The following is a 104,033-nucleotide window of genomic DNA, read 5'->3' as shown; positions in this document are numbered from 1 at the left end:
GGTGAAACGCAAGTGAGAGCCAGCGAATCCAGCCTCGCCCTAGGCCCCATAGCGTTGGCGGCGAGCGGCGGTCGAGCGGCGGATAGCTGCTAAGTCTGGTGGCCGCGCCCGGACTCGAACCGGGACGCCCCTTTCGGAGCTGCAGATTTTAAGTCTGCTGTGTCTACCAATTCCACCACGCGGCCTGACCCTTTCGGGTGGGGTTTCCCTATAGCGCGTCCGGGGGCGGTTCGTCACCTTTCCTCCTGGCGTCTTCTTTGGCATAGAAGAGTGAGGTTTTCAGAAAACGTCGGGAGCGCGTCATGGGCGAGCGGATGAAGGATCGGGTCTGTCTGGTGATCGGGGCGGGCTCCTCGGGTCCCGGGTGGGGCAACGGCAAGGCGGCGGCGGCGCTCTATGCGCGCGAGGGCGGCAAGGTCTTCTGCGTCGACCTGAAGCCCGAGGCCGCCGAGGAGACGGTCTCCGTCATCCGGGAGGAGGGCGGCGAGGCCCAGGCCCACGCCGCCGACGTCTCCGACCCCAAGGCGGTGGAGGCCCTGGTGGCCGAGTGCCGGGACCGCTACGGGCGCATCGACGTGCTGCACAACAATGTCGGCATCCTGGAGACGCGGCCCATCGCCGAGCTGCCGGTGGAGGCCTGGGACCGGGTCATGGACGTGAACCTCAAGTCCTTCTTCCTGACCTGCAAGGCGGTGCTGCCGGTCATGGAGGCGCAAGGCAAGGGCGCCATCGTCAACATCTCCTCGGTCGCGGCGATCCGCTACACCGGCGTCGACTACATCACCTACTACACCACCAAGGGCGCCATCCTGCCCTTCACGCGGGGCATCGCGCTGGAGTACGCGGCCAGGGGTATCCGCGCCAACTGCGTGCTGCCGGGCCTGATGAACACGCCGATGATCGTCGAGCCGCTGAAGGGCATCTACGGCGAGGGCGATATCGAGAAGATGATCGCCGTGCGCGACGCCCAGTGCCCGACCGGCAAGATGGGCGACGCCTGGGACGTGGCCCATGCCGCGCTCTTCCTCGCCTCGGACGAAGCGAAGTACGTGACCGGCACGGAACTGGTGGTGGATGGCGGCCTGTCGGCCAAGTTCGCCTAGGCCAGCGGCAGGCCCAGCGCCTTCAGGTCGGCGCGCAGCTTGTCCGCGCCGGTGAAGACCAGACCCGTCAGGCCCATGGCCTCGGCCGCCGCCACGTTGCGCGGGCCGTCGTCGATGAAGGCGAGGGCGCCGGCGGGCAGGCCCGAGCGCTCGATCATCAGGCGGTAGATCGCCGGTTCGGGCTTAACCACGCCGACCTCGCCGGAGACGATCCGGGCATCGAACCACTGAAGGAAGTCAAAGCGCTCCAGCGCCACCGGGAAGGTTTCCGCCGACCAGTTGGTGAGCGCGAATACCGGCAGGCCCGCCGCCTTCAGCTCCTTCAGGATCGCAACGGAGCCCTCGATCGCGCCGCCCATGGTCTCTTCCCAGCGGCGGTGGTAGGCCTCGATCTGCGCGCGCCGGTCGGGGTGGCGCGCGCAGGCCTCCTCGATGCCCTCGGCCCAGGGGCGGCCCCGGTCCTGCTCCAGGTTCCAGTCCTTGTGGCAGACCTCGGTCAGGAACCAGGTCATCTCCGCCTCGTCGGCGAAGAGCTTGCGGTAGAGGCGGCGCGGGTTCCACTCGATCAGGACATTGCCCAGGTCGAAGACCACGCCCCGGATGGCGGCGTCAGGCCGTGTGGCGGGGTCAGGCCGGGTGGTGGCGTCAGGCACGAACCCGCTCCAGCAGCCGGTCCAGGAAACGCTCGCAGGCGGCGAGCTGTTCGATCTCCACGAACTCGTCGGGCTTGTGCGCCTGCTCGATGGAGCCGGGCCCGCAGACCACGCAGGAGATGCCGGCCTCGCTGAACAGCCCGGCCTCGGTCCCGAAGGCGACCTTCGCCGTGTCGTTGGCGCCGGTCAGGGACTTGGCCAGCTCGACCACCTCGGCATCCGGCGGCGTGTCGAGGGCGGGGAAGGCGGAGATCTTCTCAAAGGAGAAACCGGTGCCGGGAACGCGGGCCTGCATCTCGGCCTCCATCTCGGCGGCGCGCGCCTTGACCCGCTCGAACAGAACTTCCGGGTCCTCGCCGGGCAGGCTGCGGAACTCGAAGTCGAAGTAGCAGTCGCGCGGCACGATGTTGAGCGCCTGGCCGCCGTGGATGATGCCGGTGTGGACCGTGGTGTGGGGCACGTCGAAGGCGGGATCGAAGGGGCCCTGCCGCGCCTTCTCCTCGGCCAGATCGGCCAGGAAGGAGACCAGCCGCGCGGCCTGCTGCACCGCGTTGACGGCAAAGGGCGCGAGGGAGGAGTGCGCCTCCGAGCCGGTCACCTGACAGCGCTGGGACAGCTTGCCCTTGTGCGCGGTGATGACCTGCATGGAGGTGGGCTCGCCGATGATCGCAAGACGCGGGCGGACCGGCTGGGCCTTCAGGAACTCCAGCAGCGGGCGAACGCCCAGGCAGCCGACCTCCTCGTCATAGGAAAAACAGAGGTGCAGCGGCGTTTGCAGCTCGCGCTCCAGAAAGGCCGGGAGCCTAGCCAGGACCAGGGCGATGAAGCCCTTCATGTCGCTGGTGCCGCGCCCGTAGAGCTTGCCGTCGCGCTCGATGACCTTCCAGGGGTCGCTGGCCCAGTCCTGTCCGTCGATGGGCACCACGTCGGTGTGGCCGGAAAGGGCGATGCCGGGCCGGTCCTTCGGCCCGATGGTGGCGTAGAGGTTCGCCTTGGAGCGTTCCTCGTTGTAGACCAGCTCCGCCTCGACGCCGAGACCGGCCAGATAGCCCTTCACGTCCTCTATCAGCTCCAGGTTGGAGTTGCGGCTCGTGGTGTCGAAGCCGATCAGCCGCTCGACCCAGGCGCGGCCGTCCGCGCTGAGGGTGGAGGACTCTTCAAGGGGTGCGTCGCTCAAGGCTGACTCCTGTTCTCGGGCGGCGGGGTCTGGTCGTTCGGGCTGGCGCCGCTGCCCACCGGGCGGTTGCGGGCTTCCTCCAGGATCCACTCCCGGAAGGCCTTCACCCTGGGCAACTGAAGATTGGCCGGCGGGATCGCCAAGTAATAGGAGTACTGCGAGGCGATTTCCAGATCAAAGGGCTTCACCAGACGGCCGGCGGCAAGGTCCAGCTCGGCGATGGAATAGCGGCAGAGGCCGACCCCCTGTCCCTCCACCGCGGCCTGCACCATCATGGCCGAATCGCTGTAGGCGTAGCCGGAGGAGGGGTCCAGGTCCCTGATCCCGGCGGCGCGCAGCCACATGCGCCAATCCGGCATGCCCGGCACGTTGGGGGCGTCGTCGCTCAAGAGCACATGGTGGCGCAGGTCGGCCGGATGCTTCAGCGGATGACCGCTCTTCTCCACCAGTTGCGGGCTGCACATGGGAAAGCAGACGTCGCCCATCAGGTAGTCGCAGATCAATCCCTGATACTGCCCCTTGCCGTAGCGGATGCCGATGTCGATCCCGTCGCGCGCGAAGTCCACCAAGGTGTCCGAGGTGTGGATCAGGATATCGATGCCCGGATTGCGCTCCCGGAAGCGGGGCAGGCGCGGCATGAGCCATTTGGCGGCCAGGGAGTTCAGCGAGGAGATCCGCAAAGGCCCCTCCTGACTTCGCAAGGTGACGCGGTCGGTCGCCAGGGCGATGGCGTCGAAGGCCTCGCGCAGCGCCGGCAGATAGGCCTGACCCGCATCGGTCAGCAGCAGGGAGCGGTTGCCGCGCTTGAAGAGCTGGAGCCCCAGACGTTCCTCCAGCGCTTTCACCTGGTGGCTGACGGCGGCCTGCGTGACGTTCAACTCCTCCGCCGCCTTGGTGAAGGAGAGGTGGCGCGCGGCGGCCTCGAAGGCGCGCAGTCCGTTCAGGGAGGGCAGGCGTCGGGCCATGTCTTGTCCATAAGAAAAACTAATCCGAATGATGAAATAACATCGTTTGTTCCTTTTGTCATCATCGGCCAAATTCATACCCGTAAGCAGGCTTTAGGCGCCGATCCCGGAAATGGGTCCAGGGGAAGGCGCTTCTAAAGCAAGAGTTAGGAGAATTTAGCCATGACCAGCTTGTACAAGGACGTTTCCGCCAGCCGTTGCGAGGCTGCCAGCCAGAAGACCGCCGGTTTCATCGCCGAGCTGCCGAGCAGCCTTCTGGCCCAGATCAAGAGCGCCTTGGTCCTGCTCACGGTCTGGCAGCAGCGTTACGAGATGCGCCGTCATCTCCGCACCCTGGACGACCGCCTGCTCGCCGATATGGGCATGAGCGAGGTTGCTCGCCGCCTGGAGGTCTCCAAGCCTTTCTGGAGGGAGTGAGCCCACCCGTCTTCCCTGTCCGGGGAGGGTCTCTGACCTCTGGAGAAGCATCCGCCCTCCCCAGGGCCCTTGCGGCGCCGGATTCCCCCCGGCGCCGCTTTCTTTTTCTGAGGCTTTAGGGGAGGAACTGTTCGCGCAGGATGCGCTCTTCCAGATTGTGTTCGGGGTCGAACAGCAGCTCCACGGTCTCCTTGCGGTCCTCATAGATCTCGACCGAGGCGACATCGCGGACCTCTGTGTAGTCCGCCGTCGCGGAGACCGGCCGTTTCTTTGCCTCCAGGATATCGAAGCGCACAGCCGCCTTATGCGGCAGCAGCGCGCCGCGCCAGCGCCGCGGCCTGAAAGCGGAGATCGGCGTCATAGCGAGAAGCGGCGTGCCGATCGGAATGATCGGCCCGTGCGCCGAGAGGTTGTAGGCCGTGCTGCCGGCCGGTGTGGAGAGCAGGATGCCGTCGCAGATCAGGTCGTCCAGGCGCTGCACGCCATCGACAAAGATGCGGATCTTGGCGGCCTGACGGCTTTCGCGCAGCAACGAGACCTCGTTGATCGCGAGCGCGTCCACCGACTGTCCGCCGATCGTGGTGGCGTGCATGCGCAGCGGGTGCAGCTTGACCTGTTCGGCGGTGGCGAGGCGCTCTTCCAGGTTCTCCTCATCGTAGCCGTTCATCAGGAAACCGACCGTGCCGCGGTTCATGCCATAGACGGCCTTGCCGCTGCCCAGATGCTCGTGCGCCGTCTCCAGCATGAAGCCGTCGCCGCCCAGGGCGACGATCACATCCGCGTCCTTGGGTGCAACGCTGCCGTAGCGGTGGCTTAAGCGGACCTTGGCTTCCTGGGCTTCATCGCTGTCGGCGGCGACGATGGCGAACTTCATGGTCTGGACCTGCGCTTCCTGCCTTTTCGGCCCGGACGCGCGTCCAGGCCCTTCGCCGGCGAGTATAGCCGCCGCGGCGGCAAACGCCACCGGCCCTGAACGCGCTTTCTGCACGCGACTGCGCCATGCCGAAATCGCTGGACCTGAAGGTTCAGCCATTCACAATCGGCATGAGACAGGAAAGCGCGCTTCTGCGCATAGTCCTGCCTCTCCGCCCGGCCCTTTTGGCCCGGCAGGGAAACCAACGAGGGAACGCTGGCCGCCGTCATGACCGCCGCCGCCAAGACCAAGAGGAAAGAAGACGCCGCGAGGGAACCTGGCGGGGCGGGTCTTCTGCTGCGCCCGGCGCGCGCGGGCGACATCGACGCTCTCTTGGCGTTGGAGGCCGGAGCTTTCCCCGGCGACCGCCTGTCGCGCCGCTCCTTCCAGCGTCTCCTGAAGCGGGGGCACGCGCTTTTCCGCGTGGCCGAGCAGGACGGCAGGGTGCTGGGCTACGGCCTGGTCCTACTGCGCGGCCGCTCGCTGCTGGCGCGGCTCTATTCCCTTGCCGTCGCCGAAGAGGCGCGGGGACTTGGAATCGCCCGGCTGTTGATCGCCGAGCTGGAGGAGGCCGCGCGCGAGGAGGACCGAGCCTATCTGCGGCTGGAGGTGAGGCGCGACAACGAGGCGGCCCTCGCGCTCTACCGTTCCGCCGGATACCGCGAGTTCGGCATCAAGGCCGACTACTATGAGGATCACGCCGACGCGGTTCTTATGGAAAAGCGTCTGGCCGAGGAGGCTCGGGGCGCCAGTCCGCCGCGCGCGCCTTTCTATGAACAGCGGCTGGAGTTCACCTGCGGGCCCGCCGCCCTGCTGATGGCCATGGCCGCGCTCGACTCCAAGATGAAGCCGAGCCCGACCGAAGAGCTGCGCATCTGGCGCGAGGCGACCCTGATCTTCATGACCTCCGGGCATGGCGGTTGCGGTCCCTACGGCCTGGCGCTGGCGGCCCGGCGGCGCGGGTTCGACGCGGAAATCCTGGTCACCGACCCCGGTCTGCTGTTCCTGCAATCGGTGCGCAGCGAGAGCAAGCGCGAGGCCATGCGGCTCGTGCAGCAGGACTTTCAGCGCGAGGTGAAGGCGGCGCGCATCCCGGTGCGCCACCGCCGTCTCTCGCTGTCCGGCCTGCGCAGCCTGCTGGATGAGGGCGCGGCCCCGCTGCTGCTGGTGAGCAGCTACCGGATCTGGGGCGAGAAGGTGCCCCATTGGGTGCTAGTGACCGGCTACCACGGCGACACTTTTTTCCTGCACGATCCCTTCGTCGACCGGAAGGAACGGCGCGGGCGCCTTGAATCCGCGAACATGCCTGTCACCGCGGCGGAGCTGGACCGCATGGCGCGTTATGGCGCCGAGCGCCTCTCCAGCGCCGTGGTGCTTCGCAAGAAGGAGACCTGAAGACCCCATGCCCAGTCATCTGATCGTCGTCGAGCAGGAAGCCGACAAGGAATGGGCCCAGGCGACGGGCAATGCGGTCACCATGCGCGAGTACGTGACCGATCCCAGCCGCTACAACCAGCGCAACCAGCGCGTCGTCAATCTGTCCGGCGATCTGGGTTACATGGACTTGGGCTACTACGTCTCCCTCTTGGCCGAGGCGCGCGGACAGAAGGTGGTCCCGACCGTGGCGACGATCCTGGGGCTTTCGCGCAAGACGCTCTACAGCGTGGAGCTGCCCGACATGAACGCAGCGCTGCGGGAGTGCATCGAGAAGCTGCCGCAAGCCCCACGCAGCGATTTCTCCCTGGTGATCTCCTTCGGAGAGCCGCTGGACGGGCGGTTCAGATCCTTTGCCCGCGCGCTCTTCGACCGCTTCCGCTGTCCGCTGCTGCGGGTGACGGCGGTCAAGGAAGAGCGCTGGCGCATCTCCCATCTCCAGCCGCTCTCGGTGGGGGCGCTGAGCCCGGAGGAGTTCGACTTCTTCACAGGTAGCCTGGAGCGGCACACCCGGGCCGAGTGGCGCCAGCCCAAGGCCCGCCAGCAGCCGCGCTACACCCTGGCGATCCTGCAGAACCCGAACGAGGCGCTGCCGCCGTCTTCGGCGGCGACCCTGAAACGCTTCCAGCAGGTCGGCCCGTCCCACGGCGTCGCCGTCGAGCTGATCGAGCGCAGCGACTATCTGCGTCTGGCCGAGTACGACGCGCTTTTCATCCGCGAAACCACGGGGATCGACAACCACACCTTCCGCTTCGCCCGCAAGGCCGCGCACGAAGGCATCCCGGTGATCGACGATCCCGAATCGATCCTGCGCTGCACCAACAAGGTCTATCTGGCCGAGTTGCTTCAATCGCACAAACTCTCGGCCCCGCGCACCATCATCGTGGACCGGGCCCAGGTGCTGCGGGTGGAGGAGGAGATCGGCTACCCCGCGGTCCTCAAGATCCCCGATGGCTCCTTCTCGCGCGGCGTCTTCAAGGTGGAGGACCGCGCCCAGCTGCAAGAGGTGACCCGCAAGCTCTTCAAGCGCTCCGCCGTGATCCTGGCGCAGGAGTTCATGTACACGGAGTACGACTGGCGGGTCGGCGTCTTGGGCCGCAAGCCGATCTTCGTCTCCCAGTACTTCATGAGCCGCAAGCACTGGCAGATCGTGCATCACCACAAGGACGGCCGGGTGGAGGAGGGCGGCTTCAAGACCTGGGCGGTCGGGGAAGCGCCGCCCGAGGTCGTTGAGCTCGGCCTGAAGGCCGCCAACCTGATCGGCGACGGGCTCTACGGGGTGGACATCAAGCATAGCAAGACATGCGTCCATGTCATCGAGATCAACGACAACCCCAACCTCGACAATGGCGTCGATGACGCCGTCCTGAAGGATGCCCTCTACGAGATGATTCTCGAGGACTTCGTGCGGCGCATCGAAAAGCGCTGATCAGAGCGGGCTTTGCCGGGGCGTCCGGCTGGGGCAGACTGCCCCACGCAACAGCTCTTGACCCCAACCGGAGATGCCCGCCGTGACCCGCACCTCGCTCTCAGCGCTTCTGGCCGCCGCCTTCCTGCTGATCCTCTCCAGTCCGGAGGCACGCGCCGACCATCGCTATCAAGGGTACTACTATCCCGAGGTGACGGTGCAGGAGAACTACGAGCCGCGCGCCCAGAGGCTGCCCCAGGCCTCCCGCCAGCTCCGCATTGCCTTCGTGACGGGCATCAGCGCCGATCAGGGCAAGAAGGCCTATCCCGCCCAGGTCGTGGCCTTCACCAAGGGCGGGGAGGACGACAGCCTGATCTTCACGGCGCTCTACGACGGGCAGATGGAGACGGCTTACCGGACCCGAGCCTTCTTTGCGCAACTGACCGCGGTCGCGCGTCTGCTGCCGGCCTTTCAGAACCAGCCGGCGCTGGAGCAGGACTACACCTTCTTCGACCTCGCCTACATGATGGGCTTCACCTCCATCACGGCCACGGACGGCAAGAGCTTCACCTACCGGGTCGTGTTGGACCCGGCCGGCGAGCATTCAGAACAGCAGTAGGGATTGCGCAAGGGACTGCGCAAGGGACTGGGCGGGCGCGCTTAGCCGCCGGTCACGCTCATGTGGCGGGCGACGGCGGGCTGCTGATTGCGGCGGTCGATGACGAAGTCATGGCCCTTGGGCTTGCGGGCGATGGCCGCACGGATGCTGTCCTCGAGCAGGCTGTCGTCGTCGCTGGCCCGCAAGGGCTCGCGCAGGTCCGCGTCGTCGTCCTGACCGAGGCACATGTAGAGCATGCCGGTGCAGGTGACCCGCACGCGGTTGCAGCTTTCGCAGAAGTTATGGGTCAGCGGCGTGATGAAACCGATTCGCCCGCCGGTCTCCTTGACCCGGACGTAGCGGGCCGGGCCGCCGGTCTTGTAGTCGATCTCCTCCAGCGTCCACTTCTCCGAGAGTTGGGCGCGGACTTGGGAGAGCGGCAGGTACTGGTCGACCCGTTCCTCGCCGCCGATGTCGCCCATCGGCATGACCTCGATGAAGGTCAGATCGAAGCCCTGATCGCCGCACCACTGGACCATATGATCGAACTCGTCGTCGTTCACGCCCTTGAGCGCGACGGCGTTCAGTTTGACCTGGAGCCCGGCCTTCTTGGCGGCTTCCAGCCCCTCCATAACCTTGTCGTACTTGCCCCAACGGGTGATGGCGACGAACTTGTCGGCATTGAGCGTGTCGAGGGAGACGTTCACCCGGCGCACGCCGCAGTCATAGAGCTCCTCAGCGAAGCGCGAGAGCTGGCTGCCGTTGGTGGTCAGGGTCAATTCGTCGAGAGCGCCGCTCTCCAGGTGGCGGCCCAGACGGCGGAACAGCCACATGATGTTCCGGCGCACCAGCGGCTCGCCGCCGGTCATGCGCAGCTTGCGGACGCCAAGGTTCACGAAGGTGGTGCAGAGGCGGTCCAGCTCCTCAAGGCTGAGGATCTCCTTCTTGGGCAGGAAGGTCATGTCTTCGGCCATGCAGTAGACGCAGCGGAAGTCGCAGCGGTCCGTCACGGAAACCCGCAGATACTCAATGCTGCGGCCGAAGGGGTCGATCATGCTGGTCATTCGAATCCTCTGGTGTTCCTCGGTCGTGCGTTGCCAGGCGGCTCGTTTGCCTCGGGGCCGCCTTTCATAGGTGGGACGCAGGATAGCCTCAGACAACCGCTGCTTCACCCCCAAAAATTCTGCGGAATTATCCGCCTGTTCCGGCGCCAGCCCATATTCCAGGCTCCAAAGAGGATGAGGGCCTTGGCAGCGCACGCTGGCTCGCCTAGCTTTGATCGTCATGAGCGGGACGGCTGGCACCTCATTTCTGGACGGCAAGGGCGCGCGCCTGGTGGCGCTGGGCGTCCTGATCGCCGTCGGCGCCCTGTTGCTGCGCATCCATTGGGCGGATTTCTTCCCGCCGCCTCAAGCGGAACTCTCCAAGGACGACCCGGTCGCCATCTGCATGGCAGAGCGGGCGGCGGGCATCGACAAGATGCTGGCCGACGGCGTGATCGACGAGAACCAAGCGCGGCAGTTCAAGGGCCGTGCCGAGGCTCTCTGTCAGGCTCAGGAGGGTGGCGGCAGCGGTCCGCCGCCCCTGCCTACGAACTAGCTGCCCACGAACTAGCTGCCCACCAACTAGGGTTTCAAGCTGACCGGAGGGCGGCGCACCACCGTGATGCCCTCTCCGCTTTCCGCGCGGGCGCGCTCGTCGATGTCCTCAAGAGGTTCCACGACCACGGCCAGGTGATGGCCCGTGGCGTGAACCACGCGGTTCTGGTCCAGCGCGATGGCGACGTGGCCTTTCCAGAAGATGATGTCCCCCCGCTTGGGCAGGATATCGGCCGACAGCTTCTCGCCCAGCAAGCCGCTCTTGGCCTGCATGTCGCTGTCGCGCGGCGCTTCGATGCCGGCGCGCTGCAGCACGACCTGGACGAGGCCCGAACAGTCCAGGCCCAGGCTGGAGCGTCCGCCCCAGACATAAGGGACGCCGATGAAGAGGAGGGCGCTGTTGACGTAGTCGGTCTGGTGCTGCCGCTTGGTGCAGAGGTGCTTGGCGAAGACCCAGCCGTGGGGCGTCTGCAGGTAGCCGTCCTTGGCGTCCAGAACCTCGAGCGTGCTTTCCATGTGCAGGAACTGGCGGATCGCGTACTTCAGCCCCGGGCCGGAAAAAAGGGGTGTGCGCGGCACCGCGACCACGTGACTGCTGGTCCAGCTGGCGCCGGTCAGCCGGTCCGCCTCGCAATAGCCGACGTAGCCGTCGCGTTCGCTCTGCACCCAGGCCCAGCCGTCCTGTTCCTCGAAGAGCCGCATGCGCTCGCCGAAGATGGCTTCAGCTTCTTGCTCGGAGTCGGGATTGGGCGCCCGGCGCAGCGGCGCGCGGTCGGCGCAAACCTGACGGAACTGCGGTTCGACGAAACGGGTTGCCTCGACCTGTCCCTTCAAGGCGGCGTCGGCCAGATCGTCGCGGTAGGCGTGCAAGCGGCGGTCCAGCGTCGCGGCCATGAACGGGCTCCCTCCCAGGTCCTACTCCTCGTCGTCGAGGATACCGCTGTTGCGTTCGCGAAGGTAGTCGTCAGTCGTGCGCGTGACCGGGCGTTGCCCGGAGGCCATGGGGTTCTCGCCCGAGAACTGCTCGTTGACGCGGCAGTCCTCGCACATCTTGATCTTGTCGGCGGCAGCGCCGCCCATGAACATCCAGTGCTTGTCGGCCAGCTTGTCCAGGATCGTCTCGATGGACTGCGCGACCGCGAAGGGCTTGCCGCAGCGGATGCAGTTGAAGGGCTCGGCCTCGTTCAGCACGCGCACCTCGCGCGCCTGCTCGGTGAAATTGAGACGCGGTTCGAGAGAGATCACGCTCTCCGGACAGGTGTTCTTGCAGAGACCGCACTGCACGCAGGCGTCCTCCCTGAACCCCAGGAAGGGGCGGTCCGGGTCGTCCTGCAGCGCGCCGGTCGGGCAGGCCCCGACACAGGCGAGGCACATGGTGCAGCCTTCCGTGTCGACCTTCACCGTGCCGAAGGGCGCGCCTTTGGGAAGCGGCAGAATGTCGAGGGCGCGCGGCGCTTCCTTGTGCAGATGGGCAAGCGCCAGGTTGGTGCGGCTGCGCTTGCCGCCCATGGGCAGGAAACCGCCGGGCTTGGCGGTGCCGCCGCGCGGCAGGCCGGCGAGCAGGGTAGAGAGGGCTTCGGGATCCCGCTCTTCGATCAGGGCGATACGGGCGTGGCCGTCGTCCTCGTTGTAGCCCAGGCCCTCCATGATCGTCTCGGCGAGACCCATCTGGCCCGCCAGGCCGTCGAGCTCGCCCTTCTTCTCCGGCCCGGCCAGGATGGCGACGCGGTCCGCGCCGAAGCCGAAGGCGCTGGAAAAGAAGTCGATGCCGACCTCCGTCACCTCATTGACGGCGAGCGGGAGGACGCGGGCAGGCAGGCCCGCCCCGAAGCGCGAGGCGAGCGAGAGCAGCTCTGCGCCATGGCGCTCGTCGTAAAGCAGGACCACAGCCTGCTTGCCGCCGGCCTTGTGGTAGGCGTTCAGGAGCGTGCGCAGTTTCATGAAGAGCGAGTCGCCCGCGGGCAGCTGGTAGGTGACGGCGCCGGTCGGGCAGACCGAGGCGCAGACGCCGCAGCCCGCGCAGAGATGCGGATCGATCTCCACGGTGTCGCCGAGCGAGCGGATCGCGCTGGCCGGGCAGCCGTCGAGACAGCGCGTGCAGCCGACCTTCCGGCTCCGGCCATGCGCGCAGATCGAGGAGTCGTAGCTGACGTAACGGGGCTTTTCGAACTCACCGACCAGATCGGCGATCTCCATGACCGCCTTCATCACCTCAGCCGGATTGCCGGGGTCGGGACGGAAGTAGCCGTCGCGCCGCTCATGACCGGTGAAAAGCGGGTCGCCGCCGGTCAGGTCCAGGATCAGGTCGCACTCGCTGTAGACGTTGTTGCGCGCCTGCCCGAAGCTGAGCGCGGCCCTGGCCGAGGGCTCGGCGGCGGCGTGGCCGTCCAGGTTCAGCGCGAAGCCGCCCAGGTGGCCCTTGGCTTGGGTGATGCGGCCCTTGAAGATCGGCACCTCGACCCGGCGCGGCGGGATTACCTCTTCCTCGCCGGTCAGAACCACCGTGACCTCCAGCCGGTCGGCAAGCTGCGCTGCCGCCTCCAGAGCATCCTGACCCTTGCCGTAGATCAGGCAGACGCCTTCGGACTCAAAGGTGATCGTGGGCGTGGGCTTAAGATCGGCGGCGGCGGCGGCGCTGAGCGCGGCGATCTTGGCGTCCGCCTTGCCGCCCTCCTCGGACCAGCCGGCCAGTTCGCGAATGTTGAAGAACCCCAGTTCGCCTTCGTAGCCCATCTCATCGGCCAGTTCGGCGAAGAGCGGCGATTCCTGCGTGCAGGCCACCAGCACCTTCTGGTTGGCTGAAAGGGCGCTCTGGAAGTTCTGGACCTGGCTGCGGCAAAGCTGGCTGGCCAGGGTCAGCTCCCCTTCGGCGCCGGCGGCCGCGCAGGCCTTGGCAATCTTCTTGCCGTCCAGCGGCATGCTGTGTTCGCAGTTGCAGAGAAGGACTTCCTTGCCCTCGATCTTCATGGTGCCGTTCTCTCCCGGGGAGGCCGTGGGGCGGCCCCCTTTTTGTTTGGTATTACCAATTCGGGCGCTGTTTATACGCCTCCCGCGTTTTCGATACGACCATAATTTTTCTGGCGGAAATAGGCGGCCGGCCCCAAGGACCAGCCAGCGCTTGCCGCGCCGGGCGGGAGTGCGCATATTTCAGCCATGTCGCACAGCAAGCCAGAAGCCTCCGCCCACGCCGCCTCGGACGCCAAGAGCAGCCTGCGCAAGGGCACCGCGAAGGCGGCCAGCGCGGCCGATCTCGCCGAGTTCCTGCTGCGTCCGGACCCTGAAGACCCGGCGCTAACCGAGACGGTGTCGGGCATCGATCAGGACGGAAACGCGGTGGATACCCGCGTCGTGGTGGAGCGGCCCTTGACCCTCTACCTCAACCGGCAGGAGATCGTCACCATGATGACGATCGGCGACCATCCGGACTATCTGGCGGTCGGCTACCTGTTGAACCAGAACATGCTGCGTCCCGACGACGTCATCACCGGCATCGATCACGACGACGACCTGGAAGTCGTGGTGGTGCGCACCGAGCGCGAGACCGACTACGAAGAAAAGCTCCAGAAGAAGGTCCGGACCTCCGGCTGCGCCCAGGGCACGGTCTTCGGTGACCTGATGGAAAAGTTCGACGAGGTCCGGCTGGACCCGGACGCGCGCATCAAGACCTCCTGGCTGGCTGAGCTGTCGCGCAAGATCAACGGCGCGCCCAGCCTCTATCTGGAGGCCGGGGCGATTCATGGCTGCGTGCTCTGTCAGGAGGACCGCCCGCTGATCTACATGGAGGACGTCGGGCGCCACAACGCGGTCGACAAGATCGCGGGTTACATGCTGATGAACGGGCTCTCGGCGGACCAGAAGATTTTCTACACCACCGGACGTTTGACCTCCGAGATGGTCATCAAGACGGTGCAGATGGGCATCCCGATCCTGGTCTCGCGCTCGGGCTTCACGGCCTGGGGCGTGGAGTTGGCGCGGCAGGCGGGCCTTACCCTGATCGGCCGGGCCAAGGGCAAACGCTTCGTCGCGCTGTCCGGTCAGGAGCGCATCGTTTTCGACGGCGCGGCCTTCGATGAGGAGGACGAGCGCCACGCCCGCAAGGGGAGCCGGCGGGAGTCATGACCGGCGGCGTCTGCGGCGTGATCATGGCCGGCGGTCTTTCGCGCCGCATGGGCGGCGGCGATAAGTGCCTGCGCGACCTGGGCGGCAAGCCGATCCTTCAGCACATCGTCGAAAGACTGCGCCCGCAGGTCGATGCCCTGGTGCTGAACGCCAACGGGGATCCGGACCGCTTTTCCGCCTTCGGCCTGCCGGTCGCCGCGGACAGCGTGGAGGGGTTCGCCGGGCCGCTCGCGGGTGTCCTGAGCGGCCTGGACTGGGCGGCGGAGAACGCGCCGCATTGCGACTGGCTGCTTTCGGCGCCGGGCGACGCCCCCTTCCTGCCCGAGGATCTGGCCGGAAGGTTGATGGCGGCGGTCCGGGAATCCGGGGCCGATATGGCCTGCGCCAGCAGCCTTGGCCGGAGCCATCCGGTGGTGGGCCTCTGGCCGGTTGCGCTGCGCTCTGAGTTGCGCTCGGCCATGGTCGAAGAGGAGATCCGCAAGGTCGACCGCTGGACGGCGCGCTACGACCTCGTCGAGGTGGCCTTTGAGGAAGTGGCGACGGCGGCGGGGCCGCTCGATCCTTTCTTCAACACGAATCGGCCGGAAGACCTGGAGGCGGCGGCGCGTTACCTCCGGGCGTGACGCTCTTTACCGGGTCAGGGGCTTGGGGCTAGCATTCCGGCACCATGCGGCTTCCGATACGAGCACTCCTTTTGGCAGGATTCTTTGCAGCAGCGCCCGCGCTGGCGGACGGCGATCCGCAGGCGGGGCGGCGTCTGGCGGAGGAGCACTGCTCACGCTGTCATGTGATCGGCGACTACAACCGCTATGGCGGCCTCAACTCCACGCCGTCCTTCGACGGGTTGCTGCGCATGACGGACTGGCGGGAGCGCTTCGAGACCTTCTTCGTCAGGCGGCCCCACCAGGTCTTCGTGCGCATGCCGGGGATCGAATCGCCAAGTCTCGCCCCGTCCCACGTGACGCCCTTCGATTTCGACGAGAAGAAGCTGGAAGACCTTTTGAGCTACGTCGAGGAAATGAAGAAGGGGTGACCGGCGGACACAGCTTTAATTCTGGACAATTGACAGTTCGCTGCGCTGCGGCAAGATTGTCGGCAGACCCAAGCGTAAGTAAACGGGCTGCCGCTCAGCCGGGATCAAGGACGCTCGACGTTCCCCGGAAGCCGAAAGGGAGCAGCCAAGAGCCTCATGGCACTTTGAACAGGGAAAAGGAAAAGACATCATGACGAAATTCCATCGCAAGCCGTGGTCGCGCCGCTCGTTCCTGGCGGGAACCGGCGCTGCCGCCGCGGGCCTGACCATCCTTCCCAAGAAGGGTTGGAGCGCCGAGGAAGCCGCTCTGAACTTCTATAACTGGGACACCTACATCGGCGAGAACACGCTCTCCGACTTCACCTCGGCGACGGGCATCGAGGTCACCTATGACCTCTTCGCCGACAACGACGAGCTCTTCGCCAAGCTGAAGGGCGGCAATCCGGGCTACGATCTGATCGTGCCGACCAACGACTACGCCGAGCAGATGATCCTGGCCGAGATGCTGGTGCCGCTGGATCACTCCATGATCCCGAACAAGAAGAACCTCAGCCCCTCCTTCCAGGACGCCGACTTCGACCCGGGCCGCAAGTACACCATGCCCTACATGTGGGGCACCATGGGTCTGGGCTACCGCAAGTCCCGCGTGGACGGGGTTCCCAGCAGCTGGAAGACCGTCTTCGATAGCGACCAGTACTCCGGGCGCATCGCCTGGCTGTCCGAGGCCGGTTCCATGATCGGCATGGCGCTGAAGTATCTGGGCTATTCCTTCAACTCCAAGGACCCCGCTCAGATCGCCGAGGCCGAAGCCCTGCTGATCGCGCAGAAGGGTCACGTCAAGACCATCGCCGAGGACAACGGGCAGGACCTGCTGCTGTCCGGCGAGGTCGACCTGACGGTGGAGTGGAACGGCGACATTCTCCAGGTCATGGAGGAAGACGACGACATCGGTTATGTCGTGCCGTCCGAGGGCTCCCTGCTGTGGCAGGACACGCTGGCGGTCCCCAAGGGCGCGCCGCACCCCGAGAACGCGCACAAGATGATCAACTTCATCCTGGACGCCGAGGTCGGGCGCGACATCGCGGAGTTCATCTACTACGCCACCGCCAACGGCGCGGCCCGCGAGATCTGCTCCGAGGACTATCGCAACAATCCTGCGATCTTCCCCTCGGACGAGACCATCGCCAACTGCGAGAGCGCGCTTTACCTCGGTGAGGAGCGCAAGCGCGTGATCGACGAGGCCTGGACCCGCATCAACGCGGCCTAAGGCTTAGACGGAAAGGCGGCCCGGCGGGCTGGCTCCTTTATTGGAGAAGCCCGCCGGGCCCTTCCCGCAAAGGGCTGCCGGCGGCGCACGGGCGGCCCTTTACGGGAGGAACCTTCATCTTCCAGCGCCTGCTTGCCGGAACCGGCGGGAGAGGGCGTCTGCGCCAAGGAAAGGGATCGGGGTAGATGGAAAACTGGCGGCGACACCCTCTGGTCTTCTGGGTGACAAGCCTGCCGCCGACCTTCTGGTTGGTGGCTTTCTTCCTCGTACCGCTGGCGATGGTCTGGGTCTTTTCCTTCTCGGAAAAGCAGGGGATCATCGACCTTGAGCTGACCTGGACCTTCGACAACTACGCACGCGCGGTCGAGTGGATCTATCTTGAGATCCTGCTCAAGTCCTTCTGGATGGCGGGGCTCACCACGCTCTTCTGCTTCATCCTGGGGTTCCCGGTGGCCTTTGCGATTTCCTTCGCGCCGGCCAAGTGGAAACCGGTGCTTCTGCTGCTGGTCATCCTGCCTTTCTGGACCAACCTTCTGATCCGCACCTATGCGCTGATCGCGGTGCTGCGCAGCCGGGGCTACGTCAACTTCACGCTGGAGTGGTTCTACGACCGCATCTACTGGGTGGTGGACGGGATCGGCCTGGGCCATCTGATGAATCCGCGCTTCACCTATCTGGAGTTGCTCTACAACAACACCGCCGTGCTGTTCGGCATGACCTACGTCTTCCTGCCCTTCATGATCCTGCCGCTCTATGCGGCGCTGGAGCGCATGGACCGCAGCTACATCGAGGCGAGCCTGGACCTTGGGGCCTCCCAGGTCAGGACCTTCCGCACGGTCATCATCCCGCTCAGCAAGGCGGGCATCCTCTCGGGCATCATCATCACCTTCATCCCGGCGCTGGGATCCTTCCTGCAGCCGGACCTGCTGGGCGGGCCCGACAGCCAGCTGATCGGCAACGTGATCGAGCGGCAGTTCAAGAGCGCCAACGACTGGCCCTTCGGCGCGGCGCTCTCCTTCATCTTGATGTACCTGACCTTCGGCGCGCTGGCGCTGCGCGCGGTCATGGAACGCAAGAACTCCCGGATGGAGGGCTGAGGCGATGTTCGGCAAGGCTAAGAAGATTTCCATCGGGCCGCTCGAATACTCCAAGCGCCTCTGGCTGCGCCTCTCGGTCTTCGCCGTGATGGTGTTCCTCTACGCGCCGATCATCACGCTGATCGTCTATTCCTTCAACGACAGCCGCCGCAACATCGTCTGGCGCGGTTTCACCTTGGACTACTACGTGAAGGCCCTGAACAACGAGGACCTGCTGCTCGCCTTCGGGAACTCCATCACCATCGCCTTCTTCAACACGATTTTCGCAACCGTCCTGGGGGCCATGGTGGCCGTCCTCCTCTGGCGTTTCCGCTTCCCCTTCAAGGCCGGATACGAGGGCGCGATGGCGCTGCCCATCGTGATCCCGGAGATCTGCATGGGCGTCGCCATGATGGCCTTCTTCACGCAGGTCGGCTGGCCGACGTCCTGGGGCTGGCCGCTGAAACTCTCGCCGATCATCATCGCGCACGTGTCCTTCTCCTTCCCCTTCGTGGCCATGATCGTCCGGGCGCGGCTGGTGAACTTCAACCGCGAGCTGGAGGAATCCGCGAAGGACCTGGGGGCGACCGAATGGCAGGCCATGCGGGACATCATCGTTCCCTTCATGAAACCGGGTTTGATCGCGGGCGCGCTCATGGCCTTCACGCTGTCGCTCGACGACTTCGTGATCACCTTCTTCACCTCGGGTCCGGAGACCGTGACCTTCCCGGTCAAGGTCTACTCGATGGTGCGCTTCTCGGTGACGCCGGAGGTGAACGCCGCCTCGACCGTGCTGATCGCGATCACCGTCGTGGTGACCACGCTCGCCATGTACATCCAGACCAAGAGCAAGAGCAGCCTGACCGGCGATTGACCGCGGGCGGGCGCCAGCAGGAAAGCAGGGCACCATGGAAGACAGGAAGACCATCATCTCGATCGAAAAGGTGACCAAGCGCTTCGGCTCGGTGGTCGCGGTCGACGAGGTTTCGATCGACATCAAGGAGGGCGAGTTCTTCGCCCTGCTGGGCCCCTCGGGCTGCGGCAAGACCACGCTGCTGCGCATGCTGGCAGGCTTTGAGATACCGACCACCGGCGTGGTCCGGATCGACGGTCAGGACATGTCCAACGTTCAGCCCAACCGCCGCCCGGTCAACATGGTCTTCCAGTCCTACGCGGTCTTTCCGCACATGTCGGTGGCCGACAACGTGGCCTACGGGCTCAAGGTCGTGGGGGACACCAACGACGTCGATAAGCGGGTCGAAGAAGCGCTGGACCTGGTCAAGCTCGGCGGCTACGGCAAGCGGATGCCCGATCAGCTCTCCGGCGGCCAGCGTCAGCGTGTGGCGCTGGCGCGCGCTCTTGTGAAGCGCCCGCGCGTGCTGCTGCTGGACGAACCGCTTTCCGCTCTGGACGCCAAGCTGCGCGAGGCCATGCAGCTGGAGCTGGTGCGCCTTCAGGAGACGGTCGGCATCACCTTCGTGATCGTGACCCACGACCAGTCCGAGGCGCTTTCCATGGCCAACCGCATCGCCGTGATGGAGAGCGGGCTGGTCCGGCAGATGGCCGGGCCGGAGGAACTCTACGAATATCCCAATTGCCGCTTCGTGGCCGACTTCATCGGGAAGACCAACCTCTTCGAGGGGCAGGTGGTCTCGTCCAGCGGCAACCGCACGGAGCTCTCCGTGAAGGAACTGGGCCGCCTGGAGGTGCCGGGCGACGCCGAGGGCGGCGCCACGGCCTGGGTCGCCGTCAGGCCCGAGAAGGTCAAGGTCTCCAGCGAACAGCCGTCGGATGACAAGGTGGCCTTTCAGGGCGACATCACCGAGTTGGCCTACTACGGGGAGACCTCCTCGGTCTTCATCGAGGCGCCGGACGGACACCGCATCATGGCCAATGTGCAGAACGACCGCCGGTCGCTCGACAGCCTGTTCCGCGTCGGCCAGCGGGTCTGGTGTTACTGGTCGCCGGAAGATACCTTGCTGCTGACGGACTGATTCGCGCCACCGCCCGCCAAGCAAGGACCAGCAGGAACGCAATGACCGACAGGCCAGCGCCAGCCGGGCAGCCAGCCCCGGCGCCGATCATGACGGCCGTTCTGACCGTCTTCCTGCCCTTCGCCGGCGGCTATTTCCTTTCCTACCTCTATCGCACGGTCAACGCCGTCCTCGCGCCGCGCCTGGTGGAGGAGCTGGGCATCGGCCCAGCCGACCTGGGACTTCTCACGGCGGCCTACTTCCTCAGCTTTGCGGCCTTTCAACTGCCCTTGGGCGTGCTGCTCGACCGCTTCGGGCCGCGCCGCGTGCAGTCGCTGCTGCTCTGTTTCGCGGCGCTGGGGGCCTTTCTCTTCTCGCGCGGCGAGGACCTGACGGCGCTCCTTGCGGGCCGCGCCCTGATCGGTTTCGGCGTCGCGGGCGGGCTCATGGCCTCCTTCAAGGCCATCACCCTCTGGTTCCCGCGTGAGCGCTGGGCGCTGGTCAACGGCTGCTTCCTGGCCATGGGCGGGCTCGGCGCGCTCTCGGCGACGGCGCCGACGGAATACGCCCTTCAGTTCTTGGACTGGCGCGGCGTCTTCCTGGTCTTGGCCGGGCTGACGCTGCTGGTCGCCTTCGTCATCTTCACCGTCTCGCCGGAGCGGAACAGCGGAGAGCGCTCCAGCTTGAAAGAGGCGCTGAAGGGCACCGGTCAGGTCTTCGCCGACCGGCTTTTCTGGCGCGTGGTCCCGCTCTCCGTGCCGATCGTGTCGTTCGGGCTCGCCGTGCAGGGGCTATGGATCGGCCCCTACCTGGGCGAGGTGGCGGGGCTCGAGGACGGCACCGTGGCCGGATACCTCTTCTGGACCGCCGCCAGCCTGACCGCCGGCTTCATCATCGCCGGTTTCCTGGCCGACCGGCTGGAGCGGATCGGCTTTTCCCTGCCGAGTTCCTTTTTCATCCTGGCGCTGCTCTTCATGGGCTCGCAGGTTCCCATCGTTTTCCAATGGAACCCCGAGGCGCTCTGGCCCTGGGTGCTCTTCGCGCTGACCGGTAACGGCACGGCCATCGTCTTCGCGGTGCTCTCGCGGCACTTCCCCATGGCGCTCTCGGGCCGCGCCAGCACGGCGCTCAACCTTCTGGTCTTCTCCGGCGCCTTTGCCACCCAGTACGCCATCGGCGCCATCATCGAGCTGTTTCCCGCCGGGGCGCAGGGCGGCGGCTCGCCGCTTGGTTACAAGGCCGCCTTCGGGGCCTTCCTGGTGCTCCAGGCGCTGGGCGTCCTCTGGTACCTGCTGACCGCACGCTGGGCGCCGGTGGACAGCAAGCCCTGACCGGTGGCGCTGGCGCGCTCCCGGCTTGCCGCGCTCCCGGCGCGCTGGCACCATGCCAGCATCCTCAAGGACTCCAAGCGAAAGGAAGCGAACTGTGCGCACGGGCGGGGAAATCCTGATCGATTGTCTTGTGCAACTGGGCTGCGACACGGCCTTCGGCGTGCCGGGAGAGAGCTATCTGGCGGCGCTCGACGCCATGACCCAGCATCCCGATTTCAGCTTCGTGATCTGCCGGCAGGAGGGGGGAGCGGCCATGATGGCCGACGCCCACGCGCGCCTGACCGGCAAGCCGGGCGTCTGCTTCGTGACCCGCGGGCCGGGCGCCACGAACGCCAGCGCCGGGGTCCACATCGCCCAGCAGGACTCCATTCCCATGGTGCTGTTCATCGGGCAGGTCGGGCGCGACATGATCGAGCGTGAGGCCTTTCAGGAAATCGACTACCGCCGCATGTACGGCCAGCTCGCCAAGTGGGTGGCGCAGATCGATCAGGTCGAGCGCATCCCGGAATTCCTGTCGCACGCCTGGCATGTGGCCCAGCAGGGGCGTCCCGGCCCCGTCGTGCTTGCGCTGCCCGAGGACATGCTGACCGATGCGGTCGAAGAGGCCGCCGGACTTCAGCCGGTCACGCCGGCTCTGGCCCATCCCGGTCCCGCGGAGATGGAACGGCTGAGCGCCCTGCTGGCTCAGGCCAAGCAGCCGCTGGCGATCCTGGGCGGCGGCGGTTGGACGGCTGAAGCCTGCAAGCAGGTCGAGCGCTTTGCCGAGGCCCATGCGCTGCCGGTCGCGGTTTCCTTCCGCTGCCAGTCCCTGTTCGATAACCAGCATCCCTGCTACGTCGGCCACGTCGGGATCGGCATCGACCCCAAGCTGGCCGCGGCGGTTCGGGAGGCCGACCTGCTGCTGGTGCTGGGCGCGCGCCTGGGCGAGATGACGACCTCCGGCTATAGCCTCGTCAAGCCGCCGGTTCCCGATCAGGGGTTGGTGCATGTCCACCCCGGCGCTGAGGAACTGGGGCGCGTCTACCAGCCCTTGCTGGGCATCAACGCGGCCATGCCAGCGATGGCGGCCGCGCTCTCCGACCTGAGGCTCGGGGCGAAGTGGGAGGAGCGTCGCGCTGCGCTGCGCGCTGCCTACGAGGCCTTCCGCCAGCCTACGCAATCGCCCGGGCCTCTCCAGCTTTCGCAGGTCGTGCGGACCCTGGACGAGCAACTGCCCGAGGACACGATCCACTGCAACGGCGCGGGCAACTATTCCGCGTGGGTGCACCGTTTCCACCCCTACCGCCGCTTTGGCAGCCAGCTTGCGCCCACCAGCGGGTCCATGGGCTATGGCACGCCGGCCGCGGTCGCCGCGAAGATCGCGCGGCCCGAGGCGACGGTGGTCGCCTGGGCGGGGGACGGCTGCTTCCTGATGAACGGTCAGGAGCTGGCGACAGCGGTGCAGTACGGCCTCAAGATCTTGATCCTCGTGGTCAACAACGGCCAGTACGGCACCATTCGGATGCACCAGGAGCGCGAGTACCCCGAACGCGTCATGGGGACCCAGCTCGCCAATCCCGACTTCGCGGCCCTGGCGCGGGCCTACGGGGCCTTTGGCGAAACGGTGGAGGAGGACGCGCAGTTCGCCCCCGCCCTGGAGCGCGCGATGGCGGCGCAGGGACCAGCCTTGATCGAGCTTCGGATTGATCCCGAGGCGATCACGCCCGCCACCACCTTGAGCGCGATCCGCAAGGCGGCGCTGGAGCGAGGCAACTAAGTGGGGTTGGAGAGTGGCGTCAGATCTTATTAGAAAACCCTAAAACGCACCTTCTATCTTTAGGCGCAGCGTTATGAAATCTACAAATAAGATTAAGAATGATTGATAACTATTGAATTAGATAGATAAATACGCCTGTCGATTGTGATAAATCGTTGGACAGCGACTCCCCTCTGATTCATCATTTGTAATTCGTGACGATAAAACTGGGGGTTGCTGGGTTGGACCAGTTCATCGTGAATGCGGGCTTGCTGGCCCTCTGCGCCATGGGGCTCGTCTTCGCGGGCCGTTGGCGGGGCTTCTTCAATGCCAACTCGCGTTTCTTTGGCGTCGTGACGGGCGTCGTATTCGGGCTGACCGTCCTGGCGCTGGTTTCCAACCCCTTCATATTGCCCAACGGCTCGGTGATCGACATGCGGGCGGGGCCGGTCGTCATCTCCGGCTTTGTCGGCGGTCCGATAGCGGCGGCGATCACTGCCTTGTTCGGAGCGGTCGCGCGCTATCAGGTCGGCGGAGATTTCGTCATTGGCGGGATGGTCTCCATGGCGGTTTATGGCGTCCTGGGTTGCGTCTTCGCCTGGCTCTACCGACGGTACTTTCAGCGGGACGCTGACCTGCTGGACTTCGTCGCTATGTCGCTGGTGGTCAGTCTGGCGGTGGCGCCCACCTTCTTCCTGGATCAGGGGCTGGAGCGGAGCTGGGCGGCCCTGGTCGCGGCCGGGCCGCTCGTGCTTCTCGGCAACAGCATCGGCATCCTGCTGCTGGGAGTGGCGGCCCAGCATGTTCTCAGCCTTGTCGCAGTCCGCGAGGAGATCCGCCTGAAGGGCAAGGCGCTGGATCAGGCCTCCAACGGCATCGTCATCGCGCGCGCCGACGGCAACCAGCAGAATGTTTACGTCAACAAGGCCTTCAGCCAGATCACCGGCTATTCGGAGAAGGAGGCGCTGCGCGGGTCCTGCCAGTTCCTTCAGCGCGGGGACCGCGATCAGGCGGGACTTCAACGGATCCGCCGCGCCATCGAGGAGGGCACCGCGACCCAGGCGGACATCCGCAACTACCGCAAGGACGGCAGCCTCTTCATCAACAGGATGAGCATCGCCCCCATCACCGGCGAGGACGGGCAGTTAACCCATTTCATGGGGATCATCGAGGACGTCACGGAGGTCAAGCGCACCGTCGATCTCTTGAGCTTCATCACGGACCGCCTGCCCGTGCTGCTCGCCTACGTCGGCGCGGATGAGCGCTACCGCTACGCCAACGCCCGCTACAAGCAGTGGTTCGGCGTAGACCCCGAGACGATGATCGGAAAGACGCTGCGCGAAGTCGTGGGCGAGGAGAACTACCGCGCGCTGCGCCCGCACATGGACTGCGCCCTCCAGGGACAGGAAAGCCGGAGCGAGATCGAGGCCGTGATCCCCAACATGGGGCGCCGGCTGGTGCGCGAACTGCTCTATCCGCAGACGGACGAGGATGGCGTGGTCAGTGGCTTCGTCGTGCTGGCCGAGGACATCACGGAGCAGCGCCAGGCGGAAGAGGAACTCCGCCAGTCCCAGAAGCTGGAAGCCGTGGGCAAGCTGACGGGCGGCATCGCGCACGACTTCAACAACCTGCTGGCGGTGGTGCTTGGCAATCTGGAGTCCATCAAGGCGGCCCACGACGAACGCGGCGGCGACCCGGCGCTCGACGCGTCGCTGGAGGATGCCATGCGCGCAGCGGAGACGAGCGCGGAACTGACCAAGAAGCTGCTCTCCTTCGGCCGCAGGGCGCCGCTCCATCCCGAGGTCGTCGATCCCAACGCCGTTCTGAGAGGCATCGAGCGGCTTCTCACCAACAGCGTGAGCGAGCGGGTCACCCTGCGCTACCGGCTTCAGGAGGGCCTGCGCGCCGTTCGCGTCGACCCCCGCATGCTGGAGAACGCCTTGCTCAATCTGGTGATCAACGCCCGCGACGCCGTCGGCGAAGGCGGCAGCGTGACCGTGGCCAGCGGCGCCATGATCGTGCGCCGGAGCGGGGAGGAACCCCGCTCCGATGCGCCTGTGTTGCGTCTGGGCGACCTGAAGCCCGGTTCCTATGTCACCCTCTCCGTGATCGACGACGGCGAGGGAATCTCCGAGGAAAACCTGGCCCGGATTTTCGAACCCTTCTTCACCACCAAACCGGCGGGGCAGGGCTCCGGCTTGGGGCTCTCGATGGTCTCCGGATTCTGCAGCCAGTCCGGTGGCGCCTTGCAGATCGCCAGCCGTGAAGGCATCGGCACCGAGGTCACGCTCATCATTCCCGACAGCGACTTGGCGCTATCCGAACGGCCCGCCGAGCCCGCCAGCCCGAGTGGCGGCACCCCCTGGAAGGGCTTGAGCGTGCTGGTCGTCGAAGACGAAGCGGCGGTGCGGAGGATGATGATCAAACGCTTGCATCAGCTCGGCTTCGAGACTTTCGAGGCCGGTGACGGCGACGAGGGCTTTGCCATCCTGTCCGGGGGTCAGCACCTCGATCTGATGATTACCGACGTGGTGATCCCCGGTGAGCGTCAGGGGCCCGCGTTGGTGAAGGCCGCCCGGGAAATGAGACCGGACCTGAAGGTGCTGTTCGTCTCGGGCTATCCGACCGAGGCCATGGCGCACTCGGGCTGGGTCGACCGGGGCGACAGGATCCTGATGAAGCCCTTCCGGAAGGCCGAATTGGAAACCGCGATCCGCGAGGCCCTGGGCGACTTGGTGGAGAGCCCCTGAGCGCCCGCCCGCCTGCCGCCTACTTCTGTGTCCAGTCCAGGATTTTGATGCAGGGATAGACGATGGCGATCCCCACCACGGCGTAGTAGAGCAGGCTCCAACCCACGGATTGCGGAAGAATCGCTTCGGCCAGCATGACCGCCGCCACGCTGTAGGCGGCCATGAAGACCACCAACAGAAGGTATCCGCTTGCCTTCTTGATTGTCATGCCGGGCAGTTCTCCTTCGCCTCAAAGCGCGCGCAAGCGCCGCACTCCCCGGCGAAGATAGTGTTCCGGAGCTGTCTTGCCCAGCCGTCAGGCTTGTTCCCCTGAAAAGAGCGCGGCTTTCCGGCGCAGGGCGCGGAAAAGCTCGTCGGTCAGAAGACGGATGCGCGCGACCGACCGCAAGCCCGGATGGGTCAGCAGCCATAGGTCGCTGTCCCACTCCTCCTGTGGTGCGAGTATCCGCACGAGGCGCGGATCGGGGTCGCCCACATGGCAGGGCAGCAGAGCCGCTCCCAGCCCCCTTGCCGCGGCCTCTCCCAGGGAGCGCATCGAGTTCACTCTGAGGACGGGTTGTCCGGGTCCCAGGACGCCGGCCAGCCACTTGCCATGTGCGCTGGGCCCCAGACCTTCTTCCCAGGTGACCCAGTTCTGAGCGTCGAGAGCGGTCTCGGCCAGCGCGGGTGTCGCGTAGACCGCGCTTGCGATCTTGGCGATGCGCCGTCCCAGAAGGTTCTCGGGAGGGGTCCGCGTGGGCCGCAGGGCCACGTCCGCTTCGCGCCGCGTCAGGTTCAAGAAGCGGTTGTCGGTCACCAGTTCGAGCCGGATCCGCGGGTAGCGCGCCCGGAAGTCGGCGAAGAGCGGCAGCAGGATGCTGTCGGCCAGATCGTCCGGGGCGGTGATGCGGATCAGCCCCGCCGGTTCGAGATCGCGCCCGGCGATCCGGTTCACCGTCGCCTCGGCGGCTTGGTCCATTGTCTCGGCGGCCCGCTGAAGCTCTTCGCCCGCCGGCGTGACGGCCATGCTGCGCCCGCCGCGCTCGATCAAACGCACGCCCAGCGCCGCCTCAAGGGAATCGAGCCGGCGGTAGACGGTGGAGGTCGTCACGCCCAGGCGCTGGGCCGCCGCGGGCAGGCCGCCGGCCCTCAGGATCGCAAGAAAGAAGCGGAGGTCGTCCCAATCCATCGTCATCGCCGGACCAGACCCATGATTCGCAAATATGAGAATTAAGTTCTGAAACTTTAGTATTTTGTTCCCGTCAACGCAAATCTATCTTCCTCGTCAAGCAAGTTTGGATCCCGTTGATCCGTTCAAGAGTTGGAGGAGAAATCCCATGATCGACAGCAAAACCGCTCCCTACGCCGCTCTCATCCTGCGCGTGTCCCTGGGCGTCATGTTTCTGGCCCACGGCCTCTATCTGAAGATTTTCGTCTTCACGGTAGGCGGCACCGTCGGGTTCTTTGAGTCCCTCGGCCTGCCGGCGGTCCTCGCCTATGCGACCATCGCCGCTGAATCGCTCGGCGGGCTCGCCTTGATCCTCGGGGTCTTCACCCGCTGGGTTTCGCTGGTGCTGCTGGGCGCGCTCTGGGTGCATTCCGGCAATGGCTGGCTCTTCACCGCCGAGGGCGGGGGCTGGGAATACCCTCTGTTCCTCGCCGCCGCCGCCCTGACCCAGGCTCTGCTCGGCGACGGGGCGCATGCCCTGAAACCTTCGGGTGGCGTTGCAAGGATGGTCAGCCAGTCCGCTTGATCCCCGATGCTCCCCAATTGAAAGCCCCGCTTCCCCTTCGCCGGGAAGCGGGGCTTTTCTTTTCCAGCCCGCTCCTCTAAGAAGCCCCTGCTTTGCGCCACGCGATCGCGCCACCTGTTCGCGCCGAGAGGAGCCATGAGCGGCCGGCAACCCTTCTGGAAGTCCAAGTCACTGAACGAGATGAACCGCGAGGAGTGGGAATCGCTCTGCGACGGCTGCGCGCAGTGCTGCCTGGTCAAGCTGGAGGACGACGAAAGCGGCGTGATCTACGAGACCGATGTCGCCTGCAAGCTGCTGGACTTGGGAACCTGCCGCTGCACGCGCTATGAGGAGCGCAGCCGCCTGGTGCCGAACTGCGTGACGCTCACGCCGGGGAACCTCTCCGAGTTGCCCTGGATGCCGCCGACCTGCGCTTACAGGCTGCTTTACGAGGGCAAGGACCTGCCCGAATGGCACCCCCTGGTCAGCGGCGACCCGTCCAGCGTCGCCAAGGCGGGAGCCTGGATTGCGCGCGATGCCGTCAGCGAGCTTGAAGTCGACGAAGAAGACCTTGAAGATCATGTCGTGGGCGCCTTGGACCTGGGGGACGAATGAAAAAGAAAACTTCGAGCCCGGAAGGGACGCTGAAAACAGAGCCGCGTCGCTGCTCGGCCAATCCGACCGGGCGCATCCTTCTGGCCTTCCTGGCGCTCCTGATCGTCTCCAGTTGCACGAACAGCACCACGCCGGTGCCGCCCGCGCGCAAGTTCGCCGATTCCGTCACGCGCGCCTTTCCCAGCGACGTTCGCGCGCTTTGCTATGGCAACGTGATCAACGATATCGAAGATATCCGCTACGACGCGCTGCAATCCTGTCCGGACGGGACGCAGAACATCTCCATTCTCGACCAGGACAGCTTCTGGACACCTTGTCCGGCCCTGCAGCCCGTGCGAATCACCTATCAATGCTTGAAGTAAATTCAGTTTTTCGCGCGTATCATTAGATTTAATTAGTATCGATTACATCTTTATGGCACTCTTTGATAAGTGTTATAAACTTTGACGATTGTCGTCTTTGAGTGAAGGTCGGAGCCGGGCTGAATGCGTGATGATAAGCTTCCCTTACGGGTACTGGTTACGGACGACGACGCCGAACTGCGGGGCGAGATTGTCGAGTATCTTGCCCGCAAGGGCCTTCAAGTCGAGGAAGCAGTCGATGGGGAAGAGGCCGTAGAGCGCCTGATCGCCATGCGTCCCGACGTTCTGGTGATGGACCTGGAAATGCCGGCTCTGGACGGCATCAGCGCTTACCGGAAAATCAGTACGCTGCCTGATCAGGACTGCGAAGTGATCCTGATGTCGGGCAGCGACGGCGAGCTGGAGCGCGCCCGCGAACTGGGATGCCGCCAAGTGATGCGCAAGCCCTTCAGTCTCTCCAACCTTCATGCCTATATCCGCTCGCTCTCGGGCAGCCACTCCTCCTGAACCGACGGATCCTTCTCTCTCTCCAGACGCTCGCGCCTCAGTTGGTCGAACGCTGTTCGGTCGAGCAGCCGCGACAGCGCCCAGACGGCGGCGCCGCGCACCAGCGGCGACCCATCGTCAAGCCGCGCCATGGCGGAGGGAACGACGCTCTCGCTCCCTGAGTTTCCGATGGCTATCAGAACGTTGCGCAGGAAGCGGTCGCGTCCGCTGCGCTTGATCGGACTGCCCGAGAAGTGCGCGCGGAAGGCGGCGTCGTCCAGCTCCGCAAGCTCCGCGAGCCGCGGCGCGGTCAAGTCCTGGCGCGCCTGGAGCGTGGGTTCGCCCGTCCCGCTGGCGAACTTGTTCCAGGGACAGACGGCCAGGCAGTCGTCGCAGCCATAGATCCTGTTGCCCATCAGGGGGCGCAGGCTTCGCTCAATGGGTCCCTTGTGCTCGATGGTCAGGTAGGAGATGCAGCGCCGCGCATCCAGGCGGTAGGGCGCGGGGAAGGCGTCGGTCGGGCAGACGTCGAGACAGGCGCGGCAAGACCCGCAGTGGTCGGCCTCCGGCGGATCGGGGGCAAGCTCCAGATCGCAGAATATCTCTCCCAGAAAGAGCCAGGAGCCGAACGCCCGCGAGACGAGGTTGGTGTGCTTGCCCTGCCAGCCGACTCCCGCCTTTTCCGCCAGCGGCTTTTCCATCACCGGGGCGGTGTCGACGAAGACCTTGAGCTGACAGCCGTAGCGCTCGGCCATCCAGCGGCCAAGCCGCTTCAGCCGCTTCTTGATCAGGTCGTGGTAGTCGCGGTTGCGCGCGTAGACGGAGACGGTGGCCTGCTCCGGCTCTTCCAGGGTCGCAAGCGGGTCTTCCTCTGGCCCGTAGTTCTGGGCCAGCACGATGACGCTCTTCGCGTCCGGCCACAGGGCCTGCGGCTCTCCGCGCTGTTCCGACCGCTCGGCGAGCCAGCCCATGTCGCCCTGAAGACCCTCGGCCAGGAACTGCCTCAGCCGGTCAGCGGCGACGCCGCCCAGATCGGCGGGCGCGAAGCCGACCGCATCGAAGCCCAGGGCAAGCGCCTGGTCGCGGATCTCCGCTTTCGGGTCCTCGGCCGTCATGGGGCTGAGTCTAGCCTTGGAGAGGCGCGATGTCGCCCTTGGCCTGCGCAGCCTCGAAGCTGGCCGCGAAGGGCTCCAGCCGGCCTTCCTCAATGGCCGCCCGCAGCCCCGCCATCAGGCTTTGATAATAGGTGAGATTGTGTTCGGTCAGCAGGATCGGCCCCAGCATCTCGTCAGCGCGGAAGAGATGATGCAGGTAGGCCCGGGAATGATCGCGGCAGGCGGTGCAGGGGCAATCCTCCTGCAGCGGCCTCGGGTCGTCCTGATGGCGGGCGTTTCGCAGGTTCACCGTGCCGCGCGGGGTAAAGGCCTGGGCCGTGCGGCCCGAGCGGGTCGGCAGGACGCAGTCGAACATGTCGACCCCCCGCCGCACCGCGCCCACCAGATCTGCGGGCTTGCCGACGCCCATCAGGTAGCGCGGGCGCTCCTCGGGCAGGTGGGGAATCGTCGCGTCCACCATGGAGAACATGAGCTCCTGGCCTTCGCCAACGGCGAGCCCGCCGATGGCGTAGCCGTCGAAGCCGATCTCTTTCAGGGCTTCCGCGGAGGCGCGGCGCAGCGCCGGGAAGACACTGCCCTGCACGATCCCGAAGAGGCCGTAGCCCTCGCGAGCGCGAAAGGCTTCCTTGCAGCGCGCCGCCCAGCGCATGGAGCGCTCCATGGAGCGCTTGGCCTCGGCCTCCTCGACCGGGAAGGGCGTGCACTCGTCCAGCACCATGGTGATATTGGCGTCGAGCAGGTCCTGGATCTCCACCGCCCGTTCAGGGGTCAGGGCATGGCGCCCGCCGTCGATGTGGGACTTAAAGGTGACGCCCTCTTCGGTAATCTTGCGCAGGTCGGCCAGGGACATGACCTGATAGCCGCCGGAATCGGTCAGGATGGGTCCCTGCCAGTTCATGAAGCGGTGCAGGCCGCCCAGGGCCGCGACCCGCTCGGCCGTGGGACGCAGCATCAGATGATAGGTATTGCCGAGCACGATCTGCGTGCCGGTGGCGCGGACCTGATCGCTGGTCAGCCCCTTGACGGTGGCCGCCGTTCCCACCGCCATGAAGGCTGGCGTCTCCGCCGTGCCGTGCGCGGTGGTCAGGCGCCCGCGCCGAGCCGCGCCGTCCCGGCCCAAAATCTCAAACCCCAGACCGCTCATGCCGGCAAGTCCTCTTTCAGCCGCTCCAGGAGACAGGCATCGCCGTAGGAGAAGAAACGATAGCCCTGCTGCTTGGCGTGTTCATAGGCCTGGAGCATCCGCCGCCGGCCGCTGAAGGCGCTGACCAGCATCAGGAGGGTGGAGCAGGGCAGGTGGAAATTGGTGAGCAGCAGATCGACGGCCCGGAAGGTGAAGCCGGGCGTGATGAAGATCGAGGTGTCCCCCTGGAAGCTCGTGACCGCGCCGCTCTCAGCCGCCGCCGTTTCCAGGATGCGCAGAGAGGTGGTGCCGACCGAGATGACGCGCCCGCCCGCTGCTTTGGTCCGGGCGATGGCGTCGGCTGTTTCCGGGCTTACCTCGCCCCATTCGCTGTGCATCTTGTGGTCTGCGATTTTCTCCACCTTGACCGGCAGGAAGGTTCCGGCGCCGACATGCAGCGTCACCGAGGCCGTCTCCAGCCCGCGCTCCTTCAGCGCCGCCATCAGCGATGGGGTGAAGTGCAGGCCGGCCGTGGGGGCGGCGACCGCCCCTTCACGCTTGGCGAAGATGGTCTGGTAGTCGCGCAGGTCCTGATCGTCGGCGCCTTCCTCGCGTTCGATATAGGGCGGTAGCGGCGCTTCGCCGTACTGCTCCAACGCCGCGTGCAGCGCCTCGGGCGGCATGTCGAAGGCGAGCAGCAGTTCGCCGCCCTCCTGCTTTTCCAGTATCTCGGCCTCGAAGCCTTTGGCGAAGACGATACCCTCTCCGGGTCGAAGACGCTTGGCCGGGCGGCAGAAGGCGCGCCACAGCAGGCGGCCCCGCTCGTCGGCGGGTTCGGCCTTGTGGAGCAGGGCTTCCACCTTGGCGTTGTTGCGGCGGCCGCGCAGGCGCGCCGGGATCACCTTGGTGTCGTTGAAGATCAGCAGATCGCCGGGGCGCAGCAAGCCGGGCAGATCGGCGACGATATGATCGGACAGACCGTCCGCGCCCACGCGCAGCAGCTTCGCGGACTCCCGCGGTTCCGCGGGGCGCTGCGCGATGAAACGGCGCGGCAGGTCGTAGTCGAAGTCGGACAGCAGCATGACGGCGCGCTTCCTAGCAGCTTTGCAGGCGTGCTGCCAGAGCCCTTGCTACCAGGGCTCTCCATGACGGCTGTCCCAGCGGAGCCCCAGAATGACGCGCGGTTCGCTGACCTCGCTCAGACGGTGGAAGGGGCGGCGGCGCTCTCCGGCGAATCCGGGCGCGGTCATCAAAAGCAGGTCGCCGGGTCCGTTGGGCACCTCTTGCGGGGCGGCCCCGCTACGGTCGGCGACGATCTCGAACTTGCCGCGCCCCTGGAACACCAGAATGGCGACCAGCCCTTGATAGCGGATGTGGTCGACGTGCGGGGTGATGCCCCGGCAACCGCTGGGATAGCGCTGCACGATCATGTCGTTCAACTCGAAGCCCTCTGGAAGCAGCGCCGGGGTGAGGGCGGAGGCGGCGTCCATCAAGTCTGCTGTGAGCGCCGCCGCCAGATCGTGAAAGGGACCGGTCTCGCCAAGCTCCATGCAGACTTCGAAATCCTGCTGCACCGCCTTCTCGCCCGTTCCGACGACGGGACGGGCTGGCCGGTAGGTGAGCCTGTCCGAAGCCTCCAGATAGGTATGGCAGATGCCGCCGCCGAGCCAGGGGAGACTGACTGCGTCCTTATGCTTGAGATCCGCCAGCGCTTGGGACAAGGCGTGCAGGTCTCCGCGGTCGCCCGAACGGGGCTGTCTGACAGAAGAAGTCTCTTGCGCTTTCATAACCGGAGAAGATCGGGCCTCTTGGGCTCTGCGGCAAGCCCCTCGGCCAACTAGCTCTAGCCAGCCGCGCCGGGCTTGGTACAAGATGCCCTCCGGCACCGGGCAGATCGTCGTGAGGGAGAAGACGAAAGAGCCATGATGAACGTGACTTCGCGCCGACTTCCAGGGCGCTTCCTGGTATTTCTCTGCTTGACGCTGGCGGCGGGTCTCGCCGGGTTCGTTCCCTTGGCCGCGCGCGCGGATATCGAGATCATGAGTGACGACTCCGCGCTTTCGACCGCTTTGCAGGAGACCCCGATCCTCGAGCAGGCCGTGGCTTCCGGGCAGACGCCGCCGGTTTCCGAGCGCTTGCCCGATACACCCTCCGTCTATTCACCCCTGCCGCCCGAAGTGCTTGGAGAGCAGGGCGGGGAGTGGCGCATGCTGGTGGGGCGGGAAAAGGACGTGCGGCTTGGCTTCGTCTATGGCTATGCCCGTCTCGTGGGCTACAGCGAGGCCTTGGAGTTCCAGCCCGACATCCTGAAGGAGGTCGTTGTCGAGGATGGCCGCGCCTTCACCCTGAAGCTGCGGCCCGGCCACCGCTGGTCGGATGGCGCGCCCTTCACCAGCGAGGACTTCCGCTACTGGTGGGAGGACATGGCGAACAACGAGGAACTGTCGCCGGTCGGTCCCCCGGCTTCGCTGATCATCGAAGGGGAGTTGCCGACGGTCACCTACCCGGACAGCTACACGGTCCGCTACGAGTGGAGCCGGCCCAACCCCTTCTTTCTCGCCAGTCTCGCGCGGGCGCTGCCCTTGGTGATCTACTCGCCGTCCCATTACCTGAAGCAATTCCACAAGAGCTATGCGGAGCCCGAGGCGCTCGCCAAGCGGGTGGAGGAAAACGGCATGCGCGATTGGGCGCAGCTCCATGGACGCCGCGACAACCTCTCGCGCTTCGACAATCCCGCGCTGCCGACTTTGCAACCTTGGATGCCTGTGACCGAGCCGCCCTCGACCCGCTTTGAGCTCAAGCGCAACCCCTTCTTCCACCGGGTCGACAGCGCGGGCAAGCAGCTTCCCTATCTGGACCAGATGACCATCGTGGTGACGGGCGGCGACCTGATTCCGGTGAAGAGCGGGGCCGGGGATGCGGACTTGCAGGCGCGGGGCCTGCGGTTCGACGACTACACTTTCTTGAAGCAGTCGGAAGAGCGCTCGGGCTATGAGGTGCGCCTCTGGGACACGGTGCGCGGATCGGAATACGCGATCTACCCCAACCTGACGGTCAGCGACCCGGTCTGGCGCGAATTGAACCGCGACGTCCGTTACAGGCGGGCCCTGTCGCTGGGGGTGAACCGGCACGAGGTCAATCAGGTGATCTACTTCGGCCTCGCCAACGAGGGCAACCAGTCGATCCTGCCGGGCAGTTCCCTTTACGATCCCGAACTGCGTCAGCGTTATGCCTCCTACGATCTGGAGAGGGCCAACCTGCTGCTGGACGAACTGGGTCTTACTCAGCGCGACGACCGCGGCATTCGTCTACTGCCCGATGGGCGGCCGATGGAGATCGTGGTTGAGACGGCCGGCGAAAGCTCCCTGGAAAGCGATCTGCTGGAGCTGATCGGGGACTCCTGGCTGAAGCTCGGCATCAAGATATTCAACAGGCCGATGCAGCGCGAGGTGCTGAGAAACCGGGTCTTTGCGGGCGAAACGGTGATGACCCTCTGGCTCGGCTACGAGAACGCGGTGATCTCGCCGGGCATGAGCCCCGAGGAGTTCGTACCGGTGCACCAGGACAGCTTCCACTGGCCGAAGTGGGGCCAGTACCACGAAAACAAGGGCGCGTCCGGCGAAGGCATCGACATGCCGGTCGCTCAGCGGCTGATGGGGCTATACGAGAAGTGGGTCGCTGCGCGATCCACCGCCGAGCGGCGCGCCATCTGGAAGGAAATTCTGGAGATCCACGCCGATCAGGTTCTGACCATCGGACTGGTCGCGCAGGTGCCTCAGCCGGTCGTGGTCATGAACGGGTTCGAGAACGTGCCGGAAAAGGCGATCTACAACTGGGATCCCGGCGCGCACTTCGGGATCTACAGGCCCGATACCTTCTGGCAGCAGCGCTAAGGGTTTGATCCGCGCCGTCAGGTTTCCGTGGCGCTGCCCTTTGGGTCCGCCTCGGGCTCTTCTGGCGCTTCTTCCGGCGCCGTTTGGGGCGGGTTCTTGCGGCGGATGATGATGTCGCCGCGTTCGTTCATTTCCGGCATCTCATACTGCGGAATCTGCAGCAGCATCAGTTCCAGCGCGCGCATCAGGGTATCGAGGCCCTCGATCGCGAGTTCTTCCGGGCTCTGTTGCGCCTCCCCTTCGGCGCCCGGTTCCTGGGCCAGCACTGGATGGGCCGCGAGGCCCAAGACCAGGGCCAAGGCAGGCGCCGCCCTGCGGATCGGGAGAGAGTGGATTGCGGCTTTCATGCGAAAGGATATCCTTCGTTCCTGAGAGGTTATAATACTAAGATGGGGTCGAAAAGGGCCGCTGCAAACCCGCGCAAGTGAAAGAGAAGGAGCCATTGCGCGCCTTGCACGAGAGACTTGTATCAATTTTTGTATTGTGGCACTTTTCTACCGTTGGTTATCGAAGGGGGGCGGGTAACTTTTTGAGCCATCCCCCTGTTTTCAGATGAGAGGTCGAGGACAGAGCGGCCATGCCGTCGAGCGGCAGAAGGACGCGCGCTCTCCTGGACCGAGGATCACCCTGGCCCCCCAGGGTTAAACTAGAGGCGATAGACCCTTCGCGGGTCTCTCGCCTCTCTTTTTTTGCCTTTCGTCAGGGGCTGTGCCATTACGGCGAGGCGTGTTCGGAACACAGTCTGGCCAAGGGGGAAGGGCGGTGACGAAAGGGGCCATCGCGGCAGGACATCCCACCACCGCGAAGGCGGGCGCAGAGGTCCTGCGCGCCGGCGGCAACGCCTATGACGCGGCGGTTGCGGCGCTGGCGGCGGCCTGCGTTGCCGAACCGGTTCTGGCGTCCTTTGGCGGCGGCGGCTTCCTCCTGGCCGCGCCGAAGACCGGAAAGCCCTGCCTCTACGATTTTTTCGTGCAAACGCCCAAGCGAAAGCGGCCTGAGCAGCAACTGGAGTTCGTGCCGGTGGACTGCGACTTCGGGCCCGCCGTGCAGCGCTTCCACATCGGGCTGGGCGCCTGCGCCACACCCGGCGTCCTGGCCGGGATGGAGGCGGTTCACGCAGAGCTTTGTAAACTGCCCCTGGCCGACTTGCTGACGCCGGCGGTGGCGGCGGCGCGCGACGGCGTCGCCTGGCGGCGTTTCGATGACTATGCCCTTGGGGTTGTCGGTCCCATCTGGCGGCACCGGCCGGAGACAGCGGCGGTCGTCTCCGGCTTTTCGAAGTCCCAGCCGCTTCGCCAACCGCTGCTCGCCGGCTTTCTGGAGGAGATCGGGCGCAACGGCGTGCGCAGCTTCTACGAGGGTGAGCCCGCCGCGCGGCTGGCCGCTCTCTGCCGGGAGCGGGGCGGCCTACTGACGCGGGCTGATCTGGCGGAGTACCGGGTCGCAAAGAACGATCCGCTCGAGGTCTGCTTCGCCGGGGCCAGGGTGCTCATCACCCCGCCGCCTTCCTCCGGCGGTCTCTTGATCGCCTTCGCTCTCCAACTGGCGGAGGCTCTGGGCCTCGCCGATGTGAGCGATCCGCTGGAGCGTCTGGCCCTGCTGGCCCCCATCATGCAGCAGACGAACAAGGCGCGGGTCGATTCCGGCCTGTCCTCGGTCGAGGACGAGCGGGCCGAGGGTGACGCCATGGCACGCCTGCTCGACCCGGAGTTTCTGGCGGTCTATCGGGAGCGCATCCTGGGGGCGGATTCGGTCAGCCGGGGCACAACGCACATCAGTGTCGTGGACGCAGAGGGCAACCTGGCCGCTGTCACGCTTTCCAACGGGGAGGGCTGCGGCCATCTGCTGCCGGGCACGGGCATCCACCTCAACAACATGCTGGGGGAGGAAGACCTGAACCCCGCTGGCTTTCACGCCTGGCGGCCGGACAGCCGCATGGTGTCAATGATGGCGCCGACGGCCGCGCTCCTGCCTGGTGGCGGGCGCCTGGCGCTGGGGTCGGGTGGGTCCAACCGCCTGCGCACGGCAATCCTCCAAGTGCTGCTTGGGCGGCTCTCCACCGGCAGCGACCTCAAGCAGGCTGTGCGGGCAAGCCGCCTGCACTGCGAGGGCAGCAAGGTCTCCTTCGAACCGGGCTTTCCCGAAGGCGCCGCCGAGCTGCTCGCGCGCTTCGGTGAGACCGACCCCTGGCCCGAGACCTCCATGTTCTTCGGCGGCGTGCATGCCGTCGAAATGGAAAGCGGCGGCCAGGTCATGGCCGCCGCCGATCCCCGCCGGGCGGGGGTGTCGCTGGTGGTTTAGCGGATAGGGGCCGCTTCAGGCGGCTTCGGTCTCGCTGCTGCTGCGGCTCTTGGTGATGTAGGCCTTGGAGCAGTGTTCCGCGCAGTAGGGCTTCCCGGAAACCGAGGGCTCGCCGCAGAAGTGGAAGTCCGCATCGCCCGGATCACCGATCGGCCAGAGGCATTCGCTGGAGCCGGAGGCGGCGCGCGAGGCGCGGCGGTTGAGCACGGGAGAGCGGCGCTCGGTCTTCTCTTCCTCTTCGATCAGCGGCTTGGCCGGCCGGCAATGCATGGCCGTGGCCGACATCTTCGAGGTGTTGAGTTTCGGCGTCACCAGGGTCGGCTTGCCGCTGCGGGGCTTGGAAGAGCCGCCGCGCTTGATGGGAGAGGGCCGGGCGGGCAGATTGAGGCGGTGCGCCTTGCCGACCACGGCGTTCTTGGAGACCCCCAGGGCCTTGCCGATTTCAGAAGCGCTGAGCCCCTGTTCCCAGAGCTTCGTCAGTTCACCGATGCGTTCATTGGTCCAAGTCATCTGCCCCTCCGTCCTTCACGCGGTCTCAGTAAGCCAAATTCACTAGATATGGTGGGCTGTCCTGTTGAAAACACGATATCCAGTGTGTTCGAGGGAGTCGAGTCGCAAGGAATCTTTTGTTGTGGATAGATTGCCGGGGCGGTTACGGGCGAATCGGCAGAACGCCTGGACTGTGTTAGAGTTCCCCCAATCAGGAAACGGAAGGAAGACCAGCCCCGCCGCGCTTAGTGCGTTGTCTGTCGCGCGCAAGCTAGTGGCCTCTCAACAGAAGGCATAGCGTCCCGACCGTTTCTTATATTAGTCCTCACTCAGGGAGAGGGGCTCACCATGCAGATCGTCATTGACGGCAAGGATTTCAAACGTCTCAGCAGCGTCGCACAGGCCGAGATTCTGGGCCTGGTCAGCGATCTCGGCTCCACCGCCAAGAAGCAGGCGAAAGCCGCGCCGAAGGCGGCCGCGACAAGCCAGCTCGAGGCGAAGAAGGAAGCGGTTCAGACGGAGACCGAGGGTTTGCGCTGGCGCGAGCCGGTGGATCTCGATCTGGACCAGTGCCGCCGCCTGACCGCAGGCATGACCAAGAAGCAGCTCGATATCCTGAAAGCCTTCTCGAGCAAGAGCGGGCGCGCCAGCATGAAGAAGCTGCTGGAGGTCACCGGCGAGAAGGACCTTCACGGAATATCCAAGTTCCAGGGCCTCGCCACGCGCCATCTGCGCCACATCATCAAGGACCCGCACTACAAGGCGCAGCTCTTCGCCTGGGACTTCGACAAGACCAAGTGGGACAAGGGCAAGACCATGATCGTGGACGGGGAGTACTACGTCTCCCCCACGACCGCCGAGTCCCTGCGCAAGTTCTTCAGCAAGGCGGCCTAGGGCGGGTCAGCTACCGGAAAAGCGGGGCTTGCGTTTCTCCTTGAAGGCCGCGAGCCCCTCTTTGAAATCGTTGCTGCGCGCGGCTTCTGCCTGCAGGTCGCGCTCCAGGTCCAACTGCGCGCCATAGCCCCCGGCGCCGCCCTCCTTCAAGGCGCGCTTGATGAGGCCGTAGGAGCGCGTCGGCCCCGCGGCAAGACGCAGCGCGAGCGCTTCGACGCCCGCCTCGAGCTCAGCATCGGGCAGACAGCGGTAGATCATCCCGAGCGAGACCGCTTCGCGCGCCGGAAGCTCCTCGGCCAGCATCATCATCGCCTTGGCCCGGGCCGTCCCCACCAGACGGGGCAGCGCCCAGGTGCCGCCGCAATCGGGCATCAGGCCGATGCGCGCGAAGGCCTGCAGGAAGGACGCGCTTTCGGCGGCCAGGACGAGATCGCAGGCCAAAGCCAGATTACAGCCCGCCCCGGCGGCGATGCCCTGGACTTGGGCGATCACCGGTTTTTCCATGGTCGCGATGGTCATCAACACGGGGTGATAATAGGCGTCTAGGGACTGCGCCACGGCCTCTCCCGGGTCGCCCTCGAAGAGGGCCGCCTCGGAGAGGTCCTGTCCGGCGCAGAAGGCACGGCCGCTGCCGGTGAGGACCACTGCGCGGATATGGTCGTCCTTGGCCAGATCCTTCAGGGCGCGCCCCAGCTCTTCAAGAAGGGGACGGGTCAGGGCGTTCATGCGGTCGGGACGGTTGAGCGTGATCTTGCCCAGCGCGCCTTGCCGTTCCAGGATCAGGAGGGACTCGGTCATCTTCGACAATCTCCGGAGCGGAGGGATGGGGAACTCTCCGGTTAGACTGCCATTCCCCGGGGCCGGCAGAAAGAGTGAGAAGCACGCCATGAACTCAATTGGATCGACGGAGCGCGGCTTCGTTCCATCTTGGCTCCTGATGGCCGCGCTGTTCGGCTTGCTGGGTGTGGGCTTCGGGGCCTTCGCCGCGCACGCCCTCCAGGGCTCTCTGGAGCCGAAGGCGCTGGGTTGGGTTGAGACAGCCAGCGACTATTGGCTTGCCCATGCGCCGCTTCTGCTCGGCCTCTCCTTGCTGCTCGCGCGCAGGCCCAGCCGCGCCTTCCTGCTCAGCGCCTGGTCGGTAGCTTTGGGGGGGATGCTGTTTTCCGGCTCGCTGGTGGTCATGGCCTTGAGCGGAGTGACGGCGCTTGCCTGGATCACGCCGCTGGGCGGGGTGCTTCTGCTACTCGGCTGGGGCTGTCTTGCCGCCGGCGCCGTTCGCGTCCGCCATTGAGCCGCCGCGCCCACCCTCGGCGAAGAGCTCATGCAGACGATCGAGCAAGGGAATGACCCGCTCGCCGTTGAGCGAATAGTAAATCGTCTGCGCCTCGCGGCGGGTGGAGACCAGATTGTCCCGGCGCAGCTTCGCCAGGTGCTGGGAAAGCGCCGATTGGCTCAAGCCCACCTTCTCGCTGAGCTCGCCCACGGCATGCTCGGCGTGGGCCAGGTGGCAGAGAATGGACAGACGCCTGTCGTTAGCCACCGCTTTCAGCAGCGAGCTCGCAGGTTTTGCAGCGCGATCTAGACCCTGGTATCTCATGTCGTGAGAGGTATCTCTGCAGAACCTCTAATCAAGGGCTGTCGAATAGATTTTTTGCAGTGCGAAGAGGACGGCATGACGGAGTCTGAGAAACAGGGCGGTGATCCGGCGATGGAACTGGACGCGAGCGGCCTGAAGTGCCCCTTGCCCGTCCTCAAGGCGCGCAAGGCGATGAAGAGCTTGGCGAGCGGAGACACCATCCGCGTGCTTGCAACGGACCCTTCCGCGCTTCAGGATTTCCCGGCCTTTTGCGAGACCACGGGCCATGAACTGTTGGAGGCGGTCGAGGAGGAGGGGCGCTACCGTTTTCTGATCCGCAAGGCGGACGGCTAAAGCGGAAGGCTGACGCGAGAGAGCGAGAGGGATTGCCATGACGACAGTGCTCTACAGCCACGAAGCCTGCGCCGCCCATGACCCGGGCGACGGGCATCCCGAACAGCCTTTGCGTTTGAAGGCGGTGCTGTCGGCGCTGGAGGGCCCGGAGTTCAACGCACTGGAGCGGCGCGAGGCGCCCCGCGCCGAGCGCGCGCAACTGACCCTCGCCCATCCGGCGGACTATGTCGATCAGACCCTGGCGAGCGTTCCGGAAAGCGGGCGCGCCAGACTGGACAGCGACACCATCGTCTCCGCCGGGTCCGGCGAAGCTGCCTTGCGGGCGTCCGGCGCGGTCTGCGCGGCCGTCGATGCCGTGATGGCGGGGGAAGCCGCCAACGCCTTTTGCGCGGTGCGCCCGCCGGGGCACCATGCCGAGATCGCCCAGGCAATGGGCTTCTGCCTGTTCAACAACGTCGCCATCGGCGCCCTGCATGCGCGTGAGGCGCATGGCTGCAACAGGGTCGCGGTGCTGGACTTCGACGTGCATCACGGGAACGGAACCCAGGCGATTTTCTGGGACGACCCGGACCTGATGCTGATTTCCAGCCACCAGATGCCGCTCTATCCCGGCAGCGGATCGGCGCAGGAAAGAGGGGCGGCGGGCAACATCCTGAATCTGCCGCTCCATCCCGAAAGCGGCTCCGATTCTTTTCGAGAGACCTGGAGCGACGTAGCGCTGCCCAGGCTCGCCAGTTTCGATCCGGATTTCATCCTGGTTTCGGCGGGATTCGACGCGCACGAGGCGGACCCTCTGGCCGCGCTCCGGCTGGTTGAGGAGGATTTCGCCTGGATCACCTCGGAAATCCTCAGCGTGGCGGCCTCGGCCTGCGGTGGCAGGGTGGTCTCCACCCTGGAAGGCGGCTACGATCTGGACGCCCTGGGCCGAAGCGCTGCGGCGCACGTCCGCGCCCTGATGGCGGCCTGAGAGAACAGCAAGAAGGCTCTGATGACCATGTCCGATAAAACCGTCCCTCCTGAGATCGCCAAGCTCAGCTTTGAGGAGGCCTTGCAGCAACTCCGAAAAATCGTCGAGGACCTGGAGAAGGGCGAGGGTAAGCTTGAGGAGTCCATCGGGGCCTATCAGAAGGGCGCCGCCCTGAAGACCCATTGCGAACAGAAGCTGCGCGAAGCCCAGGAGCGCATCGAGAAGATCAGCCTTGGCCCGGATGGCAAGCCGAGCGGCAGCGAACCCCTCGATATGGACTGACGTCCTTGTCCGCTTTCAACCAGGCCCTTGAGGAGACCGCCGCTGCGGTGGAAGCGCTGCTTGAGCGCCTGCTCCCGCCCGTGGAGGGCCCGGAGGCGCGGGTGGTGGAGGCCATGCGCTACGCCTGCCTGCGCGGCGGCAAGCGCTTGCGGCCCTTCCTGCTGCTCCAGAGCGCCGCGCTCTTCGAGGTGCCGCCGCCGCGCGCGCTGCGCGCCGGTGCGGCCCTGGAGATGGTGCACTGCTACTCGCTGGTGCACGACGATCTGCCCGCCATGGACAATTCAGACCTCAGGCGGGGCCGCCCGACGCTCCACAAGACCACTGACGAGGCCACGGCGATCCTTGCGGGCGACGGTCTCCTGACCGAAGCCTTCGCCGTGCTTTCGGATCCTGAGACGCACCCGGACGCAGAGGTGCGCTGCGCGCTGGTCGCCGGCCTCGCGGCGGCGGGCGGCACGCGCGGCATGGTCGGCGGGCAGATGATCGACATCGCCGCGGAAGCGGGCAGGCTGAACCTCGATCTGGCCGAGCTGGAGCGGCTTCAGGCCTTGAAGACCGGGGCCTTGATCGCCTATGCGGTCGATGCCGGGGCCGTTCTGGGCAAGGCGCACCGGAGCGATCGCGAGGCGCTGAGGCGCTATGCCGCTGCGCTTGGTTTGGCCTTTCAGATCAAGGACGATATCCTGGACGTGGAGAGTTCGGCGGAAGAGCTGGGAAAACCTGCTGGACAGGACGCAGCGGCGGACAAGGTTACCTTCGTCGCCTTCCTGGGGGCCGGTGGAGCGCGAGAAAAGGCGCGCGCCCTGGTGGATGAAGCCTTGGGATGCCTTGATTCTTTCGGCGAAAAGGCGGAGTTTTTGCGCAAGACAGCCGAATTCGTGATCGACCGTAGGTCGTGATCTAAAGACCATCGGTTCGCTTTTCCGGAAAAGTGAGCCAAATCTGGCGCAAGGCCTGGCGCAACGATAGAAGAACGAGACGGTCCGCCAAGGACCGTTCGACGACCGAGGAGGAAAAGCCTTTGAGTGACCGCAGCGAGACGCCGCTTCTCGACCAAATATCCTCGCCTGCGGACTTACGCAAACTGCCCGCGGATAAGCTGAAAGCCGTCGCCGAGGAAGTGCGGCAGGACATGCTGCGCGCCGTCTCCACGACAGGCGGCCACCTGGGCGCTGGCTTGGGCGTGGTCGAACTCACCGTTGCGATCCACTACATCTTCAACACGCCGGACGACAAGCTTATCTGGGATGTGGGCCACCAGTGCTATCCCCATAAGATCCTGACCGGGCGGCGCGACCGCATGACCACCTTGCGTCAGGGCGGGGGGCTGTCCGGCTTCACCAGCCGCAAGGAGAGCGAGTACGATCCCTTCGGCGCCGCGCACTCCTCGACCTCCATCTCCGCCGGACTCGGCTATGCGGTGGCGCGCGACCTGCGCGACGACGATTTCACGGTGGTCTCGGTGATCGGCGACGGCGCGCTCTCCGCCGGCATGGCCTACGAAGCCATGAACAACGCGGGCGCAAGGCGCAGCCGCCTGATCGTCATCCTCAACGACAACGACATGTCCATCGCTCCGCCGGTGGGCGCGATGAGCGGCTACCTCTCGCAACTCATCTCCTCCAAGCCCTACCAGTCGGTGCGCCACCTGGGTAAGGAGATTGCGGCCAAGTTCCCGCGCGCCTTCGAAAAGGCGGCGCAGCGCGCAGAGGAGTACGCGCGCGGCTTTCTGACCGGTGGCACCTTGTTCGAAGAGCTGGGCTTTTTCTACCTGGGACCGATCGACGGCCACAACATGGACCACCTGCTGCCGGTGCTGCGCAACGCGCGCGACGGCGAGTATCTGGGGCCGATCCTGATCCACTGCGTCACGCAGAAGGGCAAGGGCTATCAGCCCGCCGAGGACTCCGCCGACAAGTACCACGGCGTCGCCAAGTTCGACGTGGTGACGGGCGAGCAGGCGAAACCCACGCCCAAGGCGCCTTCTTACACCTCCGTCTTCGCGAAAGGCCTGATCGCGGAAGCCGAGGCCGACGACTCCGTGGTCGCCGTGACCGCGGCCATGCCCTCTGGCACCGGGCTCGACAAGTTCGCCGAGCAGTTCCCCGACCGCAGCTTCGATGTCGGCATCGCAGAGCAGCACGCCGTGACCTTCGCCGCCGGGATGTCCTGCATGGGCTTGAAGCCCTTCGTTGCGATCTACTCCACCTTCCTGCAGCGCGCCTACGACCAGATCGTGCACGACGTGGCGATCCAGTCCCTGCCGGTGCGCTTCGCCATAGACCGCGCCGGGATGGTCGGCGCCGACGGCGTCACCCACCAGGGGTCATACGACATCACCTATCTGGGCTGCCTGCCGGGCATGGTGCTGATGGCCGCGGCCGATGAGGCGGAGCTGATGCACATGGTCGCCACGGCGGCGCAGATCAACGACCGCCCCTCGGCGCTGCGCTATCCGAGAGGCGAGGGCACGGCCAAGGTCGAACTGCCCGCGCGCGGCACGCCGCTCGAAATCGGAAAGGGCCGCATCCTCCAGGAAGGCAGCCGCGTGGCGGTGCTCTCCTACGGCACGCGGCTGGCCGAGGCGCTGGCGGCCGCCGAGATGCTCGGGGCCAAGGGGCTCTCGACCACAGTGGCCGACGCGCGCTTCGCCAAGCCCCTGGACGAAGAACTGATCCGGCGCCTCGCCGCCGAGCATGAGGTCTTGATCACGGTCGAGGAGGGCGCGGTCGGCGGCTTCGGTTCCCATGTCGGGCATTTCCTGGCCTGGGACGGTCTTCTGGACGGCCAACTGAAGTTCCGACCGCTCTGTCTGCCCGACTTCTTCATCGACCACGACAAGCCGGAAAAGCAGTACGAGCAGGCCGGCCTGACCGCCCGCCACATCGCCGCCGCCGCCTTGCAGTCGCTGGGCTACAACGAACCCGAGGTGGAGAGCGAGACATCCGGCCAGCGCGCCTGAGCGGTCTCCTCAAGAGGTCTTAGGGCTTTCCGCGCCGCCGGAGCTGGGACATAGTCCCGGCCACCATGATCGATCCGACCCTTCAATCCGCGCCCGGCCAGGGCGCCGGAGCGGTGGCTCCCCCACGCCCTTGGCTCACCGAGGTCAAGGCGACGGCGGCGCTTGCGCTGCCGCTGGTGCTGGCCGGTCTCTGCCAGGTGGCGATCTGGACCAGCGATGTGGTCATGCTGGGCTGGCTGGGTCCTCAGCCCCTGGCGGCGGCGACGCTGGCGGTGCATCTCCAGTTCGCCTTCATCATCTTCGGGCTGGGCGTGGTCAGCGCGGTGGCGCCGCTGGTGGCTCAAGCGCGCGGCGCCCACAAGCCGCGCGGCGTGCGCCGCTCGGTGCGCCAGGGACTTTGGGCCGGGGCCTTTCTGACGCTGATCTTCACGCCGATCTTCTGGTTCTCCGAGCCCTTGATCCTGCTGCTGGGGCAGGAGCCTGAGAACGCGGCCGACGCGGCGCTCTACATTCGCTGGATGCTGCCGGGCCTGGGCCCCGTGCTCTGGATCATGGTCCTGCGGATGTTCATCGCCGCCTTCGACAGGGTCCGGGTCGTGACCTACGTGACGGCGGCCGGCATTCCCGTCAACGTGCTGGTGAACTACGCGCTCATCTTCGGCAACTTCGGCATGCCGGCGCTGGGCCTCGCGGGGGCGGGCATCGCCTCCAGCCTGTCGAACGGCTTCATGTTTCTTTGCCTCTTGGGCTACGTGGTCGCCTGCCGGCCGTTCCGCCGCTATGGGATCCTGCGCCATCTGTGGAAGCCGGATTGGCCGCGCTTCGTCGAGATCTTCCGCCTGGGCATTCCCATCGGGATCGCCATGCTCTTCGAGGAGATCCTCTTCACGGTATCGGCCTACATGGTGGGGTTGCTGGGCACCTTGGTGCTCGCCGCCCACGCCATCGCCATGCAATGCGTTGCGGTCTCCTTCATGGTCGTCCTGGGCATCAGCCAGGCCGCGACCATCCGGGTCGGCCTGCACGCGGGCGCCGGCAGGCCGCAGGCGGCCTATCGCGCGGGCTGGGTGGCGCTCGCCATGGGAACCGGCTTCATGAGCTGCGTCGGGCTCTTCTACCTGATCGCGCCGGAATTGGTGATCTGGGCCTTTCTCGATGAATCCGCACCGGGCAGCGCCGCGGTGTTGGCGCTCGGCGTGCAGTTCATGTTCTTCGCGGCCCTGATGCAGGTCTTCGACGGGGCGCAGGTGATCGCCTCGGGCGCACTGCGCGGCCTCAAGGACGTGACCGTTCCCATGGTGGTGTCCCTGGTCAGCTACTGGGGCGTTGGTCTGCCGACCTCCGTGGCGCTAGGCTTCTGGCTGGGCTATGGCGGCTCGGGCGTCTGGGCGGGCATTCTGGTCGGCTTGGGGGCAGCGGGCCTGCTGCACACCGTAAGGTTCTGGTATCTGCGCGGCGTCACGCGCTGAACCCGGAAGGCTGAAAGGAAGGACCATGCCCGCCAAGAAGCGGATCGACCAACTGCTGGTGGAGCGGGGCCTCGCCGAGAGCCGCGCCAAGGCACAGGCGCTGATCATGGCCGGGCTGGTCTATCAGGAGACCCGCCGCATCGACAAACCGGGCCAGCAGGTGCCCGAAGACAAGGCGATAGAGGTCAAGGGTCAGGACCATCCCTGGGTCAGCCGCGGCGGCTTGAAGCTGGAAAAGGCGCTGGACGCCTTCGATCTCGACCCCGCCGGGCGGGTCTGCCTGGATGTCGGCGCGTCCACCGGGGGCTTTACCGATGTGCTGCTCAGCAAGGGTGCGGCGCGGGTCTACGCCGTCGACGTGGGCCACGGCCAGCTTGCCTGGAAGCTACGCCAGGATGACCGGGTCGTGGTGCTGGAGCGGACCAACGCCCGCCACCTGAGCCCGGAGATCGTTCCGGAACCGGTCGAGGTCATCGTCTGCGATGCTTCCTTCATCGGGTTGGCGCTCGTGTTGCCAGCGGCCCTGGCCCTGTCAGCGCCGGGCGCCTGGCTGGCCGCGCTGATCAAGCCGCAGTTCGAGGTCGGGCGAGACCGCGTCGGCAAGGGCGGCGTGGTGCGCGATCCGGCGCTGCATCGGGAGGTCTGCGAGCGGATCGCGACCTGGCTGGAGGACCAGCCCGGCTGGCAGGTGCTGGGCATAACCGAAAGCCCCATCACGGGGCCGGAGGGGAACGTCGAGTTCCTGATCGCGGGGCGGAGGGCCGAGGCGCCGGCCTAGGGCTGTCCCCTCTCCTCGAAGCGCCGGTCGAGCAGCAGCGTGCTGCGCGGGTCGCGCTGAAGGTCTTCCGCCAGCAACAGCCAGACACCGAGGGCCGCCTCGATCCTCGCCAGACTGGCGAAGGGAGCGCCGGAGAAATCCTCGAAGAGCTGCGCCCAGGGGTCCTTTTCTTCCGGCCAAGGCACGACGGCGAAATCGGCGCCCGGTGGGATGTCCGATTCGCTGCGCGCGATGTCGATCGCGGTATCGAGGCCGCCCAAGGTGTCGACGAGGCCCTGGCGCAGCGCATCCGCGCCGGTCCAGACCCGACCGCCGGCCGCCGCCTCGACCTGCTCGGCGGTGAGGCCGCGCCCCTCGGCCACCTTGGCGGTGAAGTCCTCGTAGATGCGGTCGAGCGTCGCCGAGAGGTTCTCGAGCTGCTCGGGCGTGAAGTCGCTGGTGGCCGCGTAGAAGTCCGCGTTGCGCCCGGCGCTGACGTCACCGATGGAAACGCCCAGGTCGCCCAGCAGCTCGTCGATCACGAACTTGCCGCCCGCGACGCCGATTGAGCCGGTGATCGTGCCGGGTTGGGCCACGATGCGCATGGCGGGCGCTGCGATGAAGTACCCGCCCGAAGCGGCCACGTTGCCCATGGAGACGATCAGCGGCTTGCCTTGCTCGCCCGCGCGCTTGACCTGCCGCCAGATGGTGTCGGAGGCCACGTAGGACCCGCCCGGGCTGTCGATGCGGAGCACGATGGCGCGGATGCTGGGTTCTTCGATGGCGCTGGAGATGGCATCGGACAATTGGTCGGAGGAGATCTGTCCGCCGGTCCCACCGAGAGGGGAATCGCTGCCCGGCCCCAGGACGATGCCGCCAATCGCGGTGATGTAGGCGATCTTCTGGGCGCTTTCGGAGACTTCCGGCTTTGTATCCTCGGCGTAGCGCTGCAGTGGGATGCTCTGGTAGTCCGCGCTGATCCGCGCCTCGACGGCGTCGATGAAGACATCCCAATAGGTCAGCCCGTCGACCAGCCGCGCCTGGCGCGTCTCCTCCGCTGACAGAGGCCCGCGGTCGATGGCCGCGCGCACCTCGGCCGGTGGCAGGCTGCGCGCCGCGGCGATGTCCTCCACCGCTCCCTCCAGCATGGAATCGACCAGCTGCTGAAGGTTGCGCCGCACCGGCTCAGGCTGCTCGCTTTCGATGAAGGTGCTGGCGAGCCCTTTATACTCCTTGCGCTGGTCGAAGCGCGGCTGGATGCCGAATTCGTCGAAGAAGTCGCGCAAATAGGGCGAGGCCAGATGGAACCCGGTAACGTCGAAGGAGGCGGATGGCTGCATCCAGACCTCCTCGAAGGCGCTGGCGAGGTAGTAGTGGAGCATGCCGTCCCCCGCCTCGCCGAAGCTCTCGGCAAAGGCGAAGGCGGGCTTGCCGGAAGACCGGAAATTCGTGATGGCCTTGCGCAGATCCTGTACCTGGGCGAGGCCCATGCCTCCGCGGCCGAGGTGCGCGACGAGACCCTCCACTTCCGGGTCGGCGGAGGCGCGCTCAAGGGCCTCAACGGCGTCCGAAAGCGTGATCGCGCGGCCGTCGAGTTGCAGGGCGCGCAAGATCCTCTGGCCGTCGTCCCGTTCCACGAGGCCGTCCGCGATATCCAGGGTGATCAGACGCGGTCCGGCGCTTTCCTCTTCCTGAAGCGCCAGCTTGCGTACTTGATCGGCATCGGAAGCATAGAGCACCAGCAAGGCGATCCCGCCGACGATCAGGAATCCGACCGTGGCGAGAATTCCCACGATGCACTTGAGCAAGAATAGGATGACACGCATTGTAGCTCCGCCTTACGTCGTGGGCGCCCCTGTTCAGGCTCCCTTGTTGCTTTGGCAATAGAATGCACGCTCTGAGGAGAAAGAGCAAAAGTCTTACCGCGTGAGTGTTAACAGATATCTGTGACCACCAAGAGATTCCCACTATGAGGATAGGGCCATGAGGCGGCGCGCGCGACCCGGCGGCGGCAAGCAGGCGGAACTGGTCGTTGAAGGCCTGGGCGGCCGGGGCGACGGCCTCGCCAGCCACGAGGGCAGACCGGTGTTCCTTCCCGGCGTCCTGCCCGGCGAGCGCGTGCTTGCGCGGATGGTGAGCCCCAAAGCAGGCGGCTTCCGCGGCGAGGTGGTGGAGTTGCTGGAAACCGCGCCAGAGCGCGTGGAGCCGGTCTGCCGCCACTTCGGCCCTTGCGGGGGCTGCGCTCTCCAAATGCTGGAGCCCGAAGCCTATCGAACCTGGAAGCAGGGATTGTTGCTGGAGGCTTTGCGCCGGAAGGGCTTGGAGCCTTCCCGCATCGCGCCGCTCCAATCCGCGCCGCCGCGCAGTCGCCGCCGCGCCGTTCTGGCGGCGCTGAACCTGGGCGGCCGTGTTCTCGTCGGCTTTCATGAGCAGCTCAGCCACCGCGTCGTCGATCTTGAGGAGTGCCATGTTCTCCGTCCGGCGCTCTTCGGCATGGTGGAGCCGCTGCGCGCGCTGATGCGGGCCGTCCTGCCGCCCAAGGGGTCGGCCGACTTGCACCTGCTGGATGCGGAGAATGGCATCGACCTTCTGATCGCCACCGAGAGCGAGCCGGGTCTCGCGGCGCGCGAGGCCCTTGCGGACTTCGCCCTTCGTCAAGACCTGGCGCGCCTCTCCTGGCGCAGCGGCGATGAAGAGGTGGAGTTGGTGGCGCAGCGCCGCCACCCGCTGGTCACCTTGGGCGGGGTGGCCGTCGAGCCGCCGCCGGGCGGCTTTCTGCAGGCAACGGCGGAGGGAGAGGCGGCCCTGACCCGCGCCGTCCTGGATTTTCTGCCGCAAGAGGGCGGCCGCTACGCCGATCTCTACAGCGGATTCGGCAGCTTCACCTTTCCGCTCGCAGCGAAGGGCAGCGTCTTGGCGGTGGAAGGCGACGCCGCTGCCGTTGCCGCCCTGCAGGCCGCCGCGAACCGCGCGGGTCTTGCGGGCCGGGTCACGGCGGAGCAGCGGGACTTGGCGCGCCAGCCGCTGCGCCCCGAAGAGCTGGCGGACTTCGACGCCGTCGTTCTGGATCCGCCGCGCGCGGGCGCGAAGGAGCAAAGCGACATGATCGCCGAAAGCAGCCTCAAGCGGGTCGTAATGCTGTCTTGCAGCCCGAACAGCTTCGCGCGGGACGCCAGGACGCTGGTGGATGCGGGCTTCCGGTTGGAGGAGGTCCGGGCCATCGATCAGTTCCTCTGGACCGGCCATCTGGAACTGGCGGCGCTCTTCGCCCGTTAGAGCATGTCGGCGAGGTCCAGCAGATCGTCTCCCTGGACCGCGAAGAGCTCTCCCGCCACGCGTTTTACCCCCGGCAGGCGCTCATAGAAGGTGACCGCCTGTTCATTGCTGGTCTCCACCCCCAGGAAGAGGCGCTTCCAGCGGCGCTGCGCGGCGATGCGCGCGAGGGCCGCCATCAGGGCCTGACCCAGTTTCTGGCTGCGGTAGGCGGGCTGCACGTAGAGCTCCTTGACGAAGAGTCCGGGCGCCAGGTCGGCAGGCCAGAAAACAGGGCTGTAGAGCGCAAAGCCGACCGGGTGGCGCTCGACCCCCTTGCGGCGCCCATGGGGTCCGCCGACTTCCGCGAAGAGTCCCTCGAACGAAGGGCTTGCGGCGCTGCCATAGTCCTTCAGCGCGCCCAGGACGTCGGGCAGGAAGACCTCCGGGGGATCGGGGCGGTCCTGCAGACACTCCAGGAGCAGTTCGGCGAGGCGCTCGTAGTCCTCCGGTCCGATCGGTCGGACGACGGCGGCTGTGCTTTTCGCCCCGCCGGTCATGGCCCTAGATCCGGCCGAGCTGGCCGCGGTGGCGCAACAGGTGATCCGCCAGGACCAGCGCCATCATGGCCTCGCCAACCGGCACCGCGCGGATGCCCACGCACGGGTCGTGGCGGCCCTTGGTGACGATTTCGGTCTCGTTGCCCTGCTTGTCGATGGTCCGGCGCGGCGTGAGGATGGAACTGGTCGGCTTGACGGCAAAGCGCACCACCAGGTCCTGGCCGGTGGAAAGCCCGCCCAGCACGCCGCCGGCCTTGTTGGAGAGAAACCGCGCCGCGCCGTCCTCTCCGATCCGCATTTCGTCGGCGTTCTCCTCGCCGGAGAGGACGGCCGACTCGAAGCCGGCGCCGATCTCCACCGCCTTGACGGCGTTGATCGACATCATGGCCTTCGCCAGGTCGGCATCCAGCTTGTCGTAAACGGGCTCGCCCAGACCGGCAGGAACGCCGGAGGCGACCACCTCGATCACGGCGCCGCAGGAAGAGCCCTTCTTGCGCACGGCGTCCAGATAGGTGGCCCAGCTCTCCGCCGCCTTGGCGTCGGGAGAAAAGAAGGGGTTCTTGTCGACTTCCGCCCAGTCGAAGCTATCCCGCTCGATAGCGTGCGGGCCCATCTGGACCAGACAGCCGCGGATCGTGAGCTTGTCGCCCAGGATATGGGAGAGGACCTTGCGCGCGACGCCGCCGGCCGCCACGCGCATGGCGGTCTCGCGAGCCGAGGAGCGGCCGCCGCCGCGCGGGTCGCGGATGCCGTACTTTTGCCAGTAGGTGTAGTCGGCGTGGCCCGGCCTGAACTTGTCGGCGATGTCGCCGTAGTCCTTGGACCGCTGGTCCTTGTTCTCGATGACCAGCGCGATGGGCGTGCCGGTGGTCTGCCCCTCGAAGACGCCGGAGACGATCTGAACCCTGTCGGGTTCCTTCCGCTGGGTGGTGTAGCGGGACTGGCCGGGCTTGCGCCGGTCGAGCCAGACCTGCAGCTCCTCCGCGCTCAGGGGAATGAGCGGCGGGACCCCGTCGACGACACAGCCGATCTCCGGCCCGTGGCTCTCGCCCCAGGTCGTGAAGCGAAAAGCCTCACCGAAGGAATTGCCAGCCATGCACCCTCTCCTCGGACGCCCCTGCCGCCCGTTGGGCGATCAGGCCTTGCTTCAAGCTTTGGGGTCGAGGCCGGCGAGCAGCTCGCGGACCTCGCTGGCGGCATCGACCGCCATCATCCCGATCACATTGTAACCGGAATCGACGTGATGCACCTCTCCGGTGACGCCGCTGGAGAGATCGCTCAGCAGGTAGAGACCGGCACCGCCGACCTCTTCGATGCTTACGTTCTTGCGCAGCGGCGAGTTGAGTTCGTTCCATTTGAGGATATAGCGGAAGTCGCCGATACCCGAGGCCGCCAAGGTCTTGATCGGCCCTGCGGAGATCGCGTTGACCCGGATGTTGCGCTCGCCCAGATCGGCCGCGAGGTAGCGCACGCTCGCCTCGAGCGCGGCCTTGGCGACGCCCATGACGTTGTAGTGCGGCATGACCCGTTCCGCGCCGTAGTAGGAAAGCGTCACCAGCGAGCCGCCTTCGTTCATGATGGCGTTGGCGCGCCGGGCGATGGCCGTGAAGGAGTAGCAGGAGATATCGAGGCTGCGCACGAAGTTCTCGCGCGAGGTATTGACGTACTTGCCCTTCAACTCGTCCTTGTCGGCGTAGGCGATGGCGTGGACGACAAAATCCAGCGAGCCCCACTCGTCCTTCAGCGTGTCGAAGACCGCATCGATCGAGGCGTCGTCGGTCACGTCGCAGGGCAGCACGATCTTGCTGCCGACCTGCTCGGCCAGCGGCTTCACACGGCGCTGAAGCGCTTCTCCCTGATAGGTGAAGGCGAGTTCCGCCCCCTGTTCGCTTACCGCCTTGGCGATGCCCCAGGCGATCGAGCGGTCGTTGGCGACCCCCATGATCAAGCCGCGTTTGCCCGCCATCAAGGACTTGTTTTCCGACATCTTCTGGCCGCCTCTTGGGTAGTGGTGCTCTCTTGGGCCCTCGTTCCCCCGAAAAGGGTCGCGATCAGGCCGCGCATCCTACACCAAAGCCTTTGGCGGTCAAATGCAGGCTGGACCCTGAATCGCGCCTCGGGCTTTGGCCCCAGGCGCTTTTGCTCTAGAGTCCGAGAATAGCGCATCGCGGAAGGGTTTGCCTATTGAACAATTTAGAACTGCGAGTGAGGGCAAAGAGTTTCGGTCTTTTCCTCAAGTTCGTCTTTAAGCGCTTTGGCGACGATGACGGCACCGGACTGGCGGCAGGGCTGAGCTATACGACCTTGCTGGCGCTGGTCCCGCTGGTGGTGATCGCACTCGCCATCTTCGCGGCCTTCCCGGCTTTCGAGAACGTGCGCGGCGATCTGCAGGCCATGATCCTGGAGTCGCTCCTGCCGACGCAGAAAGACGAAGTGCGGCAGTGGATGACGGGCTTCATCGAAAACGCCCGTTCCATGACCGGACCTGGCGTGGTGTTCCTGGGCGTGACCGCGATCATGCTGTTGATGCGCATCCACGCCGCGCTGGACAAGATTTGGAAAGTGACCGCCAAGCGGCCGCTGGTGACGCGGATTCTGACCTATTGGGCGCTTCTGACCATCGGGCCGATCCTGCTCGGCCTGTCTCTCTCCGTCACCGGCTATGTCTACGCGGTGGTGGAGGAGGCGGGCTCCGGCTTGCTGGGCACGGGAGCGGCCGAACTGGGCCGTCTTGTCGGGCTGTTGTTGAACACCGCGGCCTTCAGCTTCCTCTACGTCATCATGCCGAACCGGGCGATCCGCTGGCGTGACGGGTTTGTCGGCGCCTTCGTGGCCGCCGGCCTTTTCGAAATTCTGAAGAACCTCTTTGCGATCTATGTCGCCGGGGTTCCCTCCTATCAGGCGATCTACGGCGCGCTCGCCAGCGTCCCCATCTTCCTGCTCTGGATGTACATCGTCTGGATGGTGATCCTGCTCGGCGCCGAAGTGGCCGCGGCCCTGCCCGAGTGGCAGGCCTATCGCCGCCGGCAGGCGCGGGTGGGGGCGCCGATCGACCGCCTGCCGATCGCGCTCATCCTGCTCGACCGGCTTCTCGAGGCCTCGGAAAAGGGCGATGCGCTAAGGGGCCGGACGCTCCGCTACGGACTGCCCGCCACCCTGCCGGAGATCGACGAGGTGATGGTGCCCCTGGAGAAGAAGGGCTACATCCTGCGCAGTTCGCGGGGCCGCTTCGGCCTGGGGCGGGACCTGCGGGCGGTGACGCTGGGCGACCTGCTCAAGGTTCTGGGGCTGGACCTCGGCACCTCACAGGGCTGGCAGGAACCTGCGCGCGGTGTGATCGGCCAACTGCGCTCCGAGACGGAGGCACTGGAATCCCGGCCGCTCATTGACGTGCTGGAGGCCCACAAGAAACAACCCGCCGAGCCGGATGCGGCTCAGCGGGTTGCCGAATAGCCCTTGGTCGGGTGAAGAGCGTCGTTGCTTAGTTGACGATCTTCCAGCTGCCGTCAGGCTGCTGGCACGCCGTGCCGTAGCCCTCTTCAGCCTTGCCGCCGACATAGATCGTCTGCTGGAACTCACGGCAGTAGGCGCCGCTGCTGCTGGTGCCATCGCGGACCGGCGTGACGGAGCCGCTGTGGCCGGTGTTGGGGTTGTTCCAACTGATCGTTTCGCCCACGGGCGCGGTGCGCGCATCCTCGTAGGCCTCCTGATGGAGCAGACGGTCGCGCTCGTCCAACTGGCGGCCGATCTCGGAACCGAGCATGCCGCCGAGCAGCGTACCGACCGCAACCGCCACGAGGCGGCCCGAGCCGCCGCCGATCTGAGAGCCGATCACAGCGCCGCCCGCAGCACCGGCGAGCGTGCCCACGGTCTGCTTGGCGCCGACATGGTTGCAACCGGCGAGAACCAAAGAAGTGAGAGCCAAGGCGCCCACGGTTTTCTTCATCATCACGCTGCTCCTTTCCTGAACTGCGTGTCGAAAGGCTGATTTACCCCTACATATACGAACAGCGCCTTGCTATGCATCCCCCTCGGGAGTGACAAAAAATGGCCGGAGGCGCTTGGCAGAGCGGCGTCGAAGTCAATATATGCAGGCAAACCTTAGGTTTAGACTAATTTTTTTATCCACCTAAGAAATTTTTGGCGGAGAGCATGGACCCCTCAAAAGATCCCTTGGTTTTCTTCGGCGAGTGGTTTGCCGAGGCAAAGGAAAAAGAAGCGAACGACCCCAACGCCGTGGCCCTCGCCACGGTCGGCGAAGACGGCATGCCTTCCCAACGCATGGTCTTGATGAAGGACTATGACGAGGCGGGGTTCGTCTTCTACACCAACTACGAAAGCCGAAAGGGCCGCCAGCTCCTGGCCCATCCGAAGGCTGCGTTGCTGTTCCACTGGAAATCCCTGCGCCGTCAGGTGCGCCTCGAAGGTGAGGTGAACCCCGTGAGCGAGGAGGAGGCGGACGCCTACTTCGCGACCCGCCATCGCTCAAGTCAGATCGGCGCCTGGGCGAGCCAGCAGTCCCGCCCCCTGGAGGGGCGTTTCGAGCTGGAGAAGCGGGTCGCCCAATACGCCGCCAAGTTCGGCGTGGGCGCGGTGCCGCGTCCGCCCTACTGGTCGGGATTCAGACTCGCCCCGCGCATGATAGAGTTCTGGCAGGATGGCGCGTTCCGGCTGCACGATCGCCTGGTTTATCACCGTAGCGACTCCGGCGGCTGGACCACCGAGCGCCTCTATCCGTGAGGGAAAGTCTGCCTTGAGGGAGAGCCTGTCAGACCATGAGTGAGCCCGGATGACCGAAGAGTCCCTGGAAGCACCGCGAGGGGCCCGCTTGGACCGGGAGGCCCAGGGCCGCTTGATGCGGCGCGCAACCTATGCCTCGGTCACGGTCGCCTTGATCCTGATCATGGCGAAGGCCGCGGCCTGGGGCTTCTCAGGGTCGGTGGCCGTTCTGTCGACGCTGATGGACTCCGTGCTCGACGCCCTGGCGTCGCTCGTCAATCTCTTCGCGGTGGGCCATGCACTGACCCCGCCGGACCGCGAGCACCGCTTCGGCCACGGCAAGGCCGAGCCGCTGGCGGCCCTGGCACAGGCGGCCTTCATCGCCGGATCGGCGGTTTTCCTCCTGATCGAGGCGGGCAAGCGGCTCTATGAGCCGCGCCCGGTGGAAGCCAGCGAGATCGGCATCGGCGTGATGGTTTTCTCCATTGTCATGACCTTGCTGTTGGTGCGCTATCAGCGCTACGTCATCAAGGAAACCAAGTCGCTGGCGATCTCGGCCGACTCCCTGCACTACGTCGGCGACCTGCTCGTCAACGCCGCGGTGATCGTCGCTCTCCTGCTCTCCACCCAGTTGGGGATGCTCTGGGCGGACCCCGTGTTCGGCCTTGGTATCGCCGCCTACATCTTCTGGAACGCCTGGATGATCGCGCGCGGCGCGCTCGACATGCTCATGGACCGCGAGCTGGAGCCCGAGGAGCGACAGCAGATCGCCGACATCGTGAAGGGGCATCCCGAGGTTCGCGGCCTCCACGACCTGAAGACCCGCGCCGCTGGTCCGCAGAAGTTCATCCAGATGCACCTGGAGATGGACGGCAACCTAAGCCTCTGGCGCGCGCACGAAATCTCCGACGCCGTCGAGGCGGAACTGGAACAAGCCTTCCCCCATGCCGAAATCCTGATCCACCAGGATCCCGACGATCTGGCGGCGCGCCGCGCCTCCAGGAAGTCTGGGCGGCTTTAGCCGCCTCGCGCCGGATTTTCCCCTCATTCCAACAGCTTGATTTAGGTCAATGCCGCCCAGCGGCTTAGAGCGGAAGCTGATGCTTGGATTAACCGGAGAGGAAACGGGAGGACCATAAGCCCATGAAAATTGCGGCAGTGCTGGCTCTCGCCAGCGGTAACGAGGATGGCGAGCAAACCTTGAAAATGGCGGCGGGACTGGCCCAGTCCTGCGATGCTGGCTTGGATATTCTGCATGTGCGGCTCGATCCGCGCCTTTCGGTCCCGCTCGTGGGTGAGGGCATGGCGGCGGGCATGGTCGAGGAGATCATGGAGCGCAACGAGCGGGACGCCAAGGATCGCGCCGAAGCGGCCAGGCGTCAGGCGGAGGCCGTGGCCTCGGCGCATGGCCAGTCGCTTCAAAGCGGGGAGGGCCAAAGGGGAGAGGGTGCCCGCGCCAAGGGCTTTTCCATCGCGTATCAGGAAGTGGTCGGCAGCGAACCGGAAGAACTGCGCAAGGTGGCGCCCTATCACGACCTGATCGTGCTGGACCGCCCCGACCTTGAGAACGACGCCTATTCGACCATCTCGGTCGAGGGCGCCTTGATGGAGACAGGCCGCGCGCTGCTGCTCTCGCCGCCGGGGGGCATTGAGAACCCCTTGGGACATATCGCAATCGGCTGGGACGGCTCGAAGGCCGCCACCCATGCAGTGGCGGCAGCCCTGCCTTTGCTTGCCAAGGCTGAGAAGGTCACCGTCATGACCATCGAAGAGCGGGGAAAGACCGGCGACGCGGAGCGCCTGACCGCCTATCTGGCGCGCCACGGCATCGCCGCCACGGCCTTGCACATTCCCGCAGAAGGGATTGAGGCGGGTTACGCGCTGCTTGAGAATGCCGCCACCAACGGCGCACACTGTCTGGTGATGGGCGGCTATGGGCATAGCCGCCTGCGTGAGTTCATCTTCGGCGGCGCGACCGAGAATGTGCTGCGTTCGGCCGGCATCGCCGTGCTGATGGCCCACTAGACCCAAAGCAAAAAAAGCGAGAGTGACATCATGAGTTTGGACCGCATCAGACTTGAGCTGGCCCGCGACCCGGAGCATCCGGAAGGCAGCAGCCGCCACGGGTACGAGTTCATCGTGCCTTTGGACAGCGAGGGGCGCATAGATCAGGACGAATGGAAGAAGAACCGGGGCAAATGCCGGGTGCATCGTTTTTGGGTCGGAGAAGAGGATGAGATCGGCCACATGGTGCGCACCCGCGGCGGCAAGTGGGCCTTCCACTACGACGTCAACGGCGATCCCGACGAGGACGAGACCGGCTTCCGCCTGGATGAGCATGTCTTCAAGCCGGGCGAGTACGTCTCCATCAAGGAGTACGATGGGGAGCTGCGGACCTTCCGCGTGGTCTCCGTCCGGCCCGCCTGAAGAAGGCGCAGAAGGGCGCTATTCGACGGCGCGGGGCTCTGATAGGCTCAGGCCCCATGAGCCAGGATCCCAGCCGCAAGAGAGTGCTCCTGACCGGCGCAAGCCGGGGCATCGGGCATGCCACCGTCAAGCGCTTCTCGGACGAGGGCTGGCAGGTCGTGACCTGTTCGCGCGAGTCGATTCCCGAGCACTGCCTGCGCGACCCCAACTGGACCAATCATATCGAGGCCGACCTCGCCGACCCGGCCAGCCTGAAGGACTTCACCAAGCAGGCGCTGGCGCTGATCGGCGACCAGCCGCTCCACGCCCTGGTCAACAACGCCGCCGTTTCGCCTAAGACGCCCTTCAAGGAGCGGCTGGGCGTGCTGAATGGCGGGATCGAGGGTTGGCGTCAGGTCTTCGAGCTGAATTTCTTCGCGCCACTGGCGTTGGCGCGCGCCTTCGCCGTGCCGCTGCGCCGGGGCAAGGGTGCCATCGTCAACATCACCTCCATCGCCGGGCATGCGATCCATCCCTTCGCGGGCTCGGCCTATTCGACCTCAAAGGCGGCGCTCTCGGCGCTGACGCGGGAAATGGCGGTGGAGTTCGCCGAACTGGGGGTGCGCGTGAACGCCGTCGCGCCCGGCGAGATCGAAACGGCGATGGTGGGGGAGGAGTACGAGGCCCTGATCCCGCGCATTCCCATGCACCGCATGGGCAAGCCCGAAGAGGTGGCGGCAGCCGTCTATCAGCTGTGCAGCGCCGATTTCGGTTATGTCACCGGCACGGAGATCTTCGTGACCGGAGGCCAGCACCTCTACTGACGCGGATTACTCTATTTCCCTGAGGGTCTGCCAGTCGCCTTCGAGGCGCCGATCCTACTCGGCGAGGCGGTCGGCCTGCGCTTCGAACCAGGCGACGCGGGCGCGGGCCTGTTCGATCTCCAGATCGAGCCAAGCGGGCAGGAGGCCGGTCGCCGCCTTGTTGTTCTTCTTCAGATCTTCGAGCCGCGCCAGCTCCTTCTCCGCGACTTCCGCGAGCAGATCGACCTGACGCGCCGCTTCGGCGCGCTCCAGCAGGTGGAGCAGCCGCAGCTTGATGGCCAGGATCAGCTTGTTGACGTCCGAGGTGGGCGCGCGCACGCCGGCGCAGAGCAGACGGGTCACTTCCTCGCGGCCCGCCTCTGTGATGCGCAGCATGCTGTTGTCGTCCTGGTCCTCCTCGTCGAGCTTCTCGATCAGACCTTCGACCTTCAGCAACTCCAAGGGAGCCGCCACCAGTTCCAGGGAGGGACCGACGACGCGGGCGGTGAAATGCCGGACAGCGCTTGCGAGATCGGCGTAGCCGGCTTCTTCCTCGGCCAGAAAGCCGAGAGCCAGAAGGCGGATCGCTTCGGATGGGATCAGCGTGTTGTCGCGGTACAAGGCCGTTCTCCCCGCAAAAGGCGCACCCGAGGGCAGCAGCGCCAGGAGGTTTTACGTTAGCCACCTATAAAATAGGCTCGCGTCAGGGTGAAGTCCATAGCGGGCGCGGAAAAGAAAAAGGGCGTCCCCGGGATTGGCCGGGAACGCCCTTTTTTGTTTAAGGCCCTATTGTCCGGGCCGGCAAGGCCGGGGACTTAGGACTTCGGCTCTTCCTCGTCAGCGGTCGCGTCACTGGCGGCCTCTTCGGCCTCGGCGACGGCGGCTTCCGCGTCCTCGGGGGTCGTACCCTCTTCGTCTTCCGCTGCGGCCTCGGCCTCTTCAGCGGCTTCCGCGAGTTCCAGAGCCTCTTCGATGGCGGCCTCTTCGGCCTCCATCTGGGACTCGGTGGTCGCCATTTCGCCGGTGGCGGCCTGGGTCTCGGCCTCAGCCTCCGAACGCGCCACGTTCACGGTGATCTCGATCGAGACCTCCGGGTGCAGACGCAGGCGGATCTGGTGCAGGCCCAGGACCTTGATGGCCTTGTCCAGCACCACCTGGGCGCGGGAGACCGTCATGCCCGCCTCGCTGACCGCATCGGCGATGTCACGGGCGGTGACCGAGCCGTAGAGCTGGCCGGTGTCGCCCGCCGAGCGGATCATGATCACCTTCAGGCCTTCGACCTTTCCGGCGATCTGTTCGGCTTCCTTGCGGCGCTCGAGGTTCTGGGCCTCGAGCTGGGCGCGCTGCGCTTCGAAAACCGCTTGGTTTTCCTTGGTGGCGCGCAGGGCCTTTTTCTGCGGCAGGAGGAAGTTGCGCGCAAAACCCGGCTTGACGGAGACGGTGTCGCCCATCTGGCCGAGGTTCTCGATGCGCTCCAAAAGGATCACGTCCATGATACGAACCTCCGCCTTACTTCAGCACATAGGGAAGCAGAGCGAGGAAGCGCGCGCGCTTGATGGCGCGGGCCAGTTCACGCTGCTTCTTGGCCGACACGGCCGTGATGCGGCTGGGCACGATCTTGCCGCGCTCGGAGACGAAGCGTCCCATGAGCTTCAGGTCCTTGTAGTCGATCTTCGGCGCGTTGGGGCCGGAGAAGGGACAGGACTTGCGGCGGCGGAAGAAGGGGCGGCGGACGGCGCCACCGCTGCTGACAACACGTACGGTAGACATCAGTTGCTATCTCCTTCCTGCTCGGCGCGCTCTTCACGCGGACGGCGCTCGCCACGGTCGCCGCCACGGTCACCCCGGCGGTCGTCACGGCGGTCGCTACCACGATCGCCGCCACGGTCGTCACGGCGGCCACCCGGGCCTCCGCGCCGGTCGTCGCGGCGGTCCTTCTGCTGCATCATCGCAGAGGGGCCTTCTTCCAGCTCCTCGACGCGAACGGTCATGTAGCGCAGCACGTCCTCGTTGAGACGCATGTTGCGCTCCATCTCCAGCACCGCGTCGCTCGGGCCGTCGATGTTGAAGAGCATGTAATGCCCCTTGCGGTTCTTCTTGATCTTGAAGGCGAGGTTGCGAAGACCCCAAGACTCGCGCTTGGTGACCTTGCCGCCGCCGGTTTCGATGATCTGAGCGAATTCGTCGCTGAGGCCTTCGACCTGCTGGGTCGAGATGTCCTGGCGCGCGATGAATACGCACTCGTAATAAGCCATAACTGTCACTCCTCATGGCTGTTATTGGGACGGAGCCGCCTGATTGACGGCCACCCGGCCCTAGCCGAACCTTTTCCCGTGAGGGCCCGCGAAGGCTCGGCGAGGAGATTGCGAGGAGCCGGACTATAGCCATGACGCCTTGCCGTGCAAGGGGAATCTGCGGATTCGCCGGCGCCTGTCCGGCGCGACCGCTTGACAGGGCCCCGAGGGTGTCTATCACTAGCGCCCGCTTGGGGTTGGCCGGCCAGGATTCGGTCGACTCCGCGAAAGCGTTTAAGCTTTTTCAAAAGCGAAGCCCGAAAGCAGCAAAAAAGCAGGCTTCGCCGCCAAGGGGAGGGTAGCCGATATGGCACGCGCGTTCGTCTTTCCAGGTCAGGGGTCCCAGGCCGTGGGGATGGGTGTCGCCCTGGCCGAGGCCTTTCCGGTCGCCCGGCAGGTCTTCGAGGAGGTCGACGATGCGCTGGACCAGCACCTCTTCCGCTTGATGGCCGAGGGGCCGGAAGGCGATCTGACCCTGACCGAGAACGCCCAGCCCGCGATCATGGCCGCTTCGCTTGCAGTGGTGCGCGTGCTGGAGAGCGAGGGCGGCTTCATGTTGGCCGAAAAGGGATCCTATGTCGCCGGCCACTCCCTGGGCGAATATTCTGCCCTGACGGCGGCGGGCGCCTTCACGCTGTCCGACGGAGCGCGTCTCCTGAAGCGGCGCGGGCAGGCCATGCAGCAGGCGACCCCGGTCGGGACCGGCGCGATGGCCGCGCTGCTCGGTCTGGACCTGCCCGAAGTGCAGGCCATCGCCGAAGAAGCCGCTCAAGGAGAAGTCTGTCAGGCCGCGAACGACAACGCGCCGGGCCAGGTCGTGGTCTCCGGCCACGCCGCGGCGGTCGAGCGGGCCACTGAAATCGCCAAGGAAAAGGGCGCCAAGCGCGCGGTGCTGCTGCCGGTGTCCGCTCCCTTCCACTGCGCCCTCATGGCTCCGGCGGCCGATGTCATGGGCGAGGCGCTGGAAGCCGTCACCATCCTTCCGCCCAGCTTGCCGGTGGTCTCCAACGTGGCGGCGGCCCCGGCCGTGGACCCCGCCACCATCCGCCGTCTGCTGGTCGAACAGGTGACGGGCATGGTGCGCTGGCGCGAAGGCGTCTTGGCGATGCGCGACCTGGAGGTCGATTGTCTGGTCGAACTGGGCAACGGGAAGGTGCTGAGCGGGTTGACCCGCCGCATCGAACGGGAAATGAACTCCCTGAACGCTGGGACGCCGGAAGAGATCGAAGCGCTGCTGGCCGCGCTGTGAGCGCCGGGGCGAGTTGAAAACGACAGAACCGAGGAGAGAGCGATGTTTGATCTGACGGGCAAGGTGGCGCTGGTGACCGGCGCTTCGGGCGGCATCGGGGGCGCCATCGCCCGCGCGCTTCACGCCCAAGGCGCCTCTGTCGGGCTGAGCGGCACCCGCGTGGAACCGCTGGAGAGCTTGGCCGCCGATCTCGGCGAGCGCGTGGCCGTGCTGCCCTGCAACCTGTCGGACGCCGTGCAGACCGAAGCGCTGGTCGGGCAGTGCGACGAGGCGCTGGGGCCGCTCGACATCCTGGTCAACAACGCGGGCCTGACCCGCGACGGTCTGGCACTGCGCATGAAGGACGAGGACTGGCAGGCTGTGCTGGACGTCAACCTGACGGCTTCCTTCCGCCTGACGCGCGCCGCGCTGAAGGGCATGATGAAGCGCCGCTCCGGGCGCATCGTCGGCATCACCTCCGTGGTCGGCGTCACCGGCAATCCCGGACAGGCGAACTATGCGGCTTCGAAGGCCGGGCTGATCGGCATGACCAAATCGCTGGCGCAGGAGGTGGCGAGCCGTGGCGTGACGCTCAACTGCGTGGCGCCGGGCATGATCGAAACCGCCATGACCGACGCGCTCAACGAGCAGCAGCGCGACAGGATATTGCAGAACATCCCCGCGGGACGCCTGGGCAGTTCCGACGATATTGCCGCCGCCGTCGTCTATCTGGCGAGCCAGGAGGCAGCCTACGTAACCGGTCAGACGCTTCACGTGAACGGCGGCATGGCCATGATCTGAGGATCGTAAGAACGCTGGGGCTTGCCGTGGGCGGCGCGGAATTTTTTAATTGGTGCCGGCTCGCTGGAAAGTCTATTGCAAAGATGTTAAGAGGCTAGCGGCTTTTCCGGCGCGCTTAGGCCGCTTGGCAAGAAAGAGGGACGGGAGCCCTCTTTTGGTTAAGACTAGGAACGATGCTTAAATCAACTGAAGGACGAAGGTGGACGAAACCATGAGCAACGATATCGCCGACCGCGTTAAGAAGATCGTCGTCGAGCACCTGGGTGTGGACGAGGACAAGGTTACCGAGACGGCCAGCTTCATCGACGATTTGGGGGCGGACAGCCTCGACACGGTCGAGCTGGTTATGGCTTTCGAGGAAGAGTTCGGCTGCGAGATCCCCGATGACGCGGCTGAGAAGATCGTGACCGTCAAGGACGCGATCGACTTCATCTCCAGCAACTCCTAAGGCTAGCGCGACACGCCTTCCGGGGCTCCCCGCCACGGGGAGACTCCGGGAAGTGCCGCACTACGTGCCGGGTGCATCGAGCGGCGTTCCGGGGCGCGGCAAGAGGTGAAGAGTCATCATGCGAAGAGTCGTCATAACCGGAATGGGTATCGTCTCCCCGCTTGGCGTCGGGGTGGAGAATGTATGGAACCGTCTGACCTCCGGTCAGTCGGGCCTGCGGCCGATCCAGAGCTTCGATGTCTCGGACCTGCCCTCCAAGATCGCCGGCACCATCCCCCGCGGTTCCACCGAGGAGGGGCTGTTCAACGCCGACGACTACCTGGAGCCCAAGGACCAGCGCAAGAACGACACCTTCATCCACTACGCCATGGCCGCCGCCGACGAGGCGATTGCCCATGCGGGATGGACGCCCGATGACCCCGAGGAGCAGGAGCGCACCGGCGTTCTGATCGGTTCTGGCATCGGCGGCCTCCAGTGGATCGCCGAGGGCAGCATACAGCTCAACGAGCGCGGTCCCCGGCGCGTGTCGCCCTTCTTCATCCCCGCCGCGCTGATCAACCTCGCCTCCGGGCAAGTCTCGATCCGCTACGGGTTCAAGGGCCCCAACCATTCCGTGGTGACGGCCTGTTCGACCGGCGCGCACGCCATCGGCGACGCCTCGCGAATGATCGCGCTGGACGACGCCGACGTGATGATCGCGGGCGGTGCGGAAGCGGCGGTCTGCCGCCTGGGGATCGCGGGTTTCGCCGCGGCCCGCGCGCTTTCCACGAACTTCAACGACACGCCTGAGAAGGCCTCGCGCCCCTGGGACAAGCAGCGCGACGGCTTCGTCATGGGCGAGGGCGCCGGTGTCGTGGTCCTGGAAGAGCTGGAGCACGCCAAGGCGCGCGGCGCCACCATCTACGCCGAGGTCGTGGGCTACGGCATGTCGGGCGATGCTCATCACATCACGGCCCCGCCGGCTGACGGCAACGGCGGCTTCCGCGCCATGAAGGCCGCGCTGAAGCGTGCCGGGATCGAGCCCACGGCCATCGACTACATCAACGCCCACGGCACCTCCACGCCGCTCGGCGACGAGATCGAACTGGGCGCGATCAAGCGCCTCTTCGGGGATCATGCCTACAGCCTCTCCATGTCCTCCACCAAGTCGGCCATCGGCCACTTGCTGGGCGCGGCGGGAGCCGTGGAGGCGATCTTCTCCACCCTGGCGATCACCAACGATCTGGCCCCGCCGACCCTCAATCTGGACGACCCGAGCGAGGGCTGCGACATCGACCTCGTGGCGCACACGGCCAAGAAGCGGCCGATCACCCACGCCATGTCGAACTCCTTCGGCTTCGGCGGGACCAACGCCTGCCTGATCCTCGCCAAGGCGCAGTAAGCGGGCGCGCGAAAGGCGATGCTTCGCTGGGTCCTGCGGCTGATTCTGCTGGCCATCGTCCTGGCCACCCTCTCGCTTTTTCTGGCCAACCGCTGGCTTGACGAAAAGTTCACCGCCGAAGGCCCCTCCAGCGTGGAAGAGATCATCCTGGTCCCGCGCGGAAGCGGGCTCAGCACCATTGCGGTCCTGCTGGAGCGCGAAGGGCTGATCGCCGATCCGCTGGTCTTTCGGCTGGGCGTGCGCAAGGCCGGGGCGGGCGCGGAGCTGAAGGCCGGGGAATTCGCCATCCCGGCGGGCGCGTCGCCCCGACAGATCATGGAGATACTGCGCGAGGGCCGGGCCCTGGCGCGCCGCGTCACCGTGCCGGAGGGTCTCACCTCCCGCGAGATCCTGGCGCTGGTCTCAGAGGCGGAGCACCTGGAAGGCGAACTGCCGGAGCCGCCGCCCGAGGGCAGCCTGCTTCCCGAGACCTATCACTATCAGCGCGGCGACGGGGCGGGCGAGCTGATCGCGCGCATGGAAGAGGCCATGCAGACCACGCTGCAAGACCTCTGGGCGGAGCGGGCCGAAGGCTTGCCGCTCGCCAACCCTGAAGAGGCCGTGATCCTCGCCTCCATCGTCGAGAAGGAAACCGGTGTGGGCGGAGAGCGGCCCCTGGTCGCCTCCGTCTTCTACAACCGCCTTCAGTTAGGCATGCCCCTTCAGTCCGACCCCACCGTCATCTTCGCGCTGACCAAGGGCGAGAAGCCCCTGGGCCGCGCGCTGACGCGTCAGGACTGGAAGGTGGACGATCCCTACAACACCTACCAGAACGCCGGCTTGCCGCCGGGCCCCATCGCCAATCCGGGGCGCGCGTCGCTGGAGGCGGTCTTGCAGCCGGCGGAGAGCGAGTATCTCTATTTCGTGGCCGACGGCACTGGCGGCCACGCCTTCGCCAAGACTCTGGCCGAGCACAACCGCAACGTCGCCAAGTGGCGGCGGGTGCGCGACGGCCAGAGTCAGTAGCAGCCTTACCTATTCGATCTTGGCCCTATTCGATCTCGGCGATCGCCTCGACCTCGACGGCCACGTTGCGCGGCAGGGAGGCGGCGCTGACGGCTGCGCGGGCGTGCTTGCCGGCCTCGCCGAAGATCTCGACGATGGTGTTGGACGCACCGTTGATCACCTCGGGCTGCTGAGTGAAGTCCGGTCCGGAGTTGACGAAGCCGCCCAGGCGGACGATGCGCTTGACCCGGTCCAGGTCGCCCCCGCAGGCGGCGCGGAGCTGCGCTGCGATGTTAAGCGCGCAGAGGCGCGCGGCGGCCTGACCCTCCTCGACCGAGAGTTCCTGGCCGACCTTGCCAAGGAACTTCAGTTCCCCGTTCAGCAGCGTGATCTGTCCAGCGACGAAGACCATGTTGCCGCTGACCACGTAGGGCACGTAGTTCGCGGCCGGCGCGGCGGCCTCCGGCAGTTCAATTCCCAATTCCTTCAGGCGTGCTTCGATCTTCCCGGCCATGGCGCTTTCGCCTCCTTTGCTGTGTTGGGCGTTGTCGATCAGGCGCGAGACTAGCCAAGGCACCCCCTCCATGACTAGCGATTCCGCGACTTGCAAAGGACTGCTTGCGGCTGGACTAACCCACCTGCGGCGCCAGCAGCAGGACAATGCCGCCGCCGATCAGAAGGCATCCCAGCAGTTCGCGCGCCGTGATCTTCTCCCGGAAGAAGCAGACGGATGCGATGATCGAGAAGACCAGCTCGATCTGGCCCAGCATCCGCACGTAGGCGACGTTCTGGAGCGTCATGGCGGTGAACCAGCAGGCCGATCCGACGACTCCGGACAGACCGACCCAGACAGCCGTGCGCCAAGCGGCGAGAGAGGCGAAGAGTTGCCGGCGGTCCCGCCCGATCATCCAGAGCGCCATGACGGCGGTCTGGAAGACCGTCACCACCGCCAGCGTCATGCCCGCCTGCATCAGGAAGGTCGGGCCCTCAAGCGCCAGGGACGCGCCGCGATAGCAAACCGCCGAGCCGCCGAAGCAGGCGCCCGAGGCGAGCCCGATAAGGGCTGGGCGGCCCAAAAGAGACTCGAAAAGGCTTTTGAGGCTCCGCTCGCTGCGCGCCAGGGAAATGGCGATCACACCCAGGGTTCCCAGGACAATCGCCGCGGCACCCAGCAGGGTCACCGACTCGCCCAGGAAGATGAGCCCGAAGACAGCCGCCTGGATCGGCTCGGTCTTCGAATAGGCGGTGCCGACCGCGAAGTTCTTGAAGGCGAAGAGGGAGACCAGCAGGAAGGTCGCAGCGATCTGCAACAACCCGCCCGTCAAGGCATAGGCGAAGAAGCCGCCATTGGGGTTGGGCAAACCCATGCCGAAGCCCTGGTTCAGCACGGCCAGATAGATCAGCGCGAAGGGAAAGCCGTAGGCAAAGCGCAGGAAGGTGGCGCCCGTCGCCCCGAGGCTGGTCGAGAAGTGCTTTTGCAGCGCCGAGCGGATGTTTTGCGAGAAGGCCGCGGCGAGCGTGATAGGGACCCAGAGCTCCATGCGCTTCCTCCGGCCTGACCGGGCGGCGGATGCGAAGACCGCGCCCCTGGGATGAGCAAAAGTTCTTCTACAAAGCAGGACCGGGGCATTGCAAGTGGGGGGCTGCCATGCCCACATGCTGGGGCACGCCCGATCTTACACCCTGCCCGGAGTCTCCATGGACGTCGCCCTCGTTGTTGCCGGTCTGCTGCTGCTCTTCGGTGGCGGCGAGTTCCTGGTGCGAGGCGCGGTTTCCCTCGCGGAGCGTTTTGGCCTGTCCAAGCTCATCGTCGGCATGGTGATCGTGGGCTTCGGCACCTCCACCCCGGAACTTCTGGTGTCCTTGCAGGCAGCCATGGCCGGTGCGCCGGAGATCGCGCTTGGCAACGTGATCGGCTCCAACATCTGCAACACCCTGCTGATCTTGGGGATGGCAGCCTTCATCTTCCCCGTCGCCACCGATGGGCCGGGACTGAAGCGCGAGGCGGGAGTCATGACGCTGGTCTCCTTCGCGCTTCTGCCCCTCCTGTTCCTTCCGACGCTGGGCGCTCTGCTTGGCGCGGGGATGCTCGCGGTCCTGACCGTCTACCTTGTCTATTCCTACAGGTTGGAGCGCAAGGCGCCCCAGTCGGCCTTCGAGGCGGAGGCCGCGGAACTGGAGACCAAAGCCCTGAAGACCCCCTGGGCGGCCCTGGTCACCGTGGTGGGCTTGGTCGCCCTTCTGATCGGCGCGCGGCTTCTGGTGAGCGGGGCGACGGGCATTGCGCGTGACCTGGGCGTTTCCGAAGCGGTGATCGGCCTGACGGTGGTGGCCGTCGGCACTTCGCTGCCGGAACTGGCGACGGCCCTGGTGGCCGCCTGGCGCAAGCATGCCGATGTGGCCTTGGCCAACGTCATCGGCTCCAACATCTTCAACATCCTGGCGATCCTGGGGGCGACGGTGCTGGTCGAGCCCATTTCGGTTGCCGCGCGCTTCTCGCGCGTTGACGGCCCGGTCATGGCGGGCGCTGCGCTGGTCACGCTCTTGCTGCTTTGGCGCGGGCGTCCGCTGGGCCGCCCGGTGGGCGTCCTCTTCTTGGCTGGGTACGCCCTCTACATCTCGCTGCAGGGCGTTATCCGCTAGCGTCCTGTCCGGAGAGCCTGGTGAAAAAAGGGGACGGGCCACCGCCTTTCAGCGCCGTCCCCCAGTCACAGGGAGAACTCTGGTCGGGGGAAAGGGATCGCCGGGGACGGTCTGGGCAACCGTCAGGGTAGATGGCGACCCCCGGAAAAGGGGCTCCCCCGTCACGAGCAGCCGCTGGTGCCGCCACAGGTCACGCACTTCATGCAAGTCCCGTTTCGCACCAGCGTAAAGTTGCCGCAGTCACCACAAGCGTCGCCCTCGTAGCCCTTCATGCGTGCTTCGCGCACGCGCTCCAGGTGCAGGTCGACGCTCTCGACCACGGTCTTCTCAACGGTAACGGCGCTAGAGGCGGAACCGTTCGACCCGTTGAGTTCCCGCAAGGAGCCGTTGGAGCTTCCATTGGCGCTTGCGGAAGTCTTGGCCGCCGGGGCGGCGTGGGTGGTCGAGCCGGACGAGGCGACCACGCCTTCGCCGCCGCTCGAATCCCCGCCACCGGAGAAGACGACCAGGTTGTTGCGGACGTAGCCGGTGGAAGCCACGCGGCGCACCGTCTCGGTGATCACCTCGCGCTCCTGCTCCGGCATCGCGGACTGCCTCTCGCCCGAACCGATCGAGTCGGGCGAGATGTCGCTCGGCTGTACGTGGGCCAGATCGTTGCGGCCGAGGTAGGAGACCGCCAGCTCGCGGAAGATATAGTCGAGCACCGAGGAGGCCATTTTGATGGCGTCGTTGCCCTCGACCATGCCGGAGGGCTCGAAGCGCGTGAAGGTGTAGGCCTCGACGAACTCCTCCAGCGGCACGCCGTACTGCAGACCGATGGAAATCGCGATGGCGAAGTTGTTCATCAGGCTGCGGAAGGCCGCGCCTTCCTTGTGCATGTCGACGAAGATCTCGCCGACCTTGCCGTCCTCGTACTCGCCGGTCCGCAGGTAGACCTTGTGGCCGCCGACGATGGCTTTCTGGGTGTAGCCCTTGCGCCGCTGCGGCAGGCGGTCGCGCGCCGCGGCGCGCTCGATGACCCGCTCGATGACGCGTTCGGCGACGATCCCGGCCTTCTCGGCGGCCGGGGAAGCGGCGATCTCCTCGATCACCTCGTCCAGGTCCTCGTCCACGTCCGCCAGCAGGCTGGCCGCCAGCGGCTGGCTGAGCTTGGAGCCGTCGCGGTAGAGCGCGTTGGCCTTGAGGCAGAGCTTCCAGGAAAGCTCGTAGGCTTCCCGGCAGTCCTCCACCGTGGCGTCGTTGGGCATGTTGATGGTCTTGGAGATGGCGCCCGAGATGAAGGGCTGCGCCGCCGCCAGCATCAGGATGTGGCTCTTGACCGAAAGCGCCCGCTTGCCGATCCGACCGCAGGGGTTGGCGCAGTCGAACACCGGCAGGTGCTCGTCTTTCAGATAGGGTGCGCCCTCGAGAGTCATGGCGCCGCAGACATAGAGGTTGGCGGCCTCGATCTCCTTCTTGGAGAAGCCGAGCGCGCCCAGAAGGTCGAAGGCGGGATCGTCCAGGTCTTTGGCGGAGAGCCCAAGGGTCTGCTCGCAGAAAGACTGACCGAGGGTCCATTTGTTGAAGGCGAACTTGATGTCGAAGGCGCTGGCGAGGCTCTCCTCGACCGCTTCGATCACCGCCGGGGTGAAGCCCTTTTCCTTGAGCGCTTCGTGGTTCAGCGCGGGCGCGCCCTCCAGCGTGCCGTGACCCACGGCGTAGCGGACCATCTCCTCGATCTGATCCTCGTCGTAGCCCAGGGTGCGCAGCGCCTGGGGCACCGTGCGGTTGATGATCTTGAAGTAGCCGCCGCCGGCCAGCTTCTTGAACTTCACCAGGGCGAAGTCCGGCTCGATGCCGGTGGTGTCGCAATCCATCACCAGACCGATGGTCCCGGTCGGGGCGATCACCGTCGCCTGGGCGTTGCGGTAGCCGTGGATCTCGCCGAGCGCCAGCGCCTGATCCCAGGCGGCCTTGGCGGCCTCGACCAGGTTCTGGTCCGGGCAGTCCTTCGCCGCGATCGGCACCGGATTGATGCTAAGGCCGTCATAGCCGTCGGTCTCGCCGAAGGCCGCGTTGCGGTGGTTGCGCATGACCCGCAGCATGGCCTCGCGGTTCTCCTCAAAGCGCGCGAAGGTGCCCAGCTCGCCCGCCATCTCCGCGGAGGTGGCGTAGGCCGTGCCGGTCATGATCGCCGTCAGGCTCGCGCAGACCGCGCGCCCCTCATCGCTGTCGTAGGAGAGACCCATGGCCATCAGCAGGCCGCCGAGGTTGGCGTAGCCCAGGCCCAGCGTGCGGTAGTCGTAGGAGAGCTGGGCGATGGACTTGGAAGGGAACTGCGCCATCAGGACCGAGATTTCCAGCGTCACGGTCCAGAGCCGCGTTGCATGCTCGTAGGACTCCACGTCGAAGGAGCCGTCCGAGCGGCGGAAGGTCATGAGGTTCATGGAGGCCAGGTTGCAGGCCGTGTCGTCCAGGAACATGTACTCCGAGCAGGGGTTGGACGCGTTGATGCGCCCGCCCGCCGGGCAGGTGTGCCACTCGTTGATGGTGCTGTCGAACTGCACGCCGGGGTCCGCGCAGGACCAGGCCGCGCCGGCGATCTGGTCCCACAGGTCCTTGGCCTTGATCGACTTGACCGGGCTGCCGTCCAGGCGGCTGGTGAGCTCCCACTCGCCGTCGGCCAGTACGGCCTCCAGGAAGGCGTTGGGCACGCGCACCGAGTTGTTGGAGTTCTGGCCGGAAACCGTCAGATAGGCCTCGCTGTCCCAGTCGGTGTCATAGGTGCGGAAGTCGATCTTGTCGTAACCCTGCTTGGCGAACTGGATCACCCGGCCGACGTAGTTCTCGGGGATCATCACGGCGCGCGTGGCCTTGATGGCCTCCTTCAGCGCCTTGTTCTCCTTGGGGTCGAATGCCTTGTCGCCCAGCAGGTCGCGCTGCTGGTGGCAGGCCTGCATGATGTTGTTGAGATGGATGTCGCAGAGCTTGGAGCCCGCGACCAGCGCGGCCACCTTCTGCTCTTCGATCACCTTCCAGTTTACGTAGGACTCGATATCGGGGTGGTCGAGATCGACCGTGACCATCTTGGCCGCGCGCCGGGTTGTGCCACCGGACTTGATCGCGCCCGCGGCGCGGTCGCCGATCTTCAGGAAGGACATGAGGCCGGAGGACTTGCCGCCGCCAGACAGCGGCTCGTTCTCGCCGCGGATGCGCGAGAAGTTGGTGCCGGTGCCCGAGCCGTACTTGAAGAGCCGCGCCTCGCGGACCCAAAGGTCCATGATGCCGTTGTCGTTCACCAGATCGTCCTCGACGGACTGGATGAAGCAGGCGTGGGGCTGCGGATGCTCATAAGAGGAGTTGGACTGCACCAGCTTGCCGCTCTGGTAGTCGACGTAGTGGTGGCCCTGGCCGGGACCGTCGATCCCATAGGCCCAGTGAAGACCGGTGTTGAACCACTGCGGGGAGTTGGGCGCGGCCATCTGGGTGGCCAGCATGTAGCGCATCTCGTCGTAGTAGGCCTGGGCGTCCTCCTCCTGATCGAAGTAGCCGCCCTTCCAGCCCCAATAGGCCCAGGTGCCCGCGAGACGGTCGAAGACCTGGCGGGCCGAGGTCTCGCCCTTGTTCCAGTTCTCGGCCGGCTCCTTCTTCATGGCTTTTTCGTCGGGGAAGGAACGCCAGAGGAAAGAGGGCACGTCCGGCTCCTCGACACGCTTCAGCTTGGAGGCGATGCCGCGCTTGCGGAAGTACTTCTGCGCGAGCACGTCGGCCGCCACCTGACTCCAGGCCGCCGGGACCTCGAGGTTCTCAGCCCGGAACACCACGGAGCCGTCCGGGTTGCGGATCTCGCTCGTGGTCTTGCGGAACTCGATGTCCTCGTAGACGTCCTTGCCGGCTTCGGTGAAACGACGTGTGATGCGCATGTCAGCCCTCTCCCTTTCGAGTCTGCTGTTGCTCTTGCCCTGCGCTCTGGGGAGTCGCACCGCACCCTGATTGAAAATCTGGTTAGGTGGCCTCGGCTTCCCCCCGAGCCTGCCGCAAGGAGCGACGCGCCATGACCTCTCCGAAGAGGTGTTCCGTCAGCCCCTTGTGATGATGATTAAATGAAAACACAAGATATGGTGTGTGTCACTATTATTTACCGTTACCTGACGGCCATTTTTGTATTGACAGAATCAACAATGGCGGCGCTCCGCGGCACGCGACGCAGGGCGCTGCGCTGAAGCGCTTTCTTTCTGTTTGGAGAGGGCGCTAAAGTCCTTTTTGGGCGCGGCTCCAGCCCGTCCACTCCGCAGGCTCTGGGAAGGAAAGGGGCGGCCATGCTCGAGGCGCTCAAGACGATCCGCAACGGCGAGAAGGTCCAGCCGACCTTCTCCGAGGCTGAGATGACCCGGCGGCTGACTCAGCTGCGGGCCGCCATGGCGGAGGCCGCGATCGATGCCGCGCTCTTCACCTCCTACCACAACATCGACTATTTCGCGGATTTCCTGTTCTGCCACTTCGGGCGCTTCTACGGGCTGGTGGTGACGCAATCGGCGGCGACCACCATCTCCGCCAACATCGACGGCGGGCAGCCCTGGCGCCGCTCTTTCGGCGACAACCTCGTCTACAGCGACTGGCAGCGCGACAACTTCTTCCGCGCGGTCAAGAAGCTGCTGCCCGACGGCATCACCCTGGGCATCGAGTTCGACCACCTGACGCTGGAGAACCACAGGAAGCTGCAAGACGCGCTGCCGGGGGCGCATCTGGCCGACATCTCGAAGTTGGCGATGGGGCAGCGGATGGTGAAGTCGGACGAGGAGATCGCGCTGATCAAGCAGGGCGCGCGCATCGCCGACATCGGCGGCGCGGCCTGCGTAGAGGCGATCGGGGAGGGCGTTCCCGAGTATGAAGTGGCGCTGGCCTCCACCGGCGCCATGGTGCGCGAGATCGCCCGGACCTTCCCGCACGCCGAGCTGATGGATACCTGGACCTGGTTCCAATCGGGCATCAATACCGATGGCGCCCATAACCCGGTGACGTCGCGGCATCTGGAAAAGGGGGATATCCTCTCCCTCAACTGCTTTCCGATGATCGCGGGCTACTACACGGCGCTGGAGCGCACGCTCTTCCTCGACCACTGCGGCCCGGATCACCTGCGGCTGTGGGAGGTCAACGTCGCGGTGCATGAGCGGGGTCTGGAGCTGATCAAGCCGGGCGCGCGCTGCTGCGATATCGCGGCAGAGCTGAACGAGATCTACAGGGAACACGACCTGTTGCAGTACCGGACCTTCGGATACGGCCATTCCTTCGGCGTTCTCTCCCACTACTACGGGCGGGAGGCCGGTCTGGAACTGCGCGAGGATATCGAGACCGTGCTGGCGCCGGGCATGGTGGTCTCCATGGAGCCCATGATCATGCTGCCCGAGGGTCTGCCGGGCGCGGGCGGCTACCGCGAGCACGATATCCTGGTGGTGACGGAGGCGGGGGCTGAGAACATCACGAAGTTCCCCTTCGGCCCGGCGCACAACATCATCGCGGCTTAGGAATCAGACCGGGCGGCCTGGCGGCGGCGGCGCGGCATGGTGCCTGCGCGCCAGCGAGGAGGCGACCAGCGTGCCGATCACCAGCGCCCCGCCAAGCCATTGATAAAGGCTCAGGACTTCGCCCAGGATCAGCACCGCGCCCAAGATGGAGACCACGGGCTCCACGTTGAAGACCAAAGCGGCCTTGGCCGAGCCCGCGTGGCGGACCGCCGGGAAGAAGGCCATCATGGCGATCAGATAAAGCCCGCAGACCATGATCGTGAGGCCCAGGGAAAGATCGCTCTCCGGCCAGGAGAAGAGCCCGGCGTCCCAGAACATCACCCCGAGCCCGGCGAGCAGCGCGCCCAGCAGGTTCACCTGACAGGAAACCGACATGTCGTCCAGATGGCGCGCGCGGCGTTCGGCCACCAGGAACATGCCCGTCGCCGAGAGGCTGGCCAGACAGGCGAGCGCGATGCCGCGCCAGTCCAGGCTGGTGAACTTCGGCCCGATCACCAGCGCCAAGCCCACGAAGGCGACGGCGAAGTAGAGGCTCTCCCGCCGGCTCGGCAGCCGCCGCGCGAAGGCCGCGTTGGCGCCCGCGATGATCAGGGGGAAGGTGTAGAAGATGATCGCCGCCAGCGAGACGGGGATGAAAAAGACGGACCCCAGGACGCCGATCGAGATCCCCATGTTGCAGAGCGCCAGCAGCAGCAGGGTAGGCAGCTCCTTGGCATAGACGAAGAGCTTGCCTGCCAGGCGCAGCCACAACGCCAGAACAAACCCGGCGACCCCGGCCCGCAGCACCGCCAGCGTCATGGGCGAGGCGCCGCCGTCGTAAGCGATGGTGGCGATCGAGGTGATGATGCCAAAGCAGGAGGCCGAGACCAGAGCCAGCGGGCGTCCGTCGTGTAGCAGGGCGGTCAGGAAGGCGCGCAGCATGGTCCTCCGCGCCCCCCGTCAGGACCGGTCGGCGAGCGGCAGGTTGACCAGCAGGTTTTGCGGCTTGAAGCGCAGCAGCGAGTCGCTGTTCATGCAGAGCGCGAGGTAGACCGGCCGCCCGGCCATGGACTCGGGCATGACCTGCGGGTCCTTGAACTCCATGCGGAAAAGCGACAGCAGCCGGGCGAGGCGCGCTTCGCCCACCTCGTCTCCGTTGTAGAGGTCGTTCAGGAGGCGCGTACCCTCGACGTCCAGTCCGATGTGCCAGACCCAGCGCTCGTCCCGGATCTCCTGCACCGGCTGGATCGAGACCCCGACGCCGAGGAAGTGGGCGATCCAGGCCTCCATGACCCGGCAGAAGGCGTCCAGGCCGTCACCCGCGAAGTTCAGGTTCAAGACGGTGTCGTGGGCTTGGTCGCGCTGAAAGTAGAGATCGGAGTTGTCGGTCGTCAGAACGTCCAGCTCCACGGTGCGCAGCGGCGTCTGCGCCTCCGCGATCAAGCGGCCAAGGTCGCCAAAGCCGCCGGAACTTGAATACATTTCAACGACTTCCTCATCGGCTGCCATGACGTGACCATCGTTGATGGTGACCTTCTGGCTGCGGAAGAAGATCTCCCCGGCGCGCAGCTTCAGGCCGTCCTCCACGCCGTCCAGGATGTTGCGCAGGATCACGTGCGCGAGCTGGTCGATGAAGAGCGGCGGCACGGGCACGCCCGACGAGGGCGCGGTCTCCAGGAACAGGTCCAGATAGGCGGCCTCCAGCGTGCCCGCCTTGATCAGACGGTCCCGGAAGGCGAGGACGATGCGGTAATTTTCGACCGCATCCGGGTCGGCCATCTGCTGCAAGCGCTCTTCGGAGACCGCCTGTCGCGGGTTCTTCAGGAGCTGGGCGTGCAGTGCGCGTTCGGAGTCGCAGGATTCCTCGACCGGACGCACTTCCGGCCGGTTGATGTAGGCGCGCAGAAAATCTTCGGTGACCTTCAGAAAGCCCCGCTCGTCCCGTTCGGTCAGATGAAATCCGCAGTCGTGCCAGAAGTCGGCCATGCTCTCCCCGTCCAAAGGCTCTCGTTGCCGCGATTGCTGCATGCTGGACCCGTATCGGGCCTGTATATTGAGCCCCCGGCGGACTGTCCAGTGGCGCCGCTTTCGCCGCCCCGTGACAGGGCCGCCGGGACTGGACGAAAGGGCCCTTAGGTGCAATAGTCCGGCCTCACGAAAGCCTTTCATCCTGCGACGCGAAGGTTTGACGGAAACGACATGGCAAGCAACTTCGGAACCTGGCTCTTCACCCGCTTTCGCGGCGAAGAGGTGGGACGCGATCAAGAGGGCAACGTCTACTTCCGTGAGAAGGGCGCCCAGGCGCGCAAGGTCGGTTCCTTGCGGCGCGAACGGCGCTGGGTGATCTACAAGGACGAGGTCGAAGCCAGCCGCGTGCCGCCCGAGTGGCATTCCTGGCTGCATCATTGGAGCGATGAGGTGCCACCGCCCGAGGGCGTCAAGCACCGCGAGTGGGAAAAGCCGCACCAGCCGAACCTGACAGGGACCGAGCTGGCCTATCGACCGCCCGGCCATACGCTGAAGGGCGGCGAGCGCGCCCCGACCGGGGGTGACTACGAGGCCTGGAAACCAGAATAGCGGATGCCATACAGCGCCACGCAACAAGAGGCGCAGGGCGACGAGACCAAGGAGCCAAGGGGGCCATGAGCCGCAACATTCTAGAAACCATCCTGGGCGGGATCGTACTGCTGGTGGCAGCGGGATTCGTCATCTTCGCCTTCAACACCACCTCGGTCAGGACCAGCGACGGCTACCGCCTGACGGCGGCCTTTGACAACGCCGCCGGCATCAACGTCGGCAGCGACGTCCGCCTCGCCGGGCTGAAGATCGGCACCGTCACCGAATCCTCCATCGACGCCCAGTCCTTCATGGCGCAGCTGGAACTTTCGATCGACGATTCGATCCAGTTGCCGGAAGACTCTTCGGCGCGCATCGTCCCGGACGGCCTGCTCGGCAGCAACTTCGTGGAGCTGGAGCCCGGCGGCTCGGTGGTGAACCTCTCGAACGGCGGAGCGATCCAGTTCACCCAGGGCGCGGTCAACCTGGCCGACCTGCTAGGCCGCTTCGTCTTCTCCCAGGACGGTCCGGACGGCGGCGGCAACTGAGCGGCCCAGCCTTGCCTTGTCCGCGCGCTTTGCTTAAGTGACAGAGCATGAGCAACGGCGATTCCCACGAATTCACCCTGCCCACCTGGCGTCAGCCCGATGGCGAGCCTCTGTCTTGCGTCGAGAAGATCAAGGTGCTGAACGAGAACCTGGAGGAAATCCGGGAGATGGCCCAGGACGCTCTGGAAGACGGTATCCTGATGGGCTGTGACGAGGCGCAGATACGTGAGGTCTTCGAAGCCCTCGTCGCCTCGCTCGAAAATCCCTACGCCAAGAAAGACTGAGGAAAGGCGCTGTGAAAAAGGCTTCTCTTGCCATCGCCGCCCTGGCGGTCTCCGCCTTGGGTTCCAGCGCCGCCTTTGCGCTCTCCAGCGAGGATTTCTCGGTCGTCGGTCAGACCGCGGTTTTGCAAGGCCTCGACAAGGTGACCGCCCGGGTAACCGAGTTGCAGGTGCCGGTCGGCGGTACAGGGACCTTCGGCAGCCTGCTTGTAACGGTTCGCGATTGCCGCAAGACGCCCCCGACCGAGGAGCCTGAGAGCGCGGCTTTTCTGGAGATCGACGACGATCCGCCCGATGCGGCGGCGACCAGGGTCTTTTCAGGCTGGATGTTTGCCTCCTCGCCGGGCCTCTCGGCCCTGGAGCACCCGGTCTACGATGTCTGGCTGTTGGACTGCAGCACGGCTTCCAGTTCCTCCGAAGAGGGCGCGCCCGCGAACTGAGCCGTTACGTTGATGGCGCGGTTCAAGCGCTCGCGGTAGGCGTCGCGGCTGACTTCCATCGCGCCGAACTGCTCCAGGTGATCGGTCACGAACTGCGTGTCCAGCAGCCGGAAGTTCCCCTCGCGCAGAATGGCGACCAGATGCACCAGCGCCACCTTGCTGGCGTCCGGCACGCGCGAGAACATGGACTCCCCGAAGAAGGCGCCGCCCAGCGCCACGCCGTAGAGGCCGCCCATGAGACGGTCGTCGCGCCAGCATTCGACGGAGTGAGCGTGCCCCATCCGGTGCAGCTCGACATAGAGGCGGCGGATGGTCGGGTTGATCCAAGTGTCGTCCCGGCCCTTCTTGGGCTCCGCGCAGCCGTCGATCACCGCCTCGAAGGCTTGATCCACGCTTACCGTGAAGAGGCCCTTGCGCACCACCTTGCGCAAGCTGCGGGGAACATGAAAGGAATCGAGCGGGATGATGCCGCGCTGGGTCGGCTCGACCCAATGGATTTCGGACGCATCGCGGCTCTCCGCCATCGGAAAAATGCCAATGGCGTAGGCCCGGAGCAACAAATCCGGGCTGAGCAGCAGTTTGGTCGGCTCGCTCAAAAGCTTCCGCCTTCCCCCTAACGGATGGCCGGAACCGTTCGGGCGCCAAACGGGCCCCTCACGTTTTCCGGCCGCTCAGCATCTTCTCCAACCAGTGTATGTTGTAATCGCCATTAATGAAATCGGTCTCTCCGATCAGGCGCTGATGCAGGGGAATCGTGGTCTCCACACCGTCGATCACGAACTCCTCCAGCGCGCGCCGCAGCCGCATGAGGCATTCGTTCCGGCTTTGACCGTGAACCACCAGCTTGGCGATCAGGCTGTCGTAATAGGGGGGAATGGCGTAGCCGGAATAGAGGCCTGAGTCGACGCGCACGCCCAGGCCGCCCGGCGCGTGATAATCGCTCACCCGCCCCGGCGAGGGCATGAAGGTCTCGGCGTTTTCGGCATTGATGCGGCACTCGATGGCGTGGCCTTGGAAGCGGATGTCCTGCTGGGTGATTTCCAGAGGCATGCCGGCGGCGATACGGATCTGCTCGCGCACAAGGTCGATGCCGGTGATCATCTCCGAGATGGGGTGCTCGACCTGAAGGCGGGTGTTCATTTCGATGAAGAAGAACTCGCCGTCCTGATAGAGGAACTCCAGCGTGCCGGCGCTCCGGTAGCCCATCTTGTCCATGGCCTTCAGCGCGATCTTGCCGATACGCTCCCGCTCGGCGCTGTTGAGCGCGGGCGAGGGCGCTTCCTCCAGCACCTTCTGGTGGCGCCGCTGCAGGGAACAGTCGCGTTCGCCCAGGTGGACCACGTTGCCCTGACCGTCCGCGAGGATCTGAACCTCGATATGACGCGGGTTGTCGAGGTACTTTTCCATGTAGACGTCGTCGTTGCCGAAGGCCGCTTTTGCTTCGTTCTTGGCCATCTGCAGGCCCTCGACGAGTTCTTCGGGGCTGCGCGCCACTTTCATGCCGCGCCCGCCGCCGCCGGCCTTGGCCTTGACCAGAACCGGATAGCCGGTTTTCTCGGCGACCTTCAGAGCCTGCGCGTCGGAGGTGACCCCGCCGTCGGAACCCGGCACCACCGGAATGCCGAGACGGATCGCTTCATCCTTGGCCGCGATCTTGTCGCCCATCAGGGCTATGTGCTCCGGCTTCGGGCCAATGAAGGTCATGCCGTGCTCTTCGACCATGTTGGCGAAATCGGCGTTCTCCGAGAGGAACCCGACGCCCGGATGCACGGCGTCGGCGCCGGTGATCGTGGCCGCCGAAAGCAGGGCCGGGATGTTCAGGTAGCTGTCGCGGGACTGGTTGGGCCCGATGCAGACCGATTCGTCCGCGAGGCGTACGTGCATCGCGTTCGCGTCGGCCAGGGAGTGTACGGCAACGGTGTGAATGCCCATCTCGCGGCAGGCGCGGTGGATGCGCAGCGCGATCTCTCCCCGGTTGGCGATTAGGACTTTTTCGAACATGGAGCGGGTCCGCCTTCCTGAACTCGTTCGCCGGCCTGATCCGGGCGCGGCGCTTTAGGTCACTCGATCACGATCAGCGGTTCGCCGAACTCGACCGGTTGGCCGTCCTCCACGAGGATCTGGGTAACCTTGCCGGCGCGCGGTGCTGGGATCTGGTTCATGACCTTCATGGCTTCGATGATCAGGATGGTCTGGCCCTCGCGCACCGTATCGCCGACTTTGACGAAGGCGGGCGTTCCGGGCTGTGCCGCGCAGTAGGCGGTGCCGACCATCGGCGAGGTCACCGCCCCGGCGGGCACGGCGTCCGCGCTGGGACCGGCGGGCGCCGGCGCCGCCGCGGGCGCAGGAGCGGGCGCGCCGACGGCGTAGTTCGCCACGGGCGCCGATCCGCCGCGCGAGACGCGGATGCGGTGGCCTTCGGACTCGTACTCGATCTCGGTCAGGCCGGTCTCCTCAAGCAACTCCGCCAGGCGGCGCACAAGGTCGTCATTCAGATCAAATTCAGCCATCTTTCCTGTTCTCGCTAAAGCACTCGGCTTTTTTCGCTATTGGGTCTTACGCGCTCTCTCCGATGCGCTCGGCAACGGCCTCAAGCGCGAGCAGGTATCCGGTAGCCCCCAGCCCCATGATGACACCTGATGCCGCCAGGGACACGTAGGAATGGTTCCGGAAGGATTCGCGCCGGTGAATGTTGGAGAGGTGCACCTCCACGACCATTCCCTCGTAGGCCTGAAGCGCGTCCAGAATGGCGACCGAGGTGTGGGTAAAGGCGCCGGGGTTCATGACGATCGCCGCGTGGCTCTGGCGGGCCTCCTGGATCCAGGAGACCAGCTCGCCCTCATGGTTGGACTGCCGTGCCTCCAGCGTCAAACCAAGGGCGCCCGCCCGCTCCGCGCAGGCGGCCTCGATCTCGGCAAGCGTGGTCGAGCCGTAGACGTCAGGCTCGCGCGTGCCCAGCAGATTGAGGTTCGGTCCGTTGAGGAGCAAAACGCTCCGCGCGTCGGCCAAGGCGGCAATTCCCCCTGATATCGGTGGCGAGGAGACTATTCTCCGTCCGCAGAGTGGTTAACACAAGCCGTACGCGCCGTGCAATTGCAGCCGTCCGTTCGCCTGGCCTCCTGTGCGGCCTTGTTGGCCTGTTCCTCCGGAGCCGTCCCCGGTGGCCCTGCGTCACCCCTGACTGTCGCGCTGTTCCTGGATCAGGGCGCGCAGGCGGTCCTCCGGCACGGCGCCCGGCAGGAAGCTGTCGCCCAGCACGAAGCTTGGCGTGCCGCCGATGCCGAGATCGCGGGCCAGCTCCTGGTTCCGGGCCAGGATGTCCTGGGTTTCCTTGCTCTCCATGTCCGCCTTCAGCTGCTCCATGTCCAGGCCCACCAGCGCCGCGATCCGGTCCACGTTGTCATCGGTGATCGAGACGCCGTCGCTCATCAGCGCCATGTGGAACTCCTGGTACTTGCCCTGCTTCTGCGCGGCCACGGCGGCGCGCGAGGCATAGAGGGATTCCGGCCCCAGGATCGGGAACTCCTTCATCACCCAGCGCAGGTCAGGATCTTCTTCCAGCAGCCTTTGCATGGCCGGGACCATGCGCCGGCAATAGCCGCAGCGGTAGTCGAAGAACTCAACGATCGTCACCGATCCCTCCGGATTGCCGAAGACCGGCGAGGTGGGGTCGTTCTTCAAGGCGTCGCTGCGCGCCAGGATGACCTGACGGCGGTGTTCGGCTTCGGCCTGGCGCTGGCGGTCCTCCATGGATCGCAAGGACTCGATGATGACCTCCGGGTGATTGCGGATGTAGTCCTCGATCACCTGGTTCAGCGCCTCGCGGTCGATGCCCTCGGGCAGGGGCGGGAGGCTCTGTTCCGTGGTCTGGCCGAGCGCGCTTGCCGCCTGCCCGATCAGCAGCGCCAGCGCCAGCAAGGCGCCAAGCAGCAGGTGGCCTCGCGCCGCTTGCGCCGTTTGCGCCTGCGGGTCCCGTTCCGCCCGGACCTGGGCCGTGATTCCGGCTCTCTTCATGCTTTCCTCTCCAAATTCAGGGGCCCTCGGCCCGCAGTGTCAGTTGCCCGAAGCGCGGTTCTTCAACTCGCTGTCGGCATAGCGTTTCAGGTCTTCGGCGCGCAAGCGGTCGCCGCTGCCCTCGGGCAGCAGGGAGAGCGCGCGTTCGGACTGCCCGCGCGCCTCCAGGAAATCGCCGCGCGCCGCGGCGGCTTCGGCCAGCGCCAGGGCGGCCTTGCCGACGTTGCCCATCCGGCCCTCGGCGATGGCGAGCTGGCGCCAGGCCGACGCGTTCCTCGGCTCCTCACTGAGCGCCAGCGTCAGGTTTTCCTTGGCTTCGTTCAAGAGGGAAGGGTCGTTCGCTTCGACCAGGGTATGGGCGAAGGCCATGCGCAGCAGGGCCGACTCCGGGTCGTAGCGGACTGCCTGACGATAGGGCTCCACGGCTTCGGCGACGCGGCCGTTCTCGAACAGAACCTGGCCCTTCAACTCATGAAAGTAAGGGTCTTCAGGATATTCGGCCAACAGGCCGTCGATCATGGTGAGGGCCTCATCGATGCGCCCGGAGCGGTAGTTCATGATGGAACGCGCGTAGCGGGCGGGCAGCGACTGGTCGCTCTCCGGGTATTCGATCATCACGACGTTGGGCGCTTTCAGGAAGCCGATCAGCTTTGCCTGCATGCGCGCGTGGCGGAGTTGCATGTCGCTGGGAAAGTCTTTTCCGGCAAAGGGCGAATTGGTGACCGAGTCCCTGAGGTAGTTCATGCGGTCGGTGGTGAGCGGGTGGCTGCGCAGGTAGGGGTCCTGGTTGGAGCTGAGCAGCGCCTCCTGCCCCCTCAGCTTGCTCATGAAGGTCAGCAGGCCCTCCGCGGAGTAGCCCGCACCCTCCATCAGACGGACGGCCGCCTGATCGGCCGAGGCTTCCTGTCCGCGCGTGTAGAGCAGCAGGTCGCGCAGAATCGCGTTCTGTCCGGCGGACACGGCGGCTGCGCCCACGCGCCCGTCGCCGCTGAGAATGGCAGCGCCCAGTCCGAGCACGTAGGTGGCCCAGAGCGGCCCCTGAAGCGCTTCGATCTGGGACTTGCGGGCGGCGATGTGGCCGCCCTCCAGGTGGCCGGTTTCATGGGCGATCACCCCGGCCACTTCGCCCATGTTGTCGGTAGCCAACAGAAAGCCGGTGTGCAAAAACATGTTGAGGCCGCCGGCGACGAAAGCGTTGAGCGTATCGTCGTTGATCAGGTAAACGTCGATGGCCTCGGGGGGCAGACCGGCCTGCTGGAACAGCGGCGTCGAGACGACGCGGATGGTATCTTCGATCTCCGCATCGCGAATGAATGAAGGGCGGTCCTGCGCAGGCGCGGCGGTCGCCACGAACAGGGTAAGGATAAAGGCGAAAATGGCCGAAGAACGAGAAGCTCTACGCACGGTGCGTCCCTTGTTGTCCAAGGACAAAGGTAGGCGGGCGGACAGCGCACTTCAACGCGGCATTCGTGGCGAAACTATGACGCAGGTGCCGCGGCGCGGCGCCGGGGCTCTCCGCCCCGCGGCGCTTTTGACCGCCGCCGCCCTCGCGCTTTCGGCCTGTGGCGGCGAGCCGGAGGGCGTTCTGGACGTGCCCTATACCTTTTCCGGGGCCGTGGTGGCCGAAGAGCCGCAGGCGGCCACCATCGCGCGCGAGGTGCTCTTGAAAGGCGGGTCCGCCGCCGATGCGGTGGTGGCGGGCGCCTTTGCCATGACGGCGACGCTGCCGTCACGGGTCGGCCTGATGGGCGGCGGGGCCTGCGTTGTCTTCGATGGCGGCTCGCGCACCGGCGATTCCCTGGTCTTCAGGGCCGAGCAGGGCGCGTCCGGCGGCATGATTCCGGGTTTCGTGCGCGGGTTGGACGCGCTGCACGCGCGCTACGGCTTCTTGCGTTGGCCGCAGCTTGTCGCGAGCGGCGAGGCCCTGGCCCGCTTCGGCGGCAAGACCAGCCGGGCCTTCGCCCGCGACGCCGCCCAGGCGCGCCAGTTGCTCGCAGGCGATCCGACCCTGGCGTCGATCTTCCTCGGCCCCGATGGCCAGCCGCCGCGTGAGGGCGAGCCGGTGGAGCAAGTGGCGCTCTCGGTCACGCTGGGTCAGGTCCGCCAGAACGGATTGACGGCTGTCTACCGGGGCGACTTCCCGGAGCAGCTGGCCGCCGCCTCGCGCCCGCTGGGCCAGCCGCTCACCGCGGCCGAGATTCGCGGTTACAAAGTTGGCTACAGCGCGCCGCTGTCCGTGGACTTCACCGAGGGCACGGCCTTCTTCGCGCCGCCGCCCGCCATCGGCGGCCTTGAAGGCGCGCAGCTCGCCTACCTGCTCACAGAAGAACAGGATCTGGCGGACGAGGAGGGCGCAGCGGCCCTCCACCTGCTGGCCGAGGCCGCGCAGAACGTCATCCTGGCCCGTGATGGCTGGCGCGCGCCCAATGGCGGCGCGAAGGTGCCGATCGGCCCGCAGCTCGACGAGGACCGCATGGACGCGCTCCTGGCCGGGTACAACCCGCAGCGGCATCAGCGCCCGGCGGGCAGCGGCGGGCTGCTGGCGCCGGGCGGGGAGCGTCCGGACACCCCGGCCTCCGCCAGCCTGATCGCCGTGGACTACCGCGGACAGGCGGTGGCCTGCAGCTTCTCCCTGGGGCGCCTCTTCGGCAGCGGGCGTCTGGACCCCGAAACGGGCCTGCTTTTCGCCACGCCTGAGAACGACTCCGCGCAGGTGCTGTCGCCCGTCGTGGTCGGCAGCGAAAACAGCGGCAAGGTCTTGTTCCTGGGCGCCGCCGCGGGCGGCATGGCCGCGCAGCAGTCGCTGATCCGCGTCATGATCCAGACTTTCGAGGAGGAGGGCGGCCTGCGCCGCTTCATCGAGCAGCCGCGCGCCGCCCACAACGGCTATCCCGACGCGGTCTTCGCCGAGCGCATCCTGGACCAGGGGGTGCGGTCCGCGCTGGAGCAGCGCGGCCACCGGGTCGAGGTGGTGCCGCAAATCGGCGCCCTCAGCGCCATCTACTGCCCCGAGGGTCTGGCCCAGCCCCAGCTCTGTCAGGTGGAGGCCGACCAGCGCGGCTTTGGGCTTCCCGCCCGTGCGGACTGACACCGTGCGGACTGACACCGTGCGGACTGACCTGAAGGACCGTGCTTGACCAAAAGGACCGAGGAACCCCGATGAAACTCTCCCGCCGCAGTCAGGTCGATCCCTTCATCGTGATGGACGTGATGCGGGCCGCCGCCGAGCGCGCGGCGGAGGGCAAGGAGGTGCTGCACCTGGAGGTAGGCCAGCCCGGCAGCCCCGCGCCCGAGGCCGTGCGCCGCGCCACCGCCCAGGCGCTGGAGGGCGACCCCATCGGCTTCACGGTGGCGTTGGGCATCCCTGCGCTGCGCGAGGCCATCGCCCGGCACTACGAGGAGGCCTACGGGGTCGATCTGGACCCGGCCCGCGTGGTGGTGACCACCGGCTCCTCGGCGGCCTTCACGCTCAGCTTCCTGGCGGCCTTCGACCCCGGCGACCGCGTGGCGCTGGCCGCGCCCGGCTATCCGGCCTACCGCAACATCCTGAAGGCCCTGGACATCGAACCGGTGATGATCGAGGCGGAGGCTGAAGACCGCTTCCAGCCGACCCCTGCGCTGCTCGATAGGATCGAGGGCAAGCTCGACGGCCTGATCATCGCCAGCCCCTCCAACCCCACCGGCACCATGATCGACGAGCCGCACCTGAAAGCGCTGGTCGACTACTGCCGGGAGCGGGAGCTGCGCATCATCTCCGACGAGATCTACCACGGCATCACCTTCGCCGGGCGGGGCGTCTCGGCGCTGGAGCTGACCGGCGACGCCGTGGTCATCAACTCCTTTTCCAAGTACTTCTGCATGACCGGCTGGCGGCTGGGCTGGATGGTGCTGCCCGAGGAGATGCTGCGGCCCATCGAGTGCCTGGCCCAGAACCTCTTCATCTCGCCCCCGACCCTCAGCCAGGTGGGCGGCGTCGCCGCCTTCGGCTGCAAACCCGAACTGGACCGGCGCGTCGCGGACTACGCCAAGGCCCGCGCCCTCCTGCTGGAGCGTCTGCCCAAAGCCGGCCTCACCAAGCTCGCCCCCGCCGACGGCGCCTTTTACATCTACGCGGATGTCGGCGACTTCACCAACGACAGCAAGTCCTGGTGCACCCGCCTGCTCAACGAAACCGGCATCGCCGCCACCCCCGGCATCGACTTCGACCCGGCCCGAGGCCACCGCTTCGTAAGGCTCAGCTTCGCGGGGAAGTACGAGGAGATCGAGGAGGCGTGCGAGCGGTTGGGGGAGTGGCTCGCTTAAAGGGCCTTCTTCATAAACAGGCTCAGCGGGTCGGCCTGGTACTCACCGAAGGGCCCGCACTCCTCGAACCCATATCTCCGATAGAGCGCGATGGCTTCGGGTTGTTTGCTGCCGGTTTCCAGCTTGATCGCCGCTAGGCCGAGGGTTCGGGCTTCCTGTTCGATGCGCAGGAGCAGGGCCTTGGCGATGCCTTGGCCGCGCGCCTCTTCGGTCACGAACATGCGTTTCAGCTCGCCGTAGGTCTCGGCCGCGCCGTAGTCCTGAGCCGGGACCAGGGCGGCCATGCCGTGGGGGCGGGTTTCCAGGCGCGCCACGAAGAAGAGCGCGCCGGGCCGGGCCAGGCTTTCGGGGTCGAGCAGGTGGTTGCTCTCGGGCGGATAGAGCGCCTGCTGGTAGGCGTCCAGGGCCTCGATCAGGGGGCGGATCTCCGCGCCCCGCGGGTCCTCCCGCGTGATCGTTAGTCCGGGAGGCACCAGTCCGGGGCGCATCAATCCGGGGCGCATCAGTCCGCTTGGAGGTACCAGCGGTACTCCGTCGAGGTGATCTCGGCCTCGAAGCGCTCGACCTCGGCCATTTTGCAGGCGGCGTAGGTCTTCACGTACTCCTCGCCCATGTAGGCAGGCAGCAGGGTCGCTTCCTCCAGCACCTCCAGCGAGCGGCGCGGGCGGAAGGTCAGGCCCTCGTCGTAGGCGACGCCGGCGTTGCCTTCCCAGGCCGGGCCGGGGTCGCACTTGTTGGTGAGGCCGTGGTGGATGCCCGCCAGGGCCGTCGCCAGCGCCAGATAGGGGTTGGCGTCGGCGCCCGCCATGCGGTGTTCGATGCGCCGCGCGTCGCCTTCGCCGAGCGGGATGCGCAGCGCGACCGAGCGGTTCTCGTAACCCCAGGAGCGCGCGATCGGCACGAAGATGTCGGGCGCGAAACGGCGGTAGGAGTTGAGGTTCGGCGCGAGGAAGGCCATGGCCTCCGGCAGGGTTTCCAGCATGCCGCCGACCGCGTTCAGCAGCAGCGGGCTGGCTGGGTTCTCCGGGCCGCCGTCGAAGACGTTGTTGCCGTCCTTGTCCAGCAGCGAGATGTGCATGTGCAGGCCGCTGCCCGCCTGATCGGGGTAGGGCTTGGACATGAAGGTCGCGCGCATGCCGTGGCGCTTGGCGACGCCCTTGACCACGCGCTTGAACATGACGCAGTGGTCGGCGGCCAGCAGCGGGTCGGGCACGTGGTGCAGGTTGATCTCGAACTGGCCCGGCGCGTACTCCGCCGAGATGGCCCCGGTGGGGATTTCCTGGTCGTCGCAGGCCAGGGAGATTTCGTCCAGAAGGTCGGCGTAGGCGTCGACCTCGGTCATGCCGTAGACCTGGGTCCCGGTGTCGCGCTCCCCGCTCAAGGGGGAGATCGGCGGCTGCGGGATCGAGCCGGGCAGCAGCTCCGGATCGATCAGGTAGAACTCCAGCTCCATGGCCACCACGGGCGTGTAGCCCAGGTCGAGAAGCGGCTGCATGGCGCGGCGCAGCACGTTGCGCGGCTCGAAGTAATAGGGGCTGCCGTCGTCCTCGGTCAGGGTCAGCATGACCTGGAGCAGCGGCGACTTCGACCAGGGCGCCGGCTTCAGGGTGCCGGGGATAGGCAGCGCCTTGTTGTCCGGGTCGCCGTCGGAAAAGCCGCGCCCGCTGGGGTCGTGGCTCTCGCCCTTGGTGTCCAAAAGGAAGACCGAACCCGGAAAGGCGAGGCCGCCCTTCAGGATCTTGTCCAGCTGATCGATGGGGTAGCGCTTGCCGCGCACCACACCGGAGAGATCGGCGAAGAAACAATCGACGGCCTTGGCGTCAGGGCACTTGGCAAGGGCGTCGGCTGCTTCCTCGGCGAGGGTCATTGTCGTATCTGGCATGATGCGCCTCTTATCCACCGGCCAAATGCGGCGGTCAAGGGGGCAGTTTATGCACAAGCCGGGCGCGCCCCGGCGGGCCTTAGCGCCTTGCGGGGTGGGCCACAAGGCGTATAAGAAAGGCGCGAGCCGAGACGAAGGGGGAGCGGATCCAGCCGCCATGGCCAAACAACCGGACAACAAGCCGATCTGCAGCATGACCGCCTTCGCCCGCCAGGCGGGCGGGCTGGAGGCGCTGACCTGGACCTGGGAGATCAAGTCGGTCAACGCCAAGGGGCTGGAGCCCCGCGCGCGCCTGCCCCAGGGCCTGGAGGCCCTGGACGCGCAGATCCGCCAACGGCTGCCCAAGCGCCTGGCGCGCGGCAGCCTACAGATCAACCTCGTGCTGGACCGCTCCGCGCAGGAGCAGGAGGTGCGGCTCAACGAGGCCGTGCTGACCCAGCTTCTGGCCGAAGGCAAGCGCCTGGAGCAGGAGCAGGGCCTGGCCCCCGCCAGCGTCGATGGCCTGCTCGCCATCAAGGGCGTGGTGGAGGTGCTGGACCCGGTCGAGGACGAGGCCGCCAAGGAGGCGCGCGAGGCAGCGCTGCTGGAGGACTTCGACAAGGCCGTCGATCAGCTTATCGCCGCCCGCCGGGCCGAGGGCGAGCACCTGCTGGGCGTGATCAACAGCCAACTGGAAGAGCTGCTGCGCCTGACGCAGGAGGCGGGCGATCTCGCGGCGACCCAGCCGGAGGCCTTGAAACAGCGCCTGACCGCGCAGCTCGCCGAGTTGCTGGGCGAGGACAGCGGCGTCGCGCCAGAGCGGCTGGCCCAGGAGGTCGCTCTCTTGTCGGCCAAGGCCGATGTGCGCGAGGAACTGGACCGCCTGGCCGGGCACATCGCCGCGCTCAGCGACCTGCTGGAGGCGGGTGGACCGGTCGGGCGCCGCCTGGACTTCCTCTGCCAGGAGCTGAACCGCGAGGCCAACACGCTCTGCTCCAAGTCCGCGGACATGGACCTGACGCGCCTGGGGCTCGCCCTCAAGGCGACCATCGACCAGCTCCGCGAGCAGGTCCAGAACATCGAATGAGCCGGCGCAGGGGAGGCAGGCGAGCGTGAACAAGGAAGAGACCATCAAGCGCCGGGGTCTGATGCTGGTGCTCTCTTCGCCCTCCGGCGCGGGCAAGACCACCATCTCGCGGGAGATCCTGAAGCGCGAGCCCGCCATGACACTCTCCATCTCCGCCACCACGCGCCAGCCGCGCCCGGGCGAGGTCGAGGGCAAGGACTACTTCTTCGTCACGGCCGAGCGCTTTTCCCAGATGGTCGGGGAAGACGCCTTCCTGGAGCATGCACGGGTCTTCGAGAACCGCTACGGCACGCCCCGCGGGCCGGTCGAGGCCGCCTTGAGCGAGGGCCGCGACGTGCTGTTCGACATCGATTGGCAGGGCACCCAGCAGCTCCGCGAGTCGGCGCGCGACGATCTGGTCTCGGTCTTCATCCTGCCGCCCTCCATGGCCTCCCTGGAAGAGCGCCTGAGGAGCCGCGCCCAGGACAGCGAGGAGGTGGTGCAGCAGCGCATGGCCAAGGCCGCCGACGAGATGAGCCACTGGCCGGAGTACGACTACATCGTGGTCAACCGCGATATCGAGGAGAGCGTCGCCAGGGTGACCGCGATCCTGAACGCCGAGCGCCTGCGCCGGGACCGCCAGAGCGGCCTGCGCGCCTTCGTCGAAAGCCTGCGCGGCGAGCAGGACTAGCCTCTTTCAGCCTCCCAGGCCTCCGACAGGCGGCAGAAGTCGGCGACGCTCAGCTCCTCGGCGCGCGCCGTCTCCTTGACCCCCGCGGCTTCAAGGATCGCCAGCGTGTCGCCGCCCAGGGCTTTCAGGCTCTGGCGCAGCATCTTGCGGCGCTGCCCGAAGGCGGCGGCGGTAACCTTCTGAAGCGTCTGCGCCTTGGCCGGATGGCTGGGGGCCGCGCGCGGGATCAGCCGCGCGACGCTGGAGGTGACCTTGGGCGGCGGCACGAAGGCCTTGGGCGAGACGTCGAAGACGATCTCCACCTCGCAGAGCCATTGGGTCAGGACGCTGAGGCGGCCGTAGTCCTTGCTGCGCGGTTGCGCGGTCAGGCGCAGCGCCACCTCCTTCTGGAACATCAGGACCAGCGCCGAGAGCGCCGAGGGGTCGCGCGCCAGCAGCATCAGCCAGCCGATGAGGAGCTGGGTGGAGACGTTGTAGGGCAGGTTGGCGACGATGCGGCGCGGGGCGGGGCCCAGGGTCTCGACCTCCGTCTCCAGTGCGTCGCCCGAGATGACGGTCAGGCGGTCCGGGAAGGCGGCGGAGAGCTCGGCCAGCGCGGCCAGACAGCGCTCGTCCCGCTCGATCGCGACCAGATGCCGGGCGCCCTCAAGCAGCAGCGCGCGGGTCAGGCCGCCGGGCCCCGGCCCGACCTCGATCACCGTGCCCGCGGAAAGATCGCCACCGGCGCGCGCGATGCGGCGCGTCAGGTTCATGTCGAACAGGAAATGCTGACCCAGGCTCTTGCGCGCGCCCAGCCCGTGGCGGGCGATGACGTCGCGAAGAGGCGGTAGGTCGGGCTCTGCCATGACCGTGCCTTCCTATCCGGAGGCGCTGGCGCGCCCCTCTGCCATGACGCCGGCCAGACGGATCGCCTCGATGAGGCTGAGCGCCGAGCCGCCGCCGCTCGCGGCGATGTCGATGGCCGTGCCGTGGTCGGGCGAGGTGCGCACGAAGGGCAGGCCCAGCGTGACGTTGACGCCCTTATCGAAGTCCAGGGTCTTCATCGGCACCAGCGCCTGGTCGTGATACATGCACAGGACAGCGTCATAGTGCGCGCGCGCCGCCTCGTGGAACAGCGTGTCGGCGGGCAGGGGGCCGAAGGCGCCGATGCCTTCGGCCTTCAAGGCCTCGACCGCGGGGCCGACGATCTCCAGGTCTTCCCGCCCGATGCGCCCGCTCTCTCCGGCGTGGGGATTGAGCCCGGCCACGGCCAGACGGGGGCTCTCGATGCGGAAGTCGCGGGCCAAGGCTTCGGCGGTGACGCGGCCGGCGGTGACGATGGCCTCATGGGTCAGCCGCTTGGGCACTTCGGCGAGCGGGATGTGGACCGTGACCGGCACGACCTTAAGGTGCGGGCCCGCCAGCATCATGATGGCGCTGTAGCCCGGCCCGGAGAGCTCGCCCAGGTACTCGGTATGGCCCGGATAGGCGAAGCCGGCCTCCATCAGGACGGACTTATGGATCGGGTTTGTGACCAGGGCCGCGGCCTCCCCGCCACGCACCAGCGCCACGGCGCGGTCGATGGACTCGAGCACGGCGGGCGCGCTGGCGGCCCCCGGTTCGCCGAGGCGGCAGTCTTGCGTGCCGGCCTCCAGCGGCAGAACGGGAAGCGCCTCGCCGAAGACCGCCGGGGCTTCCCCGGCGCTCTCGATCGCGCGGACAGGGACATCCAGAGCGAAGCGTTCCGACAGAGCGGCGAGCCGTTTCGGATCATCCAGCAAGAAGAAGGCGGGCAGACCCTCCGCGCGGGCGGCGAGCCAGGCCTTGAGGCTGATCTCCCCGCAGATGCCCGCCGGCTCTCCCATGGTCACGGCGAGCGGCGGGAGCATCACCGTCTCCGTCCTGTGGTGTCCGTCATCACTGGCGGATGTCCACGTTGGCCGCGCGGCGCAGATCGCGCATGTAGCGGCGGGACAGCAGCTCCAGTTGCTCCTGGCGCAGACGGTTGGCGATCCGCTCCCGGTCGAGGCCGGAGGCGTCGCGGCCGCAGATCATGGCCAGCACCACGGAATCGGCGCGGCGGAAGGGCTCGGTGAAGGCTTCGTCTTGCGCGTTCTGACTGACCCGCGCCATGTCGGGCGGCAGGTCGCTGGGGCGCTGATTGCCCAGATCGTTGACCTGGGCGTCGGCGACTTCATCGGTCACGCGCGACTGCAGGTTGGAGCAGCCTTCGATTTGATCGCGCAGGTCCCGGGCTTCCGCCAACCGCTGCTCCACCAGATCCTCGGACGCGCCGGGCGGCAAGGGGAGCGTCACCGCGCGCATGTTCCAGAGCGTCTCTCCGAGCTGGAGCTGGCGCCGGTCGATGATGCCGATGATGTAGTAACCCGCGATGCCCCGTATCGGGCCGGCGATCCCGCCCTTCTGCAGGTCCGCCGCCGCCTGGGCCACCGCCGGGTCGAGCTGGTCGAGCGTGATGAAGCCCATGTCGCCGCCGACCGGCGCGGTCATGGATTCAGAGAACTGGGTCGCCAGGGACTGGAACTGCACGCCGCGCTGAATTTCCTGGAGCAAGCGTTCCGCGGTCTCGCGCACCTGCTCCTCCTCGGACGGCTGGTCCACGGAGAGGAAGAGCTCGGCGACACGGTACTGCTCCTGCCCCTCCGAGGCCCGCAGACGCTCTTCCTCCGCGTCCACCTGCTCATCGCTGATCGCGACCTGATTGCGCATGCGGCGGTCCACCACCTTGCGCCAAGACAACTCCGCGCGGATCTGGTTGCGCATGGTGCTGGGCAGGACGCCGTTGTCGCGCAGCACCTGTTCGAACTGTCCGGGCGTCATGCGGTTTCTCTCGGCGATGCTGGCGAAGGCTTGATCGATCTCAGGTTCGCTCACCTCGATCGACAAGCGCTCGGCCTCTTGAAGCTGGAGCCGCTCGTCGATCATGACCCGCAGAACCTGGGGCGTCAGCCGCTGGCGAATCTGCGGCGTATCCTGCGCACCGATCGAGAGAATGGAAAGCCGGGTGCGCAAGCTCAGGTCCAAGCCGCTGATGATGTCGTCGTTCACCACGGCCGCGGCACTCAGCGTATTCTGCGCACGGGCCTCGCGCCCGCCGCCGGGCAGCGTCAGAAGCAGGCTCAAGGCCAGCAGGCCGAGCAGCAGGAGAAACGGGCGGTAACGCGGCAACGCTCTAAACATGGGTGTCTTGAAGCCTTTCGGTCTTTTTTATCGCCGGGCGTCCCTTCATCCCCCGCTTGGCGGACGACCGTTGCTTTTTGGCAGTAGCACAGCGCGGCGGGCGCAAACAAGTCGCTTAGCTGCCACCCTCGACACCGCCCAGGTGCTTGAAGAAGACCTCGACGTAGATGGCTTCGCTGGGCTCCACCTCCCGATCGGCGAAGAATTCCTTCACCGCGCGGATGCGCAAATCACAGCATTCGTCGGAATAGAGCAGGCCCACGCTGATGGAGCGCGTGTCGTTGGTGTTCAAATCGTGGACCCAGTCCGCCGAGAAGTACCAGAACTTGTTGAGGCGCGAATCAAAGCCGAGCTGGATCTCCTCTTCCTGCACGATGGAATTGCCCGGCGCGATTTCCTCCGCGGAGAGGAAGTAGCCCATGCTGACCCGGTAAGCCGGCGGCCCGACCGTGACTTCCAAATCGTGGCGGCGCCCCTCGAAATCGTCCTTGTCCAGCCGGAAGCGGTAGGTGGCGCTGAAGGAGGGGTCGGGAATGACCGTGAAGCGGCCGACGATGTCCGACAGATCTTCGGCAAGCCCCGTCGGCTGGGTAAAGGCGCTGTCGTCGGTGAAGCGGTAGGACTGTCCGATCAGGAACTCGCCGTAGCCGTATTCTTCGGACTGTCCGGTCCAGCGCACCCCGTAGTCCACCCGCGTGCCGCCGCTGACCCGGTCGACGCCTGGGAAACGGTTGAGCGAAAAGAGGTTGCTGTCATCGAACTCGACGTCCCGGCTGTCTTCGTTCGGAATGTCCTCACCGGCCAGGAAGTTTGAACTGGGGGCCGCGACGAACTGGACGATGGGCTCGATGGTCTGGTCGAGCCAGCCCTGGTCGCTGACCAGTGGATAGCGCCACTCCATGGCCGCCGCCGGGAAGAAGCGGCCCGTGACCCCGTCTTCGGTCTGGACGCCGGGCCCTGGGACGACGGCCTGGCTGTTCGGGTCGGAGTCCGCGTAGTTGTAGAGCGTGCCCAGGACCTCGGCCCGCAGGGTGAACACGCTGCCGTTCGGGTGGAAATAGGGCCGTTCCCAATCTCCCACGAAGCTGGCGCGGCGCACGTCCTGGCCGTCGAAGCGCGAAATCCCGAGAAAGGCCATGTCGAAACTGAAAACCGAATCCTGAAGGATGCCGTCAGTGTCCAGGGGCTCGCCGACGAAGGAGTAGCCGATCTCCGGCAGGACCAAGGGCGCCTGATCGTCCACGTCCCTGCTTCGCGTGCCCTCGAAATAGAAGGAGTTGAAGAAGCCGTAGTCGCGGCCCTCGAAGTACTCGACCGTGCCCCGCGTGGTCAGGGGGTTGGGATTGTCGAAGTCGTAGATGCGCAGGTAGGTGTCGTCGGTGACGAGCTGGACTTGATAGTCCGTGCGCCAGTTCTCATCCAGGGCGAACTCGCCGTTGGAGAAAAAGTGGCCCCGGAACTGATCGTCCAGCGTGGTGGTGCCGGTGTCGCGCTCGCCATAGGTCGCGCTGGTCTCGACCTCTATGTAGCCGCTCGTGAAAATCTGCTCGTAATTGCCCGCCAGCATGAAGACCTTGTCCGCGGTCATGAGCGGGGTCAGGGTCAGGTTCTTGTCGGTTCCGATCGGCCAGTAGTAGGGGGTGCGCACACCGTAGCCGAGCTCACTGGAACTGATGAAGCTGGGTGCCAGAAAGCCTTCCTTGCGCTCGACCGTCGGATCGGGGTGCTCGAAGTAGGGCGTGTAGGCGACCGGTATGCCGAAGATCTCCATCCTGGCATCGCGGTACTCGATGGTCTTCTCGACCTGATCGTGGGTGACCTCGGCCGCCTTGATCTGCCAGAGCGGCGCCCGGGTGGGGTCGTCACGGCAGAGATCGCAGGGTGAGAAGACGCCGCGCTCCAGCGTGATCTCGCGGTCGCCCCGGCGGTAGCCGCGCGCCGCCACCAGCCGGGAGTCGTCCGAAAGCAGCGCGCCGACACCGGAGATAAAGCCCTCGGCCAGATCGTCGGTCAGCTCGACGTACTCAGCGAACAGCACGTCGCCCGTGGGTTCTGTCAGGCTCACGTTTCCCGAGGCGGTGACGACCCGGGTGCGGGTGTTGTAGCTGACCGTGTCGGCCTTCAGGACGCGCTGTCCTTGACTGACCTCCACGTTGCCCCGCGCCACAACGACACCGAGAGATTCGTCGTAGGTGACTTCGTCGGCCGTAAGCAAGGAGGGTTCGTCCGGATCAAACTGTTCCTGGGCGGCGGCCGTGCCAATGACGGAAACCCTTTCCAGCGTGACGGCGGAGAGAAGAAGTACGAGAGGCGTAAAGACGAGGCCGCTAAGGAGCAGCCGTCTGCTTGCGCTATTTAGAATGCCCCCCGTCAAGGTACTGCCTTACCCGTCTTCTAGATGCAGCAACAGTGCCGCCCCGAACATCAGCGTCACCCCCGCTGGCGTCCAAGCTGCTAGCACGATAGGGATTTTGCCGGAAAGACCAAGAGCAAAGATCACGTTGCTGAAGATAAAGACAAGAAAGCCCGTGACGATGCCCGTGAGCAGCAAAAGTCCCACGCGGCCTCGCCGGTGAGGGCGGAGCGAGGTGGTGGCGGCGAGCAGCGCCATGGCGGCGAGCAACAAGGGCAACGACAACAGGCGGTGGTATTGCAGCCTGTGTTCCGTTGCCGAGAAACCGGCGCGCTCCAGTACGCTGATGAACCCCGGCAGTTCCCAGAAGGAGACCGTCTCGGACTTCGCGAAGCTCTCCTCGATCTTGCTGAAATCCAGATCGCTGGGAATCGAGACGCTTTCCTCAAATCGGGAAGGCCGTCCTGGGCCGCTGACCCAAACATTGGACAGCTTCCAGGCGCCGCCTACGAGGTCCGCCGTCTCTGCGTCGAACCGCTCCACGAAGGTGCCCTGGTCGTCATACCTAAAGGCGATGAAGTCCCGCGTGAAGGAGCGCCTTGGGTCCACCTCGCGGGCCTGCAGGATGTAGACCGCCGAGGGCGACTGCGATGTCAGGTCGGGCTGACGGATCCACAGTCCCGAGCCCGAGACCTGCATGGCGCTGTCTTCGCTGTCCATCACCTTGCGCCTCTGGTCCTCGAAGATGCCGTAGGTTTCCGACGCGATGGGGTTGAGCGCGGCCGTTCCCACCGCCCCCACGAGAAGGGCGCAGATCAGCACCGGCGTCAGGAACTGCCAGACGGAAACGCCGACCGCCCGCATTGAAACCAGTTCATGGGAGCGCACGAGCCGCCAGAAGGTCGCCAGGCTCGAAAAGAGCACCAGGAAAGGCAGGGTCTCCTGAAAGATGAACGGCAGCTTCAGGAAAGCGAATCTGATGGAGGTGACAAGCGAGACCTCAACGCGGCCCGCCAGGTTGTTCAGGGTGTCCAATCCGGAGGCCAGGAGAATGATCCCGGAAACGCAGAACGCCAAGATCCCGAACCAGGTCATGAAGGTCCGAGCGATGTAACGGGTGAGCGTAAGCGAGAGCTTGCGCCGCGCGCTGCCCGGCGCGAAGGCGTCGCGGTCCTTGAAGGCAGCCGTCATGTCCGCGCCTCCCCGCTGCCGGCATAGCCGTCCGGCTCGGAGCCCTCCCGCTGAAGCGCGGTCCGTTTCGGTCTGGCTCCCGTGGTCAGGACCCAGGCCGCCGCGAGCCCGGGCAGCAGGGATACCAGATAAAGGCCCGGGACAAAGGCTAGGTCGTCATCGACCGCGGAGCCCACGCCGAAAGAGGCGGCTTCGATTGCGGCAACCGTCAGGGTCGCCAGCATGAGCCGCTTGGTCTGACCCCGCCGGTTGAACTCACCGGACAACAAGAACGCCAGCCCCACCAGCACCAGGGAGAATGCGAGCAGCGGCAGAGAGATGCGGCGGTTCGCCTCTGCGATCAGCCTGACCGCGTTCTCCCGGTCTTTTGGGTGGCTGCTCTGGCCTAGCAGTTCATGGATGTACCGCTCCCGCGGTTCGCGCCAGCGCGCCGGTCCCTGCCCGCGAAGTTGATCGACCACCAGCGTGTAACGGTCGAAATAAAGCATCGACAGCTTTCCCGTCGCGCGGTCCAGTTCCTGACGGTTGCCCTGCGCCATGACCACCTTCGGGCCATCCTCGCCCTCGGCGATGGCGCCGCGTTCGGCCATCATGGTGACGGGCGCCTGGGCGTTGCGGCTGTCATGTACGAGTATGCCCTTAAGCGTGCCGTCTTCCGCGCGCTCCCGCACGTAGACGGTGAGCCCCGACGTCACCTCGTTGAACACGCCTTCCTCGATCAGGAGAGAGCCCAATTCGCTGCGGAGCTCATACTGTATGTCTTTGAAATTGCGATAGGAACTCGGAAGCAGATACAAGGAAACGAAGAACCCGAACAGCGTCACGATAGCCCCGAGCCAGAGCGCGGGGCGCGCCAGTTGCCAGGCGCTGATGCCGACCGAGCGCATCACCACCATCTCGCTGTCGACGATCAGTTTATTGTAGATGACCAGCACCGCGCAGAAGGCGGCGATCGGCATGACCAGCAGGATGAACGAAGGGGCCAGAAGACTGATCAGGTAGAGAAAGGAACTGATCTCCAAACCTTGATTCACGATCAGCTTCATCAAGCGCAGCGACTGGCTCAGCCACACCGTGAAGGTAAGGCCGAGGGTCACCACGACGGCCACCGCCAGCAACTGCTTCAAGATGTAGCGTTCCAGTATCTGCATGCGCCCGACTATAGGGATTCCCATTGCCTCACGACAGTGCTTTAAAGCCTTCACAGCGCGGGCCGTCGCACCCATGTCGTGAGGTGTGCTATTGATTGCCCGCCCGGTTTGCGGGAAAGCTATCCCAATAGCCGGGAAAAATTACAAGTGCCGGGCGCCGCGTGGCAGCGCAGGGTCCAAAACTCGCTCCAAAGCCGCAGCGCCCCGACCGGGCGGCGGGCAACCGAAATGGATAAGCAGGAAAAGAGGACGTAAATGAAGATCAGCTTCGTCAAGCCGGGACTTCCCAGCAAGGGCGCGGTGGTGGTTACCGCCTTTGACAATCGCAAGCTTTCCGCAGGCGCGGCCGAGGCCGACGAGGCCTGCGGCGGCGCGATCACGCGCGCCATGGCGAACAGCCGCTTCAAAGGCGGCAAGGGTCAGATCCTGGAGATCGCAGCCCCGGCCAACGTGGATGTCAGCCGTATCCTCGTGATGGGACTGGGCGCCCTGAAGGACATCGGCGATCTGGATGTCGAGGCGCTGGGCGGCAGGGCCGTCGCCCGTCTCAATGCAAGCGGAGAGGGACAGGCCACCCTGTTGCTGGACCCCATCGGCGAGGCGCGCGACGCCGGCCGGGACGCGGCCCTGGCGGCCTTGGGGGCGCATCTGCGCAGCTACCGCTTCGACAAGTATCGCACCAAGGAAAAGCCGGAGCAGAAGCCGACCCTGAAAGGCTTCACCGTGGCGAGCGCGGCGCACACCGCCGCCAAGAAGGCCTTTGCCGAGCTGGAGGCCATCGCCAGCGGCGTCTTCGCAACGCGCGATATCGTGTCGGAGCCGCCCAACGTCATCTATCCCGAAAGTTTCGTCGAACGGGCCAAGGAGCTGACCAAGCTCGGCATCGAGATCGACGTGCTGGGCGAGAAGGAGATGAAGAAGCTCGGCATGGGGGCTCTTTTGGGCGTTGGGCAGGGCTCGACCCGCGAATCCCAGCTCCTCGTCATGCGCTGGAACGGTGCCGGCAAGCCCAAGGCCAAGGGCAAGGCCAAGCCCGCCAAGGCCGATCAGCCGGTCATGGTGGTCGGCAAGGGCGTGACCTTCGATACCGGCGGCATCTCAATCAAACCGGCCGGCGGCATGGAGGACATGAAGTGGGACATGGGCGGCGCCGGTGTGGTCATCGGCCTGATGCGCGCGCTGGCCGCCCGCAAGGCCAAGGCCAACGTCGTGGGCATCTGCGGCCTGGTCGAGAACATGCCCGACGGCAATGCCCAGCGTCCGGGCGACGTGGTGACCTCCATGTCCGGACAGACCATCGAGATCATCAACACGGACGCCGAGGGGCGCCTGGTTCTGGCCGATGCCCTCTGGTATGGCCAGGAGACCTACAAGCCAAAGGCCATTGTCGATCTCGCGACCCTCACCGGGGCGATCATCATCTCGCTGGGTCACGAGCACGCAGGGCTCTTCTCAAACGACGACGGGCTTTCCGAACAGCTGACAACGGCCGGCAGCTCGGTTGGCGAGAAGCTCTGGCGTCTCCCGCTGGGCGAGGCCTACGACAAGCAGATCAACTGCCAGGTCGCCGACATGAAGAACACCGGCAATCGTTCGGCGGGCTCCATCACCGCCGCGCAGTTCCTGCAGCGCTTCATCCAGAAGGGCACGCCCTGGGCGCACTTGGACATCGCCGGCGTCACCTGGTCGAACGAGGACAAGCCCTCGGTCCCCAAGGGGGCGACCGCCTTCGGTGTGCGGCTGCTCGACCGCTGGATCGCTGCAGAGCACGAGAAGTAGGGGCTGATGTGACGGGCGGAGGCTGTGCGCCTCCGCCCCGGTCCTATCCCCGGCATTACGTCCCCGGCATCATGACTGAAGTCCGCTTTTATCATCTGCAACGCGCCAACCTGGATCGGGTCCTGCCGGTCATGCTTTCGCGCGTGTTGGAGCGGGGACAGCGGGCCGTGGTGCAGCTCGGATCGCAAGAACGCCTGGACGCTCTCAACGATTGGCTCTGGAGTTACGACGCGGGCAGTTTCCTGCCGCACGGCGGCCCCGCCGAAGGCCACCCAGCGGAGCAGCCGGTCTGGCTGACGCTGGAGGAGGAGCGGCCCAACGGCGGAGAGGTCCTATTCCTCGCCGATGGGGCGGAGAGCGCCAAGACCGCCGAGTTCGAGCTGGTCGCCGAACTTTTCGACGGCAACGACGAGGCCGCCGTTTCGGCCGCTCGCAGCCGCTGGAAGACCTACAAGGACGCAGGACACGAGGTCACCTACTGGCAGCAGGACGACAGCGGCCGCTGGCAGCAAAAGGCGTGAGCGCCGCAGCGCCCGAGGGCCCGGAGATCCGAGACGGCGGCCGGGGCGATTGGCCCGCTCTCGAAACGCTTTATGCCGAAGCCTTTCCCGATGAAGACCTGCTGCCCCTGATCCGGGAATTGCTGCGCGAAGGACCCACGGTCACCTCGTTGGTGGCCGCGGAGGGCGGCGATATTTCCGGGCATCTGCTCCTGACCGCCTGCGCCCTGGAAGAGGACCGCGGTGCGAGACTGTCGCTTCTGGGGCCGTTGGCCGTCCTTCCCGCGCGGCAGCGCCAGGGCATCGGCGGTTCCCTGCTGCGCTTCGCTCTGGCCCGGCTGGCAGCGCAGGGCTTTTCCCGGGCCTTGCTGCTGGGCGATCCCGCCTACTATCGGCGCTTTGGGTTCGCTCCGGAGCAGGGCGTCTCCACACCCTATCCTCTGCCGCCGGACTGGGCACAGGCTTGGCAGTCCCTGGCGCTCGAGGACGGCGCCCGTGCGCCAGCGGGCCGCCTTCAGGTGCCGCCGGCCTGGGCGAAGCCCGCGCTCTGGCAGCCGTGACGGCCGCTTTCTAGCGCCGGATCAGGAAGCGCTTCATCCAGGAGCGCCGCAGGTCGAGCTTGGCTTCACGCATCGCGATGTAGATGCCCGACGCGATCACCACCGGCGCGCCCATCCAGACCTCGACCCCTGGCAGTTCGGCGAAGAAGAAGTAGCCGAAGATCACGGCCCACAGCATGGCCGAGTATTCGAAGGGCGCGACGACCGCGACGTTGGCGCGCGAGTAGGCCGCCGTCAGGCAGAGCTGGGCCGTGCCGCCGACCAGACCCGTCGCGATCAGGATCAGCAGGTGCTCCCAGGGCGGCGTGGTCCAGAAGAAGGGCAGGAAAAGCCCCATCACCAGGCAGGAATAGAGGCTCTGGTAGAACACGATGGAGGAGGGGCTTTCGGTCCGGCCCAGCACCCTGACCAGGATGATCATCAGCGAATAGAGCAGGACGGCCCCGAGGACGTAGACCGCGTTCCACTGAAAGAGATCCCCGCCGGGACGCACCATGATCAGCACGCCTAGAAAGCCGACCAGGACGGCCGTCCAGCGCCGCACGCCGACATGCTCCTTCAAGAGCGGGACGGAAAAGGCGGTGACGAAGATGGGGGCCGCGAAGGCTATGGCGATGACGCTCGCCAGAGGCAGGAGCGTCAGGCCCTTGACGAAGAGCATCAGCGCGCCGAGCCCGGTCATGGCGCGCAGAAAGTGGGCGACGGGCTTGTTGGTCCGCAGTTGCCCCAGGCCGCCGCGCAGATAAAGCGCGATGCCCACGGGGATGAAGGCGAAGACCGCGCGGAAGAAGATGATCTGCACCACGTCGTACCGGCTGCCCAGCCACTTGAGCAGGGCGTCCATGATGGAGATCAGCAGAATGCCCAGCAGCATGATGCCGATGGCCTTCATCACGCCCGCCGCCTCGTCTGAAGGCAGCAACGCTTCGACCGTCCCCTTGCTGTCGTTCTCCTTGCTCATGGCGCGGCAGTCTAGGGATGAAGAGCAGCGCGGGACACCCTGGCGCGCGCAGCCCAGATCAGCGTCCCGCGCAGGGCCGGGTGTGTTTTTCTCTTATCAGTTCTCGGCGGCTTCCAGGTCGCTCTGCGCGGCCAGCCAGGATTCTTCGGTCTTGGCGATGGCGCGCGCGATCTCGGCGTGCTGGCGCTGAAGGTCGCCCAGCTTGTCCGCCTCGGCGTCGTAGGTCTGCGGGTCGGCGAGCCGGCCCTCCAGGATCTCCTTGGCCTTGGTGAGCTTCTCAAGCCGGGCTTCGGCTTCCGCCACTTTCTTGCGCAGGCCGGAGGCCGCCTCTCGTGCCTGGGCGGCGGCTTTGCGGTCCTTCTTGCGCGGCTCCGGCTTGCGCGGCGCCGGCGTCGTGCCTGAGCTCTGCGATTTTCCGCGCCGCTGCTCGCGCTCCTCCCGGCGCTGTTCGGCCAGCAGTTTCTGATAGTCCTCCAGGTCGCCCTCGAAGGAATGCACCCCGCCGTCCCGCACGATCCAGAGCCGGTCGGCGACCAGCTCGATCAGGTGCGGGTCGTGGGTCACCAGGATCAGCGCGCCCTCGTAGGCGTTGAGCGCCTGGATCAGCGCTTCCCGGCTGTCGACGTCCAGGTGGTTGGTCGGCTCGTCGAGCAGCAGGATCTGGGGCGCCTCGCGGCTCATCAGGGCGAACAGCAGCCGCGCTCGCTCTCCGCCGGAGAGCTTCTCGACCTTGGTGTCGGCCTTGTCGCCGGAGAAACCGAAGCGTCCGAGCTGGGCGCGCATCTTGGTCTCCGTCGCCATGGGCATGAGACGCTGGATGTGGTCCAGCGGGCTTGCCTTCAGGTCGAGTTCTTCTGCCTGTTCCTGCGCGAAGTAGCCGACCTTGAGCTTGGAGGAGCGGGCGATCTTGCCGTCCAGCGGCTTGAGACGGCTGGAGATCAGCCGCATGAAGGTCGACTTGCCGTTGCCGTTGGCGCCCAAGAGCGCGATGCGGTCGTCCATGTCGACGCGCAGGTTCAGGTCCTTCAGCACCGGCGCGCCGGGGGCGTAACCGACCGCGCAGTCCTCCAGCGTCAGGATCGGCGGCGACAGGGGCTCGGGCTTCGGGAAGTCGAAACCGATGGTGGATTCCTCCACCACTGAGGCGATGGGCTCCATGCGCTCCAGCATCTTGATGCGCGACTGCGCCTGACGGGCCTTGTTCGCCTGCGCGCGGAAGCGGTCGATGAAGGCCTGGATATGGCGGCGCTGGGCGAGCTGCTTGGTCTGGAGCGCCGCCTGACGTTCGATCCGCTCGCGGCGGGTCCGCTGAAAGCGGTCGTAGTTGCCGCTGTAGAGCACCAGGCGCGAGCCCTCGAAGTGCAGGATCTTCTGGGCGACGTTGTTCAGGAGCCGCCGGTCGTGGGAGACCAACAGCAGCGTGCCCGGATAGCTCTTCAGGAAACCCTCGAGCCAGAGGGTCGCCTCCAGGTCCAGATGGTTGCTGGGCTCATCGAGCAGCAGAAGGGAGGGGCGCGAGAACAGCAGGCCGGCCAGCGCCACGCGCATGCGCCAGCCGCCGGAGAAGGTGGACAGCGGGCGCGCCTGCGCTGCCTCGTCGAAGCCGAGGCCCGAGAGGATGCGCGCCGCGCGGGCCGGGGCGCTGTGGGCTTCAATGTCGGCCAGCCTTGTGTGGATCTCGGCGATGCGGTGCGGTTCCTTGCAGGTCTCCGCCTCGGCCAGCAGGCCCGCCCGCTCCCGGTCCGCGGCGAGGACCACGTCGAGCAGGGTCTCCTCGCCCTCGGGCATGTGCTGGCGGAGCAGGCCGATGCTCTCCCCGCGGGGCAGGGAGATGCTCCCGCCGTCAATGGGGAACTCGCCTGAGATCGCTTTCAGCAGGGTCGACTTGCCGCTGCCGTTGCGGCCCACGACTCCGACCCGCTCACCCTTGTTGATGGCGGCGGTGGCGTCCTGAAGCAGGACGCGCGCTCCTACGCGCAGCGTGAGGCCGTTGATGTGCATCATGACGGGGCCAGGAGATAGCACGGGCCGGGGGCCGCAGGAAGAGGGCCTTTTTCGGGCTTTTCGGACTTGCCGCAACGCAGCAGAACAGGTATAGCAGCCGCGCAATTCGGGTTTTGGGCTCGCCGTCATGGGCGGGCCTTTTCAACAGATAGGAAAACGGAGAGCCGCCGCCATGGCTATCGAGCGCACCCTTTCGATCATCAAGCCGGACGCCACGCGCCGCAACCTCACGGGCAAGATCAACGCCCGTTTCGAGGACGCCGGCCTGCGTATCGTCGCGCAGAAGCGCATTCAGCTGACCCTGGCCCAGGCCGAGGGTTTCTATGCCGTCCACAAGGAGCGCCCCTTCTTCGGCGACCTCTGCCAGTTCATGATCTCCGGCCCGGTGGTCGTGCAGGTGCTGGAAGGCGAGAACGCCGTTGCCAAGAATCGCGAAGTGATGGGCGCCACCAACCCCGAGAACGCCGATGCCGGCACGATCCGCAAGGACTTCGCCGAATCGATCGAGGCGAACTCGGTGCACGGCTCCGATTCGCAGGAGAACGCGGCGATCGAGATCGCCTACTTCTTCGCTCAGACCGAGATCGTCGGCTAAGCCAGCCGACCTTAAAAGGGCCCCAGCCGGGGCCCTTTTTCTTGAATACCCCTGGCGACAAAGCCGAAGGGCGGATGAGAGGCGATGAGCC

104 protein-coding genes and 1 tRNA gene are annotated in these 104,033 nt (G+C 66.1%); 57 read left to right on the top strand and 48 right to left on the bottom strand.

What is annotated here, in order from left to right; all coding sequences use genetic code 11:
- Positions 1-96 precede the first annotated feature (96 nt).
- Positions 97-185, bottom strand: a tRNA-Leu gene (locus P8X75_02870).
- A gap of 117 nt (positions 186-302) precedes the next feature.
- Here P8X75_02870 and P8X75_02865 point away from each other — a divergent pair.
- Positions 303-1,103 carry an SDR family NAD(P)-dependent oxidoreductase gene (locus tag P8X75_02865; protein ID MEJ1994142.1) on the top strand — a complete coding sequence of 267 codons (801 nt, stop codon included), beginning with the start codon at positions 303-305 and terminating at the stop codon, positions 1,101-1,103.
- Here P8X75_02865 and P8X75_02860 read toward each other — a convergent pair.
- The 3 genes from P8X75_02860 to P8X75_02850 are packed head-to-tail and all read right to left on the bottom strand — an operon-like array spanning position 1,100 to position 3,898.
- The gene (locus P8X75_02860) at positions 1,100-1,756 is read right to left on the bottom strand and encodes an HAD family phosphatase (protein ID MEJ1994141.1); all 657 of its coding nucleotides are present in this window, start codon (positions 1,754-1,756) and stop codon (positions 1,100-1,102) included. The genes P8X75_02865 and P8X75_02860 overlap by 4 nt on opposite strands.
- Positions 1,749-2,933 carry an acetylornithine deacetylase gene (gene argE / locus P8X75_02855; protein ID MEJ1994140.1) on the bottom strand — a complete coding sequence of 395 codons (1,185 nt, stop codon included), beginning with the start codon at positions 2,931-2,933 and terminating at the stop codon, positions 1,749-1,751. The genes P8X75_02860 and argE overlap by 8 nt, the downstream gene beginning before the upstream one ends.
- Entirely contained in the window at positions 2,930-3,898 is a 969-nt protein-coding gene (locus tag P8X75_02850; protein MEJ1994139.1) for a transcriptional regulator GcvA, read from the bottom strand. The genes argE and P8X75_02850 overlap by 4 nt, the downstream gene beginning before the upstream one ends.
- A gap of 162 nt (positions 3,899-4,060) precedes the next feature.
- Between P8X75_02850 and P8X75_02845 the strand changes: the two genes are divergently transcribed.
- On the top strand, positions 4,061-4,315 hold the full coding sequence (locus P8X75_02845; GenBank protein MEJ1994138.1) for a DUF1127 domain-containing protein: 255 nt from the start codon (positions 4,061-4,063) through the stop codon (positions 4,313-4,315).
- 115 nt (positions 4,316-4,430) lie between these two features.
- Here P8X75_02845 and P8X75_02840 read toward each other — a convergent pair whose 3' ends face one another.
- On the bottom strand, positions 4,431-5,189 hold the full coding sequence (locus P8X75_02840; GenBank protein MEJ1994137.1) for an NAD kinase: 759 nt from the start codon (positions 5,187-5,189) through the stop codon (positions 4,431-4,433).
- Between the two features lie 267 nt (positions 5,190-5,456).
- On the opposite strand from P8X75_02840, the gene rimI reads away from it, so the two are divergent.
- The 3 genes from rimI (at position 5,457) to P8X75_02825 (ending at position 8,689) form a co-directional block, all read left to right on the top strand.
- The gene (gene rimI, locus P8X75_02835) at positions 5,457-6,623 is read left to right on the top strand and encodes a ribosomal protein S18-alanine N-acetyltransferase (protein ID MEJ1994136.1); all 1,167 of its coding nucleotides are present in this window, start codon (positions 5,457-5,459) and stop codon (positions 6,621-6,623) included.
- A 7-nt stretch (positions 6,624-6,630) separates the two neighbouring features.
- A complete protein-coding gene (locus P8X75_02830) occupies positions 6,631-8,091 on the top strand; it encodes a RimK family protein (protein MEJ1994135.1) in 1,461 nt (486 codons plus the stop codon).
- An 82-nt stretch (positions 8,092-8,173) separates the two neighbouring features.
- Complete coding sequence (locus P8X75_02825; GenBank protein MEJ1994134.1) at positions 8,174-8,689, top strand: hypothetical protein; 516 nt, start codon at positions 8,174-8,176, stop codon at positions 8,687-8,689.
- 41 nt (positions 8,690-8,730) lie between these two features.
- Here the strand turns inward: P8X75_02825 and moaA are convergent, their stop codons facing one another.
- Complete coding sequence (gene moaA, locus P8X75_02820) at positions 8,731-9,723, bottom strand: GTP 3',8-cyclase MoaA (protein ID MEJ1994133.1); 993 nt, start codon at positions 9,721-9,723, stop codon at positions 8,731-8,733.
- Between the two features lie 229 nt (positions 9,724-9,952).
- On the opposite strand from moaA, the gene P8X75_02815 reads away from it, so the two are divergent.
- Positions 9,953-10,267, top strand: coding sequence for a hypothetical protein (locus tag P8X75_02815; GenBank protein MEJ1994132.1), 315 nt, complete (start codon positions 9,953-9,955; stop codon positions 10,265-10,267).
- A 26-nt stretch (positions 10,268-10,293) separates the two neighbouring features.
- On the opposite strand, the gene P8X75_02810 is transcribed toward P8X75_02815, so the two are convergent.
- Positions 10,294-11,160, bottom strand: coding sequence for a C40 family peptidase (locus tag P8X75_02810; protein MEJ1994131.1), 867 nt, complete (start codon positions 11,158-11,160; stop codon positions 10,294-10,296).
- A 21-nt stretch (positions 11,161-11,181) separates the two neighbouring features.
- A complete protein-coding gene (locus tag P8X75_02805; protein MEJ1994130.1) occupies positions 11,182-13,233 on the bottom strand; it encodes a 4Fe-4S dicluster domain-containing protein in 2,052 nt (683 codons plus the stop codon).
- 186 nt (positions 13,234-13,419) lie between these two features.
- Between P8X75_02805 and fdhD the strand changes: the two genes are divergently transcribed.
- From fdhD to P8X75_02755, 10 genes are all read left to right on the top strand, one after another.
- Entirely contained in the window at positions 13,420-14,385 is a 966-nt protein-coding gene (fdhD, locus tag P8X75_02800; protein MEJ1994129.1) for a formate dehydrogenase accessory sulfurtransferase FdhD, read from the top strand.
- Complete coding sequence (gene mobA / locus P8X75_02795; protein MEJ1994128.1) at positions 14,382-15,008, top strand: molybdenum cofactor guanylyltransferase MobA; 627 nt, start codon at positions 14,382-14,384, stop codon at positions 15,006-15,008. Before fdhD ends, mobA begins: the two co-directional genes overlap by 4 nt.
- A gap of 71 nt (positions 15,009-15,079) precedes the next feature.
- Entirely contained in the window at positions 15,080-15,418 is a 339-nt protein-coding gene (locus tag P8X75_02790) for a hypothetical protein (protein MEJ1994127.1), read from the top strand.
- A 190-nt stretch (positions 15,419-15,608) separates the two neighbouring features.
- Positions 15,609-16,685 carry a spermidine/putrescine ABC transporter substrate-binding protein gene (locus tag P8X75_02785; protein MEJ1994126.1) on the top strand — a complete coding sequence of 359 codons (1,077 nt, stop codon included), beginning with the start codon at positions 15,609-15,611 and terminating at the stop codon, positions 16,683-16,685.
- Positions 16,686-16,870: 185 nt separating this feature from the next.
- Entirely contained in the window at positions 16,871-17,782 is a 912-nt protein-coding gene (locus tag P8X75_02780; protein MEJ1994125.1) for an ABC transporter permease, read from the top strand.
- A gap of 4 nt (positions 17,783-17,786) precedes the next feature.
- Positions 17,787-18,635: an ABC transporter permease gene (locus P8X75_02775; GenBank protein ID MEJ1994124.1), complete on the top strand. Its 849-nt coding sequence runs from the start codon at positions 17,787-17,789 to the stop codon at positions 18,633-18,635.
- A 34-nt stretch (positions 18,636-18,669) separates the two neighbouring features.
- Entirely contained in the window at positions 18,670-19,755 is a 1,086-nt protein-coding gene (locus tag P8X75_02770; GenBank protein MEJ1994123.1) for an ABC transporter ATP-binding protein, read from the top strand.
- A gap of 41 nt (positions 19,756-19,796) precedes the next feature.
- On the top strand, positions 19,797-21,065 hold the full coding sequence (locus P8X75_02765; protein ID MEJ1994122.1) for an MFS transporter: 1,269 nt from the start codon (positions 19,797-19,799) through the stop codon (positions 21,063-21,065).
- 94 nt (positions 21,066-21,159) lie between these two features.
- On the top strand, positions 21,160-22,821 hold the full coding sequence (locus P8X75_02760; GenBank protein ID MEJ1994121.1) for a thiamine pyrophosphate-binding protein: 1,662 nt from the start codon (positions 21,160-21,162) through the stop codon (positions 22,819-22,821).
- A 221-nt stretch (positions 22,822-23,042) separates the two neighbouring features.
- Positions 23,043-25,550: a PAS domain-containing protein gene (locus tag P8X75_02755; protein ID MEJ1994120.1), complete on the top strand. Its 2,508-nt coding sequence runs from the start codon at positions 23,043-23,045 to the stop codon at positions 25,548-25,550.
- A 19-nt stretch (positions 25,551-25,569) separates the two neighbouring features.
- Here the strand turns inward: P8X75_02755 and P8X75_02750 are convergent, their stop codons facing one another.
- On the bottom strand, positions 25,570-25,758 hold the full coding sequence (locus tag P8X75_02750) for a DUF2842 domain-containing protein (GenBank protein MEJ1994119.1): 189 nt from the start codon (positions 25,756-25,758) through the stop codon (positions 25,570-25,572).
- An 87-nt stretch (positions 25,759-25,845) separates the two neighbouring features.
- A complete protein-coding gene (locus P8X75_02745) occupies positions 25,846-26,724 on the bottom strand; it encodes a LysR family transcriptional regulator (protein MEJ1994118.1) in 879 nt (292 codons plus the stop codon).
- Positions 26,725-26,866: 142 nt separating this feature from the next.
- Between P8X75_02745 and P8X75_02740 the strand changes: the two genes are divergently transcribed.
- The 4 genes from P8X75_02740 to P8X75_02725 all read left to right on the top strand — a co-directional run bounded on the left by P8X75_02740 (position 26,867) and on the right by P8X75_02725 (position 28,746).
- A complete protein-coding gene (locus tag P8X75_02740; protein MEJ1994117.1) occupies positions 26,867-27,283 on the top strand; it encodes a DoxX family protein in 417 nt (138 codons plus the stop codon).
- Positions 27,284-27,418: 135 nt separating this feature from the next.
- Positions 27,419-27,877, top strand: coding sequence for a YcgN family cysteine cluster protein (locus P8X75_02735; protein ID MEJ1994116.1), 459 nt, complete (start codon positions 27,419-27,421; stop codon positions 27,875-27,877).
- The gene (locus P8X75_02730; protein MEJ1994115.1) at positions 27,874-28,239 is read left to right on the top strand and encodes a hypothetical protein; all 366 of its coding nucleotides are present in this window, start codon (positions 27,874-27,876) and stop codon (positions 28,237-28,239) included. Before P8X75_02735 ends, P8X75_02730 begins: the two co-directional genes overlap by 4 nt.
- A gap of 123 nt (positions 28,240-28,362) precedes the next feature.
- The gene (locus P8X75_02725) at positions 28,363-28,746 is read left to right on the top strand and encodes a response regulator (GenBank protein MEJ1994114.1); all 384 of its coding nucleotides are present in this window, start codon (positions 28,363-28,365) and stop codon (positions 28,744-28,746) included.
- On the opposite strand, the gene queG is transcribed toward P8X75_02725, so the two are convergent.
- Genes queG through P8X75_02705 form a run of 4 tightly spaced genes read right to left on the bottom strand, consistent with a single transcriptional unit; the run spans position 28,710 to position 32,684 of the window.
- Positions 28,710-29,840 (bottom strand): tRNA epoxyqueuosine(34) reductase QueG, encoded by a 1,131-nt coding sequence (gene queG / locus P8X75_02720; protein ID MEJ1994113.1) that lies wholly within the window; start codon positions 29,838-29,840, stop codon positions 28,710-28,712. The genes P8X75_02725 and queG overlap by 37 nt on opposite strands.
- Before the next feature lie 10 nt (positions 29,841-29,850).
- Positions 29,851-30,984 (bottom strand): tRNA guanosine(34) transglycosylase Tgt, encoded by a 1,134-nt coding sequence (tgt, locus tag P8X75_02715; protein MEJ1994112.1) that lies wholly within the window; start codon positions 30,982-30,984, stop codon positions 29,851-29,853.
- Entirely contained in the window at positions 30,981-32,045 is a 1,065-nt protein-coding gene (gene queA, locus P8X75_02710) for a tRNA preQ1(34) S-adenosylmethionine ribosyltransferase-isomerase QueA (GenBank protein MEJ1994111.1), read from the bottom strand. The genes tgt and queA overlap by 4 nt, the downstream gene beginning before the upstream one ends.
- 48 nt (positions 32,046-32,093) lie before the next feature.
- Positions 32,094-32,684, bottom strand: coding sequence for a hypothetical protein (locus P8X75_02705; GenBank protein MEJ1994110.1), 591 nt, complete (start codon positions 32,682-32,684; stop codon positions 32,094-32,096).
- 201 nt (positions 32,685-32,885) lie between these two features.
- On the opposite strand from P8X75_02705, the gene P8X75_02700 reads away from it, so the two are divergent.
- The gene (locus P8X75_02700) at positions 32,886-34,856 is read left to right on the top strand and encodes an ABC transporter substrate-binding protein (GenBank protein MEJ1994109.1); all 1,971 of its coding nucleotides are present in this window, start codon (positions 32,886-32,888) and stop codon (positions 34,854-34,856) included.
- A gap of 17 nt (positions 34,857-34,873) precedes the next feature.
- Here the strand turns inward: P8X75_02700 and P8X75_02695 are convergent, their stop codons facing one another.
- Positions 34,874-35,203: a hypothetical protein gene (locus tag P8X75_02695; GenBank protein ID MEJ1994108.1), complete on the bottom strand. Its 330-nt coding sequence runs from the start codon at positions 35,201-35,203 to the stop codon at positions 34,874-34,876.
- A 415-nt stretch (positions 35,204-35,618) separates the two neighbouring features.
- Here P8X75_02695 and P8X75_02690 point away from each other — a divergent pair, with 415 nt between their 5' ends.
- On the top strand, positions 35,619-37,157 hold the full coding sequence (locus P8X75_02690) for a gamma-glutamyltransferase (protein MEJ1994107.1): 1,539 nt from the start codon (positions 35,619-35,621) through the stop codon (positions 37,155-37,157).
- Positions 37,158-37,172: 15 nt separating this feature from the next.
- On the opposite strand, the gene P8X75_02685 is transcribed toward P8X75_02690, so the two are convergent.
- Positions 37,173-37,667, bottom strand: a complete 495-nt coding sequence (locus tag P8X75_02685) for a GcrA family cell cycle regulator (GenBank protein ID MEJ1994106.1) — start codon at positions 37,665-37,667, stop codon at positions 37,173-37,175.
- Positions 37,668-37,994: 327 nt separating this feature from the next.
- On the opposite strand from P8X75_02685, the gene P8X75_02680 reads away from it, so the two are divergent.
- A complete protein-coding gene (locus P8X75_02680; protein MEJ1994105.1) occupies positions 37,995-38,540 on the top strand; it encodes a hypothetical protein in 546 nt (181 codons plus the stop codon).
- Positions 38,541-38,546: 6 nt separating this feature from the next.
- Here P8X75_02680 and P8X75_02675 read toward each other — a convergent pair whose 3' ends face one another.
- Positions 38,547-39,338, bottom strand: coding sequence for an enoyl-CoA hydratase-related protein (locus tag P8X75_02675; protein ID MEJ1994104.1), 792 nt, complete (start codon positions 39,336-39,338; stop codon positions 38,547-38,549).
- Between the two features lie 88 nt (positions 39,339-39,426).
- On the opposite strand from P8X75_02675, the gene P8X75_02670 reads away from it, so the two are divergent.
- Positions 39,427-39,831: a DUF423 domain-containing protein gene (locus P8X75_02670; GenBank protein MEJ1994103.1), complete on the top strand. Its 405-nt coding sequence runs from the start codon at positions 39,427-39,429 to the stop codon at positions 39,829-39,831.
- Here P8X75_02670 and P8X75_02665 read toward each other — a convergent pair.
- Positions 39,781-40,137 (bottom strand): metalloregulator ArsR/SmtB family transcription factor, encoded by a 357-nt coding sequence (locus P8X75_02665; protein MEJ1994102.1) that lies wholly within the window; start codon positions 40,135-40,137, stop codon positions 39,781-39,783. The two genes, P8X75_02670 and P8X75_02665, sit on opposite strands and share 51 nt — an antisense overlap.
- Before the next feature lie 75 nt (positions 40,138-40,212).
- Between P8X75_02665 and P8X75_02660 the strand changes: the two genes are divergently transcribed.
- The 7 genes from P8X75_02660 to P8X75_02630 all read left to right on the top strand — a co-directional run bounded on the left by P8X75_02660 (position 40,213) and on the right by P8X75_02630 (position 46,928).
- Positions 40,213-40,470: a sulfurtransferase TusA family protein gene (locus tag P8X75_02660; GenBank protein MEJ1994101.1), complete on the top strand. Its 258-nt coding sequence runs from the start codon at positions 40,213-40,215 to the stop codon at positions 40,468-40,470.
- A 37-nt stretch (positions 40,471-40,507) separates the two neighbouring features.
- Positions 40,508-41,437 carry a histone deacetylase family protein gene (locus P8X75_02655; protein MEJ1994100.1) on the top strand — a complete coding sequence of 310 codons (930 nt, stop codon included), beginning with the start codon at positions 40,508-40,510 and terminating at the stop codon, positions 41,435-41,437.
- Positions 41,438-41,464: 27 nt separating this feature from the next.
- Complete coding sequence (locus P8X75_02650; protein MEJ1994099.1) at positions 41,465-41,719, top strand: exodeoxyribonuclease VII small subunit; 255 nt, start codon at positions 41,465-41,467, stop codon at positions 41,717-41,719.
- Positions 41,716-42,618, top strand: a complete 903-nt coding sequence (locus P8X75_02645) for a polyprenyl synthetase family protein (protein ID MEJ1994098.1) — start codon at positions 41,716-41,718, stop codon at positions 42,616-42,618. Before P8X75_02650 ends, P8X75_02645 begins: the two co-directional genes overlap by 4 nt.
- A gap of 122 nt (positions 42,619-42,740) precedes the next feature.
- Positions 42,741-44,681 carry a 1-deoxy-D-xylulose-5-phosphate synthase gene (gene dxs, locus P8X75_02640; GenBank protein ID MEJ1994097.1) on the top strand — a complete coding sequence of 647 codons (1,941 nt, stop codon included), beginning with the start codon at positions 42,741-42,743 and terminating at the stop codon, positions 44,679-44,681.
- A gap of 65 nt (positions 44,682-44,746) precedes the next feature.
- Entirely contained in the window at positions 44,747-46,150 is a 1,404-nt protein-coding gene (locus P8X75_02635; protein MEJ1994096.1) for an MATE family efflux transporter, read from the top strand.
- Between the two features lie 25 nt (positions 46,151-46,175).
- Entirely contained in the window at positions 46,176-46,928 is a 753-nt protein-coding gene (locus P8X75_02630) for a TlyA family RNA methyltransferase (GenBank protein MEJ1994095.1), read from the top strand.
- On the opposite strand, the gene sppA is transcribed toward P8X75_02630, so the two are convergent.
- On the bottom strand, positions 46,925-48,733 hold the full coding sequence (gene sppA / locus P8X75_02625; GenBank protein ID MEJ1994094.1) for a signal peptide peptidase SppA: 1,809 nt from the start codon (positions 48,731-48,733) through the stop codon (positions 46,925-46,927). The genes P8X75_02630 and sppA overlap by 4 nt on opposite strands.
- Positions 48,734-48,890: 157 nt before the next feature.
- On the opposite strand from sppA, the gene P8X75_02620 reads away from it, so the two are divergent.
- Positions 48,891-50,183: a class I SAM-dependent RNA methyltransferase gene (locus P8X75_02620; GenBank protein MEJ1994093.1), complete on the top strand. Its 1,293-nt coding sequence runs from the start codon at positions 48,891-48,893 to the stop codon at positions 50,181-50,183.
- Here the strand turns inward: P8X75_02620 and P8X75_02615 are convergent.
- Genes P8X75_02615 through fabI form a run of 3 tightly spaced genes read right to left on the bottom strand, consistent with a single transcriptional unit; the run spans position 50,180 to position 52,706 of the window.
- Positions 50,180-50,719, bottom strand: coding sequence for a GNAT family N-acetyltransferase (locus P8X75_02615; protein MEJ1994092.1), 540 nt, complete (start codon positions 50,717-50,719; stop codon positions 50,180-50,182). The genes P8X75_02620 and P8X75_02615 overlap by 4 nt on opposite strands.
- A 4-nt stretch (positions 50,720-50,723) precedes the next feature.
- A complete protein-coding gene (gene aroC / locus P8X75_02610) occupies positions 50,724-51,815 on the bottom strand; it encodes a chorismate synthase (protein ID MEJ1994091.1) in 1,092 nt (363 codons plus the stop codon).
- A 51-nt stretch (positions 51,816-51,866) separates the two neighbouring features.
- Positions 51,867-52,706, bottom strand: a complete 840-nt coding sequence (fabI, locus tag P8X75_02605) for an enoyl-ACP reductase FabI (protein MEJ1994090.1) — start codon at positions 52,704-52,706, stop codon at positions 51,867-51,869.
- Between the two features lie 218 nt (positions 52,707-52,924).
- Here fabI and P8X75_02600 point away from each other — a divergent pair, with 218 nt between their 5' ends.
- Entirely contained in the window at positions 52,925-54,172 is a 1,248-nt protein-coding gene (locus P8X75_02600; GenBank protein ID MEJ1994089.1) for a YihY family inner membrane protein, read from the top strand.
- Between the two features lie 28 nt (positions 54,173-54,200).
- On the opposite strand, the gene P8X75_02595 is transcribed toward P8X75_02600, so the two are convergent.
- On the bottom strand, positions 54,201-54,668 hold the full coding sequence (locus P8X75_02595; protein ID MEJ1994088.1) for an RT0821/Lpp0805 family surface protein: 468 nt from the start codon (positions 54,666-54,668) through the stop codon (positions 54,201-54,203).
- A gap of 203 nt (positions 54,669-54,871) precedes the next feature.
- Here P8X75_02595 and pdxH point away from each other — a divergent pair, with 203 nt between their 5' ends.
- The 5 genes from pdxH to P8X75_02570 all read left to right on the top strand — a co-directional run bounded on the left by pdxH (position 54,872) and on the right by P8X75_02570 (position 58,668).
- A complete protein-coding gene (pdxH, locus tag P8X75_02590) occupies positions 54,872-55,459 on the top strand; it encodes a pyridoxamine 5'-phosphate oxidase (protein MEJ1994087.1) in 588 nt (195 codons plus the stop codon).
- 49 nt (positions 55,460-55,508) lie between these two features.
- Positions 55,509-56,459, top strand: a complete 951-nt coding sequence (locus P8X75_02585; GenBank protein ID MEJ1994086.1) for a cation diffusion facilitator family transporter — start codon at positions 55,509-55,511, stop codon at positions 56,457-56,459.
- Positions 56,460-56,581: 122 nt separating this feature from the next.
- Positions 56,582-57,463 carry a universal stress protein gene (locus tag P8X75_02580; GenBank protein MEJ1994085.1) on the top strand — a complete coding sequence of 294 codons (882 nt, stop codon included), beginning with the start codon at positions 56,582-56,584 and terminating at the stop codon, positions 57,461-57,463.
- A gap of 30 nt (positions 57,464-57,493) precedes the next feature.
- Positions 57,494-57,865 carry a hypothetical protein gene (locus tag P8X75_02575; protein MEJ1994084.1) on the top strand — a complete coding sequence of 124 codons (372 nt, stop codon included), beginning with the start codon at positions 57,494-57,496 and terminating at the stop codon, positions 57,863-57,865.
- 56 nt (positions 57,866-57,921) lie between these two features.
- Positions 57,922-58,668, top strand: coding sequence for an SDR family NAD(P)-dependent oxidoreductase (locus tag P8X75_02570; protein MEJ1994083.1), 747 nt, complete (start codon positions 57,922-57,924; stop codon positions 58,666-58,668).
- Between the two features lie 54 nt (positions 58,669-58,722).
- Here the strand turns inward: P8X75_02570 and P8X75_02565 are convergent, their stop codons facing one another.
- From P8X75_02565 to rpsF, 4 genes are all read right to left on the bottom strand, one after another.
- The gene (locus P8X75_02565) at positions 58,723-59,268 is read right to left on the bottom strand and encodes a hypothetical protein (protein MEJ1994082.1); all 546 of its coding nucleotides are present in this window, start codon (positions 59,266-59,268) and stop codon (positions 58,723-58,725) included.
- 194 nt (positions 59,269-59,462) lie between these two features.
- Complete coding sequence (gene rplI / locus P8X75_02560; GenBank protein MEJ1994081.1) at positions 59,463-60,140, bottom strand: 50S ribosomal protein L9; 678 nt, start codon at positions 60,138-60,140, stop codon at positions 59,463-59,465.
- Positions 60,141-60,156: 16 nt separating this feature from the next.
- Positions 60,157-60,417, bottom strand: coding sequence for a 30S ribosomal protein S18 (rpsR, locus tag P8X75_02555; GenBank protein ID MEJ1994080.1), 261 nt, complete (start codon positions 60,415-60,417; stop codon positions 60,157-60,159).
- Positions 60,417-60,902 carry a 30S ribosomal protein S6 gene (gene rpsF, locus P8X75_02550; protein ID MEJ1994079.1) on the bottom strand — a complete coding sequence of 162 codons (486 nt, stop codon included), beginning with the start codon at positions 60,900-60,902 and terminating at the stop codon, positions 60,417-60,419. The genes rpsR and rpsF overlap by 1 nt, the downstream gene beginning before the upstream one ends.
- 346 nt (positions 60,903-61,248) lie before the next feature.
- Between rpsF and fabD the strand changes: the two genes are divergently transcribed.
- The 5 genes from fabD to mltG all read left to right on the top strand — a co-directional run bounded on the left by fabD (position 61,249) and on the right by mltG (position 65,804).
- A complete protein-coding gene (fabD, locus tag P8X75_02545; protein MEJ1994078.1) occupies positions 61,249-62,190 on the top strand; it encodes an ACP S-malonyltransferase in 942 nt (313 codons plus the stop codon).
- Between the two features lie 42 nt (positions 62,191-62,232).
- The gene (gene fabG / locus P8X75_02540; GenBank protein ID MEJ1994077.1) at positions 62,233-62,970 is read left to right on the top strand and encodes a 3-oxoacyl-[acyl-carrier-protein] reductase; all 738 of its coding nucleotides are present in this window, start codon (positions 62,233-62,235) and stop codon (positions 62,968-62,970) included.
- Positions 62,971-63,181: 211 nt separating this feature from the next.
- The gene (locus tag P8X75_02535) at positions 63,182-63,418 is read left to right on the top strand and encodes an acyl carrier protein (protein ID MEJ1994076.1); all 237 of its coding nucleotides are present in this window, start codon (positions 63,182-63,184) and stop codon (positions 63,416-63,418) included.
- 118 nt (positions 63,419-63,536) lie between these two features.
- Positions 63,537-64,799, top strand: coding sequence for a beta-ketoacyl-ACP synthase II (gene fabF, locus P8X75_02530; protein ID MEJ1994075.1), 1,263 nt, complete (start codon positions 63,537-63,539; stop codon positions 64,797-64,799).
- Positions 64,800-64,817: 18 nt separating this feature from the next.
- On the top strand, positions 64,818-65,804 hold the full coding sequence (mltG, locus tag P8X75_02525; GenBank protein ID MEJ1994074.1) for an endolytic transglycosylase MltG: 987 nt from the start codon (positions 64,818-64,820) through the stop codon (positions 65,802-65,804).
- Positions 65,805-65,829: 25 nt separating this feature from the next.
- On the opposite strand, the gene P8X75_02520 is transcribed toward mltG, so the two are convergent.
- Entirely contained in the window at positions 65,830-66,297 is a 468-nt protein-coding gene (locus P8X75_02520) for a RidA family protein (protein MEJ1994073.1), read from the bottom strand.
- A gap of 115 nt (positions 66,298-66,412) precedes the next feature.
- Entirely contained in the window at positions 66,413-67,324 is a 912-nt protein-coding gene (locus P8X75_02515) for a DMT family transporter (protein MEJ1994072.1), read from the bottom strand.
- Positions 67,325-67,439: 115 nt separating this feature from the next.
- Between P8X75_02515 and P8X75_02510 the strand changes: the two genes are divergently transcribed.
- Positions 67,440-68,426 carry a calcium/sodium antiporter gene (locus P8X75_02510; protein ID MEJ1994071.1) on the top strand — a complete coding sequence of 329 codons (987 nt, stop codon included), beginning with the start codon at positions 67,440-67,442 and terminating at the stop codon, positions 68,424-68,426.
- A 161-nt stretch (positions 68,427-68,587) separates the two neighbouring features.
- On the opposite strand, the gene P8X75_02505 is transcribed toward P8X75_02510, so the two are convergent.
- On the bottom strand, positions 68,588-72,328 hold the full coding sequence (locus P8X75_02505) for a vitamin B12-dependent ribonucleotide reductase (GenBank protein MEJ1994070.1): 3,741 nt from the start codon (positions 72,326-72,328) through the stop codon (positions 68,588-68,590).
- A 396-nt stretch (positions 72,329-72,724) separates the two neighbouring features.
- Here P8X75_02505 and P8X75_02500 point away from each other — a divergent pair, with 396 nt between their 5' ends.
- Positions 72,725-73,930, top strand: a complete 1,206-nt coding sequence (locus P8X75_02500; protein MEJ1994069.1) for a M24 family metallopeptidase — start codon at positions 72,725-72,727, stop codon at positions 73,928-73,930.
- A gap of 3 nt (positions 73,931-73,933) precedes the next feature.
- On the opposite strand, the gene P8X75_02495 is transcribed toward P8X75_02500, so the two are convergent.
- Positions 73,934-74,851, bottom strand: coding sequence for a DMT family transporter (locus P8X75_02495; GenBank protein ID MEJ1994068.1), 918 nt, complete (start codon positions 74,849-74,851; stop codon positions 73,934-73,936).
- 18 nt (positions 74,852-74,869) lie between these two features.
- Complete coding sequence (locus tag P8X75_02490) at positions 74,870-75,895, bottom strand: DUF6352 family protein (GenBank protein ID MEJ1994067.1); 1,026 nt, start codon at positions 75,893-75,895, stop codon at positions 74,870-74,872.
- Positions 75,896-76,108: 213 nt separating this feature from the next.
- Here P8X75_02490 and P8X75_02485 point away from each other — a divergent pair, with 213 nt between their 5' ends.
- The 4 genes from P8X75_02485 (at position 76,109) to P8X75_02470 (ending at position 77,734) form a co-directional block, all read left to right on the top strand.
- Complete coding sequence (locus P8X75_02485; GenBank protein ID MEJ1994066.1) at positions 76,109-76,486, top strand: NADH:ubiquinone oxidoreductase subunit NDUFA12; 378 nt, start codon at positions 76,109-76,111, stop codon at positions 76,484-76,486.
- A 65-nt stretch (positions 76,487-76,551) separates the two neighbouring features.
- Positions 76,552-77,013 carry an outer membrane lipid asymmetry maintenance protein MlaD gene (mlaD, locus tag P8X75_02480; protein ID MEJ1994065.1) on the top strand — a complete coding sequence of 154 codons (462 nt, stop codon included), beginning with the start codon at positions 76,552-76,554 and terminating at the stop codon, positions 77,011-77,013.
- 47 nt (positions 77,014-77,060) lie between these two features.
- The gene (locus tag P8X75_02475; protein MEJ1994064.1) at positions 77,061-77,297 is read left to right on the top strand and encodes a hypothetical protein; all 237 of its coding nucleotides are present in this window, start codon (positions 77,061-77,063) and stop codon (positions 77,295-77,297) included.
- 11 nt (positions 77,298-77,308) lie between these two features.
- Entirely contained in the window at positions 77,309-77,734 is a 426-nt protein-coding gene (locus P8X75_02470) for a DUF2155 domain-containing protein (protein MEJ1994063.1), read from the top strand.
- On the opposite strand, the gene aat is transcribed toward P8X75_02470, so the two are convergent.
- The 6 genes from aat to P8X75_02440 form a co-directional block, all read right to left on the bottom strand.
- Positions 77,665-78,330, bottom strand: coding sequence for a leucyl/phenylalanyl-tRNA--protein transferase (gene aat, locus P8X75_02465; GenBank protein MEJ1994062.1), 666 nt, complete (start codon positions 78,328-78,330; stop codon positions 77,665-77,667). The genes P8X75_02470 and aat overlap by 70 nt on opposite strands.
- 58 nt (positions 78,331-78,388) lie before the next feature.
- Positions 78,389-79,735 carry an acetyl-CoA carboxylase biotin carboxylase subunit gene (accC, locus tag P8X75_02460; GenBank protein MEJ1994061.1) on the bottom strand — a complete coding sequence of 449 codons (1,347 nt, stop codon included), beginning with the start codon at positions 79,733-79,735 and terminating at the stop codon, positions 78,389-78,391.
- Positions 79,736-79,794: 59 nt separating this feature from the next.
- Entirely contained in the window at positions 79,795-80,244 is a 450-nt protein-coding gene (gene accB, locus P8X75_02455; protein ID MEJ1994060.1) for an acetyl-CoA carboxylase biotin carboxyl carrier protein, read from the bottom strand.
- Between the two features lie 46 nt (positions 80,245-80,290).
- The gene (gene aroQ / locus P8X75_02450) at positions 80,291-80,743 is read right to left on the bottom strand and encodes a type II 3-dehydroquinate dehydratase (GenBank protein ID MEJ1994059.1); all 453 of its coding nucleotides are present in this window, start codon (positions 80,741-80,743) and stop codon (positions 80,291-80,293) included.
- A 162-nt stretch (positions 80,744-80,905) separates the two neighbouring features.
- Entirely contained in the window at positions 80,906-81,748 is an 843-nt protein-coding gene (locus P8X75_02445; GenBank protein MEJ1994058.1) for a DsbA family protein, read from the bottom strand.
- A 39-nt stretch (positions 81,749-81,787) separates the two neighbouring features.
- Entirely contained in the window at positions 81,788-83,152 is a 1,365-nt protein-coding gene (locus P8X75_02440) for a M48 family metalloprotease (GenBank protein ID MEJ1994057.1), read from the bottom strand.
- A gap of 76 nt (positions 83,153-83,228) precedes the next feature.
- On the opposite strand from P8X75_02440, the gene P8X75_02435 reads away from it, so the two are divergent.
- Together P8X75_02435 and P8X75_02430 are read left to right on the top strand one after the other, a co-directional pair.
- Entirely contained in the window at positions 83,229-84,836 is a 1,608-nt protein-coding gene (locus P8X75_02435; protein MEJ1994056.1) for a gamma-glutamyltransferase, read from the top strand.
- A 71-nt stretch (positions 84,837-84,907) separates the two neighbouring features.
- Positions 84,908-86,050, top strand: a complete 1,143-nt coding sequence (locus P8X75_02430; GenBank protein MEJ1994055.1) for a pyridoxal phosphate-dependent aminotransferase — start codon at positions 84,908-84,910, stop codon at positions 86,048-86,050.
- Here P8X75_02430 and P8X75_02425 read toward each other — a convergent pair.
- The gene (locus P8X75_02425) at positions 86,047-86,553 is read right to left on the bottom strand and encodes a GNAT family N-acetyltransferase (GenBank protein ID MEJ1994054.1); all 507 of its coding nucleotides are present in this window, start codon (positions 86,551-86,553) and stop codon (positions 86,047-86,049) included. The genes P8X75_02430 and P8X75_02425 overlap by 4 nt on opposite strands.
- Positions 86,553-87,932, bottom strand: a complete 1,380-nt coding sequence (locus P8X75_02420) for a glutamine synthetase family protein (protein ID MEJ1994053.1) — start codon at positions 87,930-87,932, stop codon at positions 86,553-86,555. The genes P8X75_02425 and P8X75_02420 overlap by 1 nt, the downstream gene beginning before the upstream one ends.
- Positions 87,933-88,089: 157 nt before the next feature.
- Here P8X75_02420 and P8X75_02415 point away from each other — a divergent pair, with 157 nt between their 5' ends.
- Both P8X75_02415 and gmk read left to right on the top strand, forming a co-directional pair.
- Positions 88,090-88,998, top strand: coding sequence for a YicC family protein (locus tag P8X75_02415; protein MEJ1994052.1), 909 nt, complete (start codon positions 88,090-88,092; stop codon positions 88,996-88,998).
- A 61-nt stretch (positions 88,999-89,059) separates the two neighbouring features.
- Positions 89,060-89,668, top strand: a complete 609-nt coding sequence (gene gmk, locus P8X75_02410; protein ID MEJ1994051.1) for a guanylate kinase — start codon at positions 89,060-89,062, stop codon at positions 89,666-89,668.
- On the opposite strand, the gene rsmA is transcribed toward gmk, so the two are convergent.
- The 6 genes from rsmA to lptF form a co-directional block, all read right to left on the bottom strand.
- Positions 89,665-90,513: a 16S rRNA (adenine(1518)-N(6)/adenine(1519)-N(6))-dimethyltransferase RsmA gene (rsmA, locus tag P8X75_02405; protein ID MEJ1994050.1), complete on the bottom strand. Its 849-nt coding sequence runs from the start codon at positions 90,511-90,513 to the stop codon at positions 89,665-89,667. The two genes, gmk and rsmA, sit on opposite strands and share 4 nt — an antisense overlap.
- A gap of 12 nt (positions 90,514-90,525) precedes the next feature.
- A complete protein-coding gene (gene pdxA / locus P8X75_02400; protein ID MEJ1994049.1) occupies positions 90,526-91,536 on the bottom strand; it encodes a 4-hydroxythreonine-4-phosphate dehydrogenase PdxA in 1,011 nt (336 codons plus the stop codon).
- A 28-nt stretch (positions 91,537-91,564) separates the two neighbouring features.
- A complete protein-coding gene (locus P8X75_02395) occupies positions 91,565-92,848 on the bottom strand; it encodes a peptidylprolyl isomerase (protein MEJ1994048.1) in 1,284 nt (427 codons plus the stop codon).
- A gap of 115 nt (positions 92,849-92,963) precedes the next feature.
- Entirely contained in the window at positions 92,964-95,063 is a 2,100-nt protein-coding gene (lptD, locus tag P8X75_02390) for an LPS assembly protein LptD (GenBank protein MEJ1994047.1), read from the bottom strand.
- Positions 95,064-95,231: 168 nt separating this feature from the next.
- On the bottom strand, positions 95,232-96,392 hold the full coding sequence (gene lptG / locus P8X75_02385; GenBank protein ID MEJ1994046.1) for an LPS export ABC transporter permease LptG: 1,161 nt from the start codon (positions 96,390-96,392) through the stop codon (positions 95,232-95,234).
- On the bottom strand, positions 96,389-97,543 hold the full coding sequence (gene lptF, locus P8X75_02380) for an LPS export ABC transporter permease LptF (GenBank protein MEJ1994045.1): 1,155 nt from the start codon (positions 97,541-97,543) through the stop codon (positions 96,389-96,391). Before lptF ends, lptG begins: the two co-directional genes overlap by 4 nt.
- A gap of 255 nt (positions 97,544-97,798) precedes the next feature.
- Here lptF and P8X75_02375 point away from each other — a divergent pair, with 255 nt between their 5' ends.
- The 3 genes from P8X75_02375 to P8X75_02365 all read left to right on the top strand — a co-directional run bounded on the left by P8X75_02375 (position 97,799) and on the right by P8X75_02365 (position 100,382).
- Positions 97,799-99,322, top strand: a complete 1,524-nt coding sequence (locus P8X75_02375; protein MEJ1994044.1) for a leucyl aminopeptidase — start codon at positions 97,799-97,801, stop codon at positions 99,320-99,322.
- 71 nt (positions 99,323-99,393) lie between these two features.
- Positions 99,394-99,843: a DNA polymerase III subunit chi gene (locus P8X75_02370; protein MEJ1994043.1), complete on the top strand. Its 450-nt coding sequence runs from the start codon at positions 99,394-99,396 to the stop codon at positions 99,841-99,843.
- Positions 99,840-100,382: an N-acetyltransferase gene (locus tag P8X75_02365; protein ID MEJ1994042.1), complete on the top strand. Its 543-nt coding sequence runs from the start codon at positions 99,840-99,842 to the stop codon at positions 100,380-100,382. The genes P8X75_02370 and P8X75_02365 overlap by 4 nt, the downstream gene beginning before the upstream one ends.
- A 10-nt stretch (positions 100,383-100,392) precedes the next feature.
- Here P8X75_02365 and P8X75_02360 read toward each other — a convergent pair whose 3' ends face one another.
- Both P8X75_02360 and P8X75_02355 read right to left on the bottom strand, forming a co-directional pair.
- Complete coding sequence (locus P8X75_02360) at positions 100,393-101,343, bottom strand: DMT family transporter (GenBank protein MEJ1994041.1); 951 nt, start codon at positions 101,341-101,343, stop codon at positions 100,393-100,395.
- A gap of 96 nt (positions 101,344-101,439) precedes the next feature.
- The gene (locus tag P8X75_02355; protein MEJ1994040.1) at positions 101,440-103,347 is read right to left on the bottom strand and encodes an ABC-F family ATP-binding cassette domain-containing protein; all 1,908 of its coding nucleotides are present in this window, start codon (positions 103,345-103,347) and stop codon (positions 101,440-101,442) included.
- 172 nt (positions 103,348-103,519) lie between these two features.
- Here P8X75_02355 and ndk point away from each other — a divergent pair, with 172 nt between their 5' ends.
- Positions 103,520-103,942, top strand: coding sequence for a nucleoside-diphosphate kinase (gene ndk, locus P8X75_02350; GenBank protein ID MEJ1994039.1), 423 nt, complete (start codon positions 103,520-103,522; stop codon positions 103,940-103,942).
- Positions 103,943-104,033: the final 91 nt, after the last annotated feature.

Source organism: Limibacillus sp. (assembly GCA_037379885.1).
Taxonomy (GTDB): Bacteria; Pseudomonadota; Alphaproteobacteria; order Kiloniellales; family CECT-8803; genus JARRJC01.
This window is presented reverse-complemented; position numbering and strand designations above follow the sequence as displayed.

Excerpts from the sequence above, each read along its gene's own strand:
- P8X75_02865 (MEJ1994142.1), top strand. The coding sequence starts at position 303 with ATGGGCGAGCGGATGAAGGATCGGGTCTGTCTGGTGATCGGGGCGGGC.
- P8X75_02850 (MEJ1994139.1), bottom strand. The coding sequence starts at position 3,898 with ATGGCCCGACGCCTGCCCTCCCTGAACGGACTGCGCGCCTTCGAGGCC.
- P8X75_02845 (MEJ1994138.1), top strand. The coding sequence starts at position 4,061 with ATGACCAGCTTGTACAAGGACGTTTCCGCCAGCCGTTGCGAGGCTGCC.
- P8X75_02840 (MEJ1994137.1), bottom strand. The coding sequence starts at position 5,189 with ATGAAGTTCGCCATCGTCGCCGCCGACAGCGATGAAGCCCAGGAAGCC.
- rimI (MEJ1994136.1), top strand. The coding sequence starts at position 5,457 with ATGACCGCCGCCGCCAAGACCAAGAGGAAAGAAGACGCCGCGAGGGAA.
- P8X75_02830 (MEJ1994135.1), top strand. The coding sequence starts at position 6,631 with ATGCCCAGTCATCTGATCGTCGTCGAGCAGGAAGCCGACAAGGAATGG.
- moaA (MEJ1994133.1), bottom strand. The coding sequence starts at position 9,723 with ATGATCGACCCCTTCGGCCGCAGCATTGAGTATCTGCGGGTTTCCGTG.
- P8X75_02815 (MEJ1994132.1), top strand. The coding sequence starts at position 9,953 with ATGAGCGGGACGGCTGGCACCTCATTTCTGGACGGCAAGGGCGCGCGC.
- P8X75_02810 (MEJ1994131.1), bottom strand. The coding sequence starts at position 11,160 with ATGGCCGCGACGCTGGACCGCCGCTTGCACGCCTACCGCGACGATCTG.
- P8X75_02805 (MEJ1994130.1), bottom strand. The coding sequence starts at position 13,233 with ATGAAGATCGAGGGCAAGGAAGTCCTTCTCTGCAACTGCGAACACAGC.
- fdhD (MEJ1994129.1), top strand. The coding sequence starts at position 13,420 with ATGTCGCACAGCAAGCCAGAAGCCTCCGCCCACGCCGCCTCGGACGCC.
- mobA (MEJ1994128.1), top strand. The coding sequence starts at position 14,382 with ATGACCGGCGGCGTCTGCGGCGTGATCATGGCCGGCGGTCTTTCGCGC.
- P8X75_02785 (MEJ1994126.1), top strand. The coding sequence starts at position 15,609 with ATGACGAAATTCCATCGCAAGCCGTGGTCGCGCCGCTCGTTCCTGGCG.
- P8X75_02780 (MEJ1994125.1), top strand. The coding sequence starts at position 16,871 with ATGGAAAACTGGCGGCGACACCCTCTGGTCTTCTGGGTGACAAGCCTG.
- P8X75_02775 (MEJ1994124.1), top strand. The coding sequence starts at position 17,787 with ATGTTCGGCAAGGCTAAGAAGATTTCCATCGGGCCGCTCGAATACTCC.
- P8X75_02770 (MEJ1994123.1), top strand. The coding sequence starts at position 18,670 with ATGGAAGACAGGAAGACCATCATCTCGATCGAAAAGGTGACCAAGCGC.
- P8X75_02765 (MEJ1994122.1), top strand. The coding sequence starts at position 19,797 with ATGACCGACAGGCCAGCGCCAGCCGGGCAGCCAGCCCCGGCGCCGATC.
- P8X75_02750 (MEJ1994119.1), bottom strand. The coding sequence starts at position 25,758 with ATGACAATCAAGAAGGCAAGCGGATACCTTCTGTTGGTGGTCTTCATG.
- P8X75_02745 (MEJ1994118.1), bottom strand. The coding sequence starts at position 26,724 with ATGACGATGGATTGGGACGACCTCCGCTTCTTTCTTGCGATCCTGAGG.
- P8X75_02740 (MEJ1994117.1), top strand. The coding sequence starts at position 26,867 with ATGATCGACAGCAAAACCGCTCCCTACGCCGCTCTCATCCTGCGCGTG.
- P8X75_02735 (MEJ1994116.1), top strand. The coding sequence starts at position 27,419 with ATGAGCGGCCGGCAACCCTTCTGGAAGTCCAAGTCACTGAACGAGATG.
- P8X75_02730 (MEJ1994115.1), top strand. The coding sequence starts at position 27,874 with ATGAAAAAGAAAACTTCGAGCCCGGAAGGGACGCTGAAAACAGAGCCG.
- P8X75_02725 (MEJ1994114.1), top strand. The coding sequence starts at position 28,363 with ATGCGTGATGATAAGCTTCCCTTACGGGTACTGGTTACGGACGACGAC.
- queG (MEJ1994113.1), bottom strand. The coding sequence starts at position 29,840 with ATGACGGCCGAGGACCCGAAAGCGGAGATCCGCGACCAGGCGCTTGCC.
- tgt (MEJ1994112.1), bottom strand. The coding sequence starts at position 30,984 with ATGAGCGGTCTGGGGTTTGAGATTTTGGGCCGGGACGGCGCGGCTCGG.
- queA (MEJ1994111.1), bottom strand. The coding sequence starts at position 32,045 with ATGCTGCTGTCCGACTTCGACTACGACCTGCCGCGCCGTTTCATCGCG.
- P8X75_02700 (MEJ1994109.1), top strand. The coding sequence starts at position 32,886 with ATGATGAACGTGACTTCGCGCCGACTTCCAGGGCGCTTCCTGGTATTT.
- P8X75_02695 (MEJ1994108.1), bottom strand. The coding sequence starts at position 35,203 with ATGAAAGCCGCAATCCACTCTCTCCCGATCCGCAGGGCGGCGCCTGCC.
- P8X75_02685 (MEJ1994106.1), bottom strand. The coding sequence starts at position 37,667 with ATGACTTGGACCAATGAACGCATCGGTGAACTGACGAAGCTCTGGGAA.
- P8X75_02680 (MEJ1994105.1), top strand. The coding sequence starts at position 37,995 with ATGCAGATCGTCATTGACGGCAAGGATTTCAAACGTCTCAGCAGCGTC.
- P8X75_02675 (MEJ1994104.1), bottom strand. The coding sequence starts at position 39,338 with ATGACCGAGTCCCTCCTGATCCTGGAACGGCAAGGCGCGCTGGGCAAG.
- P8X75_02670 (MEJ1994103.1), top strand. The coding sequence starts at position 39,427 with ATGAACTCAATTGGATCGACGGAGCGCGGCTTCGTTCCATCTTGGCTC.
- P8X75_02665 (MEJ1994102.1), bottom strand. The coding sequence starts at position 40,137 with ATGAGATACCAGGGTCTAGATCGCGCTGCAAAACCTGCGAGCTCGCTG.
- P8X75_02660 (MEJ1994101.1), top strand. The coding sequence starts at position 40,213 with ATGACGGAGTCTGAGAAACAGGGCGGTGATCCGGCGATGGAACTGGAC.
- P8X75_02655 (MEJ1994100.1), top strand. The coding sequence starts at position 40,508 with ATGACGACAGTGCTCTACAGCCACGAAGCCTGCGCCGCCCATGACCCG.
- P8X75_02650 (MEJ1994099.1), top strand. The coding sequence starts at position 41,465 with ATGTCCGATAAAACCGTCCCTCCTGAGATCGCCAAGCTCAGCTTTGAG.
- P8X75_02635 (MEJ1994096.1), top strand. The coding sequence starts at position 44,747 with ATGATCGATCCGACCCTTCAATCCGCGCCCGGCCAGGGCGCCGGAGCG.
- P8X75_02630 (MEJ1994095.1), top strand. The coding sequence starts at position 46,176 with ATGCCCGCCAAGAAGCGGATCGACCAACTGCTGGTGGAGCGGGGCCTC.
- sppA (MEJ1994094.1), bottom strand. The coding sequence starts at position 48,733 with ATGCGTGTCATCCTATTCTTGCTCAAGTGCATCGTGGGAATTCTCGCC.
- P8X75_02620 (MEJ1994093.1), top strand. The coding sequence starts at position 48,891 with ATGAGGCGGCGCGCGCGACCCGGCGGCGGCAAGCAGGCGGAACTGGTC.
- P8X75_02615 (MEJ1994092.1), bottom strand. The coding sequence starts at position 50,719 with ATGACCGGCGGGGCGAAAAGCACAGCCGCCGTCGTCCGACCGATCGGA.
- aroC (MEJ1994091.1), bottom strand. The coding sequence starts at position 51,815 with ATGGCTGGCAATTCCTTCGGTGAGGCTTTTCGCTTCACGACCTGGGGC.
- fabI (MEJ1994090.1), bottom strand. The coding sequence starts at position 52,706 with ATGTCGGAAAACAAGTCCTTGATGGCGGGCAAACGCGGCTTGATCATG.
- P8X75_02595 (MEJ1994088.1), bottom strand. The coding sequence starts at position 54,668 with ATGATGAAGAAAACCGTGGGCGCCTTGGCTCTCACTTCTTTGGTTCTC.
- pdxH (MEJ1994087.1), top strand. The coding sequence starts at position 54,872 with ATGGACCCCTCAAAAGATCCCTTGGTTTTCTTCGGCGAGTGGTTTGCC.
- P8X75_02585 (MEJ1994086.1), top strand. The coding sequence starts at position 55,509 with ATGACCGAAGAGTCCCTGGAAGCACCGCGAGGGGCCCGCTTGGACCGG.
- P8X75_02580 (MEJ1994085.1), top strand. The coding sequence starts at position 56,582 with ATGAAAATTGCGGCAGTGCTGGCTCTCGCCAGCGGTAACGAGGATGGC.
- P8X75_02575 (MEJ1994084.1), top strand. The coding sequence starts at position 57,494 with ATGAGTTTGGACCGCATCAGACTTGAGCTGGCCCGCGACCCGGAGCAT.
- P8X75_02570 (MEJ1994083.1), top strand. The coding sequence starts at position 57,922 with ATGAGCCAGGATCCCAGCCGCAAGAGAGTGCTCCTGACCGGCGCAAGC.
- rplI (MEJ1994081.1), bottom strand. The coding sequence starts at position 60,140 with ATGGACGTGATCCTTTTGGAGCGCATCGAGAACCTCGGCCAGATGGGC.
- rpsR (MEJ1994080.1), bottom strand. The coding sequence starts at position 60,417 with ATGTCTACCGTACGTGTTGTCAGCAGCGGTGGCGCCGTCCGCCGCCCC.
- rpsF (MEJ1994079.1), bottom strand. The coding sequence starts at position 60,902 with ATGGCTTATTACGAGTGCGTATTCATCGCGCGCCAGGACATCTCGACC.
- fabD (MEJ1994078.1), top strand. The coding sequence starts at position 61,249 with ATGGCACGCGCGTTCGTCTTTCCAGGTCAGGGGTCCCAGGCCGTGGGG.
- fabG (MEJ1994077.1), top strand. The coding sequence starts at position 62,233 with ATGTTTGATCTGACGGGCAAGGTGGCGCTGGTGACCGGCGCTTCGGGC.
- P8X75_02535 (MEJ1994076.1), top strand. The coding sequence starts at position 63,182 with ATGAGCAACGATATCGCCGACCGCGTTAAGAAGATCGTCGTCGAGCAC.
- fabF (MEJ1994075.1), top strand. The coding sequence starts at position 63,537 with ATGCGAAGAGTCGTCATAACCGGAATGGGTATCGTCTCCCCGCTTGGC.
- mltG (MEJ1994074.1), top strand. The coding sequence starts at position 64,818 with ATGCTTCGCTGGGTCCTGCGGCTGATTCTGCTGGCCATCGTCCTGGCC.
- P8X75_02520 (MEJ1994073.1), bottom strand. The coding sequence starts at position 66,297 with ATGGCCGGGAAGATCGAAGCACGCCTGAAGGAATTGGGAATTGAACTG.
- P8X75_02515 (MEJ1994072.1), bottom strand. The coding sequence starts at position 67,324 with ATGGAGCTCTGGGTCCCTATCACGCTCGCCGCGGCCTTCTCGCAAAAC.
- P8X75_02510 (MEJ1994071.1), top strand. The coding sequence starts at position 67,440 with ATGCTGGGGCACGCCCGATCTTACACCCTGCCCGGAGTCTCCATGGAC.
- P8X75_02505 (MEJ1994070.1), bottom strand. The coding sequence starts at position 72,328 with ATGCGCATCACACGTCGTTTCACCGAAGCCGGCAAGGACGTCTACGAG.
- P8X75_02500 (MEJ1994069.1), top strand. The coding sequence starts at position 72,725 with ATGCTCGAGGCGCTCAAGACGATCCGCAACGGCGAGAAGGTCCAGCCG.
- P8X75_02495 (MEJ1994068.1), bottom strand. The coding sequence starts at position 74,851 with ATGCTGCGCGCCTTCCTGACCGCCCTGCTACACGACGGACGCCCGCTG.
- P8X75_02490 (MEJ1994067.1), bottom strand. The coding sequence starts at position 75,895 with ATGGCCGACTTCTGGCACGACTGCGGATTTCATCTGACCGAACGGGAC.
- P8X75_02485 (MEJ1994066.1), top strand. The coding sequence starts at position 76,109 with ATGGCAAGCAACTTCGGAACCTGGCTCTTCACCCGCTTTCGCGGCGAA.
- mlaD (MEJ1994065.1), top strand. The coding sequence starts at position 76,552 with ATGAGCCGCAACATTCTAGAAACCATCCTGGGCGGGATCGTACTGCTG.
- P8X75_02475 (MEJ1994064.1), top strand. The coding sequence starts at position 77,061 with ATGAGCAACGGCGATTCCCACGAATTCACCCTGCCCACCTGGCGTCAG.
- accC (MEJ1994061.1), bottom strand. The coding sequence starts at position 79,735 with ATGTTCGAAAAAGTCCTAATCGCCAACCGGGGAGAGATCGCGCTGCGC.
- accB (MEJ1994060.1), bottom strand. The coding sequence starts at position 80,244 with ATGGCTGAATTTGATCTGAATGACGACCTTGTGCGCCGCCTGGCGGAG.
- P8X75_02445 (MEJ1994058.1), bottom strand. The coding sequence starts at position 81,748 with ATGAAGAGAGCCGGAATCACGGCCCAGGTCCGGGCGGAACGGGACCCG.
- P8X75_02435 (MEJ1994056.1), top strand. The coding sequence starts at position 83,229 with ATGACGCAGGTGCCGCGGCGCGGCGCCGGGGCTCTCCGCCCCGCGGCG.
- P8X75_02430 (MEJ1994055.1), top strand. The coding sequence starts at position 84,908 with ATGAAACTCTCCCGCCGCAGTCAGGTCGATCCCTTCATCGTGATGGAC.
- P8X75_02425 (MEJ1994054.1), bottom strand. The coding sequence starts at position 86,553 with ATGCGCCCCGGATTGATGCGCCCCGGACTGGTGCCTCCCGGACTAACG.
- P8X75_02420 (MEJ1994053.1), bottom strand. The coding sequence starts at position 87,932 with ATGCCAGATACGACAATGACCCTCGCCGAGGAAGCAGCCGACGCCCTT.
- P8X75_02415 (MEJ1994052.1), top strand. The coding sequence starts at position 88,090 with ATGGCCAAACAACCGGACAACAAGCCGATCTGCAGCATGACCGCCTTC.
- gmk (MEJ1994051.1), top strand. The coding sequence starts at position 89,060 with ATGCTGGTGCTCTCTTCGCCCTCCGGCGCGGGCAAGACCACCATCTCG.
- rsmA (MEJ1994050.1), bottom strand. The coding sequence starts at position 90,513 with ATGGCAGAGCCCGACCTACCGCCTCTTCGCGACGTCATCGCCCGCCAC.
- pdxA (MEJ1994049.1), bottom strand. The coding sequence starts at position 91,536 with ATGCTCCCGCCGCTCGCCGTGACCATGGGAGAGCCGGCGGGCATCTGC.
- P8X75_02395 (MEJ1994048.1), bottom strand. The coding sequence starts at position 92,848 with ATGTTTAGAGCGTTGCCGCGTTACCGCCCGTTTCTCCTGCTGCTCGGC.
- lptG (MEJ1994046.1), bottom strand. The coding sequence starts at position 96,392 with ATGACGGCTGCCTTCAAGGACCGCGACGCCTTCGCGCCGGGCAGCGCG.
- lptF (MEJ1994045.1), bottom strand. The coding sequence starts at position 97,543 with ATGCAGATACTGGAACGCTACATCTTGAAGCAGTTGCTGGCGGTGGCC.
- P8X75_02375 (MEJ1994044.1), top strand. The coding sequence starts at position 97,799 with ATGAAGATCAGCTTCGTCAAGCCGGGACTTCCCAGCAAGGGCGCGGTG.
- P8X75_02370 (MEJ1994043.1), top strand. The coding sequence starts at position 99,394 with ATGACTGAAGTCCGCTTTTATCATCTGCAACGCGCCAACCTGGATCGG.
- P8X75_02360 (MEJ1994041.1), bottom strand. The coding sequence starts at position 101,343 with ATGAGCAAGGAGAACGACAGCAAGGGGACGGTCGAAGCGTTGCTGCCT.
- P8X75_02355 (MEJ1994040.1), bottom strand. The coding sequence starts at position 103,347 with ATGATGCACATCAACGGCCTCACGCTGCGCGTAGGAGCGCGCGTCCTG.
- ndk (MEJ1994039.1), top strand. The coding sequence starts at position 103,520 with ATGGCTATCGAGCGCACCCTTTCGATCATCAAGCCGGACGCCACGCGC.